109 protein-coding genes (1 of these 109 cut by a window edge) are annotated in these 113,984 nt (G+C 66.5%); 63 read left to right on the forward strand and 46 right to left on the reverse strand.

Annotation, left to right across the window (positions count from 1 at the left end):
- The first annotated feature begins 126 nt into the window (after positions 1–126).
- Complete coding sequence (locus tag ACFQZZ_RS17865) at positions 127–942, forward strand: GAF and ANTAR domain-containing protein (RefSeq protein WP_378681474.1); 816 nt, start codon at positions 127–129, stop codon at positions 940–942.
- Between the two features lie 16 nt (positions 943–958).
- Here the strand turns inward: ACFQZZ_RS17865 and ACFQZZ_RS17870 are convergent, their stop codons facing one another.
- From ACFQZZ_RS17870 to ACFQZZ_RS17880, 3 genes are all read right to left on the reverse strand, one after another.
- Positions 959–1,681, reverse strand: a complete 723-nt coding sequence (locus ACFQZZ_RS17870; protein WP_378681477.1) for a GAF and ANTAR domain-containing protein — start codon at positions 1,679–1,681, stop codon at positions 959–961.
- Between the two features lie 173 nt (positions 1,682–1,854).
- A complete protein-coding gene (locus ACFQZZ_RS17875; RefSeq protein ID WP_378681480.1) occupies positions 1,855–2,262 on the reverse strand; it encodes a hypothetical protein in 408 nt (135 codons plus the stop codon).
- Positions 2,259–2,531 (reverse strand): hypothetical protein, encoded by a 273-nt coding sequence (locus tag ACFQZZ_RS17880; protein ID WP_378681483.1) that lies wholly within the window; start codon positions 2,529–2,531, stop codon positions 2,259–2,261. Before ACFQZZ_RS17880 ends, ACFQZZ_RS17875 begins: the two co-directional genes overlap by 4 nt.
- A 73-nt stretch (positions 2,532–2,604) precedes the next feature.
- On the opposite strand from ACFQZZ_RS17880, the gene ACFQZZ_RS17885 reads away from it, so the two are divergent.
- Positions 2,605–4,311 (forward strand): bifunctional metallophosphatase/5'-nucleotidase, encoded by a 1,707-nt coding sequence (locus ACFQZZ_RS17885; RefSeq protein ID WP_378681486.1) that lies wholly within the window; start codon positions 2,605–2,607, stop codon positions 4,309–4,311.
- Between the two features lie 336 nt (positions 4,312–4,647).
- Entirely contained in the window at positions 4,648–6,693 is a 2,046-nt protein-coding gene (locus ACFQZZ_RS17890; protein WP_378681489.1) for an SDR family oxidoreductase, read from the forward strand.
- 94 nt (positions 6,694–6,787) lie between these two features.
- Here the strand turns inward: ACFQZZ_RS17890 and ACFQZZ_RS17895 are convergent, their stop codons facing one another.
- The 3 genes from ACFQZZ_RS17895 to ACFQZZ_RS17905 all read right to left on the reverse strand — a co-directional run bounded on the left by ACFQZZ_RS17895 (position 6,788) and on the right by ACFQZZ_RS17905 (position 9,713).
- Complete coding sequence (locus ACFQZZ_RS17895) at positions 6,788–7,450, reverse strand: cutinase family protein (RefSeq protein WP_378681491.1); 663 nt, start codon at positions 7,448–7,450, stop codon at positions 6,788–6,790.
- A gap of 350 nt (positions 7,451–7,800) precedes the next feature.
- Positions 7,801–8,463 carry a cutinase family protein gene (locus ACFQZZ_RS17900; protein ID WP_378681494.1) on the reverse strand — a complete coding sequence of 221 codons (663 nt, stop codon included), beginning with the start codon at positions 8,461–8,463 and terminating at the stop codon, positions 7,801–7,803.
- Between the two features lie 236 nt (positions 8,464–8,699).
- Positions 8,700–9,713, reverse strand: a complete 1,014-nt coding sequence (locus ACFQZZ_RS17905; protein WP_378681893.1) for a zinc-binding alcohol dehydrogenase family protein — start codon at positions 9,711–9,713, stop codon at positions 8,700–8,702.
- Between the two features lie 185 nt (positions 9,714–9,898).
- Here ACFQZZ_RS17905 and ACFQZZ_RS17910 point away from each other — a divergent pair, with 185 nt between their 5' ends.
- Entirely contained in the window at positions 9,899–10,591 is a 693-nt protein-coding gene (locus ACFQZZ_RS17910) for a TetR/AcrR family transcriptional regulator (RefSeq protein WP_378681895.1), read from the forward strand.
- Complete coding sequence (locus ACFQZZ_RS17915; protein WP_378681497.1) at positions 10,588–12,279, forward strand: FAD-binding dehydrogenase; 1,692 nt, start codon at positions 10,588–10,590, stop codon at positions 12,277–12,279. Before ACFQZZ_RS17910 ends, ACFQZZ_RS17915 begins: the two co-directional genes overlap by 4 nt.
- Before the next feature lie 20 nt (positions 12,280–12,299).
- On the opposite strand, the gene ACFQZZ_RS17920 is transcribed toward ACFQZZ_RS17915, so the two are convergent.
- From ACFQZZ_RS17920 to ACFQZZ_RS17930, 3 genes are all read right to left on the reverse strand, one after another.
- Positions 12,300–13,154 carry an expansin EXLX1 family cellulose-binding protein gene (locus tag ACFQZZ_RS17920; protein ID WP_378681500.1) on the reverse strand — a complete coding sequence of 285 codons (855 nt, stop codon included), beginning with the start codon at positions 13,152–13,154 and terminating at the stop codon, positions 12,300–12,302.
- Between the two features lie 266 nt (positions 13,155–13,420).
- Positions 13,421–14,674, reverse strand: a complete 1,254-nt coding sequence (locus ACFQZZ_RS17925; RefSeq protein ID WP_378681502.1) for a bifunctional 3,4-dihydroxy-2-butanone-4-phosphate synthase/GTP cyclohydrolase II — start codon at positions 14,672–14,674, stop codon at positions 13,421–13,423.
- Between the two features lie 89 nt (positions 14,675–14,763).
- Positions 14,764–15,396 carry a PadR family transcriptional regulator gene (locus tag ACFQZZ_RS17930; RefSeq protein WP_378681505.1) on the reverse strand — a complete coding sequence of 211 codons (633 nt, stop codon included), beginning with the start codon at positions 15,394–15,396 and terminating at the stop codon, positions 14,764–14,766.
- A 149-nt stretch (positions 15,397–15,545) separates the two neighbouring features.
- Between ACFQZZ_RS17930 and ACFQZZ_RS17935 the strand changes: the two genes are divergently transcribed.
- Entirely contained in the window at positions 15,546–17,180 is a 1,635-nt protein-coding gene (locus tag ACFQZZ_RS17935; protein WP_378681508.1) for an MFS transporter, read from the forward strand.
- A gap of 1,688 nt (positions 17,181–18,868) precedes the next feature.
- Here the strand turns inward: ACFQZZ_RS17935 and ACFQZZ_RS17940 are convergent.
- Positions 18,869–19,711 (reverse strand): IclR family transcriptional regulator, encoded by an 843-nt coding sequence (locus tag ACFQZZ_RS17940; RefSeq protein WP_378681511.1) that lies wholly within the window; start codon positions 19,709–19,711, stop codon positions 18,869–18,871.
- A gap of 241 nt (positions 19,712–19,952) precedes the next feature.
- Between ACFQZZ_RS17940 and ACFQZZ_RS17945 the strand changes: the two genes are divergently transcribed.
- The 7 genes from ACFQZZ_RS17945 to ACFQZZ_RS17975 all read left to right on the forward strand — a co-directional run bounded on the left by ACFQZZ_RS17945 (position 19,953) and on the right by ACFQZZ_RS17975 (position 26,346).
- Entirely contained in the window at positions 19,953–20,447 is a 495-nt protein-coding gene (locus tag ACFQZZ_RS17945) for a flavin reductase family protein (RefSeq protein WP_378681513.1), read from the forward strand.
- Between the two features lie 217 nt (positions 20,448–20,664).
- Positions 20,665–21,807 (forward strand): Rieske 2Fe-2S domain-containing protein, encoded by a 1,143-nt coding sequence (locus ACFQZZ_RS17950; RefSeq protein WP_378681516.1) that lies wholly within the window; start codon positions 20,665–20,667, stop codon positions 21,805–21,807.
- Between the two features lie 11 nt (positions 21,808–21,818).
- Positions 21,819–22,046: a hypothetical protein gene (locus tag ACFQZZ_RS17955; RefSeq protein WP_378681519.1), complete on the forward strand. Its 228-nt coding sequence runs from the start codon at positions 21,819–21,821 to the stop codon at positions 22,044–22,046.
- 59 nt (positions 22,047–22,105) lie between these two features.
- A complete protein-coding gene (locus ACFQZZ_RS17960) occupies positions 22,106–23,068 on the forward strand; it encodes a 2Fe-2S iron-sulfur cluster-binding protein (protein WP_378681898.1) in 963 nt (320 codons plus the stop codon).
- A 13-nt stretch (positions 23,069–23,081) separates the two neighbouring features.
- Positions 23,082–23,969, forward strand: a complete 888-nt coding sequence (locus tag ACFQZZ_RS17965; RefSeq protein ID WP_378681522.1) for a VOC family protein — start codon at positions 23,082–23,084, stop codon at positions 23,967–23,969.
- A 36-nt stretch (positions 23,970–24,005) separates the two neighbouring features.
- The gene (locus tag ACFQZZ_RS17970; RefSeq protein ID WP_378681525.1) at positions 24,006–25,211 is read left to right on the forward strand and encodes an LLM class flavin-dependent oxidoreductase; all 1,206 of its coding nucleotides are present in this window, start codon (positions 24,006–24,008) and stop codon (positions 25,209–25,211) included.
- A 103-nt stretch (positions 25,212–25,314) separates the two neighbouring features.
- The gene (locus tag ACFQZZ_RS17975) at positions 25,315–26,346 is read left to right on the forward strand and encodes a zinc-binding dehydrogenase (RefSeq protein WP_378681527.1); all 1,032 of its coding nucleotides are present in this window, start codon (positions 25,315–25,317) and stop codon (positions 26,344–26,346) included.
- Here the strand turns inward: ACFQZZ_RS17975 and ACFQZZ_RS17980 are convergent.
- Entirely contained in the window at positions 26,319–26,615 is a 297-nt protein-coding gene (locus ACFQZZ_RS17980; protein WP_378681530.1) for a three-helix bundle dimerization domain-containing protein, read from the reverse strand. The genes ACFQZZ_RS17975 and ACFQZZ_RS17980 overlap by 28 nt on opposite strands.
- Before the next feature lie 191 nt (positions 26,616–26,806).
- Here ACFQZZ_RS17980 and ACFQZZ_RS17985 point away from each other — a divergent pair, with 191 nt between their 5' ends.
- The 3 genes from ACFQZZ_RS17985 (at position 26,807) to ACFQZZ_RS17995 (ending at position 28,849) form a co-directional block, all read left to right on the forward strand.
- Entirely contained in the window at positions 26,807–27,178 is a 372-nt protein-coding gene (locus ACFQZZ_RS17985; RefSeq protein ID WP_378681532.1) for a hypothetical protein, read from the forward strand.
- Between the two features lie 44 nt (positions 27,179–27,222).
- The gene (locus ACFQZZ_RS17990; RefSeq protein ID WP_378681535.1) at positions 27,223–27,705 is read left to right on the forward strand and encodes a nuclear transport factor 2 family protein; all 483 of its coding nucleotides are present in this window, start codon (positions 27,223–27,225) and stop codon (positions 27,703–27,705) included.
- A gap of 94 nt (positions 27,706–27,799) precedes the next feature.
- Complete coding sequence (locus ACFQZZ_RS17995; protein ID WP_378681538.1) at positions 27,800–28,849, forward strand: aminotransferase class V-fold PLP-dependent enzyme; 1,050 nt, start codon at positions 27,800–27,802, stop codon at positions 28,847–28,849.
- An 88-nt stretch (positions 28,850–28,937) separates the two neighbouring features.
- On the opposite strand, the gene ACFQZZ_RS18000 is transcribed toward ACFQZZ_RS17995, so the two are convergent.
- Both ACFQZZ_RS18000 and ACFQZZ_RS18005 read right to left on the reverse strand, forming a co-directional pair.
- Positions 28,938–30,005: a diacylglycerol kinase gene (locus ACFQZZ_RS18000; protein ID WP_378681541.1), complete on the reverse strand. Its 1,068-nt coding sequence runs from the start codon at positions 30,003–30,005 to the stop codon at positions 28,938–28,940.
- A 1-nt stretch (position 30,006) separates the two neighbouring features.
- Positions 30,007–30,798, reverse strand: a complete 792-nt coding sequence (locus tag ACFQZZ_RS18005; protein WP_378681544.1) for an SDR family oxidoreductase — start codon at positions 30,796–30,798, stop codon at positions 30,007–30,009.
- A 104-nt stretch (positions 30,799–30,902) separates the two neighbouring features.
- On the opposite strand from ACFQZZ_RS18005, the gene ACFQZZ_RS18010 reads away from it, so the two are divergent.
- Positions 30,903–31,772, forward strand: coding sequence for a helix-turn-helix domain-containing protein (locus ACFQZZ_RS18010; protein ID WP_378681547.1), 870 nt, complete (start codon positions 30,903–30,905; stop codon positions 31,770–31,772).
- Between the two features lie 111 nt (positions 31,773–31,883).
- Complete coding sequence (locus ACFQZZ_RS18015) at positions 31,884–33,179, forward strand: serine/threonine-protein kinase (protein WP_378681549.1); 1,296 nt, start codon at positions 31,884–31,886, stop codon at positions 33,177–33,179.
- A 20-nt stretch (positions 33,180–33,199) separates the two neighbouring features.
- Here the strand turns inward: ACFQZZ_RS18015 and ACFQZZ_RS18020 are convergent, their stop codons facing one another.
- The 3 genes from ACFQZZ_RS18020 to ACFQZZ_RS18030 all read right to left on the reverse strand — a co-directional run bounded on the left by ACFQZZ_RS18020 (position 33,200) and on the right by ACFQZZ_RS18030 (position 36,878).
- Positions 33,200–34,195: a TAXI family TRAP transporter solute-binding subunit gene (locus ACFQZZ_RS18020; protein ID WP_378681552.1), complete on the reverse strand. Its 996-nt coding sequence runs from the start codon at positions 34,193–34,195 to the stop codon at positions 33,200–33,202.
- Positions 34,192–36,285, reverse strand: a complete 2,094-nt coding sequence (locus ACFQZZ_RS18025; RefSeq protein ID WP_378681554.1) for a TRAP transporter permease — start codon at positions 36,283–36,285, stop codon at positions 34,192–34,194. Before ACFQZZ_RS18025 ends, ACFQZZ_RS18020 begins: the two co-directional genes overlap by 4 nt.
- Before the next feature lie 191 nt (positions 36,286–36,476).
- Positions 36,477–36,878: a nuclear transport factor 2 family protein gene (locus ACFQZZ_RS18030; protein ID WP_378681557.1), complete on the reverse strand. Its 402-nt coding sequence runs from the start codon at positions 36,876–36,878 to the stop codon at positions 36,477–36,479.
- Between the two features lie 107 nt (positions 36,879–36,985).
- On the opposite strand from ACFQZZ_RS18030, the gene ACFQZZ_RS18035 reads away from it, so the two are divergent.
- Entirely contained in the window at positions 36,986–37,582 is a 597-nt protein-coding gene (locus ACFQZZ_RS18035) for a TetR/AcrR family transcriptional regulator (RefSeq protein ID WP_378681560.1), read from the forward strand.
- Between the two features lie 107 nt (positions 37,583–37,689).
- Here ACFQZZ_RS18035 and ACFQZZ_RS18040 read toward each other — a convergent pair whose 3' ends face one another.
- The 4 genes from ACFQZZ_RS18040 to ACFQZZ_RS18055 are packed head-to-tail and all read right to left on the reverse strand — an operon-like array spanning position 37,690 to position 41,019.
- Positions 37,690–38,058 carry a VOC family protein gene (locus ACFQZZ_RS18040; protein WP_378681563.1) on the reverse strand — a complete coding sequence of 123 codons (369 nt, stop codon included), beginning with the start codon at positions 38,056–38,058 and terminating at the stop codon, positions 37,690–37,692.
- The gene (locus ACFQZZ_RS18045; protein ID WP_378681566.1) at positions 38,055–39,068 is read right to left on the reverse strand and encodes an alpha/beta hydrolase fold domain-containing protein; all 1,014 of its coding nucleotides are present in this window, start codon (positions 39,066–39,068) and stop codon (positions 38,055–38,057) included. The genes ACFQZZ_RS18040 and ACFQZZ_RS18045 overlap by 4 nt, the downstream gene beginning before the upstream one ends.
- Before the next feature lie 10 nt (positions 39,069–39,078).
- Entirely contained in the window at positions 39,079–39,864 is a 786-nt protein-coding gene (locus tag ACFQZZ_RS18050) for a glucose 1-dehydrogenase (protein ID WP_378681568.1), read from the reverse strand.
- Between the two features lie 27 nt (positions 39,865–39,891).
- Positions 39,892–41,019: an LLM class flavin-dependent oxidoreductase gene (locus tag ACFQZZ_RS18055; protein WP_378681571.1), complete on the reverse strand. Its 1,128-nt coding sequence runs from the start codon at positions 41,017–41,019 to the stop codon at positions 39,892–39,894.
- A 153-nt stretch (positions 41,020–41,172) separates the two neighbouring features.
- On the opposite strand from ACFQZZ_RS18055, the gene ACFQZZ_RS18060 reads away from it, so the two are divergent.
- Genes ACFQZZ_RS18060 through ACFQZZ_RS18075 form a run of 4 tightly spaced genes read left to right on the forward strand, consistent with a single transcriptional unit; the run spans position 41,173 to position 45,247 of the window.
- Positions 41,173–41,922 carry a glucose 1-dehydrogenase gene (locus ACFQZZ_RS18060; protein ID WP_378681901.1) on the forward strand — a complete coding sequence of 250 codons (750 nt, stop codon included), beginning with the start codon at positions 41,173–41,175 and terminating at the stop codon, positions 41,920–41,922.
- Positions 41,923–41,949: 27 nt separating this feature from the next.
- Positions 41,950–43,626, forward strand: coding sequence for a 3-oxosteroid 1-dehydrogenase (gene kstD, locus ACFQZZ_RS18065; protein WP_378681573.1), 1,677 nt, complete (start codon positions 41,950–41,952; stop codon positions 43,624–43,626).
- Between the two features lie 54 nt (positions 43,627–43,680).
- Positions 43,681–44,412 carry a glucose 1-dehydrogenase gene (locus tag ACFQZZ_RS18070; RefSeq protein WP_378681576.1) on the forward strand — a complete coding sequence of 244 codons (732 nt, stop codon included), beginning with the start codon at positions 43,681–43,683 and terminating at the stop codon, positions 44,410–44,412.
- Positions 44,413–44,428: 16 nt separating this feature from the next.
- A complete protein-coding gene (locus ACFQZZ_RS18075) occupies positions 44,429–45,247 on the forward strand; it encodes an SDR family NAD(P)-dependent oxidoreductase (protein ID WP_378681579.1) in 819 nt (272 codons plus the stop codon).
- 221 nt (positions 45,248–45,468) lie between these two features.
- Here the strand turns inward: ACFQZZ_RS18075 and ACFQZZ_RS18080 are convergent, their stop codons facing one another.
- Positions 45,469–46,437 carry a helix-turn-helix transcriptional regulator gene (locus ACFQZZ_RS18080; protein WP_378681582.1) on the reverse strand — a complete coding sequence of 323 codons (969 nt, stop codon included), beginning with the start codon at positions 46,435–46,437 and terminating at the stop codon, positions 45,469–45,471.
- Positions 46,438–46,499: 62 nt separating this feature from the next.
- Between ACFQZZ_RS18080 and ACFQZZ_RS18085 the strand changes: the two genes are divergently transcribed.
- Positions 46,500–48,776, forward strand: a complete 2,277-nt coding sequence (locus tag ACFQZZ_RS18085; RefSeq protein ID WP_378681585.1) for an ATP-binding cassette domain-containing protein — start codon at positions 46,500–46,502, stop codon at positions 48,774–48,776.
- Between the two features lie 28 nt (positions 48,777–48,804).
- Positions 48,805–49,026, forward strand: a complete 222-nt coding sequence (locus tag ACFQZZ_RS18090; RefSeq protein ID WP_378681588.1) for a hypothetical protein — start codon at positions 48,805–48,807, stop codon at positions 49,024–49,026.
- A 280-nt stretch (positions 49,027–49,306) separates the two neighbouring features.
- Here the strand turns inward: ACFQZZ_RS18090 and ACFQZZ_RS18095 are convergent, their stop codons facing one another.
- Complete coding sequence (locus ACFQZZ_RS18095) at positions 49,307–50,482, reverse strand: RNA-guided endonuclease InsQ/TnpB family protein (RefSeq protein WP_378681591.1); 1,176 nt, start codon at positions 50,480–50,482, stop codon at positions 49,307–49,309.
- A gap of 107 nt (positions 50,483–50,589) precedes the next feature.
- Here ACFQZZ_RS18095 and ACFQZZ_RS18100 point away from each other — a divergent pair, with 107 nt between their 5' ends.
- From ACFQZZ_RS18100 to ACFQZZ_RS18130, 7 genes are all read left to right on the forward strand, one after another.
- On the forward strand, positions 50,590–52,746 hold the full coding sequence (locus ACFQZZ_RS18100; protein WP_378681594.1) for a pyruvate, phosphate dikinase: 2,157 nt from the start codon (positions 50,590–50,592) through the stop codon (positions 52,744–52,746).
- A gap of 83 nt (positions 52,747–52,829) precedes the next feature.
- Positions 52,830–53,594, forward strand: a complete 765-nt coding sequence (locus ACFQZZ_RS18105) for a tyrosine-protein phosphatase (RefSeq protein WP_378681596.1) — start codon at positions 52,830–52,832, stop codon at positions 53,592–53,594.
- 207 nt (positions 53,595–53,801) lie between these two features.
- Positions 53,802–54,680, forward strand: a complete 879-nt coding sequence (locus tag ACFQZZ_RS18110; RefSeq protein WP_378681599.1) for a glycosyl hydrolase family 32 — start codon at positions 53,802–53,804, stop codon at positions 54,678–54,680.
- A 104-nt stretch (positions 54,681–54,784) separates the two neighbouring features.
- Positions 54,785–56,197, forward strand: a complete 1,413-nt coding sequence (locus ACFQZZ_RS18115) for an L-fucose/L-arabinose isomerase family protein (RefSeq protein ID WP_378681601.1) — start codon at positions 54,785–54,787, stop codon at positions 56,195–56,197.
- Between the two features lie 44 nt (positions 56,198–56,241).
- Positions 56,242–57,765, forward strand: a complete 1,524-nt coding sequence (locus ACFQZZ_RS18120; protein WP_378681604.1) for an FGGY-family carbohydrate kinase — start codon at positions 56,242–56,244, stop codon at positions 57,763–57,765.
- Between the two features lie 24 nt (positions 57,766–57,789).
- Positions 57,790–58,212 carry a thioredoxin family protein gene (locus tag ACFQZZ_RS18125; protein ID WP_378681607.1) on the forward strand — a complete coding sequence of 141 codons (423 nt, stop codon included), beginning with the start codon at positions 57,790–57,792 and terminating at the stop codon, positions 58,210–58,212.
- A complete protein-coding gene (locus ACFQZZ_RS18130; protein WP_378681610.1) occupies positions 58,209–59,225 on the forward strand; it encodes a glycoside hydrolase family 172 protein in 1,017 nt (338 codons plus the stop codon). Before ACFQZZ_RS18125 ends, ACFQZZ_RS18130 begins: the two co-directional genes overlap by 4 nt.
- Positions 59,226–59,229: 4 nt before the next feature.
- On the opposite strand, the gene ACFQZZ_RS18135 is transcribed toward ACFQZZ_RS18130, so the two are convergent.
- Complete coding sequence (locus ACFQZZ_RS18135; RefSeq protein ID WP_378681613.1) at positions 59,230–59,724, reverse strand: hypothetical protein; 495 nt, start codon at positions 59,722–59,724, stop codon at positions 59,230–59,232.
- Between the two features lie 116 nt (positions 59,725–59,840).
- Here ACFQZZ_RS18135 and xylB point away from each other — a divergent pair, with 116 nt between their 5' ends.
- Complete coding sequence (gene xylB, locus ACFQZZ_RS18140; protein WP_378681616.1) at positions 59,841–61,292, forward strand: xylulokinase; 1,452 nt, start codon at positions 59,841–59,843, stop codon at positions 61,290–61,292.
- 182 nt (positions 61,293–61,474) lie between these two features.
- Here the strand turns inward: xylB and ACFQZZ_RS18145 are convergent, their stop codons facing one another.
- Both ACFQZZ_RS18145 and ACFQZZ_RS18150 read right to left on the reverse strand, forming a co-directional pair.
- Positions 61,475–62,395 carry a tyrosine-protein phosphatase gene (locus tag ACFQZZ_RS18145; RefSeq protein ID WP_378681619.1) on the reverse strand — a complete coding sequence of 307 codons (921 nt, stop codon included), beginning with the start codon at positions 62,393–62,395 and terminating at the stop codon, positions 61,475–61,477.
- 52 nt (positions 62,396–62,447) lie between these two features.
- Positions 62,448–64,901 carry a PEP-utilizing enzyme gene (locus ACFQZZ_RS18150; RefSeq protein WP_378681622.1) on the reverse strand — a complete coding sequence of 818 codons (2,454 nt, stop codon included), beginning with the start codon at positions 64,899–64,901 and terminating at the stop codon, positions 62,448–62,450.
- A gap of 168 nt (positions 64,902–65,069) precedes the next feature.
- Here ACFQZZ_RS18150 and ACFQZZ_RS18155 point away from each other — a divergent pair, with 168 nt between their 5' ends.
- The 4 genes from ACFQZZ_RS18155 (at position 65,070) to ACFQZZ_RS18170 (ending at position 69,381) form a co-directional block, all read left to right on the forward strand.
- On the forward strand, positions 65,070–66,551 hold the full coding sequence (locus ACFQZZ_RS18155) for an FAD-dependent oxidoreductase (protein ID WP_378681625.1): 1,482 nt from the start codon (positions 65,070–65,072) through the stop codon (positions 66,549–66,551).
- 166 nt (positions 66,552–66,717) lie between these two features.
- Positions 66,718–67,884 carry a 3-hydroxy-9,10-secoandrosta-1,3,5(10)-triene-9,17-dione monooxygenase oxygenase subunit gene (gene hsaA / locus ACFQZZ_RS18160; protein WP_378681628.1) on the forward strand — a complete coding sequence of 389 codons (1,167 nt, stop codon included), beginning with the start codon at positions 66,718–66,720 and terminating at the stop codon, positions 67,882–67,884.
- The gene (locus ACFQZZ_RS18165; RefSeq protein WP_378681631.1) at positions 67,884–68,735 is read left to right on the forward strand and encodes an alpha/beta fold hydrolase; all 852 of its coding nucleotides are present in this window, start codon (positions 67,884–67,886) and stop codon (positions 68,733–68,735) included. The genes hsaA and ACFQZZ_RS18165 overlap by 1 nt, the downstream gene beginning before the upstream one ends.
- Before the next feature lie 124 nt (positions 68,736–68,859).
- Positions 68,860–69,381: a DinB family protein gene (locus ACFQZZ_RS18170; RefSeq protein ID WP_378681634.1), complete on the forward strand. Its 522-nt coding sequence runs from the start codon at positions 68,860–68,862 to the stop codon at positions 69,379–69,381.
- A gap of 27 nt (positions 69,382–69,408) precedes the next feature.
- On the opposite strand, the gene ACFQZZ_RS18175 is transcribed toward ACFQZZ_RS18170, so the two are convergent.
- Both ACFQZZ_RS18175 and ACFQZZ_RS18180 read right to left on the reverse strand, forming a co-directional pair.
- On the reverse strand, positions 69,409–71,679 hold the full coding sequence (locus tag ACFQZZ_RS18175) for a LuxR C-terminal-related transcriptional regulator (RefSeq protein WP_378681637.1): 2,271 nt from the start codon (positions 71,677–71,679) through the stop codon (positions 69,409–69,411).
- A 277-nt stretch (positions 71,680–71,956) separates the two neighbouring features.
- Positions 71,957–72,121, reverse strand: a complete 165-nt coding sequence (locus ACFQZZ_RS18180) for a hypothetical protein (RefSeq protein ID WP_378681640.1) — start codon at positions 72,119–72,121, stop codon at positions 71,957–71,959.
- 272 nt (positions 72,122–72,393) lie between these two features.
- Here ACFQZZ_RS18180 and ACFQZZ_RS18185 point away from each other — a divergent pair, with 272 nt between their 5' ends.
- Positions 72,394–72,750: a YciI family protein gene (locus ACFQZZ_RS18185; RefSeq protein WP_378681643.1), complete on the forward strand. Its 357-nt coding sequence runs from the start codon at positions 72,394–72,396 to the stop codon at positions 72,748–72,750.
- A gap of 15 nt (positions 72,751–72,765) precedes the next feature.
- Positions 72,766–74,100 carry an RNA polymerase sigma factor gene (locus ACFQZZ_RS18190; protein ID WP_378681646.1) on the forward strand — a complete coding sequence of 445 codons (1,335 nt, stop codon included), beginning with the start codon at positions 72,766–72,768 and terminating at the stop codon, positions 74,098–74,100.
- A 149-nt stretch (positions 74,101–74,249) separates the two neighbouring features.
- On the opposite strand, the gene ACFQZZ_RS18195 is transcribed toward ACFQZZ_RS18190, so the two are convergent.
- Positions 74,250–74,750 (reverse strand): hypothetical protein, encoded by a 501-nt coding sequence (locus ACFQZZ_RS18195; protein WP_378681649.1) that lies wholly within the window; start codon positions 74,748–74,750, stop codon positions 74,250–74,252.
- Positions 74,747–75,115, reverse strand: a complete 369-nt coding sequence (locus ACFQZZ_RS18200) for a hypothetical protein (protein ID WP_378681651.1) — start codon at positions 75,113–75,115, stop codon at positions 74,747–74,749. Before ACFQZZ_RS18200 ends, ACFQZZ_RS18195 begins: the two co-directional genes overlap by 4 nt.
- 21 nt (positions 75,116–75,136) lie before the next feature.
- Here ACFQZZ_RS18200 and ACFQZZ_RS18205 point away from each other — a divergent pair, with 21 nt between their 5' ends.
- Positions 75,137–75,730 carry a TetR/AcrR family transcriptional regulator gene (locus tag ACFQZZ_RS18205; RefSeq protein WP_378681654.1) on the forward strand — a complete coding sequence of 198 codons (594 nt, stop codon included), beginning with the start codon at positions 75,137–75,139 and terminating at the stop codon, positions 75,728–75,730.
- A gap of 48 nt (positions 75,731–75,778) precedes the next feature.
- Here the strand turns inward: ACFQZZ_RS18205 and ACFQZZ_RS18210 are convergent, their stop codons facing one another.
- On the reverse strand, positions 75,779–76,429 hold the full coding sequence (locus ACFQZZ_RS18210; protein WP_378681657.1) for an HAD family hydrolase: 651 nt from the start codon (positions 76,427–76,429) through the stop codon (positions 75,779–75,781).
- A gap of 349 nt (positions 76,430–76,778) precedes the next feature.
- Between ACFQZZ_RS18210 and ACFQZZ_RS18215 the strand changes: the two genes are divergently transcribed.
- Positions 76,779–77,453 (forward strand): PaaI family thioesterase, encoded by a 675-nt coding sequence (locus tag ACFQZZ_RS18215; protein ID WP_378681660.1) that lies wholly within the window; start codon positions 76,779–76,781, stop codon positions 77,451–77,453.
- Positions 77,454–77,541: 88 nt separating this feature from the next.
- Here the strand turns inward: ACFQZZ_RS18215 and ACFQZZ_RS18220 are convergent, their stop codons facing one another.
- From ACFQZZ_RS18220 to ACFQZZ_RS18230, 3 genes are read right to left on the reverse strand one after another with little or no spacing between them, the layout of a single operon-like run.
- On the reverse strand, positions 77,542–78,705 hold the full coding sequence (locus ACFQZZ_RS18220) for a sulfotransferase family protein (RefSeq protein ID WP_378681663.1): 1,164 nt from the start codon (positions 78,703–78,705) through the stop codon (positions 77,542–77,544).
- Between the two features lie 40 nt (positions 78,706–78,745).
- Positions 78,746–79,522, reverse strand: coding sequence for an SDR family oxidoreductase (locus ACFQZZ_RS18225; protein WP_378681666.1), 777 nt, complete (start codon positions 79,520–79,522; stop codon positions 78,746–78,748).
- Positions 79,522–80,685 carry a hypothetical protein gene (locus tag ACFQZZ_RS18230; RefSeq protein WP_378681669.1) on the reverse strand — a complete coding sequence of 388 codons (1,164 nt, stop codon included), beginning with the start codon at positions 80,683–80,685 and terminating at the stop codon, positions 79,522–79,524. Before ACFQZZ_RS18230 ends, ACFQZZ_RS18225 begins: the two co-directional genes overlap by 1 nt.
- 79 nt (positions 80,686–80,764) lie before the next feature.
- On the opposite strand from ACFQZZ_RS18230, the gene ACFQZZ_RS18235 reads away from it, so the two are divergent.
- Genes ACFQZZ_RS18235 through cysC form a run of 3 tightly spaced genes read left to right on the forward strand, consistent with a single transcriptional unit; the run spans position 80,765 to position 84,455 of the window.
- The gene (locus tag ACFQZZ_RS18235; protein WP_378681672.1) at positions 80,765–81,640 is read left to right on the forward strand and encodes a helix-turn-helix domain-containing protein; all 876 of its coding nucleotides are present in this window, start codon (positions 80,765–80,767) and stop codon (positions 81,638–81,640) included.
- A 44-nt stretch (positions 81,641–81,684) separates the two neighbouring features.
- Positions 81,685–82,617 carry a sulfate adenylyltransferase subunit CysD gene (gene cysD, locus ACFQZZ_RS18240; protein ID WP_378681675.1) on the forward strand — a complete coding sequence of 311 codons (933 nt, stop codon included), beginning with the start codon at positions 81,685–81,687 and terminating at the stop codon, positions 82,615–82,617.
- Complete coding sequence (cysC, locus tag ACFQZZ_RS18245) at positions 82,617–84,455, forward strand: adenylyl-sulfate kinase (protein ID WP_378681678.1); 1,839 nt, start codon at positions 82,617–82,619, stop codon at positions 84,453–84,455. The genes cysD and cysC overlap by 1 nt, the downstream gene beginning before the upstream one ends.
- A gap of 173 nt (positions 84,456–84,628) precedes the next feature.
- Here cysC and ACFQZZ_RS18250 read toward each other — a convergent pair whose 3' ends face one another.
- Positions 84,629–85,564 (reverse strand): MerR family transcriptional regulator, encoded by a 936-nt coding sequence (locus ACFQZZ_RS18250; protein ID WP_378681681.1) that lies wholly within the window; start codon positions 85,562–85,564, stop codon positions 84,629–84,631.
- 139 nt (positions 85,565–85,703) lie between these two features.
- Between ACFQZZ_RS18250 and ACFQZZ_RS18255 the strand changes: the two genes are divergently transcribed.
- Positions 85,704–86,510: a class I SAM-dependent methyltransferase gene (locus ACFQZZ_RS18255; protein ID WP_378681684.1), complete on the forward strand. Its 807-nt coding sequence runs from the start codon at positions 85,704–85,706 to the stop codon at positions 86,508–86,510.
- A gap of 94 nt (positions 86,511–86,604) precedes the next feature.
- Here the strand turns inward: ACFQZZ_RS18255 and ACFQZZ_RS18260 are convergent, their stop codons facing one another.
- Entirely contained in the window at positions 86,605–86,811 is a 207-nt protein-coding gene (locus ACFQZZ_RS18260) for a DUF397 domain-containing protein (RefSeq protein ID WP_378681687.1), read from the reverse strand.
- On the reverse strand, positions 86,808–87,686 hold the full coding sequence (locus ACFQZZ_RS18265) for a helix-turn-helix domain-containing protein (protein ID WP_378681690.1): 879 nt from the start codon (positions 87,684–87,686) through the stop codon (positions 86,808–86,810). Before ACFQZZ_RS18265 ends, ACFQZZ_RS18260 begins: the two co-directional genes overlap by 4 nt.
- 246 nt (positions 87,687–87,932) lie before the next feature.
- Between ACFQZZ_RS18265 and ACFQZZ_RS18270 the strand changes: the two genes are divergently transcribed.
- Entirely contained in the window at positions 87,933–88,382 is a 450-nt protein-coding gene (locus tag ACFQZZ_RS18270) for a hypothetical protein (protein WP_378681693.1), read from the forward strand.
- A 220-nt stretch (positions 88,383–88,602) separates the two neighbouring features.
- Positions 88,603–88,824, forward strand: a complete 222-nt coding sequence (locus ACFQZZ_RS18275; protein WP_378681696.1) for a hypothetical protein — start codon at positions 88,603–88,605, stop codon at positions 88,822–88,824.
- 66 nt (positions 88,825–88,890) lie between these two features.
- On the opposite strand, the gene ACFQZZ_RS18280 is transcribed toward ACFQZZ_RS18275, so the two are convergent.
- A complete protein-coding gene (locus tag ACFQZZ_RS18280) occupies positions 88,891–90,441 on the reverse strand; it encodes an amino acid permease (protein ID WP_378681699.1) in 1,551 nt (516 codons plus the stop codon).
- Between the two features lie 347 nt (positions 90,442–90,788).
- On the opposite strand from ACFQZZ_RS18280, the gene ACFQZZ_RS18285 reads away from it, so the two are divergent.
- Together ACFQZZ_RS18285 and ACFQZZ_RS18290 are read left to right on the forward strand one after the other, a co-directional pair.
- Entirely contained in the window at positions 90,789–91,076 is a 288-nt protein-coding gene (locus ACFQZZ_RS18285; protein WP_378681702.1) for a hypothetical protein, read from the forward strand.
- Between the two features lie 151 nt (positions 91,077–91,227).
- Positions 91,228–92,226: a 1-aminocyclopropane-1-carboxylate deaminase/D-cysteine desulfhydrase gene (locus ACFQZZ_RS18290; protein ID WP_378681705.1), complete on the forward strand. Its 999-nt coding sequence runs from the start codon at positions 91,228–91,230 to the stop codon at positions 92,224–92,226.
- A gap of 3 nt (positions 92,227–92,229) precedes the next feature.
- Here ACFQZZ_RS18290 and ACFQZZ_RS18295 read toward each other — a convergent pair whose 3' ends face one another.
- Positions 92,230–92,832 carry a QsdR family transcriptional regulator gene (locus ACFQZZ_RS18295; protein ID WP_378681707.1) on the reverse strand — a complete coding sequence of 201 codons (603 nt, stop codon included), beginning with the start codon at positions 92,830–92,832 and terminating at the stop codon, positions 92,230–92,232.
- 120 nt (positions 92,833–92,952) lie between these two features.
- Here ACFQZZ_RS18295 and ACFQZZ_RS18300 point away from each other — a divergent pair, with 120 nt between their 5' ends.
- A complete protein-coding gene (locus ACFQZZ_RS18300) occupies positions 92,953–94,749 on the forward strand; it encodes an acyl-CoA dehydrogenase (protein ID WP_378681710.1) in 1,797 nt (598 codons plus the stop codon).
- Between the two features lie 56 nt (positions 94,750–94,805).
- On the opposite strand, the gene ACFQZZ_RS18305 is transcribed toward ACFQZZ_RS18300, so the two are convergent.
- The gene (locus ACFQZZ_RS18305) at positions 94,806–95,429 is read right to left on the reverse strand and encodes a hypothetical protein (RefSeq protein WP_378681713.1); all 624 of its coding nucleotides are present in this window, start codon (positions 95,427–95,429) and stop codon (positions 94,806–94,808) included.
- A 137-nt stretch (positions 95,430–95,566) separates the two neighbouring features.
- Between ACFQZZ_RS18305 and ACFQZZ_RS18310 the strand changes: the two genes are divergently transcribed.
- Complete coding sequence (locus ACFQZZ_RS18310; RefSeq protein WP_378681716.1) at positions 95,567–96,082, forward strand: hypothetical protein; 516 nt, start codon at positions 95,567–95,569, stop codon at positions 96,080–96,082.
- A 106-nt stretch (positions 96,083–96,188) separates the two neighbouring features.
- Here ACFQZZ_RS18310 and ACFQZZ_RS18315 read toward each other — a convergent pair whose 3' ends face one another.
- Complete coding sequence (locus ACFQZZ_RS18315) at positions 96,189–96,671, reverse strand: adenosine-specific kinase (RefSeq protein WP_378681719.1); 483 nt, start codon at positions 96,669–96,671, stop codon at positions 96,189–96,191.
- Between the two features lie 285 nt (positions 96,672–96,956).
- Between ACFQZZ_RS18315 and ACFQZZ_RS18320 the strand changes: the two genes are divergently transcribed.
- From ACFQZZ_RS18320 to ACFQZZ_RS18360, 9 genes are all read left to right on the forward strand, one after another.
- On the forward strand, positions 96,957–97,742 hold the full coding sequence (locus ACFQZZ_RS18320) for a GntR family transcriptional regulator (protein WP_378681722.1): 786 nt from the start codon (positions 96,957–96,959) through the stop codon (positions 97,740–97,742).
- On the forward strand, positions 97,742–97,969 hold the full coding sequence (locus tag ACFQZZ_RS18325) for a ferredoxin family protein (RefSeq protein WP_040689749.1): 228 nt from the start codon (positions 97,742–97,744) through the stop codon (positions 97,967–97,969). The genes ACFQZZ_RS18320 and ACFQZZ_RS18325 overlap by 1 nt, the downstream gene beginning before the upstream one ends.
- 31 nt (positions 97,970–98,000) lie before the next feature.
- A complete protein-coding gene (locus ACFQZZ_RS18330; protein WP_378681726.1) occupies positions 98,001–99,428 on the forward strand; it encodes an ABC transporter substrate-binding protein in 1,428 nt (475 codons plus the stop codon).
- Between the two features lie 64 nt (positions 99,429–99,492).
- A complete protein-coding gene (locus tag ACFQZZ_RS18335) occupies positions 99,493–100,335 on the forward strand; it encodes an ABC transporter permease (protein ID WP_378681729.1) in 843 nt (280 codons plus the stop codon).
- On the forward strand, positions 100,332–101,084 hold the full coding sequence (locus ACFQZZ_RS18340) for an ABC transporter ATP-binding protein (protein ID WP_378681732.1): 753 nt from the start codon (positions 100,332–100,334) through the stop codon (positions 101,082–101,084). The genes ACFQZZ_RS18335 and ACFQZZ_RS18340 overlap by 4 nt, the downstream gene beginning before the upstream one ends.
- Positions 101,081–103,789, forward strand: coding sequence for a fumarate reductase/succinate dehydrogenase flavoprotein subunit (locus ACFQZZ_RS18345; RefSeq protein WP_378681735.1), 2,709 nt, complete (start codon positions 101,081–101,083; stop codon positions 103,787–103,789). Before ACFQZZ_RS18340 ends, ACFQZZ_RS18345 begins: the two co-directional genes overlap by 4 nt.
- A 284-nt stretch (positions 103,790–104,073) precedes the next feature.
- The gene (locus ACFQZZ_RS18350; RefSeq protein ID WP_378681738.1) at positions 104,074–105,147 is read left to right on the forward strand and encodes an alkene reductase; all 1,074 of its coding nucleotides are present in this window, start codon (positions 104,074–104,076) and stop codon (positions 105,145–105,147) included.
- Between the two features lie 63 nt (positions 105,148–105,210).
- The gene (locus ACFQZZ_RS18355; protein WP_378681741.1) at positions 105,211–106,134 is read left to right on the forward strand and encodes a zinc-binding dehydrogenase; all 924 of its coding nucleotides are present in this window, start codon (positions 105,211–105,213) and stop codon (positions 106,132–106,134) included.
- 82 nt (positions 106,135–106,216) lie between these two features.
- On the forward strand, positions 106,217–106,885 hold the full coding sequence (locus ACFQZZ_RS18360) for a LysR family transcriptional regulator (protein WP_378681744.1): 669 nt from the start codon (positions 106,217–106,219) through the stop codon (positions 106,883–106,885).
- 144 nt (positions 106,886–107,029) lie between these two features.
- Here ACFQZZ_RS18360 and ACFQZZ_RS18365 read toward each other — a convergent pair whose 3' ends face one another.
- Positions 107,030–107,671: a TetR/AcrR family transcriptional regulator gene (locus tag ACFQZZ_RS18365; protein WP_378681747.1), complete on the reverse strand. Its 642-nt coding sequence runs from the start codon at positions 107,669–107,671 to the stop codon at positions 107,030–107,032.
- A 94-nt stretch (positions 107,672–107,765) separates the two neighbouring features.
- Here ACFQZZ_RS18365 and ACFQZZ_RS18370 point away from each other — a divergent pair, with 94 nt between their 5' ends.
- A complete protein-coding gene (locus ACFQZZ_RS18370) occupies positions 107,766–109,121 on the forward strand; it encodes a cytochrome P450 (protein ID WP_378681749.1) in 1,356 nt (451 codons plus the stop codon).
- A 234-nt stretch (positions 109,122–109,355) separates the two neighbouring features.
- Complete coding sequence (locus tag ACFQZZ_RS18375) at positions 109,356–110,162, forward strand: LLM class flavin-dependent oxidoreductase (RefSeq protein ID WP_378681752.1); 807 nt, start codon at positions 109,356–109,358, stop codon at positions 110,160–110,162.
- 9 nt (positions 110,163–110,171) lie between these two features.
- Here the strand turns inward: ACFQZZ_RS18375 and ACFQZZ_RS18380 are convergent, their stop codons facing one another.
- Together ACFQZZ_RS18380 and ACFQZZ_RS18385 are read right to left on the reverse strand one after the other, a co-directional pair.
- Entirely contained in the window at positions 110,172–110,753 is a 582-nt protein-coding gene (locus ACFQZZ_RS18380) for an NAD-dependent epimerase/dehydratase family protein (RefSeq protein ID WP_378681755.1), read from the reverse strand.
- An 18-nt stretch (positions 110,754–110,771) separates the two neighbouring features.
- Positions 110,772–111,440: a TetR family transcriptional regulator gene (locus tag ACFQZZ_RS18385; RefSeq protein WP_378681758.1), complete on the reverse strand. Its 669-nt coding sequence runs from the start codon at positions 111,438–111,440 to the stop codon at positions 110,772–110,774.
- A gap of 187 nt (positions 111,441–111,627) precedes the next feature.
- Here ACFQZZ_RS18385 and ACFQZZ_RS18390 point away from each other — a divergent pair, with 187 nt between their 5' ends.
- Positions 111,628–112,122 (forward strand): phosphoribosyltransferase, encoded by a 495-nt coding sequence (locus ACFQZZ_RS18390; RefSeq protein WP_378681761.1) that lies wholly within the window; start codon positions 111,628–111,630, stop codon positions 112,120–112,122.
- Between the two features lie 15 nt (positions 112,123–112,137).
- On the opposite strand, the gene ACFQZZ_RS18395 is transcribed toward ACFQZZ_RS18390, so the two are convergent.
- The 3 genes in view from ACFQZZ_RS18395 to ACFQZZ_RS18405 are tightly spaced (at most 48 nt apart) and all read right to left on the reverse strand, a layout consistent with a single transcriptional unit that may run on beyond the window.
- Complete coding sequence (locus ACFQZZ_RS18395) at positions 112,138–112,677, reverse strand: MarR family winged helix-turn-helix transcriptional regulator (RefSeq protein ID WP_378681764.1); 540 nt, start codon at positions 112,675–112,677, stop codon at positions 112,138–112,140.
- A gap of 48 nt (positions 112,678–112,725) precedes the next feature.
- Positions 112,726–113,721 (reverse strand): pyridoxal phosphate-dependent aminotransferase, encoded by a 996-nt coding sequence (locus ACFQZZ_RS18400; protein ID WP_378681767.1) that lies wholly within the window; start codon positions 113,719–113,721, stop codon positions 112,726–112,728.
- A gap of 14 nt (positions 113,722–113,735) precedes the next feature.
- Positions 113,736–113,984, reverse strand: the end of a protein-coding gene (locus tag ACFQZZ_RS18405) for a 3-oxoacyl-ACP synthase III family protein (RefSeq protein ID WP_378681770.1). Its footprint extends 780 nt past the window's final position; 249 of the gene's 1,029 nt are visible here — the last part of the coding sequence; the start codon falls outside the window, past its right edge; its stop codon occupies positions 113,736–113,738.

Genomic DNA, 113,984 nt, shown 5'->3' on the forward strand with positions numbered 1-113,984 from the left:
ACGCCCGGTGCCCGGATGTAACCATGGACGGCAGGATCGACCCCGACCGGACACAGCGTCGTGCACGGTCAGGGGTATTTTCGCTGAAATTTCTCCGCGTAAATGTGTCGACTCCGGGAGACTGCCATGGGACCCGCGTTCGGTGATCGGCGACATCCGGAACCCGGAGAGCCGCAGCCACATTCGGCGAAGCACCCGGAAAACACTGGCAACCTCAGAGTTTCGACGCTATTGCGGTCGCTGATCCGATCGGTCGGCAACCTTGCCGGCGAATTCGACGTGATCGAGCTATCCCAGCAACTGCTGGAGGCCTGCCTCGATTCGACCGACGCCGCCGACGCAGGCCTGCTGCTTGCCGATCAGCGCGGGGATCTACGCATCCTCGCCGCCAGCGCCGAACGGCAGGAGCTGCTGGATCTATTGCAACTCGGAGCTGTCGACGGCCCGAGCGCTCAGGCCTATCGCGGCATGAGTCCCGCCGCCCTGGACGATCTCGGCGGCACCGCGCATGAATCGCCGGAGTTCGGTCGTTGCGCGCTGGCCGCGGGCTACCGGTCGGCGTATGCCCTGCCGCTGCGGCTGCAACGCGACTGCATCGGCGCCCTCGCGATCTTCGGCGCCTCGACCGCCGCGCTCGACGACGCCGACATCGGTGTCGGGCAGGTCCTCGCCGACCTCGCAGGCATCGGCATCGCGCACTACATTGTCCTGGCCCAAGTCGGCACGGTCTATGCGCAACTACCCGCGGTCTTGAACAATCGCATCGCCATCGATCAGGCGAAAGGTGTTCTGGCCGAGCGTGACAGCTCCGATATGGACCGGGCCTTCCAGCGCATGCGCGGACATGCCCGCGCTACCGGCGTGCGCCTCGCCGACCTCGCCGCCGACATCGTCGACGGCCGTATCGACACCGCCGACGTCGGGATCGAACCACCGGACTGACCCACCAGGCGAGCGTTCAGTCGTAGTCGGTGTCGAATCGGACCCGGTTGTCGACGACCAGCTCGGCCACTTCGGCCAGCGACATCCCGTGCGCGAAGGCATAGGCGCGCAGCCGTGCGTAGGCATCCGGCGCGCGAATGTCCAACTGCGCGATCACCATTCCGGCCGCTTGGTGGATCAGGCCGCTCGTCAACGGCTGATCGCGCCACCGCTCGACGCCATGACCCGGTTGCGGCGAGCCCGCGACCAACTGCGCAATCACCAGATCGGCGACGTGCAGCCCCGCCGAGATCATCGCCGGTCGCGGCAGCCCGGGATACGCACCGTAGAGATCGAGCGCACCGAACCGAACCGCACCCAATTGCAGCGGCACGGCGAGCATCGAGCCGGAAATCCTCGGGTGCCCGACTCTTTCGATGCGAGCGAGCTCCTCGGCGAAACCGGGCCAGCGCTCGCCGCTCGCCGCCAGATCGGCCAGCAATACCGGGACCCCCTCGGTGACGGCCTCCACCGCCGGACCCTGGCCGACCGTGGTCTGCACCGTCTCGACCAAGACGGCGACACCGTCACTCGCACACCACGGTTGCAGCCCCGCATCGCGCTCCCGCATGAGGATCGCGGCGCGGCGCACCGGCAAGACCCGCACGCACGCATCACACAGCGCGGTGACCCCGTCGCCGCGGATCGACAGCGCCGAAAGGAACTCATCGGTCAAGTGATCGAACTGCGCCACACTCATCCTACGAACTACTCACAACCATTGCCCCCACTGCGATTTCGACGGCTTCCTTCTTCTGGTATTCGTCACGCTTCCGGCAATGGACCCCCCGATGCACCGCAAGAATACGAAACGACAGCCCTCCACACCAGGGTCGAAGGGCCCGCGCACCGAAGGGTGAGTCGACGGACTGTCTAGGGAATGGTGTCGGCCTGGACTTCCGCGTGCAGCCGTTGCAGCACCATCGCGCGGTCGGTCAGCACCGACCAATTCCGGGAGACGGCTTCGTGCACGGCGTGCGCCGCCGAAACGAGGGTGTCGGCGTCGGGATGCCCGGTCAGCAAGACGCCGACGTCGGCGGCGATGCCCAGGTCCAGCACTGGAACCACGGTATGCGGCATGCCGAGCAGTGCCGCGAGGATATCCAGCTGATCGGCGGGCACCAGCGCCCTCGCCGCGGACAGCACGGCGGCCGGAACGACGATCGTATTGCCGGATCCTGCTGTGGCCCACGCAATTGCGTGCGGATAGGGATCACGACGGCACCAACCGAGGACCGCGCCGAGGTCCAGGACGACTCCGGTCAGGGTTGCGGGGCTCACGCGGCGCCGGCCGCGTACTCATCCTCGGTCAGGGGCGGTAAGCCCAATAGGCCGCGCCCGTGATTGATCATTTCCAGCGGCGGCTTGCCACCGTAGACGCGCTCGATGGTGGCGACCGACTGCGCGCGGTCCATGCGCTGCTGAACCGACTCGGCGACGAACTGGGAGACCGACTCGATCCGCCCGCCCTCGCGCCATTTGTCCAGGGTCACGGCGATTTCCTCGGGGACTGTGACCGTCACCTTCCGAGTTCTGCGCTCTCTCGCCATATCGGAAGTGTACTCGGATATGGCCGGTCCGGAGCGGGTGCATAACCGGCCGCGACGTGGGAAAGTCTCGGTCATGAGAGCGCACCGCCGCATCGCCGTCGTCATTGCCGGGTTCGTGAGCGTCATGCTGGTGGCAGGTTGCGGCGCCCGCTCGGAACAGAGCAGCGGCCCGACCGCCAGTACCGTGTCCGGCGTCATTCCGCTGATCTCGACCGACGACCTACGGAGCGCGAGCGCCGACGAGGTGCACCTGTTCGGGCTGAACGATCTACACGGCAACCTTCAGCCGCCGGCCGGGTCGAGCGGAAAGATCGCCGGATACGAAGCGGGTGGGGCCGCCTACCTTGCCACGCATCTGGCGCGGTTGAAGAAGGCCTATCCGGCCAGTGCCGTTGTCGCGGCGGGTGACAACATCGGGGCGAGTCCGCTGATGTCGGGCCTGTTCCACGATGAGCCAACGGTGTCCTTCCTGAATTCCGTCGGGTTGACCGCCTCCGCGGTGGGGAATCACGAATTCGATGACGGTGTCATCGAATTGACGCGCGTTCAGCAGGGCGGCTGCGCCCTCGACGGCTGTTCGCCCGGCGCGCCGTTCACCGGGGCGAAATTCCCGTACCTGGCGGCGAATGTCACCGACGCCCAGGGCAAGTTGCCGCCCGCGCTACGCCCGTGGGCCATGCTCGAGGTCGGCGGTCATCGGATCGGCGTTGTCGGTACGGTCACCCCGGATACCGCGAATATCGTTTTCCCCGAAGGTATTCGGGGTTACACGTTCGGCGACGAGGTCGCCGCGATCAACACCTACGTGCCCGAGATGAAGGCAGCGGGCGCCGAGACCATCGTGGCGCTGGTGCACGATGGCGGCATCCAGAAGACGGCGCCGGAGGCCACCGTCGACTACAACGGCTGCGCGAACATCTCTCCCGAGGTCACCGCGCTGGCCACCCGCACCGACCCCGCGGTTCAGGCGCTGGTCACCGGGCACACCCACCAACCGTATGTATGCACGATCGAGGGCAAGGTGGTCACCCAAGCCGCCTCCTACGGTCGGCTGATCACCGACATCACCTTGAAATTCGGCGCAGGCGAGGTGCGGGCTTCGGCGGTGAACCGCGTGGTGACCCGCGAGGTCACCCCGGACTCGGCCACCACCGACCTGATCAATTTCTATGCCGAGCAAGCCGAGCCCCGAGCGGCCCGGGTGGTCGCCACGGCGGCGCAGACCCTCACGCACGAACCGGTGACTTCCGGCGAATCGCCGCTCGGCGATGTCATCGCCGACTCGATGCTCTCGGCCACCGCGGCCGCACCCGCCACCGCGGTGGCGGCCTTCATGAACCCCGGCGGCGTGCGCGCCGACCTGAAATCCGGCGAGATCACCTACGGCGATATCTACACCGTCCAACCGTTCGGCAATCAGGTCGTCACGGTCACCCTCACCGGCAGCCAGGTGGTACGCCTCCTGGAACAGCAATGGGACAACTCGAACAAGCCCACCGTCCTGTCCCCGTCCGGCCTCACTTACACCTACGTCGCCTCGGCCCCCAAGGGCAGCAAGATCGTCGCCGACAGCATCCGCATCGCGGGACAACCCCTCGATCAGGTCGCCACCTATCGGATCACCACGAACAGCTTCCTCGCCTCGGGCGGCGACGGCTTCACCGTCTTCACCGAGGGCACCGATAAGGCCGTCGGCCCGATCGATCTCGACGCCTTCGAGGCGTACGCGAAGAGCCGCCCACCGCTGCAAGCACCGCCCGCCCGGGTCGAGAAGCGGTAGTGCGCAATGCATCAGCAATCCCCCTATGCGATCGCTCACACACAGCCGAACCATCTGGACGAATGACCAGTCATTACTTCGGGTAACTGGAATTCTCTGTAACACATACCCTTTGACCTGCACATACGGTGACCAACCCCACAGCCCGCGCTGAGCTCAGCAGCTTGCCCGGGCCTCAGTGGACCCACTAAAGTTACCCACCAGTAGGGACGAAGGTGTTCTACTCCGGCCCGACCGCTATCACTCGGGGGCCGAATCATCGAAGTCCGCATTCACTGCTGCATGCCGGATGAGCGTTGTCCGACAACATGGTTCGAGTAAGAGCAGGAGAATGCGATGGCTACCTACATCGTGACGGGCGGTACCGGTTTTCTGGGGCGCCGGGTCGTTCAGGGACTCCTGGACGCGGATTCCGACGCCATTGTGCATGTGCTGGTGCGCGCCGCGTCGATGGCGAAGTTCACCGAACTCGCCGAGGGCTGGCACGGCGGCGAGCGCGTTTTCGCGCTGCTCGGCGATCTGACCGCCCACGGCCTCGGCCTCGGCAAGGAAGCGCCGCAGGCCGATCATGTCATCCACCTCGGCGCCGTCTACGACATGACCGCCGACGAGGACACCGCACACGCGGCCAATGTCGCGGGCACCCGCTCGGTGCTCGCGCTGGCCCGCGAGCTCGACGCGGTGCTGCACCACGTCTCCTCGGTGGCCGTCGCGGGTGATCACAAGGGCAAGTTCTTCGAGGAGGATTTCGACCTCGGCCAGCAGCTGACCTCGCCCTATCACCGCACCAAGTTCGCGGCCGAAAAGCTCGTGCGCGAGTCGCGCGGCGTGCGCTGGCGGGTGTACCGGCCCGCCATCGTGGTCGGCGATTCCCGCACCGGTGAGATGGACAAGATCGACGGTCCCTACTACTTCTTCCCGGCCATCGCCAAGCTGGGTGCCCTGCCCACCGACCTGCCGATGCCGCTGCCCGATCTCGGCGCGACGAACATCGTGCCGGTCGACTACGTCGCCGCCGCCATGGTCGAGCTGGTGCGCCGAAACGGCTTGGATGGACGCACATTCCACCTGGTCAACCCCGAACCGCAGCCCTTCGGCGAGGTCTACGCGGCACTGGCCACGGCAGCGGGCGCTCCGACCGGGATCGGCACCGTGCCGGGCAGTGGGCTCGCGCTCAGTGGGCTCGCCCACCTCCCCGGCGTTCCCGCGGTCCGCGATTTCCTGTTGGAGCAGTTGGGAATTCCGGCCGCCGTCGCGCCGCACACGTCCTTCTCCGCTGAGTTCATCTCCGACTCCACTCGCGCCCACCTGCGCGGCACCGAATTGTCGGTGCCGTCCTTCGACAGCTACGCCGAGCGGCTGTGGGCGTACTGGCGCGAGAACCTGGACCCGAACCGCGATCACGTCGCCGGCAGCGCCGACCCGTTCACCGGCCGCACCATCCTGATCACCGGCGCGTCGTCGGGTATCGGGCTGGCCACCGCCCATGCGGTGGCCCGGCGTGGCGCCACAGTCCTCATGGTCGCCCGCGGCCGTGACGACCTGCTCGCCGCGGCCACCGCCATTCGCGCCGAAGGTGGTACGGCTTTTGCCTACCCTTGCGACATCACCGATTCCGAGGCCGTCGATGTACTGGTCCCCACGCTGCTCGCCGACCACGGTCACGTCGACTATCTGGTGAACAATGCCGGGCGCTCGATCCGCCGCTCGGTGCTCAATTCCACCGATCGCATGCACGACTTCGAGCGGACCATGGCGGTCAACTACTTCGGCGCGGTCCGCCTCATCCTCGCCCTACTTCCCTCGATGCGGGCGCGGCGCTTCGGGCACGTCGTCAATATCTCCTCGATCGCCGTGCAGACCAAGGTCCCGCGCTTTGCCGCCTACGTGGCGAGCAAGTCGGCACTGGACAACTTCAGCGAGATCGCCGCCGTCGAAAATCGCGACGCCGGAATCACTTTCACCTCGGTCCGGATGCCGTTGGTTCGCACCGCGATGATCGCTCCCACCGATCTCTACCGCTCCCTCCCGGTCCCCGACCCGGACCAGGCCGCCGCCATCGTCGTGCGGGCACTGACCGACCGACCCGACCGCATCGACACCCCCGTCGGCACCTTCGCCCAGGCCGTCGAACTGCTGATGCCGACGGTCAAGCGCACCATCATGCATCAGGGCTTCCGCCTGTTCGGCGAATCCCATGCGGCACAGGGTGTTCCCGCCACGGTCCCGGCCGTGCCGATCACCGAATCCGCCGAACACGCATCGGATCGAGCCCCCAAGCGCAGTGCCCTACTGGCCCTCGCACCGGTCCTGCTCCCGCTGATGGCGCTGCCGAGTCCCGCCGCGCGGGTAGCCAGGGTGATCCCCGGCCTGCACTGGTAACGACTACCGCGCCACCGGGGTTCGCAAGGCCTGAACACACCGGCGGCGGGGCCGATTCGACATCGGTCCCGCCGCGCGGATTTCCCGGTGGGGCTTACACCCGGCTCGCCGCGAACCAAGCGGCAGGCCACAGGGCCCATCCGTAGTTCGAATGCTGAGTCGGATCAAATCCGCCGCCGCACACCGGATCACCGCCCGCGCAGTAATTCGCGGTTCGCCAACCGAAATGGTCCGGGACGTTCCAGCCGATGAGCCGGAGCGGATCGCCGAACAACAGCACCGCCGCCACCTTCCACTGCAGGTCGCCGGGCAGCGGGAAAATGCCGGGCAGCGTGGTGACGATGCCGGTGCCGAGGACACCGTGCACGACGGCCGCACCCTGCGAATAGCCGACCAGGATGAACCGCTGATCCGGGCAGACCGCGGACTGATGGATGATGTGGTTGGTCATGTCGTGGGTGCCGCGTGCCAGCGACGTCGTGTCGAGCAGGTCCGCTGGGTAGTTCACCCGGTACGCGCCCGCGCTCACCGGAAGCGCTTGCAGGAGCGTGTCATACAGCGGATCGCCGACGACCGAGCCGAGGAACCCAGGTTCGTGGGTTCCCCTGGCGACGACCACTTCCACCTCCGCACAGTCGTCCGCCCATGCGTGCGTGCCTAGATTCGTCGTCGCCGTGACTCCGACCGCGAGCACTAGCACAGCGAATGCCCGCGTGGCACGCCACTTTTCGAACAGGGATACCTTCCGGTTGACCATCGTGATCACCTCTCACGCCGTTGTGAGAAGCCGAGATTCTGACGATTGTCAGTGACAATTGCTCGGCTATATACGCGATGGTAAGAACGACCGGAGGTGACGTCGAGCAACCGGACTCAAGCGATACCGAGTTACCGCACAATCGTGTCCTGCGTGGTCTCGCGCGAGTGACGAGAACCGCTGTGCGAGTGAAACGCCCGTGCGCGAGATCCGCGAGGGGCGCGATCCGCTGTATCGAGGGAGTACCCCCGCGCGGTCAGGTGTATGCGCTGTTTGCCCGCCAGCGCAAGGAATTCGCGCGCGTCGGCACGAGTGTTGCGGCCACCGAGCGAATTTCCCGGTGGGGGGTTCTACACCTGGCTTGCCGCGAACCCGGCAGCCGGCCACATGGCCCAGCCGTAGTTCGCGTGTGCGGTCGGATCAGTTCCGCCACCGCACGCCGGATCGCCGCCCGCACAGTAATCCGCGGTTCGCTCGGCGAATTGACCGGGGACACTCCACCCGATCAGCCGGAGCGGATCGCCGAACAGCAGCACCGCCGCCACCTTCCACTGCAGTTCTCCGGGCAGCGGGTAGATGCCGGGCAGGGTGGTCACGATGCCGGTGCCGAGCACACCGTGCACGACGACCGCGCCCTGCGAGTAGCCGACCAGGATGAACCGCTGATCCGGGCAGTTCGCGGACTGCTGGATGACGTGGTCTGTCATGTCCTGGGTGCCGCGGCTGAGCGAGGCCGGATCGAGCAAGTCCGCGGTGTAGTTCACGCGGTACGGGCTGACACTCACCGGAAGTGCTTGCAGGAGCGTGTCATACAGCGGATCGCCGACAATCGAGCCGAGGAACCCAGCCTCCTGGGTGCCCCTGGCAACAACCACATCGAGGCCCGCACAGGACTCGGCCCATGCCTGCACGCCTAGATTCGTCGTCACCGTGACTCCGACCGCGAGCAATAGCACCGCCACCGCCCGGGTCGCACCCCACTTGTCGAACAGGGATACCTTCCGGTTGACCATCGTGACCACCTCTCACGCCGTTGTGAGAAACCGAGATTCTGACGATTGTCAGTGACAATCTCTCGGCTATATACCCCATTGTAAGAAGGACCCGAGGTGCCGTCGAGCAACCGAAGTCGAGCTATGCCGAGTCATCGACCCAGCGTGGCCTGGGCGGTCCGGGCTACGATTGCGCCGCGCTGACGATCGGTTCCGCCGTGCGCCACGCGCTGACCCGGTTCGCTAGCCGCGCTCGCTCAAGAAACGAGAACCGCTGCGCCGGTGAAACGTCCGTGTGCGAGATCCGCGAGCGCGCGATCCGCGGTATCGAGGGAGTATCCGCGGGTGGTCAGGTGTATGCGGTGTTTGCCGGCCAAAGTAAGGAATTCGCGAGCGTCGGCGCGGGTGTTGGCGGTCACCGAGCGAATTTCCCGCTCCTGGAACAGATGCTGCTGATAATTCAGGACCGGGATGTCGCTGAGGTGGATGCCCGCGATGGCGAGCACGCCGCCGCGATCGAGCGCCGCCAGCGCGGGCAGCACCAGATCCCCGGCCGGTGCGAACAGAATCGCCGCATCCAGTTGGACCGGAGGCTGATCCGCGGCCCCCTGTACCGACGCCGCGCCGAGATCCCTCGCCAGCTCGCGGGCGGCCGGATCCCGAGTCATCACATGCACCTGCGCACCACGCGCGAGCGCCACTTGGGCGGCGATATGCGCACTGCCGCCGAAGCCGTAGATCCCCAGCCGACCGCCCTGCGGCAGCGCGGTCCGCTGCAACGCGCGATATCCGATAATTCCCGCGCACAGCAGCGGGGCGGTGTCGACGTCGGAGTAGCCCGCGGGCAGTCGCAACGCGTAAGCCGCTGGGACCGTGGCGAACTGGGCGTATCCCCCGTCCGCGTCCCATCCGGTGTACTCCGACCGCGGGCACAAATTCTCAGCGCCGCGCAGGCAGTACCGGCACTCCCCGCAGGTATGACGCAGCCACGCGATCCCCACCCGATCGCCGACGGCGAAGGTATCCGCGCCGTCCCGGCGAATGCCGGGACCCAACGCCACCACCTCCCCGACGATTTCGTGCCCTGGCACCACACCCGGCCGATGTACCGGCAGATCTCCCTCGGCCACATGCAGGTCGGTCCGACAGACTCCGCACGCCAGCACCCGCACCAACAGCTCACCCGCCGAGGGCTCCGGCACGGGCTCGCGAACGCGGTCCAACGGACCACCATCGATAAGTCCCGGCCGCCGCACGCGCCAGCCGATCATCGACGCGGCGCCTGAAACCTCGCTCATATCGATCACTCCTCGCCGTCAGCAGGAAGGTCGTATGGGTCCCGGCGCGCGCCGGGACGACGGTCCGCGTTCGACCCTACCCATTCGATTTCCCGAATTGCGACACTCACTTCTGATACATTCCTGTATTGAATACATCGGTGTATCCGGAGGGCCGGATGACCGGTCCGCAAAGAAGGAGGTTCGCCGTGGCCTCGTCCACCGCTGCGGCGACCCCGGCGAAACGGGTCACTCGCAGACGAACCGAAACCAGAAACCGCCTGCTCACGGCCGCATACGAGGTGTTCGCCGAGGAAGGCTTCGGCCGTTCCACCGTCGAGCGCGTGTGCGATCGCGCGGGCTTCACCCGGGGCGCGTTCTACTCCAACTTCACCTCACTCGACGAGCTGTTCCTCACCATGTGGGAGCAGCGGTCCGCGGCCATGCTCGCCGGTGTCCGCGCCACCCTCGACAAATTCGCGGTCGACGGAGTGACCGACCTGCGCGCGGCGATCGAACGCCTGGATCGGGCGGTGCCGATCGACGAGGCCTGGTACCGCATCACCGCCGAGTTCACCACACACGCGCTGCGCACCCCGGCGCTGCGACAGGTGATGGCCGCCCGCGAGGAATTGATCGTCGCGGCACTGATGCCGACCATCGTCGCCGCACTGGCTCGCGTCGGGCGCACCGTCCCCGATCCGGTCGCGCTCGGCCAGGCCCTCGTCGCCGTGCACGACGGCACCACCGTGCAGGTCCTGATGGAACCCCGAAGTCGTCGCATACGCCGCCGACGCACCGAGCTCCTGTGCCACGTCGTACTTGCTTACAGCACCACCACCCCCGAACTCAGCACCGCAACCGAAGGATGAACATGGCCGACCGCAGTCCCGAATTCGCGCAAGAGGCAGACGTCATCGTCGTCGGCGCAGGCCTGGCCGGGCTCGTGGCGACCCACGAACTGGTCAAGGCCGGTCGCAAGGTGCATGTGCTCGACCAGGAGAACCGCAACAACCTGGGCGGGCAGGCATTCTGGTCGCTGGGCGGGCTGTTCTTCGTCGACAGCCCGGAACAGCGGCGCCTCGGCATCAAGGACTCCTACGAGTTGGCCATGCAGGACTGGCTCGGCTCGGCGGGCTTCGACCGCGACGCCGAGGATCACTGGGCTCGCCAGTGGGCGCAGGCCTACGTCCGATTCGCCGCCACCGAGAAGCGGGACTACCTGCGCGAATTGGGGTTACGTGTGACACCGCTGGTCGGCTGGGCCGAACGCGGTGGCGCCTCCGCCGACGGCCACGGCAATTCGGTGCCGCGCTTCCACCTGACCTGGGGCACCGGCCCCGAGGTGGTGCGGGTTTTCCGAGAGCCGGTCCTCGACGGCGAGCGACGTGGCCTGGTCGGCTTCAGTTTCCGACACCAGGTCGATGAGCTGATCGTCGAGGACGGCACGGTTGTCGGCGTGCGCGGCAGCGTGCTCGAAGACACCGATCTGGAGCGCGGCAAGGCATCCTCACGAAACGTGGTCGGCGAATTCGAGTTCCGCGCGAAGGCTGTGATCGTGACCTCCGGTGGCATCGGCCACAATCACGAACTGATCCGCCGCAACTGGCCGACCGACCGGCTCGGCCCATGCCCCGAAACCCTCATCTCGGGTGTGCCCGCGCACGTGGACGGCCGGATGCTCGGCATCTCCGAGTCCGCCGGCGGCGCGATCGTCAACCGTGACCGCATGTGGCACTACACCGAGGGCATCGTCAACTGGAATCCGATTTGGCCCGACCATGCCATCCGGATCATTCCCGGTCCGTCGTCACTGTGGTTCGATGCCAACGGAAAGCGTTTGCCCGCACCGTGTTTCCCCGGTTTCGACACCAACTCCACGATGAAGGAGATCCTGGCGACCGGCCACGACTACTCCTGGTTCGTGCTCACCCAGTCGATCATCGAGAAGGAGTTCGCGCTCTCGGGTTCCGAACAGAACCCGGACATCACCGGCAAGGACCTCAAACTCACCCTCAAGAGCCGGGTGGCCAAGGGCGCGCCGGGACCGGTCGAGGCGTTCAAGCAACACGGCGTCGATTTCGTGGTGGCCGACACGCTGCGCGAATTGGTCGACGGCATGAACAAGATCGCGCGTGGCCCCCGGCTCGACCACGACGACCTGGAACGCCAGATCGTCGCGCGTGACCGCGAGCTGACCAACAAGTACTCCAAAGACGCTCAGCTGATGGCAATCACCAACGCGCGTCAATACTTTGGTGACAAGGCGGGCCGAGTGGCCAAACCGCACCGCATCCTCGATCCCGCGCACGGCCCGTTGATCGCGGTGCGGCTGAATGTCCTTACCCGCAAGACGCTCGGCGGCCTGCAGACCAACCTCGACTCGCAGGTGATGCGCGAGGACGGCACGGTGCTGCCCGGACTGTACGCAGCGGGTGAGGTCGCCGGGTTCGGCGGCGGTGGTGTGCACGGCTACAACGCCCTCGAGGGCACGTTCCTCGGCGGCTGCATCTTCTCCGGTCGGGCCGCCGGCCGCGCCTTGGCCACGAAACCCCTCTGACCGCAACACTTTCCGCCTGATCAGGAGTGACAGACCGCGGCCCGGCCCGAGGTCTTCTTGGCTCGGGTGGTGGTCGGCGCCGCTGTCGTGGGGGCCACGGCCGTCGACGGCGCGGTCACCGGTTCGACGGAATACAGTCGCGCGCCGGTGTACCGCTGCCCGGGCTCCAGCGAGATCCCGGACACCTCGACCTGATGTCCGTACACATCGACCACCCGGGCGGAGAAAGGTCCAGGACCCGCATCGGAAATCGTCCAGTAGTTGTCCATTCCGCGGTTCAGTTCCTGCCACCCCCCGCCCGTCGTCGGCCGGATCGCCACGCGCTGGATGGGATTTCCCGAGCCGCTCACCAGGATCGCCAGCCATTGCGCCGAGGAATCCGATTTCACCTCGTAGAACAGCTCGGGGGCTGGATCCGGGTCGCGGACGACCGTGTAGCCGACCTGCGCCACACCGTCGGACTGTTCGGCGATCTGCGCGAATGCGGCGGTACTCAGATCCAGTTGTCCCGGAGCGCATCCGGGGCAACGGTCGGCGATGAGCACCCGGACATCGCCGCGTGGGCCGTGCACGTCGAGGTAGGCGCCGCACAGGTCGGCAGTGCCGTACTCCTGCGTGGACATCCCGACATAGAAGCCGTCCGATGGCAGGTCGGGGAAGGAGCAGGCCACGCCCTGACGGAACGCGTAGTAGCGCGCCACACCGGGCAAGTCCGGATCCGGCGGGGGTGCCGAATGCCGCGCCGCGAGGCCGGAACTACTGATGGCCACCGGTATTCGTGCTGTTGTGAGGTTCTCGCCGACGGTGGGTGTGGTGCCGCACGACGCGGGTTCCGGCCGTGACACCCAGACCACCACCCCGACAACCGCCACCATGGCCCCCAGGGTCGACCACAGCCAACCCGAGCGGAAGTGTGCTTGCTCGATCGGTATTCGGTGCACCGCGGTCCCCGGCTTCCGGCTCACCCAACTCGCGGACTGTCCATCCTGACTGCATCAGGAAAGCAGTTGAAACGGCAACGCATATCTCGAACGAAAATCTTCGTAGTGAAACACCCGCAGTACGGCAATCTTGTCGCAAATAGCCAGCATTCACCTCAGCGACGGCCGAGCGAGCAGGAAAAGATCCGGAGTACCGCCGTTTACGAAGTCGCCCGTTCCGGCACCAGGTCGACCCCGGAAAGCTGGTGGTCCATCCGATCCCGCTTGGCGCGCAGGTAGCGGATGTTGTGTTCGGTCGGCGTCGCCTGCAGCGGCAGCCGCCGCCGCACGGTGATGCCGTGCTCCGCCAATCCGGCCGCCTTGGCGGGGTTGTTGCTCAGCAGCCGCACCGACCGGATACCGAGGTCGGCGAGCACCTGCGCACCCGCCGCATACCTGCGGGCATCCACCGGCAACCCCAGCGCCAGGTTGGCCTCGACGGTATCGGCGCCGCGATCCTGTAACTCATAGGCCCGCAGCTTGTTCAGCAGACCAACGCCCCGTCCCTCCTGGCCACGCAGATACACGACAACGCCACTGCCCTCCGCCGCGACCGCACGCATCGAAGCGTCCAACTGGTCGCCGCAATCGCAGCGCAGCGAGCCGAGCGCGTCGCCGGTGAGGCATTCCGAATGCAATCGCACCAGCACCGAATCGCGGCGCGGTTCGCCGAAAACCAAGGCGAGGGTTTCGGTTCCGGTGATGTCGTCGCGGTAGCCGACCACCCGGAACTCACCGAACCTGGTGGGCAGCCTGGTCTCCACAACTCTGGTCAGCGTGTGTTCGACGCGGCGGCGGTAGTCGATCAGATCGGCGATCGAGATGATCGGCAGGCCGTGCGTATCAGCGAAATCGAGCAGTTCGGGCAGCCGCGCCATCGATCCGTCGTCGAGCACGATTTCGGCGATGACACCGGCGGGCCGCAGCCCGGCGAGCCTGGTCAGATCGACGGCGGCCTCGGTGTGGCCCGCGCGGCCGAGCACACCACTGGGGTGCGCACGCAGCGGGAAGACGTGCCCGGGCCTGGTCAGGTCATCATGGCCGGTGAGCGGATCGGCGAGCGCTTGTACGGTGCGGGCCCGATCGGCGGCCGAAATGCCCGTTGTCACACCGGAAGACGCGTCCACCGACACCGTGTAGGCGGTGCCCTTCGGATCCTCGTTGACCGGCGTCATCGGTGGCAGCCGGAGCCGATCGAGGTCCGCGCCCGCCATCGGCGCGCACAGCACGCCGCTGGTATAGCGAACCATGAAGGCGATCGTCTCCGGCGTCGCCAGTCCGGCGGCGAGCACCAAATCACCTTCGTTCTCCCGGTCTTCGTCATCGACGACGACCACCATGCCACCCGCCGCGAGCGCGGCGAGCGCCGCCTCGATGGTGTCCAACGATCGCTGCCGCACGAATTCGGTACTCATGACCCACCTCCTATATGACTAGTAGATATATACCTGTTAGTCACAGGAAGGGCCTGTCCCGCTCAGTGGACCACTGCGCGGGTACAACCTCAGGAAGCGCGCTTGCCCTTGGCTTTCGGGGTCGGCTTTTGCTGCTGGGCGGCGAGTTTCTCGACGTCGGCGAGCAGTTCCTTCGCGAAATCGCGCTCGGCCTCATAGTGGCGCACGCACCACCGCAGCACCGCGCCCGGGTAGGCCCAGTCGGGGTTCTCGTCGGCGCCCTCGGCATCGATCTCGGCCAGCTTGCGCATCTTCTCGGCATAGCCGATGTGCTCGCTGAGGATGCCGCGCAACCGCTCCGGCTCGGCGAGATGTCCGAGCCAGGCGCGCAGCATCACGCTGTGCTTGAGCACGGGCGCCTCCACCGGCGCGTGGTTCACCCAGTGCGCGGCCGCGGCGCGGCCGCTGTCGGTGATCGCGTACATCCGCTTGCCGCGCACGCCGTCGTCCTGAAGGACGGTGCGCGAGGTCGCGTAGCCGTGCTTTTCCAGACGTTTGAGCTCAGCGTAGATCTGGCTGAACGACGGGCTCCAGTAGAAGAACTGCAGGCTCCAATCGGCCCATTTCTTCAGGTCGTAGCCGGAGAGTTCGTCGGCGTGCGAGAGCATCCCGAGCACGGCCCAGCTGGTCGTCGGCAGATCGGGAATCCCGGCCTCCGCAGAGGCAGGCTTGGCATCGGTCACGGTAGGACTATATCGCTTAGGCATATTTCGGGTAAAACATCTCGTTGAGTGGGATTCGCGAGATCCGGATACCCCGACCTTGTGACAGGTTTCACAACACGCAATTCCTGCGCACCCGAACGTAGTTCCCGAACACCGGAGCGTGGCCGATGTCCACCATTCCCAAAGATCAGACCGCTGCCGAAAGTCCTGGCAGCGTACTCGAATCCGATGCCGACACCGGCAGACTCGACGGCGCGTCGCGTGCCAGGATTTTCGCCGTCCTCGCGGTCATCGTGCTGTTCACCGAGGTCGCGCCGATGCAGTACACGATCGTCGCGGCCGCATTGCAGAAGATCGCGCCGACCTTTCCCAGCGTCGGCGCGAACATCAACTGGGCCATCATCGTCTTCGGCCTGATCGGCGCGGCCGCGTCTCCGCTCATCGGCAAGATGAGCGATGTCTGGGGCAAGAAGCGGATGTTCCTCGTCTGCGGCGCGCTCTTCATGCTCGGCTGTGTGCTGGACGCCGTCACCGACAGCTGGGCGATCTTCCTGATCGGCCGCGGCCTGCAGGCCACCGCCATTGCCACCGCGGTGATCGCCTACGGCTTGATCCGAGATCTGCTGCCGCGCAAGTACGTTCCGCTCGGGCTCGGTGTCACTGCGACCGGTCTCGGGTTCTCCGCCATCGGCGGACCGCTGCTCGGCGGCTACCTCGTCGACAACTACAGCTGGCGCGCCATCTTCTGGGTGCTTGCCGGATTCACCCTGCTGATGCTTCCGCTGGTGTGGCTGGTCGTGCCCGAGTCCAAGCTGCGAGTCAAGCAGCGCATCGACGTGCTCGGTGCCGTGCTGCTGGCGGCCGGCGCCGGACTCACGCTGATCTACCTGGACAAGGGTCAGGATTGGGGTTGGAGCAAGCCGCTGACGCTGGCCTGGCTGTTCGGCGGTATCGCGCTGCTGGTGGTGTTCGTGGTGGTGGAGCTCAATGTCGCCCGCCCGATCATGGACATGAAGCTGCTGTTCCACCCGCGCGTCACGCTGGTACTCGGCGGCGCACTGTTCGCGTCGTTCCTCATCGGCGTCCAGTCCTACGCCCTCGGCTACATGACACAGACTCCGAACTCCGACACGGTCGCGGCCGGTGTCCAGCAGGCGACTCTCGCGCAGATCCAACAGCAGACCGGCCAGCCCATGCCTGCCGCCGCCGTCCAGGTAGCCCTCGACCCAGGCTATAGCTACGGAAACGGTTTCACCCTGCTCGAATTCGCGGTCCGCATCGCCCTGCTGCAAGCCGTGCTGGCGATGATCTGCGGCGCCGCCGCGGGCGCACTGGCCCGCAAGATCGGCGCCCGTATCCCCCTGGTGTTCGCCCTCGTCCTGTTCGCGGGAGCAGGCGTCTGCTACGCCGTCCTCCCCCACACCTGGGTCGTATTCCTCTGGGTGAGCGCGGCTTTCGGCATCGGCTTCGGCTTCTACTACGCCTCCATGCCCATCCTGATGGTCGAAGCCGTCCCCCAGGAGCAACAAGGCATCAGCCTCGGCATGCTCGGTGTCATGCAATCAATGGGCGTCGCCATCGGCCTCGCGATCGTCACCGCCTACCTGAACGCCAGCCCCATCACCGCCCAGGTCAGCGTCGCGGGCCAACCCCCACAAGGCAGCGTCATCCCGCAAGTCTTCGCCGACCACGGCTACGAAATGGGCTTCTGGTTCGCCGCCGGCGCCTCCCTGATCGCCCTGATCATCGCGGTGATCATGCGCCACGGCCGCACCCCCGCCACCGGCGGCACGGCCTACTGATCACCCGACGAACGGAACCCCACAGCGAGTCACCACGCGCGTTGCCGCCACCACGTCCCGCTCCCCACGTGCAATGCCGCTACCAGCGGCAAGGTAGCGAAATGGCGGCCCCAAAAGCGCCTCCGCACCCACCCTTCCACCCCACTGTCGTCCGAACACCCCGCGTCCCAGCCGAACACCCCGTATACCGGGTGTGCAGTCACAACAAGGGGTGTGAGGCCGGATTTCTCTACCGCCCGAGACGCAACCACAGCCAGTCCTCACGCTGGGAGCCCGTGTGCCTGCCTCGAAAAAGCTGCGGAAGACCAAACCGTCGTCCGAACACCCCGCGTCACAACCGCACACCCCGTATACGGGGTGTGCGGTCACAACAAAGGGTGTGAGGACGCTGTACGGGGGGTGTGCAGCTACGACACGGGGTGTGAGGACGGACTTCTCTACGCCCGAGAACGCAACCACAGCCAGTCCTCGCGCTGGAGGCCGTGTGCCTGGCTCCAAGAGCTGTCGAAGACCGAACTGTCGTCCGAACACCCCGCGCCACAGCCGAACACCCCGTATACGGGGTGTGCAGTCACGACAAGGGGTGTGCGGACGCTGTACGGGGGGTGTGCAGCTACGACACGGGGTGTGAGGACGGTTTTCTCTACCGCCCGAGACGCAACCACAGCCAGTCCTCACGCCGGAAGCCGTGGGCCTGCCTGCAGAAGCTGCGGAAGACCAGGTCGGGTACGGCACCCGACGTGCCCAGCACTGCCCCCGGTAAAACCACGGGGAGGCAACCAAAACTGGGGTGCGCGCCCTGGGTTCAGTAAACCGAGCTGACCACCCTGACGTGCCCCGCTGCAACTCACCGAGGACAGCCAGAGCTGTGGAGACCGTGCCCTGGATTGGTGGACCGAGCTTGTCTGGCTGAGGTACCCCGGCGGAACTCATCGGAGTGGGCCAGAGCGTTGGGGAGCGTGCCCCGGTTTGGTAGACCGAGCTCACCTTCCAGCGGTGTTCCGGGCAGTGCTGGGCACGTCGTGTGCCGTACCCGACTTGGTCTTCCGCAACCTGGGTAGACAGGCCACGGCTTCCAGCGTGAGGACTGGCTGTGGTTGCGTTTCATGCGCTTTAGGTAGTGAAGGCAGCCGGTGCTGGGGAGCATGCCCTGGGTTGGGCGGGCCGAGCTCACCTTTCCGGCGGTGTTTCGGGCAGTGCTGGGTGCGTCGTGTGTGGTACCCGGCCTTCTCTTCCGCAGCCTGGATAGGCAGGCACACGGCTTCCAGCGTGAGGACTGGCTGTGGTTGCGTTCCAGGCACTTAGGGGAAGTGGTAGCTAGCGGTCGGTGAAACCGTCGATCATGAGGGGACTCGGAGCATGATTTCGTTGGCGCTGCCGCCGACGCTCGGGAGGAGGTTCGCGGAGAGGGTGTGGCCGAACAGCTTTCGCTGCTGCGCATAGTCCCACCGTCACCGAGGCTGTTGCACGGTCCGGAGTCCGAGGTACCTGCGACGCTGGCCCTGGCCACACGCGGCCGATGGCACTTCGTCACAGCCATCTGGGCCTCGCCGAGCGCGGGCCGTCGGAGAGCCTACGAACGCTAAGGAGATAACTGAGCTCGACCCGACCTTCGCCTGCGTCGTGCTGCGGTTCTGGCGCGGAACCACCGGGTGCGGCCCGCGCGCGCATCGTTCCCGCGGGGTCGTCTACCGCCAGCGGGCGTGCCGGGGGAAGAGGGCGCGGGCGGCTTCGTGGGAGACCTCTACGAGGACCCTGGCCAGGCGGGCGGTGTCGAGAGCTGGACGGTCGGCGCCGATTTGGCCGGAGAGGGACAGGGCGCCGACGGCGGCGCCGCGGCCGCGGATGGGGACCGCGACGCAGGCGATGCCGGTGACGGACTCCTCGTTGTCGACGGCGACGCCTTGGCGGTGCCGGATGCGGGCCAGTTCGCGGTGCAATTCCGCTTTGTCACAGATGGTTCGGGGTGTCAGCTGGGGTAGACGGTCGCGGAAGGACGCTTCGACGATGCTCGGTTCCAGGGTGGCGAGCAGGGCCTTGCCGACGCCGGTGCTGTGGGCGGGCATCCTGCCGCCGAGGCGCGTAGGAATGCTCGCGGTGAAGCGCCCACCCGCCTTGTCCAGGTAGAGCACCTCGCGGCCGTCGAGCACACCGAGGTGCCCGACCATGCCGGTGCGCTGCGAAAGATCGTGCAGCAGCGGGCTCACCACATCACGAATCTCGTTGTGGTCGGCGGCAAGTCCGCCCAGTTCGAACGGCCGCAGGCCGAGCCGGTAGCCGCCGGGGGCATGCGCCAGCCAGCGCAGCCGGATCATCTGGTCCAGGATGCGGTGCACGGTCGAGCGGGGCAGCCCGGTGCGTTCGGCGAGTCCGAGCAGCGTCAGGACCGGCGTAGAACCGTCGAAAGCGTCTAGGATCAGCGTCATTCGCTCGATCATCGAGACCGGCGGTTGATTGGTCCGTGCTGTCGTGGGGCCCGCTCCCGACCACAGCTCTTCGGACTCGGGGTGGGTCATCACCTCGACCGTCATGGCTCACCTCCATTGTGTAGCTCGTCCAGCTTAGAAGTATTTCGATTAGGCATGTGCGTTTTCGGCACGCCAGGTTGTGTCCCCAATCACACTGCCGTCGCGATGGCGAGAGGGAATCCCGGAAACTACGTAGATCGCTACGGATCTTCTCGGTAGCCGGAATCCGTTATTGACAGGCGCCCGAGGCCGCCGCTTACCTTTATGGCGAAACGGAATATTTCTAGTCGAAACTAGGAGCGCTATGGCCGTCGCACTCGACTTCAAGGCCGTCCTCGGCCGGTTCTGCACCGGAGTCACCGCGATCACCGCACTCGACGGCGACGAACCGATCGGGTTCGCCTGCCAGTCCTTCTCCGCACTGTCGCTGGATCCGCCCGCAGTGGCGTTGTTCCCCGCCCGCACCTCCACCACCTGGCCGCGGATCCGCGCGACCGAACGGTTTTGCGTCAATGTCCTTGCCGCCGACCAAGAGGACGTGTGCAAGCGACTCGGCCGCAGCGGACCGGACAAGTTTGCCGGTCTCGAGTGGAGCCCTTCACCCAACGGCTCGCCGCTACTGGCGGGCACCATCGCGTGGATCGACTGCACGCTGGCCGGCGAGCTGGACGGCGGCGACCACACGATCGTCATCGGCAACGTGACCGAGCTCGGCGAGGGACGCGACGCGGGCCCGCTCCTGTTCTACCGCTCCGGATTCGAGCGGCTGATGAACACCGCGGACGCACTCCACCCATAGCCGCACCAGGCCGAGTGAGCGTCGTGCACCACCTCATGAGCACAGCCGGGCACATTCCGCACCAAGGCGAGCGAACGCGTGGCAATGCGCCTTACCAGCGTCTCGGCACCGTGGAACGACCTCGGGCCGAAGCTCCCGATCAGTGGGACCACGCCTTTCGGCGACAGCCGACCCGCCGAACTATCGAAACAACGACGACCGTGGAGGAACCGACATCATGAGCCTCGCGAACACCGACGACCAGGTGCGCGTGATCGATACCGGCGCGCCGCCCGCCCGATACGCGCGCGGTTGGCACTGTCTCGGCATCGCCGACAGCTTCCGTGACGGAAAGCCGCACACCATTACCGCTTTCGGTACCGAACTCGTGGTGTTCGCGGCCTCCGACGGCACTCTCAGTGTGCTCGACGCGTACTGCAGGCACATGGGTGGCAACCTCGGTGACGGCACCATCAAGGGCGACACCCTCGCCTGCCCGTTCCACGACTGGCGCTGGAAGGGCAATGGCCGTTGCGCCGCGATCCCTTACGGCCGCCGGGTGCCGCCGCTTGCCCGCACCAAGTCCTGGGTCACGCTCGAGCAGAACAAACAGCTGTTCGTATGGAACGACCCCGAGGGCAACCCGCCGCCCGAGGACATCTCCATCCCCCGCATCGACGGCGCGTTCAGCGACGAGTGGAGCGATTGGACCTGGAACGAGATCGTCATCGACGGCGCGAACTGCCGCGAGGTCATCGACAACGTGGTCGACATGGCGCACTTCTTCTACGTGCACTTCGCCTTCCCTACCTACTTCAAGAACGTCTTCGAGGGCCACATCGCCAGTCAGTACATGACCTCGATCGGTCGCGAGGACGTCCAGGGCGAAATCGCCAAGGAGGCGGGCGGCAAGAACGTGCTGCAGTCCGAGGCTCACTATTACGGGCCGTCCTACATGATCGACCATCTGGTCAACGAGTCGAACGGGCAGACCGTCGAATCGGTGCTCATCAACTGCCACTACCCGGTCTCGCCCACCAAGTTCGTGCTGCAGTACGGCGCGATCGTCAAGAAGCTGCCCGGCCTCTCCCCGGAGGAGGCCGACGCGATGGCGGTGCGGTTCGCGGGCGGGCTCGGCCGAGGCTTCGAACAGGACGTCGCGATCTGGAAGCGCAAGACCCGCATCGACAATCCGCTGTTGTGCGAGGAGGACGGGCCGGTCTACCAGCTGCGGCGCTGGTACGAGCAGTTCTACCGAGATGTCGCCGAGGTCGAGGACAAGATGACCGACCGCTTCGAGTTCGAGGTCGACACCACCCGCGCGGTTTCCGCGTGGGAGGCGGAGGTCGCCGAGAACCTGGCCGCCACGCGCGGCGTCTGAACGGCACGGCCATGGACTCCGTCACCTGCCAGACCTGCGGAAACCGGGTCCAGGTAGTCAAATTCAGCCCCGCACACACCAGCGTGCAATGGAGCGCGGCCGCCGCGCGGAACTGCGCGGAACTCGCCGACAACGGTGGCGGCCCGGTCCGCGGCTGCACCGCCTTGCGCGCCTGCATCGAGAATGCCGTCACCGCGGGTGCGGTCGGTCTGCGCACTCGCGATCGGGACCTGCTGTGAATCCCGTTGCGGCGGTGGCATTGCGGGTGGTCCGGGTGGTCGCCGAAACCCGGGATGCGATGTCGCTCGAGCTGGTCGCCGAATCCGGGCGACCACTGCCCTATCGACCCGGCCAGTTCCTGACCTTGCGTATTCCCAGTGACCGCACGGGATCGGTGGCCCGCTCGTACTCACTGTCCAGTGCGCCGCACGAGGGTGGTCCGCTGAAGGTCACCGTCAAGCGGACCGTCGACGGATACGGATCGAACTGGCTGTGCGACAACGCCACTGCGGGCATGAGCATCGACAGCCTGCCCCCTGCGGGTGTGTTCACCCCGGAATCGCTGGACACCGACCTGTTGCTCTTCGCGGCGGGCAGCGGGATCACGCCCGTGTTGTCCATCCTGAAATCCGCTCTGGCACAAGGTAATGGGCGCTGCACGCTGATCTATGCCAACCGCGACGAGAAGTCGGTGATCTTCGCCGGCGAACTGCGCGCTCTGACAGCCGAGTACCCGCAGCGGCTTCTGGTGCTGCACTGGCTGGAGTCGGTGCAGGGCCTACCGGCGGCGCGTTACCTGACCGACCTCATCACGCCGTGGTCGGAACGGGAGATCTTCGTCTGCGGCCCTGGCGCTTTCATGGACGCCGTGGTCGCGGCCGCTCGCCATCTCGGTGTCGACCGGAACCGCGTGCACGTCGAAAAGTTCGTCTCGCTGTCCGGCGATCCCTTCGCACAGGCTCCGATCGAGGTGTCGGACACCGCTGACTCGGCAACCGTCGAAGTCGAGTTCGACGGCGACACACGCGAATTCGTGTGGCCGCGTAGCACCGTGCTACTCGACCTGCTACTTGCTCGCGGTGTGGAGGCACCCTATTCCTGCCGTGAGGGCGCCTGCAGCGCCTGCGTCTGCCGTGTCGTCGACGGCGAAGTGAAGCTGCTGCGCAACGACGTACTGGAACAACAAGACCTGGCCGACGGCTATGTGCTGGCCTGCCAGGCGGTGCCGGTCACCGACTCGGTCCGGATCACCTATGAATGAGGAGAACGACCCCATGACTGCCATCAGCTCACTCGGATATGTCAAGGTCGCGGTCGCCGACCCGGATGCCTGGCGCATCTTCGCTTTCGACGTGATCGGATTCGCGGAGGGATCCGGTCCCGACCCCGACGCGATCTATCTGCGCATGGACGAGCACGTCGCGCGCCTGGTGCTGGTGCCTGGCGACACCGACAAGGTGCTGGCCATCGGCTGGGAGGTCCGCGACCATCGGGCACTGGCGCTGGCGCGGGAAGCCGTGGAGAAGGCCGGAATCGCGGTCACCACGCTGACGGTCACGGAGGCGGACACAGGCGGCGTCGAAGAGGCGATCAGCTTCGCCGACCCCTCCGGCACCACCGTCGAGATCTTCCACGGGCCCGTCCTCGACCACAGCCCCGTCGTCGGCAAGCACGGCAACCGGTTCGTCACCGACGGCCTCGGCCTCGGCCACGCGGTGCTTCCGGTCCCCGACCTCGATGCAGCCTTCCGCTTCTACACCGAGGTACTCGGCTTCCTGCCGCGCGGCGCGTTCCGCCTGCCGACGCCGCCGGAGTACGGGCCGATGCGGATCCGTTTCCTCGGCGTCAACCAGCGCCATCACAGCCTGGCGCTGATTCCCTCCGGCGGCAAAGAAGGCTCCGGTCTGGTGCACATCATGGTCGAGGTCGACCGCCTCGATGACGTCGGCCGCGCACTCGATCGGGTCAACAAGGCCGGCTACCACCTGTCCTCGACGCTCGGCAGGCACACCAACGACAAGATGATCTCCTTCTACGTCCGCACCCCGGGCGGCTGGGATCTCGAGTTCGGCACCGAGGGCGTTCTGGTGGACGAAACCACTTACACCGCAGAAGAAATGACCGCGGACAGCTACTGGGGTCACGACTGGAACCGAAGCTGAACCAGCGCGCCGTCCCACCACGTAAGGACAATTGAATTGAGCGACAACCAGTTCGGCCCCACCAGGTTCGGATTCTTCATCGCGCCCTACCATCCGCTCACCGGCAACCCGACCCTCCAGATCCACCGCGATCTGGCCCTGGTGGAGCTGGCTGATCAGCTCGGCTACAGCGAGGCCTGGATCGGCGAACATCATTCGGCCGGATTGGAAATCATCGCCGCACCCGAGGTCTTCCTCGCCGCGGCCGCGCAGCGCACCCAGCGCATTCGGCTCGGCACCGGCGTGAATTCCCTGCCCTACCACCAGCCGATGATGCTCGCCGATCGGCTCTGCCTGCTCGATCACCTGACCATGGGCCGGACCATGATGGGCGTCGGACCGGGCCAGCTGGCCACCGACGCCGCCATGATGGGCATCGACCCCGTGCGCCAGCGCGACATGATGCACGAATCCATGGACGTGCTGGTGCGGCTGCTCAGCGGGGAGACGGTGACCGCCGAAAGCGACTGGTATCACCTGAACGAGGCGCGACTGCAGCTGCTGCCCTACCAGCATGGCGGCCTGGACATGGCTGTCGCCTCGACGATTTCGCCTTCGGGAGCGGTGCTTGCCGGTAGACACGGCGCAGGGTTGCTCTCGCTGGCCGCGTCGGATCCCAGCGGATACGATGCGCTGCTGCCGAATTGGAAGGTCTACGAGAAGACCATGGCCGACAACGGCCACCCTGTCGATCGCGCGCGGTGGCGACTTGTCGCGCCGATGCATATCGCCGAGACGAGGGAACAGGCGATGCGCGAGGCCGAATGGGGCGTCGGACATCTCGTCGACTACATCGAGAAGCTCAGCGGCATGGCCGCACCGTGGAACTCCTCGGCCCGCGCCGCCGTCGAACAGTGGACCGGAGAGGGCTTCCCGGCCTTCGGACGCGCCACCATCGGCACCCCCGACGACGCCATCGCGACCATCGAGAAGCTCGCCGAACAGTCCGGCGGTTTCGGCACCTTCCTGCTGCTCGGCCTGAATGTCGCCGACTGGGATGCCACGCAGCGCTCGGCGCGACTGTTCGCGGAGCAGGTGATCCCGCACTTCACCCAGGCCAACCGGAACCGGGTCGCGTCGCTGGAATGGGCACACGCCAACAGCGAACGCATGATCGGCGGCCTGACCGCGGGTATCCAAAGCGCCTTCGAAAAGTACGGCGAGGCCTTGGCGGCCGCGCTCGGCACGGAGGACGCGCAATGAGCGCCACCTGTGCGGCCACGCCGACCCGAACCTCCCGAGCGTCGGACGGCCGGGAATTCGTCCGAGCGCGCGCAAAGATCACCTCGACACCGGGAGCGAACACATGCGTGCAGTAGTGATGCGGGGCCGCAGCCTGGTCGTCGACGAGGTGCCGGAGCCGGTGCCCGGCCCCGGCCAGGTGCTCGTCGAGACGGTGGCCTGCGGTATCTGCGGATCCGACAAGCAGGCACTGGACTACACCGACGAGTTCCTGCAGGCCTCCCGCGACAGCGGGGTGCCCACCTTCGAGTTCGATCCGTCGCGCGACGTCGTGATGGGCCACGAGATCGCCGCCCGGGTCGTCTCGGCCGGACCGGACACCCCGCATACCGAGGGACAGCTGGTGGTTGCACTGCCGTGGGCCATCGACCACGTCGGTCAGATCCACGGTGTCGGCTTCTCCAATGACTTCCCCGGTGGCTACGGGGAACGAATGGTGTTGCAGGCCATGGCCCTTGAACCGATTCCCGATCATGTGCCGCCGCACGTCGCGGCGCTGACCGAGCCACTGGCCGTCGGCTTCGGCAATGTCGCGCGCACCGGTATCGGACCCGAGGGCACCGGCATCGTCATCGGTTGCGGCCCGGTCGGTTTGGGCGCTGTCGCGGCCCTCTCCGAACGCGGAGTCGCACCGATCATCGCTTCCGATCCGTCGAAGCTGCGCCGCGACACCGCATTACGGCTCGGCGCGCACCGAGTGGTCGATCCCGCCGTCGAGGATCCGGTCGAGGTGTGGCGCGAGGCGGCCGCGCCCGGCCAGCTGCTGCACATCTGGGTGTGCGCCGCCGTGCCCGGCCTGCTCAACGAGCTGTTGTACAAAGTGCCACGGCAAACCACCATCCTGCAGGTCGGCGCGGTGATGACTGACGACGTCATCCGCCCGATCGTCGGTATCTACAAGGACATCTCGCTGCAGATGTGCATGGTGTATCCGCACGAGGAGTACGCGAAGACACTGGGCCGCATCGCCGACGGCACCGTGGACGCGGCCTCGCTCATCACCGACCAAGTCGGCCTGTCCGGGGTGGCAGGTGCCATCGACGCACTACGCCACCCGGACGATCACATTCAGATTCTGGTCCGCCCGGATCTGTGAACGACAGCGGCGGGTCGGGTCGAGGAGATTTCGTCCGTCATGGCGCGCAGCCATTCACGGGTATAGCGCTCGGCCAGCAGGGGTAGGAAGTTGTCGACCGTGGCTGGGCCCGCTACGTGGTCGTAGGCGGAATGCAGGCACTGGTTGATGGCGTCGTCGGGAACACCATCGAATTCGCGGGCCAAGCGGTAGGCGGCGGTTTGCAACGCAGCCTCCTGGTCGATCGACGGGTCGGGTAGCGGATGCGGGGCAGCAGGACCTTCGGTCATTGCGGACTCCTGGTCGAGTCGGAACGTGCGAAACTGCAGACGCAGTGGCGCGTGCCGACAACCGCGTCCATCACTCGGGTACCCGATCCGCCCGATCGAACACCCATAGTCCGAACTATGCGCGCAAAGGAGACTTTCGCGCATCGTGCGCTACCCTTTCGGTATATGTCAACAGCCTCGCGAGGTTTGCCATGACCGACTCCGGAACGACCGGCGCAGACAACAACAACCTCCTCTGGGTCGCACCGGACGCGTGCACGCTGCCCACCGCCGAGCAACCACTTCGGGTAGCCGAATTCGCAGATCTGTTCGCGGCGGCGCTGCGCCACATCGAGCGCCCGTCGCCGATCAGGCTGCGCCTGGAATTGGCGGCGACGGCCGAGGCTACCGCCCGGGACCTCGCCGCAAGGGAAACCGACTGCTGCGGATTCTTCGCCTTCATTGTCGAACCGACCGGGCAGGATTCGGTGCACATGACCATCGAGGTGCCCTTCGCGCGCGTCGAGGTACTCGACGGGTTGGCCGCGCAGGCGTCGGCGGCGCTGTCGCGTTCAGAAAAGTAGAACAGGTTATTGTCTCGGCGCCGCGCGCGTGCCAGGCTGGACCGATGGATCTCGCCGCCATCGAAGCCGTCCGCCAGCTCAAGTACCGCTACTTTCGGACGCTGGATCTCAAGCGATGGGACGAGTTCGCCGACACGCTCGCCACCGACGCCGCGGGCCGCTACGGCACCCACGCCCTCGGCGAGCCGCTCACGTTGGACGGCCGCGATGCCATCACCGCATTTATGCGTGAGAACCTCGGTCCCGCGGTTGTCACCACCCACATCGCGAACCACCCCGAGATCACCGTCAACGGTGAGACCGCCACGGGCTCATGGGCTTTCGAGGACACGGTGATCGCCACCGAATACGGTGTCCTGATCCGGGGCGCGGGTTACTACACCGACAGCTACCGCCTCGACCCCGACGGCCGATGGCGCATCACCGCCACGAGCTACCAGCGCATCTACGAATCGATGCAAGCCCTCTCCGACACCCCCAGCTATCAACTGCTGTCGAACATGTGGGCAACGCCGACCCCGAAGTAACCGCCGCCGGACAGGTCCGGCTTCGTGTCGAAATCGGTCCACTATCGGGCCGCTGGCGCTGGACGCAGGCCGTACAGAGGCGGATGCTGCGCATATGACTTCGCTGGCGCCCGATGAGTTCAGTCCCGAGACCACCTACCTGAACACCGCCTCCTACGGCTTGCCGTCCGCCCGGGCATTGGCTGCGGTGCGGGATGCCAGCGCACAATGGGCGGCGGGCCGTGGTGGGCCGATGGCGCACGACAATCTCATCCCTGAGCTGCGGGCGGCGTTCGCACGGCTACTGGAGGGCGCCACGGTCGACGATATCGCGCTGGGCAGTGGTGTCGCCGGGCTCATCGCACCGGTGGCGGTGGCACTGCCGCCAGGTGCCGAAGTGCTGCTCGCCGAGGGCGAATTCTCCTCCGTCTCCATGCCTTTCGTACACCGCGGTGACCTGTCGGTGCGCTTCGTCCCGTTGGAACGACTGGCCGAGGAGGTCCGGCCGGAGACAGCGTTGGTCGCGGTCAGCGTCGTCCAGTCGAAGGACGGCCGGATTACCGACCTGTCGGTACTGCACGCCGCGACGCAGGCGCACAACGCCCGCTTGCTGGTCGACGCCACCCAGGCCGCAAGCTGGGTCCCGCTGCGTTTCGCCGATGCGGACTACTGGGTGTGCGCGGCCTTCAAATGGCTGATCGGCGCCCGCAGCATCGCGTTCTTCGCCGCGACGCCGGAGACGGCCGCACGCGTGCGCCCACTCGGTCCAAGCTGGTATGCCGCCGCGGACGCCTGGGCAGAGCTGTATGACCCGATCGCACTCGCCACCACAACCAGGCGCTTCGACGCGACACCGGACTGGCTCGGCGCGATCGCCGCCTCGGCGGGTATCGAGCTGATCGAAGAACTGACGGTGGAGAAGATCGGCGCCCACAACCTCGACCTCGCCGCCCGCCTCCGGACGGGTCTGACCGAACTCGGCTACGAGCCGGTCCCCGGTCCCTCGGCCATCGTCTCGGTGCCCGATGCCGGCGACGCCGCCGCCCGCCTCGAACAAGCCGACATCATCGCCTCGGTCCGCGGCGGCGGCCTCCGCTTCGCCTTCCACCTCTACAACGACACCACCGACGTCGACCGCGCCCTCGAAGCTCTCCCCAAGAAGTAACCCGCCCACCGGGCCGCGGTCGGGGCGCACGGGGCAACCCGACCCGGCATCGATGTGCGGTTGCGGTGACACGCCGGTTCCGCCGATTTCAGTGCGTGGCGGGGGTGGTGATCAGTGGGAGGTCCAGGGCCGTGAGGATTCCCGGGGGTGCCTGGACTACGGCGGGAACGGCGTTGACGATGCGCATGGCGGTCGCGAGGAGGGTGGCGTGGTTGTGGTCGCCGTGCGGGCTCGAGGTGACCAGGTCCATGGCGTAGCTGGGATCACCGGTGATTTCTACGCGGTAGGAGCCCTCGGGGTGGGCGGGTTGCGGCCAATCGGGGCAGAGGTCGGGGCGCAGCCGGGTGACGTGTTCGAGGACGGTGACGGGGCGGTCGCCGACCATGCCACGTACCTCGAAACGCAATGCGGCAGCGGTTCCTTCGGCGATGTGGCCGGTGGCGATATCGAAGGCTCCCGGTGCGGGGATGCGTTCGTAGGTCTCGGTGACGGCGTCGAGGGTGACCCCGATTCCGGCGGCGAGCTGGCGCACCGTGCCGCCCCACGCGAGCGAAAGCACGCCGGGTTGCAGCAGCAACGGGATGTCGTCGAGGGGCTTGCCGAAGCCCATGATGTCGAACATCACCTCGCGGTTGTCGTAGCTGGCGTAGTCGACGATTTCCAGACACCGCAGTTGATCGATGCGCAGGCACGTGCCCGCGAGCGCCAGCGGCAGGAGGTCGTTGGCGAAGCCGGGGTCGATGCCGTTCACCCACAGCGATGAATTGCCTTCGGCCGCAGCCTCTTGTACCGGCTTCAGCAACTCGTCGGGCAGCACACCATACGGATACTGGAAGAACACCGGGGCGCAGGCGACGACATTGATGCCCGCGCTCAAGAGCCGCTGCAAGTCCTGCACCGCCTCGAAAAGGCGGTTGTCGGTCATGGAGCAGTAGACGACGCAGTCGGGTGCGGCAGCGAGGATAGCCTCGACATCTGTCGTCGCGGTCACGCCTACCGAGTGATCGAGCCCGGCAAGGGTTCCCGCGTCGATCCCGTCTTTCGACGGCCCCGACACCCACACGCCTGCCAATTCGAGATCGGGGTTGGCGATGATGCCCGCGAGCGCATGCTTGCCGACATTGCCCGTGCCCCACTGCACTACGGAATATTTCATGTCACAGATCCGGAATCGGGAGGTCGAGGTTCGGCGAGATGAGACCGCCGTCGGGTTCGAGGATCTTCCCGGTGACGTACTTGCCCGCTGGCGAAACCAGATACAGCGCGGCGGCCGCGATGTCTTCGGGATCGCCGATGGTGTGCAGCGGGGTCTTCGATTCCAGCTCGGTACGCATGGCCTCGTTGCCCGCGACGATTTCCAGCGCCGAGGTCAGGATCGAACCGGGGGCAATGGCATTCACTCGGATGCGCGGATTCAGATCGAGCGCGGCCAGCCTGGTGTAATGCGCGAGCGCCGCTTTGGCCGTGCCGTACGCGGCGAACGCCCGGCCCGGCAGTCGGCCCATCGTAGAGGTGATATTGAGAATCGAACCGCCACCGGCGGTTTCGAGAATCCTCGGCACCGCGGTCCGTACCAGTGCGTGCGCATTGGTGACATTGAAGTTGAACGCCTCGACCAGCGCCTCGGGCGTCGTGTCCAACAGCGTGCACGGCATCGCGCCGCCCACATTGTTGACCACGATGTCCAGCCGCCCGAAGCGTTCGACGGCGGCAGCGGCGAGCCCCGCCGTCGCCTCGATATCACTCAAATCGGCGGGCACGACATGCGCCTGCCGCCCGGCCGCGGCGACCTTCTCGGCGACCTCGTCCAGCTGACTCTTGGTGCGCGCGGCGATGACCACATCGGCCCCGGCCTCGGCGAAGGCAACCGCGATCGCCGCGCCCAATCCGCGGCCCGCACCCGTGACAACGGCGACCTGCCCGTCGATTCGGAACCGATCCAGAATCATCCAGCGCTCCATTCATCACAGTTGCTGTCGAATATTCGACACTTAGTGTACTAATATTCGACATAGTAAGCCGTCCCGCCGAGCCGAACAAGAGGTGCGCCCCCATGCCGGACCGGTCGCCGTCGCCACCGACCCGCCGCGTCGTCGAGGTGATATCGCTGCTCACCGCGGCGCCCGAGCCGATCAGCGTCGCGGGCATCGCCGACCGGCTCGATATCGCCCGCGCCACCGCGACCGCGATTCTCGCCGAACTGGATTCGGCAGGCTGGGTCGTGCGTGACCCGAATCGCGGCTACGCCATCGGCCCCACACTGGCAAGCCTTGGCAACTCCGCACTCCCCCAAGGTGTCGGCGACATCCTCACCGCCCTGACCACCCGCACCGGATGCGGTGCCACCCTCAGCCGCATCGAACCCGACCGCCTCACCGTCCTCGACGTCCGCCACGGTCCCGACCGTGTGGTCCCCGGAATCCCTGTCGGACACCGCATCCCACTCCGATTTCCCGCGGGTGCCAGCGTCATGCCATGGCGCGCGGCCACCGAACAGAACACCTGGCTCGCCGCCGCCCCCGACTCCGACCGCCGCACCGCCAGCACACTGCTCGCGCTGGTCCGCGAGCGTGGCGTTGCCGTCTTCCGCCCACTCGCCGACGACGCGGGCATGGTCGACCTCCTGGCCGATCTACTCGGCGCAATGGGACCCGAACTCCGGCAACCACATCTGCGCACCCGCGTATTGCGCCAACTGGCGGCCCTCACCTCCCGTCCCTACACCAAGACCGAGCTCGATTCCGACACCACACTCCCACTGAGCTACCTGGCTGCCCCCGTCTTCGACACCGCGGGCAGCGCGGCCTACGAAGTCCAACTGGGCCCCCTCCGCGCGACGACCACCAAGCCCGAACGCGACGAATACATCGCCGCGACGCTCGATGCCGCCCGCTCCCTGACCGCCACCATGAACTCCCGCTAGGAGCCGACCGACGCGTCCCCAGGCTCTTGACCAGTGCGTACGATAGGCATTGTTGCCGTATGGCCAACCGTGGGGCGCGGTGCGCTATCAACAGTGGTTGTGGGGATTCACATGTCACAAGAGACGTCTTCCGATCGACTGGTAGCCGGCCGGTACCGACTGACGGGGGTTCTCGGACGCGGCGGCATGGGTGTGGTGTGGGCCGCGACCGATGAAGTGATCGGTCGGCAGGTGGCGGTCAAGGAGATCAGGGCGCCTGCCGATGAGTTCGGGGATGAGGAGCGAGACGTATTCATGGCCAGGGCCCTGGCCGAGGCGCGCAATGTCGGCCGGATAAGTCATCCGGGAGTCGTTGCGCTCTACGACGTGATTCCCGCAGGTCCGGACGACGACGCGGTCTATCTGATCATGGAGTTGGTGGCAGCGCCGACGCTGGAGCGGTTGATCAGGGTGTACGGGAAGATGCCGAGCCGCGAGGTCGCCGAGATCGGGTTGCAGATTCTCGATGCGTTGGAGGCCGCGCATGCCCTGGACGTCGTGCACCGAGACGTCAAACCGGGCAACGTCTTGGTATTGCCCAACGGCCAGGTCAAACTCCTCGATTTCGGCATCGCCCGAGCCGCCACCGATCCCCGACTGACCCAATGGGGCGCCCTCGGCACCGTGTCCTACATGGCCCCAGAACGGTTCGCCTCCGGGCCCATTACCCCCGCTGTCGATTACTGGGCACTGGGCGCGACCCTGTACCGCGCCGCGACCGGCAGCAGTCCATTCGAGCGCGAGTCCACCGCACAGACGCTGCAGGCCATCATTTACCAGGACCCGCCGACCCCCGACTGCGACGAACCCTTGTCGACCGTCATCACCGCGCTACTGGCCCGCGACCCCGGCGACCGACCAACTATCGACCGAGCTCGCGCCATGCTTCGGGCTGCCGCGACGGATCAGCCTCCACCGCAGATCGACGACCACGGCAGGCCCGAATCGGTGGACACCGCGGCGACACTGCCCGCGCCGCAGCTGGCCGACGGCCATTCGACACCGGATCCACCGCAGGAGATCTCGACCGAGCGCGCTCCCATAAGCCACATCGAGACAGCGCGGCCGGACACTCCCGCTGCCCACCGTCGAGCCATCAAACCGCTGGGAGCGGCAGCACTCTGGCTCGTGGCCGGGCTCCTCTTCCTGGTGCCCGGCGTGACGGTCATCGCGATAGCGGCGAACACGATGCTCACCGATTCGAGCGCAGTATCCGGCGCAGCGCGCTTCGTCGGCCCGACCATAGGTGCGCTGGTGGGTTTGGCGATGCTCGCACTCGCCGTCTTCCCGATTTCGATCAGCCTCCGTGAGCTGAAGGATTGGCGAGACCAGCAAGCATCGAGCATCGAGCTGCCGAAAAACCGGTAGCGACCGCCGATCCACACCGGTTACTTGGTCAACGCTTCGGCGGCCCCTCGGTGCAGCGTGACGGGTGCGGTCAACGGCGCGGCGTCGCGATTGATGCCCTTGGCGGCCGAGTTGGCTTGTTCCAGTTGGGTTTTGCGATCGAAGAGGGTCTTGGTGAGGACGCACGCGAGGTTGGCGTCGAGGTCGTCACGGACCAGCAGGACGTTCGGAACGACGATGGTTTTCACGTCCGCGGGCAGACCGTAGGTGGCGGCGGGGATGGTGCCCTCTTCGTACACCGGGTTGGACGTGCGCATGCTGCCCGCCAGATCGGCGATATCGAGGAAGCGCACCTTGTCCTTGGCCGAGGTGAACAGGTCGGTGATGCCGGGGGTCGGCAGGCCGCCGGAGAAGAACATGGCGTCGATCGAGCCGTCCTTCATACCGTCGACGGTCTTGGTGAGATCGAGGCGCTGAGCCGAGATGTCGGTGTCGGGGTTGAGTCCGGCGGCCTGCAGCACCCGCTGGGCGATCACCTCGGTGCCGGACTTGGGTGATCCGGTGGAGACCCGCTTGCCGCGCAGGTCGGCGAGCGTGCCGATCCCGGCTCCGGTCCGGATGATCACCTGGGTGTAGTTCGGGTAGAGCCGCGAAAGAGCCTGTACCGGTTGCCGTTTCCCTTCGAAGCTGGCAGCGCCGAGGACCGCGTCTGCGGCGGTGTCGGCAAGCGAGAACGCCACCTGATACGTGCCTGCGACCAGCTGCTGGATGTTCTGCACCGAAGCGCCGGTCTCCGCGGCGGTCGCCTTCACCGTGCCGCCGGTGGCCTGCGAGATCTGTTCGGCGTACGCGTTGCCGAGCGCGAAGTAGACGCCGGTCGCGTTTCCGGTCGCGATACCGACACGGGTCTCCTGTTTCACCTCACAGGTCACCGCACCGCCCGCATCGGTCTGTGGCGCGTCGCGCCGTCCCCCGCAGCCTGCGAGCAATCCGGCTGCCACCACCGCGACAGCGAAACCTATTGCGACTCTTCTCATGTCGTTCTCCTTCGAGAGAGCAGGGTGATCCCGACCGCCACAGTCAGCGCGGCCACCCCGGCGATGAGCGCGCCGGGCTCCAGGTACAACAGTGCGAGCCCGCCGAGCCCGGCCAACACCCGCGCAACCGGTCGCGCCGGGCCGACACCGAGGATCCAGCCGCCGGTCGCCGCCGCCAAGGCCGCGACACCGACACAGGCGGCCACCGTCGTCCACAGCACGCCGAGCAGCGGCCCGCGCCCGAGCAGATATTCACCGGGACCGCTGAGCACGAACACGATCGGCACCAGGAACGCCGGCAGCGCGTATTTCAGCGCCTGCCACATGGTCGGCACAGTGCGTGCCCCGGTGATCGCCGCCGCTCCCACTGCCGCGAGCGCGGTCGGCGGGGTTACTTCGGAAAGCACCGAGTAGTAGAAGACGAACATCGCCGCGGCCGGGGCAGGCACTTCCAGCGCGAGCAGCGCAGGGCCGATGATCGCCCAGCCGATGATGAACGACGCCGTCACCGGTACCGCCAGGCCGAGCACGGCCAGTGCGACAGCCGCGAGCACGACCGTGCACGCCAGCACCACGGTGTGGTTGTCCGACACCGTCTTTGCCACGCGCACCAGCAGGGAGGCCAGTTGCGCACCGAGGCCGGTCTTCGTGGTCATCGCTGTGATCACACCGGCCGACGTGCACACCGCGACCACCGGCAGCGCCGAACGCACCCCGCTGCCCAGCGCCTGGAATACCTTGCGCGGCGAACTCGCCGACGCGCGGGTGCGCGCATCGAGGAAGGCGAGTGCGAAAGCGAGCGCGGTGGCGTAGACGACGGCCCGAGTCGCGCTCACACCGATCAACAGCAGCACCACGATCGCGATCAAGGACAGGAAGTGGTAGCCGAACCGCGCGAGCAGCCGCCACGCGGACGCGCCGCCGATCTCCACCGGCCTGGTCCCCAACCGACGGGCGTCGATCTCGACAGCGAGCAGAATTCCCAGGTAGTACAGGACCGTTGGGATCAGCGCCCAGCCCAACACCGTCACATAGGAGACGTCCAGATATTCGGCGACAATGAACGCCGCGACACCGAGTGTCGGGGGCGACAAGATCGCGCCGACGCCGGCCGCGGCGAGCATGCCGCCCGCCTGTTCCGGCGGATAGCCGGCCTTCCGCAGGATCGGCCAGGTGACCGCGCCGACGGTCACCGCCGTCGCGGTGCCCGATCCCGAGACCGTGCCGAGCAGGAATCCCGAAGCGACAGTGGTCCGGCCCGCCGCGCCACGTGAGCGGCGGAACGCGGCCACCGACAGGTCGACGAAGAACTGTGCGGCGCCGGAGAATTCCAGGACCGCGCCGTAGAGCGTGAACAGCACGATGTAGGTGGCCGCGACATCCAATGGCGTGCCGTAGAACCCGCTGCCCGAGTTGTACAGCGCGTCGATGATCTGCCCGAAATCCAACCCCGCGTGCGCGATAGTCCACTGCTGCGGTAGAAATCCGCCGTAGTAGCCGTAACCGACGAACACCAGGCACACCACCGGCAGCACCCACCCGGTCGTGCGCCTGCACGCCTCCAGCACCAGGACAAGCAGCACCGAGCCCATGCCGACATCGACCGGATCGAACTGTCCCTGCCGGTCCAGGAAAGCGTTGTAGCCACCGCCACCCGAGCCGATCGTCATCGGCAACAACGGGTACAGGCACACCACCAGCGTCACCGCGGCCAATACCCAGTCGAGCACCCCGGGCCCGTCCCCCCGATCCAGCCACCGCACTCCGGACCGATAGGCGATGAATACCAACGGCAACGTCCCGCTCAGGAACACCACCAGGTAGTACTGGCTACCCTGCGGCAGCGGCCGAAACACCTGCCACAGCACCAGAATCGCCACTACGAACGCTACGGAGGCCACCAACCGCTCGGGCCGACCCGTCAGTACCCGCGCCGGGCGCTCCTCGTCGTCGACTTCGATCTTCGGCGGCTGATCGCCGACCGGATCGTCGTGCGGTCGGCGCCGCGCGCCGCCCAACTCATCGACGGCGCCCCCACCGCTATCTTTCGGCAGCGCCGTACCTAGATCAGCGCCCTGCCTCTCCGACATGGCGCGACACTATCAACGCACGACCGTCCGTATGCAGCTATTGAAATCCGGGGCGGCAATTCACAGCGCGCCGAGAATTCCGTGCTGTGCCCGGTACTTCCGCAGAATCGGCTGTGCGGCACGCTCCAAGAGCGGTCTTGCCCGGCGGAGCAACTCGGGTGCCAACATTGCCCTTCGCGGCCTCGTGCCGCTCAGGCACCGAGCGGTGCCCGTCGGGCGATCACCTTCCGATACGAGATTCGCCAGCCGCCGCCGTCACGGACGACCACATCGTCGTACCCGACGCTGCGACTGGTTCCGTCGGCGTGGATGCCGATGCCCTTGGATTGCACCCGCACCGAGTCACCGTCCGCGTCGGCGATGACGACATTGGTGATGTGATGACCCACCGGGTTCGCATCGCCCAGCCTGATCGCGGCGTCGCGCAATGCTGGGATCCCGCGCAGTTCGCCGAGGCCGAAGTCGCTCAGTTCATAGATGATTCCGGCCGTGAACAGCTCATCCATGCGATCGAACTCCCCGGCGTCCATGAGATGACCGTGCCGCGCGATCAAGTCGGTGATCTCGATCCTGTCCTGTGCCGACAGCGTCATGTGACGACCTCCTGCCGCCTCGCTCGTGCCATAAGATGAGGCATAGTCCGGTTATCCGACACAGTAACGGACCGTGTCCCCGGTTAGCAAGGGAGGCGGCGACGGCAATGCGCGAAACACCTTCCGGCGCAGCGCGGCCGATGCGCGCCGACGCAAGGCGCAACTACGAGCGACTGCTCGACCAGGCCCGAATCGCCTTCGCCGAGCATGGCGTAGACGCATCCCTCGACGACATCGCCCGTCGGGCGGGCGTCGCCAGCGGAACCCTTTATCGTCACTTCCCGACCCGCCTGGACTTGATCGAAGCCGTTTTGGGCGAACGTGTCACCGAACTCGCCGAGCTGGGCCGCAGCCTGATGGACGAGCCGGATACCGCTGTAGCTCTTGCCACGTGGCTTCGCGCCGCGATCAACCACGCACTCACCTTCCGCGGCCTCTCCGCCGCGGTCATGAATTCCGCGATCGACGGCGGCGACGAGCTGGTATCCGCCTGGCACGCAGAGACATTCGCCGTGGGGGCAGCATTACTGGACCGTGCCAGGCAGTCAGGCACTGTCACCGCATCCGCCCAGGACACAGACGTGCTTCGAATGGTCGGCGCGATCGCCTGGGCGGCTCAGGACGCGCAAGACCCCACCGCCCAGGCAGACCGCCTTCTGACACTGCTCCTCAACGGGCTGCGCCCCGACCCATCGCAGCCCTGATCACCGCGACCCACCGTCACTCGATCCCGCGTGAGTGGCACACCATCGAGAGCCCATGACGGAAACTCCGCGGCCATGTGCCACTCACCGACGAGCAACGGAACGTGTTACGGCGTGTGCTGGTTGGCGACGGCGGGGATGGGCTCGTACAGCACTACCGCCCAGGGGGATTCGGGAGTTGGGCGGACGGAGGTACGGCGTTCGTGCGGTCCGGTGACCGGGTCGGCGGCGGTGAAGCCCGCGACGCGCAGTCGGGCGAGGGTGGCGTCCAGGTCGGCGACCTTTGCGGCCAAGGACGGGGTGTCGCCTTCCCGGTCGGCGCCCGCGAGCATGACTCGGGTCGGGCCGATGTCGAACTGTGCCCAACGGTCGCTGTCGACGAATGTCGCCGTCGTGCCGAATACCGCGGTGAGCAGGTCGATCGCGGCGGTCAGGTTGTCGGCGGGGAAGATAGTGCCGAGGCGTTCTACTGTCATCGGTTGGCTTCCAAGGCTCGGCGGAGTGCGGAGAAGGCAGCGCTGGCGGCTTCCTTAGCGTCGGACAGGGTGTCGGCCATGCTGAAGAATCCATGGAACTGGCCGTCGTAGCGGATCACTTCGGCGTGCACACCGGACTCCTGAAGTCGCACGCCGTATTCTTCGCCCTCGTCGCGCAGCGGGTCGAACTCCGCGGTCACGATGTGCGCCGGTGGCAGTCCGGACATGTCGGATGCGCGCAGCGGTGCGGCGTAGGGATGGTCGGCGTCGCCGTCGGATCCCAGGTATTGCTCCCAGTACCACCGCAAATGGTCGTCAGTGACGAAGTATCCGCGTGCATTGTCCCGGTAGGACACCGTGTTTCTGGCCGGGTCGAGCATCGGATAGACCAGGAGCTGGAAGACGACGGTGGGGCCGTTGCGGTCTCTGGCCATCAATGTCGCTGCGGCGGCAAGGTTTCCGCCGGAGCTGTCACCGGCGACCGCGACCGTGGCCGGGTCGCCGCCGATCGAACCCGCATGTTCAGCGGCCCATTTCAGGGCAGCGTAGGCATCCTCGGCGGCAGCCGGGAACCGATGCTCGGGCGCCTGCCGGTAGTCGACGGACACCACGATCGCACCGACGCCGTTGGCCATGGACCGACACAACTGGTCGTGGCTGTCGAGGCTGCAGATCACGAACCCGCCACCGTGGAAGAAGACCACGACGGGCAACTGTGTGGTCGTGTCAGCGGCACCGATCAGGTCTGATTCCGCATCGGTCACCGACGAGGCCGTCTCGCGCGGCGGTATCGCAGGCCGGTAGATCCGCACTCGGACGTCCGGCGCGCCCACGGGGCCTGGGACCAGGCGCTCCTCGACCTGCCCGACCGGGATCGGTTCGACGGCGGCCGCCGGGCGCGCCGCGAGGATGCGGCGCGCCTCGGTGGCGTCCTGAATTTCGGTGCCCAACCGGGGAAACGATGCGGTAGCCAGGTCGACGATCACCTGCGCTTCGGGTTTCAGCGGCATCTCCCGATCCTCACGCCTCGCCCGCGGCGACACCCGGCATCGCACCCGGCGGAATGAACTGTCCCGCGGATAGTCCCCCATCGATGGCCAGTTCGGCACCGGTGATGAAGGCCGATGCATCGGAGGCGAGGAACGCCACCAGATCCGCCACCTCGCTCGGCAGACCGACTCGCCCCAGTGGCAGCGAAGGGAAGCTGCCCGGCCCGGTGCTCAAGCCGAGGTGCCCGATCATCGGGGTGGCGATCGGCCCCGGATGCACCGAGTTCACCCGAATACCGAGCGGGCCGAGCTCTAGCGCGGCCGTCTTGGTCAGTCCACGCAAGCCCCATTTCGACGCGCCGTACGCGGAATGCCCCATCAGTCCCTGCAATCCGGCCTGCGACGAAATATTGATGATGGATCCGCCGCCCGCGGCACGCATCGGCTCGATGACCGCCTGCATCCCGAGGAAGGAGCCGATGAGGTTGATCCGCAGAATGCGTTCCAGCTCCTCGGCGGTGGTGTCGGTGAGCGGCTTGGCGGTATAGATGGCCGCATTGTTCACCAGCACATCGAGCCGCCCGAACTCGCGCGCCGCGGTCTCGACGGCAGCAGCCCAATCGGACGCGCTGCTCACATCGTGACGAACGAAACGTGCGGCGTCACCGATGGATTCGGCAATCTCTTTGCCCTCGGGTTCCAAAACGTCGGTCAGCACGACGCTGCCACCGGATGCGGCGACGAGGCGCGCTTCTTCCGCACCCTGGCCTCGGGCAGCGCCGGTGATCAGGACTACCTTGCCGGTCAGATCGGTCATATCGAGCTCCTTGCTAATCGAGCGGCCTCAGCCCTTGCGGAAATGCGGGATGACCTTTTCGCCCCAGTGCCGGATGGTTTCCAGGCACGCTTCCTGCGGCACGGTGCCCATCTGGATCAGGCAGAGGATTTCGTCGGCGCCCGCCGCCTGGAGCCGCTCGACGTAGGCGATCGCGTCCTCGGGGCTGCCGTAGGCGTGTTCGGCATTGAAAACCGAAGTGGCGCCTGCCTTCACCGGGATCTTGGCTTCGTGCAGGTAGGCGACGTGATCGTCGGCGGCCTGCTTGATCTTGGCCACCTCGTCGACGGTAGGGTCGACGGCTTCATCCGGGACCGGGCCCGCGCCGTACCAGTGCTTGATGGACTGGGCGAAGAAGCGCTGGCCGCGTGCACCGATCTGCTGGGCCTGCTCCCGATCGTCGAGGACGATGGTCGGGCACAGCGCGGCGAAGTGGTCATTGACGACAGTGGAGACGAACTTCTCCCCAGTGCGCGCCGCGATGGCCGCATCGTAGGTGCGGCGCAGCTCGGCGATCTCCTCCACACCCGCGAAACCCAGTACCAGCGCACCGATTCCGTAATCGGCGGCCAGCTTCAGCGTGTCCTTCTTGGTGCACGCCATGAAAAGCGGCGGATGCGGCAGCTGGACCGGGCGCGGCAGCATCGGGTGCGGGTCGATATCGAGGAGCTCACCGTGCCACTCGAACTCGCCTTCGGGGTCCTGCCACGCCTTGCCGATGATCCGCAGCGACTCCTCCACCTCCTGGTAGGTGCGATCGGGGTCGACGCCGCACATGGAGGTCTCCTGCGGGGTGGCGCCGCGGCCCGCGCCGAGGTTCACCCGCCCGTTGGACAGCACGTCGAGCATGGCCGCGCGCTCGGCGGCCCGCACCGGATGGTTGAAGTTGAACGGCATGCACACCACGCCGTGGCCGATGCGGATCCGTTCGGTGCGCGCGGCCACCCAGGTCAGGAAGATCTCCGGGGCGCTCATGTGCGCATACCACTTCAACCCGTGATGCTCGACCGCCCAGACGGTGTCGAAACCCATCTCCTCGGCCAGCACCGCCTGCTCGACGCAGTCGCGCAACACCTGCCGTTCGTGATCGGCAGACGGGTTGGTCATTTGTGCCTCGAAGATCATCGAGAACTTCATGCATTGCCTCCACTTCTCAATATGCCTAGTAGAAATATTTCCGATGCTCTCGTGGAGGTCAGGTGCATGTCTCGGTGGATGGGACTGTGCGGGCTCGCGCCACTGTCGCACCCCTAGCGTTCGGAGGTGACGCTGGAGAAAGGATTGGGCCAAGTGGGTCGACTCGATGGCAAGGTCGCACTGATCACCGGTGGCGCACGCGGGATGGGCGCCGAGCACGTCCGCCGCTTCGTCGCCGAGGGTGCGCGGGTGGTGTTCGGTGATGTGCTCGACACGGAGGGCAAGCAGCTCGAATCCGAGATCGGAGCCGACTGCCACTATGTGCACCACGACGTGACCAGCGAAGCGGACTGGACTGCCGCGGTGGCCACGGCGCTGGCGAAATACGGCAAGCTCGACGTGCTGGTCAACAATGCGGGAATCCTGCGATTCCAGCCGATCGCCGAGATGAGCCTTGCCGATTTCACCACCATCATGACCGTGAACGTCACCGGCGCGTGGCTGGGCATCAAGACGGCGACACCCGCACTGACCGCGGCAGGCGGTGGCTCGATCGTGAACATCTCCTCGGTCGAGGGTTTCATCGGCGCCGCGAACCTATCTGCCTACAGTGCAAGCAAATTCGCGATTCGTGGCCTGACGAAGTCGGCCGCGCGCGAGCTCGGCAAGCACGGGATCCGGGTCAATTCGATTCACCCCGGCGGCATCGCCACACCGATGACGGCGGCCGCGGGCTCCGGCGTCGACGGCAGCAAATTCTTCGCCGGACTGCCGATTTCACGCTGGGGCCAGCCCGAGGAGGTCTCCGAGGCCGCGGTGTACCTGGCGTCGGAAGGCGCGAGCTACTGCACCGGCACCGAGATCGTCGTCGACGGCGGCATGCTCACCGGCGCGGGTTACTGATCAAACGTGAACGACAAGGAGGTGGCGATGTCCGAGGAACACGGGTACGACGTCGTGGTTGTTGGTTCGGGTGCCGCGGGCATGACCGCGGCGCTGACCGCCGCGTATCGCGGACTGTCGGTGGTGCTGATCGAAAAGAGCAGCAGCTTCGGCGGTTCCACCGCCCGCTCCGGCGGCGGCGTGTGGATCCCCAACAATCCGGTACTGGTGCGTGAGGGTGTCCCCGACAGCCCGGACTTGGCCCGCGTCTACCTGAAATCCGTGGTCGGCGACCGGGTTCCGCAGGAGAAGCAGGACGCGTTCCTGGACAACGGTCCGCGCATGATGACCTACCTCGGCACGCGCACCGGCCACCTCCAGTTCGTTTACGACCGGGGCTATTCCGACTATCACCCGGAGCTGCCCGGTGGACTGGCGCAGGGACGCAGCATCGAACCGGCGATCGTCGACGGTCGGCTGCTCGGCGACGACCTGGACAAGATCAACCGGCCGACCATGTCCGGCCCCAAGGGAATCGCGTTCACCGTCAGCGACTTCCACGACCTCAATATGATCGCGCGAACCTGGAAGGGCAAGCGCACCGCCATGAAGGTCGGGGTACAGGCGGTGCTGAACAAGCTGCGCGGGCGGCTACCGCTGAGTCTCGGCAAGGCCCTGGTGGCCCGGCTCTGGCTGGCGCTGCGGGATGCGAACGTGCCGGTGTGGCTGAATACGCCGCTCACCGAGCTGATCACCGACGACGGCACGGTCGTCGGCGTGCGTGCCGAGCGCGACGGTGTGCCGATCACCATTCGGGCCCGGCGCGGTGTCGTGCTCGCCGCAGGCGGCTTCGAGCACAACCTCGAGATGCGACAGCAGTTCTTCACCGGACCGGTGAGCACCGACTGGACCGTCGGCGCTACCGAGAATGTCGGCGAGGGCATTCGCGCCGGTGAAAATGTCGGTGGCGCACTGGATCTGATGGACGATGCCTGGTGGGGACCTTCGGTCCGCAACCCGGACGGTCCGCCGTTCTTCTGCCTGGCCGAACGCTCCCAGCCCGGCGCCATCATGGTCAACGACGCGGGCGAGCGCTTCACCAACGAATCGGCCAGCTATGTGGACGTGGTGCACACCATGTACGAGCAGCACGCCAAGGGCGTCGGCCACGTCCCCGCGCACTTCATCATGGACCAGCGCTTCCGCGACAGGTACCTGTTCCTCGGCACCTTCCCGAAACAGGCCATCCCGCAGAAGTATTACGACGCCGGGATCATCAAGAAGGCCGATACCCTCGCCGAACTGGCCGACAAGATCGGCGTGCCTGCCGACGCACTGGCCGCAACCGTCGACCGGTTCAACGGATTTGCGCGCGCGGGTCGTGACGAGGACTTCCATCGCGGCGAATCCGCCTACGACCGCTACTACGGCGACCCCACCGTCACGCCGAACCCGTGTCTCGCCCCGATCGACCAGGGTCCGTTCTACGCGGTCGAAATGGTCCCCGGCGACCTCGGCACCAAGGGCGGTCTCGTCACCGACGAGCACTCCCGGGTGCTGCGCGCCGACGGCGCCGCGATCTCGGGACTCTATGCGGCGGGCAACAATTCGGCCGCCGTGATGGGCAACAGCTACGCCGGTGCCGGCGCGACGATCGGCCCGGCCATGGTGTTCGGCTACATCGCCGCCAACCATCTGGCCGACCTCGAGCCGAAGACCGCCTGATGTCACAGATAGCAGTCGACCTACCCGGCCGATTCCGCAGAACAGGAGCATGACGTGGACAGAGTGAGTGGCAAGACCGTGATCGTGTCGGGTGGGGCGCGCGGGATGGGCGCCGCATTCGCCCGCCGTCTCGTCGCCGAAGGCGCCGCCGTCGTCGTGGCGGATGTCCTGGTCGACGAGGGCGAGGCGGTCGCCGCCGAGCTCGGTGAGCGTGCACTGTTCGTCCCACTCGATGTCACCGACGAAGCCGCGTGGAACGCCGCCGTCACCGCGGCCGAACGCGCCTTCGGCCCGGTCTCCGGCCTGATCAACAATGCGGGCATCGTGCACGTCGACCCTATCGAGAAGCTGGCCGAGGCCGACTACCGCCGGGTGATCGACGTGAACCAGGTCGGGGTCTTCCTCGGCATGAAAGCCGTTGTCGCGTCGATGCGTCGGGCCGGTGGCGGCTCGATCGTGAATATCTCCTCGATCGGCGGCATCATCGCCTTCAGCAACATCCTCGGCTATGTGGCCTCCAAGTGGGCGGTGCGCGGTATGACGAAGGCCGCGGCCCAAGAGTTCGGCGTCGACGGAATCCGGGTCAATTCCGTGCATCCCGGCGTCGTCGCCACCGAGATGACCGCGACCTCCGAGCGCTCCAACTCGATGGTGCACGACCTGCCGCTGCCTCGTGCGGCCGCACCGGACGAGCTGGCGAGCCTGGTGTTGTTCCTGATCTCCGACGAGGCAAGTTACTGCACCGGCTCCGAATTCGTCGCCGACGGCGGCTACACCACCAAATGAAGCAAGGACAAACCCTGTGAAGAACTTTCAGGACAAGGTCGCCGTCATCACCGGCGCGGGCGCGGGCATCGGGCGTGCCCTTGCGGTGGAACTGGCCCGCAATGGCGCGAAACTGGCGTTGTCCGGCCGAAATCTGGCCAATGTCACCGAGACAGCCGCACTGTGTGAGCAGGCGGGCGCCAAGGCTCGCGCCTACAAGCTCGACGTGACCGACCGCGCCGCGTTCTACCAGCACGCCGATGAGGTCCAGTCCGACTTCGGCCCAGCCAATCTCGTGGTCAACAATGCGGGCGTCTCGCTCACCGCCAATGTCGAGGAGCTGAGCTGGGAGGACTTCGAGTGGATCGTCAACATCAACTTCTGGGGCGTGATGTACGGCACCAAAGCCTTTCTGCCGCAGGTCATCGCCTCCGGTGACGGCCACATCGCCAATGTCTCCAGCATGTTCGGCCTTGCCGCCTGCCCGAGCCAAGGCGCTTACAACGCAACGAAATTCGGTATCCGCGGCTTCACCGATGCCCTGCGCCAGGAAATGAAGATCGCGGGCTACCCGGTGGGGGTGAGCAGCGTGCACCCCGGCATGATCAAGACCGAAATCGCCTGGAAGGCTCGGGCGGGCGGCGATCGCGACCGCGACGCGCTCGCCGCGAACTTCGACAAGCTGGCGAAAACCACTCCCGAATCCGCCGCCACCACCATCCTGCGCGGCATCCGCAAGGACAAGGCCAAGATCCTTATCGGCGCCGATGCTCGCGTCATCGATCTGCTGCCAAGAATTTTCGGCTCCGGCTACCAGCGCATCATCACCGCTCAGATGAAGAAGGAAGTCTCGTAACGTCAGTCGAGCGCGGCGGCGCCGGCTCGTGGATATGGACATGCATGAGAACTCCGTTGTCCCCGGAAGTCGCCATTGACTCCCCAGACACCGAGTCTGCGCCACCGACCACCGATTTCCATGAGTAGCGAACTACCTGTCTTGCGTCGAATCAGCGCAGGTCAGACCGCTTCTGGACGAGCGAAACAAGTAGTTCGGCAGCGGCGGTAGACAGCCGCCGACTACCCGGGATGCCCCGCCGCGCGGATGAGTTTGCGCCCGAGGTCGCGCAACATTTCCACCATCTCCGGCGGCTCGCGCACTTCGAATTCCAAGCCGAGGTGCGCGATGCGCACAGCGGCCCATTCCAGGGAATCGGCGCTGGTGCGCAGCAGGCAACTGTGGTCGTCGATCGGTTCCACCTCCTCGGCTCGGACGCGGAAACTCTCTATCAGTTCCGACGCGGGGGCACGCACGAGGAACACGACGGTGCGCATCGGGCGGGAATGCGCCAGCGAGCGGGCGACGAATGCGCCCGCATCTTCGGCGGGCAATTCCCTCGGTGCGCACCACACACCGATCGGCCGCGGTTCCTCGATCCGATCCAGTCGGAAGGTTCGCCAGTCCGCGCGATCGACATCCCACGCAACCAGGTACCAGCGCTGGCCCGCGGACACCAGACTGTGCGGTTCGGCAAGTCGTCGCGTCTGCGCATCGGTCTTGTCGCGATAGTGGAACCGGATTCGTTCCCGATCACGGGCGGCGCCGGCCAGCACGACCAGGGTTTCGGGATCGACCACGGGCCCGGCGGCCGGTCCACCCAGCGACACGGTCGCGGAGTCCACCGCATCCACTCGTCGACGCAGCCGCGAGGGCAGTACCTGCTGCAGCTTCACCAGCGCCCTGGCAGCGGACTCCTCGATCCCGGCGACCGCGCCCTTGGCGGCGCTGCGCAGGCCAAGGGTGATGGCGACCGCCTCCTCGTCGTCGAGCAGCAGCGGTGGCAGTGCGGCGCCCGCTTCGAGGCGGTAGCCGCCGACCGAGCCGAGGCCGGCGTGCACGGGGTATTCCAGCGCGCGCAGGCGCTCGATATCGCGGCGCACCGTGCGCACGGTGACGCCCAACCGGTCGGCCAATTCAGGCCCGGTCCACTCGCGGCGGGTCTGCAACAGCGACAGCAGTTGGAGTAGGCGGGCGGCGGTCTCGGTCACCGAGCCAGTATCGCCCCGAATGAGGACCGAACCCGACCTCATTGGTACCTACGGTGGCGATTGTGAACGCAGACCGAGACACCATCCAGATCATCGGGGCCCGCGGCAACAACCTGCGCAATATCTCGCTCGCCATCCCCAAAGGCAAGATCGTCGTCTTCACCGGCGTATCCGGCTCGGGCAAGTCGTCGGTGGTCTTCGGCACCGTCGCCGTGGAATCGCAGCGACAACTCAACGAGACCTTTACCTGGTTCATTCGTAACCGGCTGCCCAAGTACGAGCGACCCGAGGCCGATGTCATCGACAACCTGGCGCCCGCGGTGGTGGTCGACCAGAAGCCGATCGGCGGCAATTCCCGCTCCACCGTGGGCACCATGACCGATATCCAGTCGATCATCCGGGTGCTTTTTTCCCGGCACAGCGAGCCGAGCGCGGGCGAGGCCACTCGCTACTCGTTCAACGACCCGCTCGGCATGTGCGCGGAATGCGGCGGGCTAGGCCATGTGGTGCGGCCGGACCTCGACAAACTCCTCGACACCGATAAGACCCTCAACGAAGGCGCCATCCAATTCCCGCCGTTCGCGGTGGGCACCTTCCAGTGGCAGATATTCGCCGAATCCGGACTCTTCGACCCAGACAAGCCATTACGGGATTTCACCGCAGAGGAGTGGCAATTGTTCTTGCGCGGCAGCGGTTTTCGGGTGCCGCGCCTGAATAGGACCGGCTCGCAAGGCCACAATGCCTACGAGGGGCTGCTGGAGCGGTTCGACCGGCTCTACATCAAGCGTGATCTCAGCGGGCTGTCCGACAAGAACCGGGCCGCGGCCATGGCAGTGGTCAGCGAACAGATCTGCCCCGCATGCGGCGGCGCCCGGCTCAACGCCGCCGCACTGGCCGGCCGGATCGGCGGGCTCGGCATCGCCGACTACGGGCGGATGGAGGTGTCGGACCTGATCGAAACGCTGGCCGCCCTGGACGATCCGGTCGCCGCACCCATCGCCCGCGCCGCCGTGGCCCGGTTGCGCCGGATCGTGGAGGTCGGGCTCGGCTACCTCTCTCTGGACCGCGAGACCTCCACGCTCTCGGGCGGAGAAGCGCAGCGGCTCAAGGTCGTCCGGCATCTCGGGTCCAGTCTGACCGGGATGACCTACATCTTCGACGAACCGAGCGTGGGCATGCACCCGCGCGATGTGGGGCGACTGAACCACCTGTTGATCCAGTTGCGCGACAAGGGAAATACCGTGCTTGTGGTCGAACACTCCCCCGATGTCATCGCCGTCGCGGACCACATCGTCGATATGGGGCCCGGCGCGGGCGGGCACGGCGGGCAGGTCGTATTCGAGGGCACGGTCGACAAACTGCGCACCTCGGGCACACTGACCGGCGAACGGTTGCGGCGAGTGCAACCGGTGAAGAGTGCGGCGCGAACGCCGACCGGCTGGCTCACCGTCACCGACGCCCAGCGGCACAACTTGAAGAACCTCACCGCACGATTCCCCACGGGTGTACTCACCGCCGTCACCGGCGTGGCGGGTTCGGGCAAGAGCACATTGGTATCCGGCGCATTCGTTGCCGCGCACCCGGAGACGATCGCGGTCGACCAGTCGGCGATCGCTGCCTCCCGACGGTCCAGTCCGGCAACCTACACCGGCATCATGGACCCGATGCGGCAGCTGTTCGCCAAGGAACACGGCGTCCGGCCGGGGCTTTTCAGTTTCAACTCCGACGGCGCCTGCGCCGAATGCGGCGGCGCCGGAGTCATTTTCACCGACCTGGCGTACATGGACCCGATCACCACCGTCTGCCAGGCCTGTCATGGCCGCCGCTACCGAGCCGAGGTGCTCGGATATACGGTGCGCGGTGCGTCCATCGCCGATGTCTTGGACATGACGGCGGAGCAGGCCCTCGACTTCTGGAACGGCGACGCGAGCAACAAGATTCGGACCCCGCTTCGTTCGCTCAACGAGGTCGGCCTCGGCTACCTGACGCTCGGCCGTTCGCTCAGCTCACTCTCGGGCGGCGAACGCCAACGCATCAAACTGGCCGATCATCTGCACCGCAGTGGCGGCATCTACGTGCTCGACGAGCCGACGACCGGGTTGCATATGGCTGATGTCGATACGCTGATCGCGCTGCTGGACCGCGTCGTCGACGCCGGAAACACCGTCATCGTCATCGAACACGACCTGGAAGTCGTCAAACGCGCGGACCGGGTCATCGACCTCGGCCCCGACGGCGGCAAACATGGCGGCGAGATCATCTTCACCGGGACGCCTGCGGCGTTGTTGGACAACCAGCGTTCGATCACGGCGGACTATCTGCGGCGCAGCGTGGCGTAGCCCGGCTTGCGCAGCCACTGATCGCCGAATGCGCCCGAGGTCAGGGTGTCGGCAATCGGGCTGCCCCATCGCCGACCAACCTCGGCACCAGGTCCGCCTCACCCGCCGCGGTGCCGAAGCCACCGCCCTCGCCAACCGCGTCGCCGCCGGGGTCGAAGCCGAGTGGGCCGCCCATCTCGGCGCCCGCCCCATGACCCAGCTGCGCAGTGCCCTAGAGCAGCTCCGCGACCTCACCGACCCGTACGCCTGACCGCAGGGCAACAGAGGTCGGTGTCAGCACGTCTTGCTGACCGGGACGTTCCATACGCCTATGAGGCGCCAGCGGGCAGGCTGAAATCGCGCAGGCCCCGCGATTGTGTCGCACACAAACCGGGAGTCGGGACATTCGCAGGCCGATCGGCGGCCGGGATTGCGCCCGGCGGGCCGGTGACCGCCCCGAGTCGCCTGCCGAGCGTGGGGTGGCTGCCGAGAACGTGCTGACGAAGGAGTGACTTAACGCTTCCCCTGCCTGGAGGCAGGAGATTTCCAGCTCAGACCGCAACCGAACCACCCACCCGAGGGAGGTGACCCGCTTGTCTCACATCGTCGACACTGTTGTGGCCGCGTTCTGCCACGGCCAGAATCACTCTGGCAGCGTTCCGGTCCCGACCGGCGGTGTAGCCGCAGTCGGGGCATCGGAAAGTTCTCTCGCACAGCTCCAGTCGCTTGGTTCTCGCGAAACAGTCACTGCACGTCATCGTCGTATAGGCGGGCTGAACCAACACCACCTTCCGGCCAGCCCGCACACCACATTCGATCAACTCCCGCTTCGCCCCACCGATCGCCGCGTCCGCAGCCTTGCGGGCAATCGTGGACTTCGCCAGGAACTTCGGCCGGAAATCCTCCACCGCAATCAGCCCATGATGGGCGACAACACGTTTCGCCCACACCCGCGAATCATGTCGGGTTTGCCGCGCCGCTTTCTTGTGCAGCTTCGCAGCCTGGCGGGCGGCCCGCCGGTAGCCGCCGGAGGACGGGCCTCGCATGCCGCTGTGCCGGCGAGCCATACGGCGTTGCGCTTTCGCAAGTTCCGCCGCGCACCGTTTCCGATGCCCCAGAAAGGGCAGATCGAACTCGGAGTCGGTGGTCGTAGCCGTGACGCTCACACCCCAATCGACACCGACACCACCGTCTGCTACCGGGACGGGTTCCACCGCACGGCGGACGACGAACGAGGCATACCAATGGCCCAAACTGTCGCGGGTGATACGGACAGACGTCGGGTCCGACGGCAGCTCCCGGGACCACACGACCGGGATGGAAACCCCTTTCGGCAGGAGCAGCCTGCCCGCGCGGATGGAGAACCCGCGCACGGTGTATTCCAGCGACGGCAGCGCCTGCTTACGCGGTTTGAACCTCGGCCGGCCACGTCCTTTCACCGTGAACGAATGGTCCAGGGCTCGCGCATAGGTACGCAGCGTCTGCTGCTGCGCGACCTGCGACCCCTCCCGCAACCACGCGCTCCGGCCGCGCGCTTCGGTAAGCAACTTCCCGAGCTTGCTGAAAGTCAGACCTCCACCCGACTTCTGTTGATGCACAGCCTCATTCCACAGAAATCGGCACCGATGCCACTCCGAGACCAGCGCCCGCTCCGCCTGCACGCCAGGGCGCAAGCGATAGCTGTAGCGCACCACCTCATCCACACCCCACAACTTAACCAACACCACCGACACATCCTCGCGACCCAACCCCTGAAAGGAGGATGGCGCTTTACCTTCCCCGCAAACAAGGGAGTAACAGCGCCAAACACCCAATGACGACCGGAGTGGAGCATGTGGACCGACCGGAACTTGCCGCTGTGGAGAGAACCGCACCATCGGTTGCCGAACTCGACGGCGCCTGCACGCTGTCGCGGGATCGGATCGGAGGGAAGGCGTGGAGCGTGAATCACATGCGCACGCTCGGGCTTCCCGTCCCGCCCGCCTTCGCGCTGACGACCGACGCGTGGGCCGAATTCGGGGTGAGCGGGGTGCTCGACGCGGAGATCTGGGCGGGAGTGCGTGCCGGAATCGCCACGCTGGAACGCGGTACGGGTCGGGAATTCGGCTCGACCGAACGCCCGCTGTTGGTGTCGGTGCGCTCCGGCGCCGCGGTGAGTATGCCGGGGATGATGGACACGGTGCTCAATCTCGGCATGAACGCGGAGGTCGAGCGGGCGCTCGTTACGGAGACGCGAAACCCGGGGTACGCGAGCGATACTCGCCGCCGCTTCCTCGACCAGTACCGCGAGATCGTGCTCGGTGATTCGAACGGCGTGGTGCCCGAAGACCCGTGGGAGCAACTACGAGGCGCGATCACCGCCGTGTTCCGATCGTGGGATTCCGCGCGCGCCAAGACATATCGCCGCACCCGCGGCGTATCCGACGAGCTCGGGACCGCGGTCACCGTGCAGGCCATGGTGTTCGGCAATCTCGATGCGCTCTCCGGGACCGGGGTGCTGTTCAGCAGGAACCCGAACACCGGCGAGCGGCCCGTCTTCGGTGAGTGGCTGATCGGTGGGCAGGGTGAGGATGTCGTGTCCGGCCGTACCACCCCGCGCCCGCTCGACGAGCTGGCCATCACGCTGCCCGAGGTGCACGCTCAGCTCATCGCGGCGGCCTTACTGCTCGAGCGCGACGGCCGCGATATCCAGGACATCGAGTTCACCGTCGAATCCGGCAGGCTCTGGCTTTTGCAGTCACGACCCGCGAAACGCTCTGCGCGCGCGGCAGTCCGCGCCGCCGTCGCCATGGCGGGCGAGGGTCTCATCGATACTGATGAGGCGTTGCGGCGAGTCACCGCCGACCAGGTGCACACCGTCCTGCGCCCTGCCTCCAGCGACAATGCCGGGCTGCGGCCACTGGCCAGTGGCGAGTCCGCCTGTCCTGGGCTGGCGTCCGGTGTCGTGGTGACCGATCCCGACGAGGCCGAAGCCCGATCTGCGGCGGGCGAGCAAGTTATCCTGGTCCGCCCGACCACCAGCCCCGACGACCTGCACGGCATGATCGCCGCACTGGCCATCGTCACCGAACTCGGCGGCGCCACTTCCCATGCCGCGCTGGTCAGCCGGGAACTCGGCCGTCCGTGTGTGGTCGGTTGTGGCCCAGGCGTTGTCGACGCACTCGTCGGGCGCATCGTCACCGTCGACGGCGGCGCCGGAACCGTCTGGCCGGGCCAGGTCACCGGCAAACCGGTCGACGACTCGGTTATCGAGGATATCGCGCGCCTTGCCGGACTGGCCGGAGTCGACCCGGCCCAGCTGCCCGCGTTCTTGTCCGGCGAAACATCGGCTGCCGCCGAAACGAACTCGACGCCAACATATTCCGTTGGCATCAAGCAGGTATCGGAACTCGGCATGCTGCGCCTGATCGGAATCAAGGGCCGGGTCAAGCCGGACGCCATGGCGTCCAGCCTCGGGCTCGTCGAATCCGAAGCCGCCTCGCACAGTGCGGGTTTCGTCGCGCGTGGACTATGCGCGAGCACACCCGTCGGCGCGCGGCTGACCCCGGAAGGTCGCGAACATCTGACCCGTCTTCTCGAACAGGAGCGGGCCGATGTGGACCAGAATGTGATCGCCGCGGCCTACGATGAATTCTGCGAGTTCAATGCCGAGCTGAAAGAAATCATTACCGCCTGGCAGATGAAGGACGCGAGCACGGTGAACGATCACTCCGACACTTCGTACGACGCAGCGGTTTTGGACCGGCTCGCCACCACACATCAAGGGGTCGCACCTCTCGTCCGACGGATCGGCGCCATGGCGCCGCGCCTGGCGCACTACGTCGATCGCCTCGAGCTGGCGGTCGAGCGCATCAACGGCGGCGACCACTCCTGGGTGGCCCGGCCGATCATGGACAGCTACCACACCGTGTGGTTCGAGCTGCACGAAGACCTGATCGGCCTGTGCGGATTGAGCCGCGCCGACGAGGCCGCGGCGGGCAGAGCGCAGTAAACCGATGCGGACCGAGCCAACCAAGCCCGACGCGGGCCGAGCACAATAACCCGACGCGGGCCGAGCGCATTAGCGAGGATTCGATGTATACCGATAGCGCACAACGGCGATGGGTGGAGTTCGCCGAGATCGACAACGTCCGCGACCTCGGCGGACTTCCGGTAACCGGGGGCGGCACAACACGTTTCGGTGTCGCCTTCCGCTCCAGCACGCCGCAGCATCTCACCGAGGACGACCTCGGTAGGTTGATCGGCCCGGTCGGCCTACGCACGCTGATCGACCTACGACTACCCGACGAGATCGAACGGGAGGGGTACGGTCGGCTCGCGGGCACCGAGGTGCGGGTGGTCAATCTCCCGGTGCGCAAGCAGACCCAGACCAACGCGACCCCCGCCGAGCTCGTGCCGGACGGGCGCGAATACGACCTCGTCGCGCTCTACCGCGAACTCCTCGCCGGCAGTATCGAATCCGTCGTCGCGGCCGCCCGATTGGTCGCCGACGCCGAACAGCATTCCGTCGTCTTCCATTGCGCCGCAGGCAAAGACCGCACCGGTCTACTCGCCGCCATCCTGCTCGACGCGGTGGGCGTTCCCGCCGAGGCCATCGCCGCCGACTATGCGCTCACCGGCGAACGCCTGGAACGCATTCGCGAACGTCTCGATGCCCTGCCGTCCTACCATGGCCTGCCTCCCGTCCGCACCGGCATCCTCGCCGTCGACCCGGACGTGATCATCCGATTCCTGGCGGATCTGCACGCCACCCACGGCAGCGCGGCGGGCTGGCTGCGCGCCAACGGTTTCACCGAAACCGAACTGGCACGGCTGCGGGCGGTGCTTGTCCAGGCATAGTGATCGCACTCCGGGTACCGGTGCGCAACCTCCAGTGCTCGCCCCCTGAGTCGTCGGCCTCGGCCTCTACGGCTCGCACTTCAGCGGTTCGAGTCTCAGCCAGGCGTGGCTGCGGCGCAAGCAGCAACATGAGCAGCCGCCGAAGGTTCGAACCGCAAATTTCCCGACCGGGCCGCGCCGGGACCATTCGACGGCATCATGATGCTTATGGCAACGCGCGAAGTGGTGAAGGCGGGCGTGTTTGCGAGGGTGTTCGACCCCAGCGTCGGCGAATCGGAGTCGTGGTACATCAACGACCACACCGTGGTTCGCGACGACGCCGGCCGCTGGCACCTGTTCGGCATCACCCACCCGGAACCCGCGGACCCCTTCGACGAGGTCGAGTTCGCCCACGCCACCGCGCCCGCGCTGCACGGTCCGTGGACCAAACACCAGCCCGCGCTGACCGTCGATCGACGGTATGGCGAAACGCATCTCTGGGCGCCGCATGTCACCGCGGCGCGTGGGGGGTACTTCATGTTCTACGCGGGAGGCGGCGCCGATCGCACCGCGGCCGCGATGAACCTGGCCACCTCGACCGACCTGTTCCACTGGACCCGCAACCCCGCCGGCCCGCTTTTTCGCGACGGCTACGACGCGCGCGATCCGATGGTGCTCCGGGTCGGCGAGAAGTGGATCATGTACTACTGCGCGACGAGCGCACCCGCGGGCGGCCATCACGTGGTCGCCTATCGCACCAGCGGCGACCTGCTGCACTGGAGTGCGCGGCACATCGCCTACACCGATCCCACCAGCGGCACCGAGGCGGGCAACACCGAATCACCGTTCGTCGTGCCGCACGGTGGCTCCTGGTACCTGTTCATCGGTCCGCGCCCGCATTACGTCGGCACCGACGTGTTCCGCAGCGACAATCCCTTCCGCTTCCACATCGGCAACAAGGTCGGCCACATCGCGGCCCACGCCGCCGAACTCGTATCCGATGACGGCCGCTGGTGGATCACCAGCGCGGGATGGGCCCAGGGCGGCGTGCACCTGGCGCCGGTCACCTTCCCGAGCCCTCGCGTGATCAGCGACGTTCCCAGGTAGCCATTCCCCGACCCCAGTCGATCTCTCTCCGAGATGCCCACCCGGCGAGCCTCCAGCATGGATAATCCGATCTGGGCGGGCCTGCGGATATGGAGGCGATCTGAATGGCGCGTATCGGAGTTATCAGCATTTCCGACGGTCGGCCCTATGTGCACGGGGGGATCGCCGAGTTCATCGAGTCGGCCGAGGACCGGCTCGTCTCCGGGCTGACCACGGCCGGGCACGAGGTCATCCGGGGTTCCGAACCGATCAGCACCAATACGCTGGCCGGGTCGGTGGCACGCGAGGTCGGCTCCGCCGGGGTGGACCTGACGGTGCTGCACTATGCGGTCTGGGCGTTTCCGCACTTCACCATGCTGGCGGCGGGCGCGACCTCCGGGCCGCTGCTGCTGTTGTCCAATATCGACCCGGTCCAGCCCGGCATGGTCGGCATGCTCGCCGCGGGCGGGGCCCTTGACCAGATCGGCCGCGCACACACCCGGCTGTGGGGCAACCCGACCGACCCGACGCTGATCGAGGAGATAGGAGTCCGGGCCACCGCGGCGGCAGCCGTGTCCAGCCTGCGCGGAGCCACCTTCGGGCGCTTCGGTGGGCGGCCGATGGGAATGAACACCGCGGTCGCGAATACCGATCAGTGGCAGCGACTGTTCGGCATCGACGTCGAGGAGATCGATCAGTGGGAGATCGTGCGGCGCGCGGAACTCGCCGATGCCGGTGAGGCGAAGGCGGCACGAGAATGGCTGGAGCGCAACACCGCGGGCGTGCACTACGACGGCGTGAAGCTGACGCCGGAACTGCTGGAGCGCCAGATCCGCTCGTATCTCGCCGTGCGCGAGCTGATCGACGAATGGCGGCTGGACTTTTCGGGGATCAAGGGGCAACCCGAGCTCACGCAGTACTTCGCGACGATGGACGTCACCGAGGCCTTCCTGAACGACCCCTACGACTGGAACGGCCCGAAGCAACCGCACGTCTGCGCCACCGAGGCCGACATGGACGGTGCGCTGACGATGCAATTGCTCAAGCAGATAGCCGCCACCCCAGTGCTTTTCGCCGACGTGCGGCACTACCACGCCGACCGCGATATTTGGGATCTGTGTAACTCCGGCCAGCACGCCACCTGGTTCGCCGCCCGCAGCGACGACCCGGCCGAAAACCTCGCCAAGGTGCACCTGTACCCGGAGGTGTTCTTCTTCCCCGCGGGCGGCGCCTCCGTGCACCACCTGGCCGCGCCGGGCCGGATGACTCTCGCCCGCCTGACCCGCAAGAACGGCGACTATCGAATGCAGCTGATGCTCGGTGAATTCGAGAACTACGACGCGGCCACCAATGAGGCCCTCATGAAGCAGTCCACCTGGGAATGGCCACACGCGTTCGCCCGCTTGGACGCGAAAGCCGAGGACTTCCTTTCCCGCTTCGGAGCCAACCACATTCATGCCATTCCGGGTGACCACCGTGCCACTGTCCGCGCCGCCTGCGCCCTGCTCGATATCACCCTCGACGAGTTCACCCGCTGAGGAGCCGTAATGCCATGGACCTCCCTGGTGAGAGGCGGTAGCGCGTGTATATAGGGATCGATATCGGGACCTCCAGCTCCAAAGGGGTGCTGGTGCAGCGTGATGGCACGGTGATAGCCAGAGCCGAACGGGCACATGGTGTTTCGACACCGCGCCCGGGTTGGGTCGAGCACGACGCGGAGGCCGTGTGGTGGGCCGACTTCGTCGCTATCACCCGCGAGCTGATGGACATCGCGCACCGTGTCTTCGGCAGCAACGGTCCGCTCGACGGACGCGCGCGCGTACACCTCCTTGATGCGCTCGCGGTCAGTGGGATCGGACCGTGCTTGCTACCGGCCGATGCCGACGGACGCCCGCTGCGACCGGCCATCCTGTATGGCGTCGACACCCGCGCCACCGCCGAAATCGCCGAGCTCAACGCCGAATTCGGGGCTCAGGCGGTGCTTGAGCGTGCGGGCTCACCACTGACGAGTCAAGCCGTCGGCCCGAAGCTGCGCTGGCTGGCCAGGCATGAGCCCGAGATCGCGGCTCGCACCGACATGCTGCTCATGGCCAGCTCCTTTCTCGTACATCGACTTACCGGCCGATACGTGCTCGATCACCAATCGGCCAGCCAATGCGTCCCGATGTACGACCTGAGCACACGCGGGTGGGCCGCCGATTGGGCCGAGATGGTCGCACCGGGCCTGACGCTGCCCGAACTCGCCTGGCCCACCGAGGTCGTCGGCCGGGTGACCGCGGCCGCCGCGGCCGCCACCGGGCTGCCCGCGGGTCTGCCCGTCACCACCGGCACCATCGACGCCTGGGCCGAGGCCGCCAGCGTCGGCGTCCGCGCACCCGGCGACGCCATGATCATGTACGGCACCACGATGTTCCTGGTGCAGGTACTCACCGACCCGCGCCCGCACCCCGGCTTGTGGGGCACCTGCGGCACCTGGCCGGGCACATACACCCTCGCTGCCGGAATGGCGACCTCGGGCGCGCTGACCGACTGGCTGCGCCGACTGCTCGGCGGTGATTTCGCCGACCTGGTCACCGAGGCCGCCGACGTGCCCGCGGGCAGTCGTGGCCTGCTCGTGCTGCCCTACTTCGCGGGTGAGCGCACGCCGCTGTTCGATCCGGACGCCAGGGGCGTCATCGCGGGCCTGACCCTCGGGCACGGCCGCGCCGAGCTGTACCGGGCGGCCCTGGAAGGCATCGCCTACGGCGTGCGGCACAACCTGGAGGCGATGGTCGAGGCGGGTGGGCAGGCGCGGCGGTTGATCGCGGTCGGCGGCGGCACCAAGGGCGGGCTCTGGACGCAGATCGTTTCGGACGTGACCGGGCTGCCGCAACAACTCCCGGCCGATACGGTGGGCGCCGCGCTTGGCGATGCGCTACTCGCGGCGGAGGCGTCGGGCGTCGACACGTCCGGTTGGAATCCCGTCACCGGCGTTGTCGAACCCGATCCGGACCGCCATGCGACCTACACGTCCTACTATCGGCGCTACCGAGAGATGTACGAAGCCACCACGAACATCGCGCACTTCCTCGCGGGCGAACAACACCGCGCCGTCGAGCTCTCGTAGAACCACCGCATGTGCGAGGACACCATGCCCACAATGACCCTGACCCAGCATAATTTCCAGACCACGATCGCCGACCATCCCATCGTGCTGGTCGACTGGTGGGCGGGCTGGTGCCGGCCGTGCCACCAATTCGCGCCCGTCTACGAGGCCTCCTCCGACCGGCATCCCGAAATCGTGCACGGCAAGGTCGACACCGAGGCCGAGCAGGCGCTGACCGCGTTGGCGAACGTCGACCGCTTCCCGACCCTGATGGCATTCCGGGAAGGGCTGCTGGTGTATTCGCAGGCCGGTTTCATGACCACCGACGTACTCGAGGACCTGGTGCAACAGATCCGATGGCTGGACATGGACCAGGTTCGATCCACCGCCTACGCGCCGAGTCCCGCCCCCGCGCGACTGGCAGGCCGCGCCACCGGGCCCGACCGATACGGCTGGCCAGGTCTGTGACCGCGCCGGGCTCCGAGCTCTGGCGGCTCGACGCCGCGCGCACCCGATCGGTCAGTGCGGAAAATCCGACCGGCGCACCCGGAGCGGGCGCTCGCGCGGTCGACGGCACCGGGGCCGACGCGGCTCGACTGCTCGGCCCCGGGTGGAAGATCTCGCCGTCGATCGAGCTGGCGGTCGGCGAAACCGCCACGCTCGCGGATGTTTCCGGCCCCGGCATCTTCCGGCACCTGTGGCTGACGACCGCGCGCACCGTCCTTCGCCAACTGACCCTGCGCATGTACTGGGACAACGCACCCGAGCCGGCTATCGACCTGCCGCTCGGCGACTTCTTCTGCAACGGCTGGGACGAGCTGGCGCTGGTGAGTTCGGAGATGGTGGTGGTCGCGCCCGCGGGCGGACTGAACAGCTTCTGGCCCATGCCGTTTCGAACCAGCGCTCGAATCACCCTGCACAACGGCAGCGATCGCTCGGTGCCGGTGTACTACCAGGCCACCTACACCGAGGAGGAGGTGCCGGACGCCGCGGGCTATCTGCATGCCCAATGGCGCCACGACAATCCGCTCGGCGACCCGGCGGTACACACCATCCTCGACACCGTGCCGGGCCCCGGCCGGTACGTCGGCACGTACCTGGCCATCCGGCCCGGCGCCCCCGGCTGGTGGGGCGAAGGCGAACTCAAGTTCTACATGGACGGTGACACCACCCATCCGACCCTGTGCGGCACCGGTACCGAGGACTACTTCGGTGGCGCATGGAATTTCGATCTCGACGGCGGCTATCGCACCTACTCCACGCCCTACCTCGGCCTGCACCAAGTCCTCCCCCCGGACGAGATCTACCAGCCACACCAGCGATTCGGCATGTACCGATGGCACGTCCGCGACCCGATCTGCTTCCATCGCGAGCTCCGTGTCACGCTGCAGGCACTCGGCTGGCATGACAACCAGACCTATCTCCCACTCGCGAACGCACACATCGCCAGCACGGCACTGTGGTACCGCAGTACCGCGTGACGGGTCAGTCCTCGGTGTCGAGCGGCAGATCGGGGATTTCCATCGCCAGTAGCTCGTCTGCTCGCGCCAGCGCCGCATCCATGCTGGATTGGATGTCGTCCATGACGGTGAAGCCGTCGAGCAGGCCCTCCAGTTCGCGGCGGGTGGTCTCCAGTTCCGCGATCGCCGGGTCGACGGGGAACCACGCGACGCCATCGCGCCACCAGGGGTTGCTGTCGATCCAAGCCCACATGACGTCGCGAACCAGGCCGGCGTCGGGGGTGTACATCTGGAAAAGCCCATCCGGCGAGCCCGCACGATGTTCGAGTTCGTAGACGCCGTCGGGCAGCCGACGCGTCTGGATGTAGTCGTCGTCGCGGCTGATGGCGATGAACGGGCATTCCGGATCGGGCGGGGCGCTGAGCAGGTCGTCGAGCAGCGGGTCCGTCAGCTGCGGCACCGTGATCCCGTCGCCGGTGCGGACGTGCACGTCGGCGTGCGGGTCCGGGTCGTCGCTCACCCGCGACAGTCTGCCTCATGCCTGAGAGCCCCTGAAATCCCGAGCCCGACCGGGCCGTGTAATCGGATGCCCCGAAATCCACCGAGCGACGGCGGATCGGGGGCAGAGTATTGCTGATGGCCAGGGTCGCGGGGGTGGACAGCTCCACCCAATCATGCAAAGTCGTTGTCTGCGACGCGGACACCGGCGAGGTGCTGGCGCAGGCGCACGCCCCGCACCCACCAGGCACCGAAGTGTCCGCCGAATCCTGGTGGCAGGCCTTGTGCGCGGCCGGAGCCGGTCTCATCGATGACGTCGACGCCATTGCCGTGGCGGGACAGCAGCACGGTCTCGTCGCGCTGGATTCCGGCGGGCTGCCGGTGCGGGACGCGCTGCTGTGGAACGACATCCGCTCCGCGGCCGCCGCCGAGGACCTGATTGCCGAACTCGGCGGCCCGCAGGCCTGGGCCGACGCCGTCGGCAGCGTGCCGGTCGCCGCGTTCACTGTGGCGAAGCTGCGCTGGATGGCCGATCACGAGCCCGATCTCGCCGACCGGGCGCACCGGATCATGCTCCCGCACGATTATCTGACCTGGCGGCTACGCGGCGGCCCGACCGCGCGGGGGAACGAGCCGACCACCGATCGAGGGGATGCCTCGGGCACCGGCTACTGGTCACCTGCCACGCAACGTTATCGCGAAGACCTGCTCGCCCTCGCCTTCCGAGGCCGGACACCGGAGCTCCCTCGCGTCGCCGAACCGTCCGAAGCCATCGGGCGAACACCCGCTGGTGCGCTGATCGCGGCGGGTACCGGCGACAATGCCGGCGCCGCACTGGGATTGGGTATCGAGGACGGCGATATCGTTCTCTCCCTCGGCACCAGCGGCACCGTCTACACCCGGGCATCCCGCCCCAGCGCCGATTCCACCGGCGCGGTGGCCGGATTCGCCGACGCGACCGGAGCATTCCTGCCACTGGTGTGCACCCTGAACGCCGCTCGCGTCCTCGGTTCCACCGCCGACCTGCTCGGCGTCGACCTCGCCGAACTGGAAGAGCTCGCGCGACAAGCACCGCCGGGAGCCGACGGGGTCGTCCTGCTCCCCTATCTGTCCGGCGAACGCACGCCGAACCTTCCCCACGCCACCGGCAGCCTGCACGGGCTGCGACCGGATTCCATGCGACCGAGCACCATCGCCCGCGCGGCCTTCGAAGGAATGCTCTGCAATATGGCCGAGGCCCTCGACCACCTCCGCACCTGCGGTATCCCCATCCGGCGCATCCTGCTCATCGGCGGCGCCGCTCGCTCCACCCTCGTCGCCGAAATCGCCGCCCAGATCTTCGGCGTCGCCGTCACGGTTCCCGAACCGAACGAGTACGTCGCCCTCGGCGCTGCCCGTCAGGCGGCTTGGGCGCTCACCGGCGCGACACAGGTCCCGCATTGGCCCGCGCGCACGATTGCCGAGATTCCCGCACCCGGTGACGGCGGCGCGGCCGGAGATCGTATCCGGGCGGAATATCAACGAGCCCGAGAAGCCATTTACGGACGCCGAGCAGAGGCCACGAAGCAATCGTTCCGAAACGCCCGATAGTCCGGTAACAGGTGCCCAGTTGCGCATAATGGCAGACCCGACAGTTGCAAGAAATGTGGGTTGTGCGCTACATCAAGGGCGGTCACGGCGCCGCCCTGGTGACAACACGCCTTTCCGGTGTCGGGTCATGCGACCCGACACCGGCACCTCCTATCGTTCAGCGGTGCGACCACCGCCGCTGGTCACAACAGCTTGGCCCGCAGCGCGGCGAGGGTCGCGTCGTCGATACCGAGCCCGTCGCTGACGAAGCTCTCGAACGAGCCGTAGGACTGCCCTACCTCATCGAACGCCGCCTCCAGGTAGTCGCGCTGTACGCCGACGATGGGCTCCCACAGCGACCGATCGGTGACCAGTCCCTGTGCGACCAGCGCATCGAGCAGCGCCTTGTTGCCCGCGGCCAGATTGTCGTTGGACTCCAGGAAGTCCTTGTAGATCTGCCCCTTCGGGACCTCGAGGGCGTTCATCAGGATCGCGGTCATCCAGCCGGTGCGATCCTTGCCCGCGGTGCAGTGGTACAGCACCCCACCCGGTGCGGTGGCGATGTCCTTGAAGGCCGCGGCGAACTGCGCGCGTGCGGTCGGGTCGGTGACGAACCAGCGGTAGTAGGTCCGCATGATTTCGGCGCCCTTGCCGTCACCGAGCGCTTCCTGCTGCGCGGCCGGTCCGGCCTGGATCAGCCGCGACACCATGATGAAGAAATCATTGGCCGGATCGTAGACCGGCTGCTCGGTGCGGCGAATCGAGGCAGGCAGCCGGTCGGGATCGCGGCCCGTCTCGGTGGGACTGCGGAAGTCGATCACCTGGCCGATGTTCAGCGACAGCAACTTCTGCTGCTCGGAGGCGTCGAGTTTGGCGAGTGCGTCGGTGCGGAAGACGACACCGGAGCGCAGCTTGCCGCCGCCCTTGGCCGGGTAGCCACCGATGTCCCTGGCATTGGGCGCGTGCGGTAGGCCCAATGAGCGGTCGTTGTTGCCGGGCGACTGCAGCATCGGGGCCGCTGCGGCCGGAGCCGATAGCACGGGGACCGCGGTGGCCGGGAAAATGCCGACCAGCGTGGCGGCCGTTGCCACCAGGGCACCGCGTAAGGCACGCGAAAGTGTCACGAGGGGTGTTCCTTTCCACAATGAGCCGGCGAGAATGGTTCCGGCTCAAGCTTTAATGCGCGGCGGCCGCCAACAGCGTGACGGTGCCCGCGGCGCCGTCGACACGAACGAGCTGGCCGTCGGACAGGCTGGTGGTGGCGGTCTTGGTGTCCACCACGCACGGGATGCCGAATTCACGGGCCACGATCGCGGCATGCGAGGCCGAGCCGCCGATATCGGTGATCACCGCGGCGGCGTAGGCGAACATCGCGGTGTGTCCGGTGTCGGTCACCGACGCGACAAGAATGTCGCCGGGCTCGATATCGTCGTCCAGCGACAGCACCAGTTTCACCCGGCCCTCCACTACGCCCGCGCACACACCGATACCGGTCAGGCTCTCGTCGGTGCCGAGCGCGCCGGCGTCGGCGGCCGGTTCCCAGTGTCCGGCAATGACATCCGGCATGCGCAGGCCCTGCAATCTGGTCCGTTCGGCGCGCCTGCGGGCGACCTTGTCGGCGACATCGACCGGGAGGCAGAAGATTTCGTCCAGCGTCAGATAGCAGGCGTCGTCGGTCTCGCGCAGTCGCCCTGCGCGCACCAGTCGGTCCGCGCGTTCGCGCACCGTGAGTCGCAAGCAGTGGGTGATCCGAACGACGCCATCGCGGGCGCGTTCCCGCGCGACGGTCGCTCCCGCCGCCATCTTCGCGGTGCGGCTCGGCGCGGAATCGACGGGTGCACGTTTGGGCGCGGCCAGCTGCGCCGCCCGTGCGGCCGCACTCACCAGCAGGGCGGGCCGGTCACCGAAGGTCGGGTTGATCAGTTCACATTCGCCGGGGCCGCGGTGACCGATCTTCGCGAGTTCCTCATCGAGTGCGGCCGCGAAGGCAGGCGACTTCGCCCGTGCCGCAGCGACATCCCCGGCTCGCGCTGCCTCATACAGATCGGCATCGACTCGGCACAGCTGCGCCAGCCGTTCGACCGCGAGCATGGGTTTCGCCGACTCCAGTCTGTTCAGATCGATGGGCACCTCGCCCGCGTCCTTGCCCCGGGCGTGCACGGCGGTGGCGGCGCCGGTCATCATCACCCCGATCGAGGCGGCCTGCCAGGCTTGATACAGCCGGTCACGCCACAGCAGGGCGCGCACGTGCAGCTGTTCGTCGGTCAGTTCGCGAATCTCCGCAGCGCTCAATGCCTCCGCGTGCGACGCCGCGTTGATCAGTTCCGCCGACTTGCCGAACCGGGTCGCGGTCGTCAACACTCGGGACGTCGCCCGCAACGTCGCCACGGTGCTCGCGAAGCCGGTGGGCATCGGCGGCTTGCCGTGTGGTTGCAGAGCGATCTCGGCGGGAATGTTGCCGTAGGCGTCACGGCGGATGCTCTCCTCATCCCAGCCGGGCATGTTCTCGGCGGCGAGCACGCCGATCGAGGCATTGATGTAGACGTGATGGCCGAGCACGGTGGTGACGCGACTCGTCCAGTGCTCCAACGCGATTCCATCGAGCGCGATCATGGTGCCCATGGCCTCGTTCGCGAGGCGGATCGCGCCCGCGTGCAGGTCGATGGTCAGCGGCGTCATCGGGCCGGGCAGCGCTTCGGAGGTGTTGGTCGCGGTATGCACCGGGTAACGCTCGTCGACCCGATCGTCGAACTCGCCCTCCAAACCGTCCGGCGCGACATTCGCCAGCCGATGGTTGTCGGACGTGGCGGCACGTGAGGGAATGACGTGTGCGGGCAAGGGGATCGCGCCGCGCCGCGCGCGGAATCCGCCGCCGTCCGGCTTGCGGCCGATCATGCCGCGCACCAGGTCGGCGACGACCTCGCGGGCCGTCCAGCCACAGTGGAAGCCCCATTGTTCCTGTACCACCGTCGGATCGAGCAGCTGGCGACGGACCGACCAGCCCGGCACCCATGCGGAGTAACGCAGGCCTGCCTCGCGCATCATGTGGCGCACCTCGTCCTTGGTGACCACACCCGAGGCGGCGAGCTCGACGATGTCCAGACCGTCGACCGGGTTTCGGGTCGGCAGGGTGGTGGCGGCGACCACCAGGAAACGGTCCAGGTCATCGTTGTGCAGCAACTGGAATCCATCGTCGGAGCGCGATCCCAGAATCGGCTCCAGCGCTCGGCGGGTCTCGTGGCCGATCCGGCGACCGGCAACCGGCGCGGTGCGAACCAGCAGGCCGTCGGCGCCCGACGTACGCAAGCTCGTCGCTACGTCGCGCTCCGCCGGCCCCGCCGAACGCGCACCCGCTATCACCGGAACCACCACGCGCGCACCGGCATTGCGTGCGGCGGCAGCGATCTCGGCGATGCCGCGGCCGGACAGGTGCACGACACTCGCACAGCCGTCGGCGGCGCGGGCGCAGACACCGGCATCGGCGGGATCGCCCGCGGTGAACCGCACTCGAGGATCGACGTGGCGGTGCCACCGGCGGTCCAGGCCGACCACTTCGTGCCCGGCGGCCAACAGCATGCGCGCCACCGCGCGACCGCTCGGCTCGGTGATTCCGGTGACCAGGACCCGCATCGATATCCTCTCCTCGTCGGCGTCGGGGAACACAACGTGACGCCGTTCACACACCATCACCAGTGCGGCGCCGGACGACCGGATTCAGTCCCACTGACCGGGAGGATCGAGTCGGCTACCGAGATGCTCGATTCCCCTCGCCCGGCCCCGGCCGGAAATGTCGCGCCCATGACGGTCCGGAATTCGGTGGCGCCGCGCGCTGCCGCCGAGGTGAGCCACTACGACATCGAGACCGACGTGCTGGTGGTCGGCTACGGCTGCGCCGGTGCGGCAGCCGCCTTCGAGGCGGCTCGTGCGGGCGCCGAAGTCCTTGTGCTCGACCGGGCGGGCGGGTCAGGTGGGGCGTCGGCCATGTCCGGCGGCGAGATCTACCTCGGCGGCGGCACCCCGATCCAGCGGGCCTGCGGATTCGACGACAGTCCCGAACAGATGGCGGCATTCCTGCTGGCCGCGCTCGGCCCCGGCGCGGATGAGCAGAAGATCGCGCACTACAGCGAGCAGAGTGTGGCGCACTTCCACTGGCTGGTCGAGCGCGGAGTCCCCTTCAAGCCGAGCCTGTGGGATTCGCCGGCCTGGGTGCCACCCACCGACGACGGGCTGATGTGGCTCGGTGAGAACAGTTGGCCGTTCACCGAGATCGCCACCCCCGCGCCGCGCGGACATCGCCCCACCGCCAACGACTTCGGTGGCCGTCTGCTGATGGACATCTTGGTTTCGACGGCCGAATCCGCGGGCGCGACAGCGCAATACGACACGTACGCGACCAACCTGATTCTCGCCGAGGACAGACGTGTCGTCGGTGTGGTTGCCCGCCGCTACGGCAAGGAACTCACCATCCGCGCTCGACGTGGATGTGTGCTGACCACCGGCGGTTTCGTCGACAACGACGACATGCTTGCCGCACACGCGCCCCGCTTGCTCGGGCACACCAAGGTCAGTGCGGGCACCGACGACGGCAGCGGGATCCGGCTGGCACAGGCCGCGGGCGCGGCCGTGCGGCACATGGCGACCGGACAGGTCGGCATCTCACTCGTGCCCGCATTCGCCGCTCGCGGCATGATCGTCGACGAGCGCGGCAGGCGATTCATCAACGAAGACACCTATCCCGGCCGTATCGGCCAGGCGGCACTGTTTCGACACGACATGAATGTGTGGGTGGTGCTCGACGAGCAGGGCTACGAAGAGGTACCCGAGCGGCAACGGTGGGGTGTGCGGCCGACCCACGTCGCGGAATCGGCGGCCGAGCTGGACGAACTACTCGGCACGGCACCGGGCGCGCTGGCCGCACAGCTCCAGCGATATAACGAATTCGCCTCGCGCGGTGAGGATCCCGACTTTCACAAGTCCGAGCGCTGGTTGCGCCCGCTCACCCCACCGCTGGCCGCGATCGATGTCAAAGCCGGAGTCCGCCCGCCCTCGGAATCCGGTGACCGCCGCGGCACCGGAGCCTCCGTCTTCACCCTCGGCGGGCTGCACACCACCATCGACGGCCACGTGCTCGACCTCGACGCCACCCCCATCCCCGGCCTGTTCGCCGCAGGCCGCGCAAGCTCCGGCCTGCACGGCGAGGGCTACATCAGCGGCACCTCGCTCGGCGACGGCACCTTCTTCGGCCGCAAGGCCGGAACCGCCGCCGCCCGAAACGCCTGACCGTTCAGTCCATCCGGTCCGTCTCCCCTGCCGATGTCGGCAGGACCGCCGCGGGTGCGTGGTTCCGATCACCGGGACTGTCGCCCGTGGAGCGGCCCGGACGCACATAGCGTCACAGCATGGCGCCATCCGCGCCGCAGCCCAGAACCACAGGAGGACACCCGTCATGACCAACAAGGTGCTCGATCGGGTCCGGGATCTGCTCCCGGCGATCCGGGAACGAGCCGCGGACACCGACGCGCAGCGGCGCGTTCCCGTGGCGAGCATCAGGGAGCTGACCGAGGCCGGGGTGTTCCGGATGCTGCAGCCGTCCCGATTCGGCGGCGACGAGGACTCGCCCGTCGCGTTCTACGAGGTCATTCGCGCGATCGCCTCCGCATGCCCGTCCACCGGGTGGGTCTCGTCAGTGCTCGGCGTGCATCCGTGGCAGCTCGCGCTGTTCCCGTTGCAGGCACAGGAAGAGGTGTGGGGCGCCGATTCCGACACCCTGATCTCGTCGTCGTACGCGCCGACCGGACGGCTCACCCCCGTCGAGGGTGGTTTCGAGGTCAGCGGCCGATGGAGCTTCTCCTCCGGATGCGACCACGCCCGATGGGCCTTCCTCGGTGCGCTTGCGCCGGATGAAAACGGCAATCCCCGTGACTATTTGACGATTCTGGTGCCGCGCGCGGACTACCAGATCGACGATGTCTGGCATGTGGTCGGACTGTCCGGCACCGGCAGCAACGACATCGTGATCGAGAAGGCATTCGTGCCGCACCACCGCGCCTACAGCGCCACCGAGCAGTCTCAGCTGCGCGGACCCGGCCAAGCCGCCAACCCCGCCGCGCTGTACAAGATTCCGTTCGCGGGCGTGTTCTCCAATACGATCACCGCGCCGATCATCGGCGCCGCGCAGGGCGCCTATCAGGCGCATATCGACATGATGCGTGAGCGAGTGCGGCTGTCCTACGGCGGGCAGAAGGTCGCCGAGGACGGTTTCGCGCAGGTGCGTGTCGCGCGTGCGGGCTCCGAGATCGATGCCGCGATCCTGCAGATGGAACGCAATATCTCCGAGCAGTTGCGCTATGCCGAAGCGGGCGAGGAGATTCCGGACGAGGTGCGCCTGCGCACCCGCCGCGACCAGGTGCGCGGCACCGAACGCGCGATCGCGGCCATCGAGCTGCTGTTCGACAATTCCGGCGGGCATTCGATTCGCAAACCCAATACGATCGAACGGCATTGGCGCGACGCGCATGCGGGCAGCGTGCATGTGATCAACGATGTGGAGCGCGCACTGGCGATGTTCGGCCGCGGCGAGTTCGGGCTGCCGGTGGAAGATCGGATGGTGTGATGCTCACAGCCGAGGCGACCAGTCACCACGTCACCGTCGACGGGCTGAAACTCCGCTACCACGAGGCCGGTTCAGGTCCTCCGCTGTTGCTGTTGCACGGATCCGGGCCAGGCGTGTCCGGTTGGGCGAACTTCGGCGGCAACCTGCCCGTACTCGCCGAGCATTTCCGCTGCCTGATCCTGGATCAGCCCGGTTTCGGCGACAGCGAGCGACCGGAGGTATACGAGCGCAACTATCTGCGCATCTCCGCTGACGCGGTGATCGGGCTACTGGATCAGCTGGAGCTGCCGCGGGTGCATCTGCTCGGCAACTCCATGGGCGGCGCGGTCGCCACTCTGGTCGCGCTCGAGCATCCCGATCGCGTCGAACGCCTCGTCCTGATGGCCCCCGGTGGCGTCGGAGTCAATGTGCTTGGGCCCGAACCGTCCGAAGGGATTCGGCGACTGCTCGACTTCACCGCGGATCCCACCCGCGAGCGGGTGGTGAGCTGGCTGCGCACCATGGTGTTCGACGAGGCGGTGCTCTCCGACGAGTTGGTCGACAACCGGCTCGCCGCGGCCTCGGAGCCTGCCGCGATCGCGGCCATCAGGGACGCGTACGTCACCTTCGCCAATCCCGCGCTGGCCGAACCGCTGCCCCTGTGGGCGCGGCTGCGGAGCCTGCGTCACGAGGTGCTGATGCTGTGGGGTCGCGACGACCGGGTCACCCCGGTCGAGGGTGCGCTGCTGCCCTCACGGCAACTCCCCAACGCGGACCTGCGCCTGTTCGGCCGGTGTGGACATTGGGTGCAGATCGAGCGTAAGGATGCCTTCGAGCGCGCGGTGATCGACTTCCTCACGGCGGGACTGTAACGCCGTCACCAGCGAAAACACCGACCATACCGATGCCGCCGTGCTGATGCGAACACCATCGACCCGGCGGCATCGGACGTTTTATTCGACAGCTGCGGCCAACGTTTCGGGTTACAGTCGGCCGGTGACGTGGACCGCTCCTGACATCGACCGCAGCAAGACACCGCTCATCGCCGACGAGCGTCCGATGCTGCAAGCGTGGCTCGATTTCCACCGTCAGACGCTGCTGCTCAAGTGCGCCGGACTCAATCCTGAACAGCTCAAACAGCGCTGCGTCGCGCCGTCCACGCTGTCGCTGCTCGGCCTGGTTCGGCATATGAGCGAGGTCGAACGCGGGTGGTTCCGCCTCGTCGCAGGTGGCGAGGCGGTGGACTACCTCTACTGCAGCACCGACAACCCCGACGGCGACTTCGACGACATCGCCGATGCCGATGCCGCCACCGACTTCGCCACCTACCAGCAGGAAATCGAACTGGCCGACGCCACCGTCGCCGACCTGCCACTCGACCGCACATTCACCCACCCACGGCGGCCGATCGAGTACAGCCTGCGCTGGGTCTACGTGCACATGATCGAGGAATACGCCCGCCACAACGGCCACGCCGATTTCCTACGCGAGCGCATCGACGGCGTCACCGGCGACTGACCGCGCCTGCACCCCGACTGCTCCGACTCACGTCGGATTCTTGCTGACCCAGCCCGCGATCTGCGTTCGGGAAGTGAATCCGAGCTTGGTGAGAATGTGGTCGACGTGGCTTTCGGCGGTGCGGATCGAGATGACCAGCTCGCTCGCGATGCCCTTGTTGCTATAGCCCGCGGCGATCAGCCGGGCCACATCCCGCTCGCGGCGGGTGAGGACGTCGGCGGGTACGGGTTTCACCGGTGCGGCGCTCGTTTTGGACTCCGTGCCCAGCGCGTAGTCGATCGCCTCGTCCAGCCCGAGTGCGGCGCCCGCGTCGAAGGCCGTGCGGAAGTCCTTGTCTCCCATCGCGGCACGCACCTGCAGCCGGACCTTGTCACCGACCGCCTCGGTCATCGCGTGCGCGAGGCGCTGGGTGCTGCCGAGCCGCACGGTCGACGCGGCGCCCATCAGCCGGGCCGCGCGGAGCTGATCGCCGTCGGCGGCGGCCACCCAGGCCAAGCCATCGAATCCCGATGCGGTCCATACGCATCGGTCGAAGAGCCGGAACAGCTCGACCGCCCGACGTAGGTCGCCGATCGCCCTGTCCTGGTTGCCTTTACGCCATTGATTCGTCCCGACCGCCCAGTAGCCGAGGCCGCCCAACAGGTGCGAGCCGTGCTCGGCGGTTTTGGCGAGAAAGCGCTCCGCGATAGCCCCCGCACGCGCATCCTCGAGCACCAGCGCGCAGACATAGGCGAACGCGAGGCTTTCCATTTCCGCACCGTGGTGCGCGCAGGCGCGAGCCTGGTCCGCGGCCGATTCGGCGATGCCGAGCGCCCGGCGCGGATCGGCATCGGTGAACGCCAACAGCGCCGATAGCAGGGTGGCTTCCACCAGCACCTCGACCGCGTCCAATTCGGTGGCGATCTCCACACATTCGTCGACGAACCGGGTCGCCTCCGCGGTGTCCGACAGCATGGCCGCGATGACCGATGCCGCCGCCAATGCCCTGGCCCGGTCGGTGGTGTGCCGCGGGTCCTTTTCCAATGCGTCGCGCAGCCAGCGATAGCCCTCGAGCAGGAACCGGTAGTGCTCCCAGAACGGTCGCAGCTCGGTGGCGATCTCCAGCCCGCGATGCGCGCCGTCCGGATCGGCCAGCGAGAATTGCAGCGCCGCACGCATATTGGCGTGTTCGCGAGTCACGTCGCGGAACCAGGTGACGTCCTGGCTGCCCCAGTAATCGGTGCGCCCGCGGCGCGCGACCCGATAGTAGTAGTCGCAGTGCCTGATCCGGACCGTGCGCTCGTCGCCGTGCGCCGTGAGCCGGGCCAGCGCGAACTGTCGCAGCGGCTCGAGCATGGTGTATCGGCCGGTGCCGTCGCTGTCGTGCCGGTGGCCGAGCACCGACTTCTCCACCAACCCGGTGAGCGCGTCCAGCAGCGCGTCCGGCGGATCGATCACGCACACCGACTCGGCGGCTTCCAGATCGAAGCCACCCGCGAACACCGCCAGCTGCTCCCACAGGCGCTGCTCATCGGGCGTGCACAGGTCATAGCTCCACCGAATCGCGGCTTCCAAGGTCTGCTGCCGTTCCGGCGCGGTACGCAGCCCGGTGGTGAGCAATCGCATCGCGTCATCGAGCCGCGCGAACACCTGGTCCGGCGTGAACATCCGCAAACGCAGCGCTGCCAGCTCCAAGGCGAGCGGAATCCCCTCGAGCCGACGACAGATCGCCGCGAGCGCGCCACGATTGGCGTCGGTCACCCGGAAGTCCGGATTCGCCGCGGCGGCCCTTTCGATGAGCAACCGCAACGCCTCGCTGTCGACGGATTCGGCGTCCACGGCCGCGTCGGAGTCTTCGTCAAGTTCCGGCACCGGCAGCGGCGCCACCGGCATGACCTGCTCGCCGGAGACGCCGAGCGGCTCTCTGCTCGTCGCGAGAATCCGCACCTCCGTCGTGGCCGGTATCAGCCGATCGACCAGGTCCGCGCACGCGGCGATGAGGTGCTCGCAGTTGTCGAGAATCAACAGCAGGCTCTTATCGGCCAGGAATTCCGTCAACCCGGCCAGCGGCACACTCGTGTCATCGCGCAGCCCGAGCGCCTGCGCAACGCTCAACGCCACCAGTTCCCCGTCATTGACGTGCGCCACCTCGACCAGCCACACCCCATCCGGGAACGCGCGGCGCACCGTCTCCCCGACCCGCCGGCTCAGCCGCGTCTTCCCCACCCCACCCGGCCCCGTCAGCGTGAGCAACCGCGTGCTGGCCAGCAGCTTCCTGGCCGCGGCAACCTCGGCGCCACGCCCGACGAAGCTCGTCACCTCAGCCGGAAGGTTCCCTGAAACGTGCCGCACCACGCTGGATACCTTCGCACGAGTGCCCCCGATATCGGGCATTTTGCCCAATATGTCGCATACACGCGACGGCCACGATCGTCCGCGCGTACGCGCTGGAAACCAGGACGGGTGAACTCCCGCCAGGAGTCCACCCGCTGCACCCGACGAACTACATCCTCACCGGCGAATGGACACCGGCGGCGACCGACGGGATCGGAACGGACTTTCCGTTCCCGATCCACGTTCCATGGGCCGAGCTCGACTACTGAACCCACCGGTCGATGGTGTTCGCGGCACGGACGGCGGCGGCGAAGGACGCCTCGCGTACGGAACGGCTTCGGCCGCAGGTCCATTCGATGCGGCCGTCGGCGCGGCATTCGCCGACCTGGCGCAGCGTCCGCCACAGCAAACAGGAATTGGTCGCCACCGTATTCTTCCGCGACCAACTGCCCCGGATCCAGACTGGAACGCCGATAGCCGGGAACGGCTCGCTCGATCTCGCATCGCACTGACGCGCCCCGCCATGTCGATCGTGCAGTCCGCAATTGGCCCGCGGCGTCGACGCCGCCCGGCCCGAAAATCTGCGAGACAATCTTCATGAAACTCCTTTGGGGTCAGATGTCGATTCCGGCCAGGACCGTTCGATGCACTGAAGTGAGGATCGGACGATCCTGACGACGACGAGCAAAGGATGCCGCTATGCGATACATGATGCTGATCCGCGTCGATACGTCCACCGCGCCCGCGGAGGTGCCGGACGACGCGATGATAAAAGCCATCGGCAAGGTGATCGAGGACATGACCAAGGCGGGGGCGCTGCTGGACACCGCGGGACTGCGCCCGATCACCGAGGCGACGCGGATCGCGCTGTCCGGCGGCAAGCTCACCGTGCTCGACGGGCCGTTCACCGAGTCCAAAGAGGTTGTCGGCGGATACTTCCTGCTGCAGGCCAAGTCGAAGGCGGAAGCGGTGGAATGGTCGTCGCGCTTCCTGGAGGCCCACGGGCCGGACTGGGAGGTCGACGTCGAAATTCGGCAGCTCGACGAGCCCGCCTGATCGGATTCGCCGCCGATGAGTCGTGAGCAGCCGTCCGAACAGCACACGGGTCGCGCCGTCGAGGCCGTGTGGCGGATGGAGTGGCCCCGCTTGGTCGCGGGGCTGACCAGGGTTGTCGGCGATATCGACTCCGCCGAGGAACTCGCCCAGGACGCGCTGGTGGCGGCGCTGGAGCAGTGGCCGCGCGATGGTGTACCACCGAATCCGGGCGGCTGGCTCATGCTCACCGCGAAGCATCGGGCGATCGATATGGTGCGGCGCAATCAGACCTTCGCACGCAAGGTCGCGCTGCTCGGTCACGAACTCGTGACCGAGCAGCAGGAGCAGCCCGGGCTGTCCGCCGCACTGGACCCGGATCTGGCGATCGAGGACGATCTGCTGCGGATGATCTTCACCGCCTGCCATCCGGTGTTGTCGCCGCAAGCGCGGGTGGCGCTGACGCTGCGCCTGGTCGGCGGCTTGACCACCGAGGAGATCGCGCGGGCGTTCGTGGTGCCGGAATCGACTGTCGCCCAACGTATCGTGCGTGCGAAGCGAACGATCGCCGCACGCCGCATCCCGTACGCGGTACCGCACGGCGCCGAACTGGCCGGGCGCCTCGACTCCGTGCTCGAGGTCATCTATCTGATCTTCAACGAGGGATATTCGGCGACCGCGGGCGAGGATTGGCTGCGCATCGAGCTGTGCGAGGACGCTCTGCGGTTGGCACGGATGCTCGCCAACCTGATGCCGGAAGAGGCGGAAGTGCACGGCCTCGCCGCGCTGCTGGAGTTGCAAGCCTCTCGATCCAGAGCCCGCGTCGGCCCGGCGAAAACCCCTGTCCTACTGGCAGATCAGGAACGATCCCGTTGGGATCAGCTGTTGATCCGCCGCGGATTCGCCGCGCTCGCCCGCGCCCACGCGGTCGACAGGAACCGAGGTCAGCCACCGGGCCGATACACTCTGCAGGCGGCCATCGCCGCGGTCCACGCCATGGCGCCCAGCTCCGAGCACACCGATTGGCGACGCATCGCGGGCCTATACGCGGTTCTCGCGGAACGCTTTCCGTCCCCGATCGTCGACCTGAATCGCGCCGTCGCGGTGAGCAAGGTACACGGCCCCGCCGCAGGGCTCGAACTCGTGGATACGCTCGCCGCAGCTGGCGCACTCGATACCTACCATCTGCTACCCGCCGTCCGAGGCGACCTGCTCGCGAGCCTCGGCCGCCACCGCGAGGCCCGCGCGGAGTTCGCCCGCGCCGCGGCGCTGACCGGCAACGACGCCGAACGCGCACTCCTGCTGAACCGTGTGACGGAGTGTGAGCGAGCAGCCAGCGAAGCGCCGAATGCCGAACCCACCGACCAGAGCTAGCGCACAGACCCCACGGTTCGGCGGTGGCCCGCTGTGGGCGTGCGTGCGGAACTCGGAGAGCATGCCTCGGGGCCAGGCTCGACGGATAGGCTGCCGAGTCCTCGGGGGGTCGGAGTTACGGACGTGGGCTTCCGTCCGATGCCCGCACCTCACTCACTACGAACAGCTCGCTCTTCGGCCTCGGCCAGCTCCTTCAACGTCAGCAGCTGTTTGCGCATCATGAACAGGTCACCGAGCGCCAGTGCCCGCGCGACGATCCGCGGTGCGCCGCACTGCATCCGCACCACGAGGCGGGTTCCGTTTCCCTCGGGCCGCACCGCGTAGGTGACGCAGATATTTCCGGTGACCAGCGTGATGTGCCTTCCGAGAACGAAGGACACCAGGTCGAACTGACCCATGAACCGTTGGCCCACTTCGAGCTCGGTGAGCTCGGGGTCGCGTCGGCGCGGACTGCGACGTCCGAAGCGGTCGAGCAGGTCGTAGCTGTAGGGCGCCACCCGCAACTGACACAACCAGGCGTAGACCACGTGCGGCGCCGCGTCGATGCTGATGGCCCGGTCCGCTTGCACCCCACCGGGTTCCAGCTCGTCACACGGCAATGGCTGCTCACACTCGGCCTCGGTGGCGCCCCAGACCAACCCGGGGATCATGCCGCGGCCGCGATTCGACGCAGCATCTCGCGCACGACTATCTGGTGACCGCCGGTGCCGATCACGAGCGCTCGGTAGATCTTGCCGTGCAGGCCGGGGAACTCCCCCCACGACCGGGCCCGCACCCGAGTCCGACCCGGCCCCTCTTCGTCGAGTTCGAAGACCAGCGCATAGCGCGAGAACCAGTGCCGACCCGACAGCGCCAGCCGGGCGGGCACCTCGGCCGAGTCGAGCACGAATCCGCCCGGCACACTGGCCGGGTCGGTCGGGTCCTTGCAGACGACTTTCAGCAGTGCTTTCCACGCCCGATCCCGATTCGCGTCGATCGATCTGGCATGCTCATCAATGTAGGGCAATCGCTCCATATAGAAGGAACGTACTAGTCGATGGCGCCACCCCGCAAGCACGACACCGATGTGATCCTCGACGCAGCACGCACCCTCGTGCTCGCCGATGGCCCTCGCGCGGCCAGCGTCGCCGCGATCGCCGCGGCAAGTGGCGCGCCGGTCGGCACGCTCTATCACCGCTTCGGAAACCGCAACGGGGTCCTCACCGAGGCGTGGTTGCGCGCGCTCGCGCGCTTCCAGGAGCGGGTCATGGCCGGTGCGGGCAACCAGGACCCGGTCGAGGCGGGGGTGGCGATGGCGGTGTCCGCCGTGCGGTTCGGCCGCGAATTACCCGACGACGCAAAGCTTCTGCTCAACCTGCGCCCGAGCGACCTGCTCGACGGCGGCCCCGATGCGGAGTTCCGCGGCCGCCTCGACGGCATGAACGCGCCACTCATCGAGCACCTGCGCCGCATCGCTCGCGACCTCTGCGGCCAGGACGGCGCCCGCGAGATCGACGCCGTCAGCCGCGCCGTCGTCGACCTGCCGTACGCGGCGCTGCGTCGCCACGCGCACGCTCGCGAACTACCCGACTGGCTCGACGCCGACCTCGCCGAGGCGGCTCGCACGCTGTTGGCGTCTTATCGACGCTGACGCACCCGACATTCGCCGCGACGGCCGAACGGCGAACGATGCCCGGCGCTATCCGGAAACCAGGTCAGTGGTGAGCTGGTCGAGCCCGTCGATCACGTGCGCGGCCAAGGCGAGCGCGTCCGGGGCGGGCGGGTATTCGGGCCGCGGAGCGGCGATCACCCGCATGCCCGCCGCATGTGCCGCGCGCAGCCCATTGCTCGAATCCTCCACCGCGGCACACTCGGTCGACTTCTGCCGCAGGAAGCCCGCGACGGCAACGTACACATCCGGTGCGGGCTTGCCCCGATCCACTTCCTCCGTCGAGAACGTGACGTTGAAGAATTCGATCAATCCAGTGCGGCCGAGCACCTTGTCGATCAGCGTGCGCGGCGAGGAGCTCGCCACACCGAGCGGCCACTGTTCGCTCATTCGCTGCACCGCCGCGACGGCGCCGGGCAGCAGCGGCACCTCCTGGTCGTAGTGGCTCGTCATCCGCTCGATCACGTCGTTGGCCACCGTGTCCGGCGATTCACCGACTCCGAGCTCACCGCTCAGATAATCCGACCACTCCCCCGTGCTCATGCCCATCAACCGCTGCTGTGTATCCGGTAGCCACCGTCCGCCCTTCTCGGCGACATAGTCGCGGCGTACCCGCTCCCACACCGGCTCGGAATCGATCAGTACGCCGTCCATATCGAAGACAACTGCGGTAATACGCATCGAGACAAAGCCTTTCGCCAGCCGCGCCGGTCGGTACCGATCGAATCGATCGCCCGCCGACGGTTTTCGGATTCTTCGGAAGACCTGATGGAGGAGCATCGTAGCCGGAAAAGATGCAAAACTCGGATTGCATGCCCCGGAATCGGCGACTTCTGCACACCGATATACCCACAATGCCATTGCGTCGACAGCGTTCCGCACCGGCCATCCGGCGCACTCGACTCACCGAACGATCCGGCGGCAACCTCGAGACGGTCGGCCGCGGTCGGCATCACCGACCGCGCGATACGGTCGGGCAGCCGCGACCCCGCTGAGCGAGCATTCGGCCGGCAACCTATAACGTGTTCTCATGAACGAACAGCAGGTCGGCGACTCGCTACCCAATCAACAGCATCATGAGGGCGGGTTCCGGCCGATGTCGGAGCTGATCAATGCGCACGATGAGCGCGACATCGATATCACTCGGGGCGGGCCGCATTACGGCGAGTTCATCGAGCAGGCGCGCAGCCTGATGGATCGCGTGCGGCTGGCCAGCCCCTCCGATGAGCTGGCGCTGGAGACGATCGGCGTCCTCAAGCAGCTCAACGACAAGCTGGACGCGGCGATTGTGGACGAGTGGTCCACCCCGACCTGGACCAGGTTCGATCTGCCCGCCCGTGGCAACATCACACTGCCGCCTTTCATGATCGACCACGCCGGGCCCGACGGTGTCGACGCCCGCGTCACATTCCGGACCTTCCACCTGGGCGGCAATAACGCCGCGCACGGCGGGCAGGTGGCCATCGGTTTCGACGATCTGCTCGGCATGGCCGCCGCGGTGCACGCGGGTGCGGTGACCAGGACCGCCTCGCTCACCGTGGACTACCGATCCATCACCCCGCTCAACACCGAGCTGAAGGTCCGCGCCTGGGCCGAACGTCAGGAGGGCCGCAAGGTATTCGTGCGTGCCACCCTGCACGACGGCGACCGGCTCTGCGCCGAGGCGCACGGACTGTTCATCGTGCTCAAACCCGGGCAAGCGTAAGGCGATAGTTCGCACGATCCGGCCTGCTCGCCATGAGTGCGCGGTCCAGGGCCGGTGGGCCGGAACAGCGCCCGACCCACCGAGTCGCTCACTTGCCGGAGAAGTGCTCGCTGCGATAGTCGGCGAAGCGCGCATCGACCTGATCGGCGGTCAGGCCGAAATCCTCCAATGTGTAGCGGTGCGCCGGACGCGCCGCACCAGAGGTGCTCGACGAATGCAGCGCCGCCATCGCCGATTCGGCCTCCGCGCTCAACGACAGATCGAAGTGCTGGTAGATCGAACCGACGGTGCCGATCGGGTCGGCGACGAAATCGTCGTAGTAGACGTCGCAGAACTGAGCGGCATTGTGGTGCTTGCGATCCGCGAGGAACCGGTCCGCTCCCCTGGCCCACAAATCCAACTGCGCCGCTCCGACAACGGGCCCGCGGAACTTCTCCGACCACCCGGCGGAAGCCTGCTCGTTGAGGCTGCACACCGACCCGATGATGGTCCGCGGATCCCGATGCATCTGGATGACGAGCGCATCCGGATACACCGCAAAGATCGCGTCCAACGCGAACAGGTGGCTGGGATTCTTCAGCACCCAGCGGCGACCCGCATCCGGCAAGCCGATCAGCTGCAGGTTGCGCCGATGCCTGCGATAGGCGTCGGTCCAATCCTGCTCGCGCAGCCATTCGGAGTAGCCGGGCAGATATCCCAGGCATTCGTAGGACACCGACATCGCCGACTGCCGCAGCAGCTGCCAGCATTCCTCCACCTGGTCGGCCGAAATATGGTGCACGCCCATGAATTCCGGATGCTCCACGTGGTGCTTCTCGAACGCGGCCTCGATCCGCTGGTAGACCGGATTGTCCGCCCACGTCTCGCGCGGCGGCCGCGGCTGCGGCATCTCGGTCAGCCACATCTCCAGACCCTGATGCGTGGGGTCCGCGTTGAGCAGCCGGTGCACCGCCGTCGTGCCCGAGCGCGGCAGCCCGGTCACGAAGATGGGCCGCTCGATGGTCACCTCGGCGTGCTCGGGAAAACGCTGCCACGCGGACTCGCTGAGCAGTCGCGCGATCAGCGCACCGCGCAGGAACGCGCGATTCACCTTGTTGCCGAAGGGGGTCAGCTCCGCGTCCTTGGCGTAGGACTCGAGCAATACTTGCAGGCCTTCGCGGTAGCCGTCGTCCCCGAAGTCGTCCAACCCCACGACCTTGGTCGCCGAGGCGTGCAGATCGTCGATGGTGCCGACGTCGTCTCTGCCGATCACAGTCATCTCCTCAGAATTGATGCGGGACAACCGCATTCGGTCAGTGGTGGTACTCGCCGCCGTTGACATCCAGGCATGCCCCGGTGATCGCCCGCGCCAGTGGCGAGGCGAAGAACACCACGGCATCGGCGATCTCATCGGGTTCGGGGAGCTTGCGCAGATCAATCGTCTTGGCCGTCTCGGCGTAGACCTCTTCGGCGGTGATCCCCCGCTGCTCGGCAAGGTAGTTGAAGTACCACTTCAGGTTGTCGGCCCAGATATAGCCGGGAGCAACGGAATTCACCCGGATACCCTGCGGCCCGAGCTCGGTGGCCAGGCTCTGCGCCAGCGCGAGCAGACTTGCCTTCGCCATCTTGTAGGGGCCGAAGGTGCGCCGCGAATGCCGCAGCACCGCCGAGTTGATCATCACCACCGAGCCCTTCGACTCGGCGAGCGCGGGCACGAACAGCCGGGTCAACCGCAGTGCGGCAAGCACATTCGTCTCGAACCCGGCGCGCACATCGTCCAGGTCGACGGTGGCGAGATCGGTGATCGGCGGAATCGCGAAGGCATTGTTCACGAGCGTGTCCACCCGGCCGAAAGCGCTCTGCGCCGTCTCGACCAGGTTGACGACGGCCGCTTCGTCATTGATGTCGGTCGGCACCACCACCGCCCGCCTGCCGAGTTCGGTGACCTCCTTGGCGACCTCGGTCAGCCGCGATTCGGTGCGTGAGGCGAGCACCACATCCGCACCCGCACGCGCACTCTGCACCGCGATCGCCCTGCCGAGGCCAGGGCCGACGCCCGAGACCACGACGACCTTGTCCTGCAACAACATCAGCCCAACATCCTTTCCGCCACGGCGACCTGTCGCGCCGCGATCCGTGCCCGCCACTGTTCCGGCGTCACCCGGGCCTGTTCGTAGAACGGCAGCCGCTGCGGCAGTTCCGCGAGCGACACCACCTCCACCGTCGGCCCGTCTTCCGGCTTCATCTCCCGCGCCAGCCGCTGCCAGCGGAACTGCAGATATCCGCGCGCGTGGCCGGTCCGTTCGATCCAATTGGCCAATCCGGGATCGTGCTCGCTGACCACAAGCCGAATCATGCCGTCGGGATCCACCTGCGCCTGATCGGCGGTGAGGCTGGTCTGGTGGTTGATGTAGTCCAGCGACAAGTACCACATGCTGCCGAGTTGGAAGCCCTGATAGGGCGCATCGGATTTCGGCACCGTGATGATCATGACCTGATCGTCGTCGAGTTCGTAGTGCCCCGCCGAGGAGAACTGTGTCGTGAGTCCGCCAGGGGTGGACCGCGGCTCGGTCATCGTATTGACGGGCAGGTTGAGGTAGAACCACTTCGGGAAGGCGAGGAAGGTGTTCAGCCGCGACAGCAGCATTTTTCCCGCCACGCCGTAGCGCTTGGTCATCAGGTCTTTGGTCAGCGGCGGCGGTGCGTCGCCGATCCGGTCCACCCGCTGAATGCGGACGGTGCCCGGCTTCTCGGTGGCCCAGTCGCTGTAGACCTCGCGAATCACGAGCATGGCGGAGTCCGAGGCGAGATGGACATATCCGGGGCGCGCTTCGCCGGGTCCGAGGCGCAGCTCGTACGAGCCGTCCGCGGCGACGTCGATCGAGCGGTCGTCGAATGCGGTGAGGCTGTCGGGGACGTCCACCGGCGAGTAGTCGCCGTTGAGTACCTGGAAGCTCAGGTCGCGGGTGCTGCCGCGCTTGCCGGTCACCACATATTCGGCGTCGGGTCGCAGGTAGGAGTGGAAGTAGAGGGTGTCCGGGTTGTCCAGGCCCATCTTCGTGTACGGCCCGGTGGACTGAACGAAGAACGGGAAGTCCCGCTCATAGGCCCAGGCCATCTGGATGGCCGCGCGAATGCTGCCCGCGAGGTAGTCGTAGCCCTCGACGAGATCCTGTTCGGTCCGGATATGTGGTGCGCCGGTGATGATCTGCTCGGCGGCGGCGATGGCGTCCGCGAACGGCTGTGTCAGCAAGAGGCATCCTGTTCCAAATATGTACCACTCTGGTACATTTCAATACGAGCAAGATTAGAACGTGTTCTAGGAGTGGTCAATGGTTGCCCGTAGATCCGCCCCCACCCAGCGGGTGGTCCAAGTGCTGGATTTCTTCGTCGAGCAGCGCGGTAAACGCTTCGGCCTTTCCGAGCTGGCCCGCGAGCTCGACCTGGCGAAACCGACCTGCCTCGGCATCCTCACCGAGCTCAGCGCGGGCGGCTACCTGGTACGCGATGCGCACACCCGCACCTATGGCCTCGGACCCGCGCTGATCGCCGCGGGCCGGGTCGCGCAGGACAGCTTCGCCATTTCCGCCATCGCGCGCGTCGAACTGGAGAAACTCACCGCGGAATATCGCACGACCTGCACCGCATCAGCAGTGGTCGGCGAGCAGATCACGGTGCTGGAGAGCACCGGGCCCGGCATGGTCAAGGTCGGCGCGTCGTATCTGTTCGCGCCGCCGGTCGGGCTGATGTACGTGCTGTGGGATACCGACGCGGCGTTCGACGCCTGGCTCGCCAAACCGTCGACGGTGCCACTGCAGCAGGATGTGGCCCGGCTGCGCCAGGTCGTCGCGGACTGCCGAGAGCGCGGCTACCTGGTAGAAAGCCTGACCGGCGCCGGCCGCCGGTTGTACTCTTTGCTCGCCGGGGTCGCCGCCCGTGACCTGCCGGAAGAGGTGCGTGAACTCGTCGGCGAGCTGGTCACCAGCCTCGGCGAACGAGTGCATCTCGGCACTGATCTGCGACCACGCAAGGAACATCCGGTGAGCCTGCTCGCCGCACCGACCTACGGCGGCGACGGCAGGCAGAACATGGTGCTCACCATGTACGTGGGCACCTCCATCACGGGTGCCGAAATCGCTCGCCGTGGCGCCGCTCTCGTGTCCGCCGCCGATGCGGTGACCGACGCATCCGGCGGACGCAAACCCTGACCACCCCATTGACCAATGACCGAAACGTGTTCTAGTTTTGGGGCGTGAGCCAGTACGCAAAGTCGACGGCGAGCACCTACGAGCTGCCACATCTTGACGCACTCGAGGCCGAGTCGGCACACATCTTTCGTGAAGTCGCAGCGACATTCGAACGGCCGGTGCTGTTGTTCTCCGGCGGCAAGGACTCGGTGGTGATGCTGCACCTCGCGGCCAAGGCCTTCTGGCCCGCGCCGCTGCCGTTCCCTGTCATGCACATCGACACCGGGCACAATTTCGACGAAGTGATCGAATTCCGCGACCGCACGGTGGCACAGCTCGGCCTGCGGCTGGTGGTCGCCCGGGTGCAGGACGACATCGACGCGGGCCGCTCGGTCGAGGAGACCGGGCCGCGCGCTTCTCGAAACCGCTTACAGACCAATACCCTGCTGCGCGCCATTCGGGAGCACACCTTCGACGCGGTATTCGGCGGCGCGCGGCGGGACGAGGAAAAGGCCCGCGCCAAGGAGCGCGTGTTCAGCTTCCGCGACGAATACGGTCAGTGGGATCCGCGCAACCAGCGGCCCGAACTATGGAACCTCTACAACGGACGCCACCGCCCGGGCGAGCACATCCGGGTGTTCCCGCTGTCGAACTGGACCGAGCTCGATATCTGGCACTACATCACCGCCGAGCGGATCGAACTGCCGCCGCTGTACTACGCACACCGTCGCCCGGTGGTGCAGCGCGACGGGATGCTCCTCGCGCACACCCGCTTCCTCGAACTCCTCGACGGCGAGCAGCCCTACGACACTACGGTGCGGTTCCGGACGGTCGGCGACGCGACCTGCACCGGATGCGTGGAATCGACGGCGGCCACCCCCGACGAGGTGGTCGCCGAGGTCGCTGCTACCCGCGTGACCGAACGCGGCGCGACCCGCGCCGACGACCGCATTTCCGAGGCAGGCATGGAAGACCGCAAACGAGAAGGTTACTTCTGATGACGACGACAACCCTGTTGCGCCTCGCCACGGCGGGCAGCGTCGACGACGGCAAGTCCACCCTGATCGGGCGGCTGCTTTTCGACTCCAAGACGATCTTCACCGACCAGCTCGCCGCCGTGGAGCGGACCAGTCGCGATCGCGGCGACGACTACCCCGATCTGGCGCTGCTCACCGACGGCCTGCGCGCCGAACGCGAACAGGGCATCACCATCGATGTGGCGCATCGCTATTTCGCAACGCCTCGACGGAAATTCATCATCGCCGACACACCCGGCCACATCCAGTACACGCGCAACATGGTCACCGGCGCCTCCACCGCCGACCTCGCACTTATCCTGGTGGACGCCCGCAAGGGCATCGTCGAGCAGACGCGGCGCCATGCCTTCCTGGCCAGTCTGCTCGGCATCCCGCACTTGGTGCTGTGCGTGAACAAGATGGACCTGGTCGACTGGTCGCAGGAACGCTACGAAGAGATCCGCGACGAATTCGCCCAGTTCGCAACCAAACTCGACGTCGCCGATCTCTCTTTCCTTCCGATGTCGGCGCTCACCGGCGACAATATCGTGCACCGCGGCACCGGCATGCCGTGGTACGAGGGCTCTCCCTTGCTGCACCACCTGGAGGAGGTGCACATCGCTTCCGACCGCAATCTCATCGATGCGCGGTTCCCGGTGCAGTATGTAACCCGCAGGCACGCCGAGGATTTCCGCGGCTACGCGGGCACCATCGCGGGCGGCGTATTCAAGCCAGGTGACGAAGTGGCCGTGCTGCCTTCGGGATTCACCAGCACCGTCGCGGCGATCTGGGGACCGGGCGGCGCCCCGGTCGCCGAGGCGTTCCCGCCGCAAGCGGTGACGATCCAGCTCACCGACGAAATCGACATCGCCCGTGGTGATCTCATCTGCCGCCCGGCCAACCGCCCGCACGTCGGTCGCGACCTCGACGCCATGGTGTGCTGGTTCACCGAGGAGTCCGAGCTCACCGCCGGTGCGACATACACCATCCGGCACACGACCCGCACCGCCACCGCGGAGATCCGCACCCTCGACTACCGCCTGGACGTGAACACACTGCACCGCGATGAAACCGCGGAGTCCTTGTCGCTCAACGAGATCGGCCGCATCCAGTTGCGTACCAGGCAGCCGCTGTTGTTCGACCCGTATCGCCGCAATCGCACCACCGGCAGTTTCATCCTCGTCGACGAAACCACCAACAACACCGTCGCTGCGGGCATGATCACCGGCCCGAGCCTGCCGTCCTCGCGCGTGGTCTGGCATTCCACCGCCGTCGGCCGTGACGAGCGCGCCACCCGCGGTATGACCGTCTGGCTGACCGGACTGTCCGGCTCCGGAAAGTCCACCGTCGCTGTCGAACTCGAACGCCGTCTGGTCGCGGCGGGCCGCCCCGCCTTCCTATTGGACGGCGACAACCTGCGGCACGGCCTCAACTCCGACCTCGGCTTCGCCACGGCGGACCGCGTCGAAAACGTCCGCCGCGTCGGCGAAGTCGCCCGCCTGTTCGCCGAAGCCGGTGTGGTGGCGGTGGTTTCCCTGATCAGCCCCTATCAGGCCGACCGCGACCGAGCCAGAGCCGCCCACGAAGCAGCGGGAATCGACTTCGTCGAGGTCTTCGTGGACACCCCCCTCGACATCTGCGAATCTCGCGACCCCAAGGGCATGTACGCCAAGGCACGCGCAGGCGAGATCCGCGGCTTCACCGGCATCGACGACCCATACGAGATCCCGGCCAACCCAGAGCTGGTTTTGCGTCCCGGCGACGGAGACCCCGCCACTATGGCCGCCATTATTCTCGCCAGGCTGGCGGATCTGGACTGACGCGACGCTTCCCGACCCATCGCAGGGCCGCCGGGCGCTTCCGGTGGCTTCGCGATGGTCGAGATCAGCGGTGAGCACACGCGGTCCAAGTAAGCCGCGCACCCCCGACCTCGAGTGGGACTGTGCGAGGGCCGCCACTTCTCGCGGGCCCGACTCGAGGACACTGGCCGCTCTCAGGCGCTGGTTGCCTCCAGTGCGGCGCCGAACCAGGCGAACACCGGTGCCAAACTTGGTGGGACCGGCCAGCCGTTGATCACGGCCAGCAAGTGCCAATAGCGTTCGGTCCGAACATCTCCGGCGACTTCGAGGCGAGTTCGCAGCCAGTGCCGCAACGCGGCATCGTCAGGGCGGTCGAAGGTGACCGCATACCGTGCCGCGAGTTCGTCGACGATCGGTTTCGCCTCGGCGGAGTCGGGTGCGATATCAGAGGCCAGTGCGTGCTCGACCCGGTCGCGCACCACGTCGGTCAGTTCGTGATGCAGGCCGGTGGTGTCGCCCTCGGCGCGCTGGGCCGCCTGATATTCGGCCATTCGGCGTACCGCCGAACGGAAGTCCGCGTCCTGGGCGAGTTCGGCGAGCTCCACCCATGCTTCGACCTGAGCAGGTTCCGGATCATCCGGCAGCTGCGGCATCGCGGAACGAATCAAGTCGACGAATGCGGGATTCGCGTCCACACCGCCGAAGGTGTCCTCGACGAAATCGCTGATCAGTCGGCGGCGCTCGGTGTCGGAGAGCGTGGCGAGTTTGTGCATGAGTTCCATCTCCTCTGGGGTCGAGCCCCGCTCGGCAATCGCCCGTAGAACTGTGCGCCGCAATCGAAGTGTGCGGATCTGCAGTTCGATCGCTGCCGCATGCGAGGCAGCGACCTCGGGCAACGACCGCGTCCGCTCCAGCACCTGCCGGACGGCCGCAAGATCGACGCCCAGATCGCGCAGCGTCCGCACCAGCTGCAACCGAGCCAGCGCATCAGTGTCGTAGAGCCGATAACCGGCGGGGCTGTGCGTGGACGGCGGCACAACACCGCTGTCGGAGTAGAACCTGATCGTCTTGACGGAGAGCCCGGTCCGTTCGGCCGTCTCCCCGATCGAGTAAAGCGTGTCGCCGTCCATGCACTCACTCTCACGTCTCCCCCATATGGAGACTCAAGCCCAGTTGGCCTGGCCAATTACGGACAAGCCCATACCACCGATAGTTAGGCTAGGCTAAGTCAGCACGCATCCGAGTATTGCCGTCGGAGAGGACCAAGCGATGGGCACGAATGTCGATCTGGACGGCGTCCCGGAAACCATGCTGTGGACGCTCTACAACCGCGCATCCGAAGCGAAGCGCGCCGACGGAATCCTCCGCGATCCGGACTGCGTGCGAATCTTCGACGCCCTCGACTACGACTACCAGCACGCGTTCGGCGCGCCGGACGGCACCCATGCGGTCCGCTCGCGCGCCTTCGACACAGCGTTGCGGCCGTGGCTGGCCACCCACCCCGGCGGCACGGTCGTCGAACTCGCGTCCGGACTGGAAACCCAGTTCCAGCGCTGCGACGACGGAAAAGTGCAGTGGCTGTGCGTAGATGTGCCCGAGGGCATCGAGCTGCGTGCCCGGTTTCTGCCGTCGAGCGACCGCTGCCGGTACCTCGCGATGAGCGCGCTCGACCTGGCCTGGCTGGATGAGGTCGACCCGGCCAACGGCGTATTCATCACCGCCCAAGGGCTTTTCATGTACTTCGAGGAAGCGGACGTGCGGCGCCTGTGCACAGCGATCTTCGACCGATTCCCCGGTGTCGAGCTGATGTTCGACACCATCCCACCGTGGTTCTCCCGAAGGACGATGAAGGGCTTCCGAAAAACTCCGAACTACACCGCCCCACCGATGCCATGGGGAGTCGAACGCAGCCGCATCACAAAACTGTTGCACGGCTGGAGCCCTCGAGTAGCCGAAGTCTCCCTCTCTTCATTCGGCCCATCCCGCGGCCCGCTGGCAGTGAGCATGCCCCTCTTCGAGAGCCTCCCCCTGCTACGCGATATCCCGCCCACCATCGTGCGAGCGAAAAGCTTGTAGCAGTCCGTGATTCACGACGAATCAGTATCCGGACTACCGCCTGCCTAACAAGGGCCCCGCTCCGGTGACGGATCGGGGCCATTGCTACAGCTCACTAGGGGCGATTGAACTCGCCGTCACGAGCTCCGGCGACGAACGCATCCCACTCGCCCGGAGTGAAGACCAGGGCGGGACCGGTAGGGTTCTTGGAATCTCGGACCCCGACCATGCCCCCATCGAGAAACGCGACTTCCACACACTCCTGGTTAGCGGAGCTGCGGCTGCTCTTGAACCATTGTGCTCCCGATAGATTGACACTCACCGGGTCAACTCCTCTGAAATCTCGAGGATGAGGTTGCGGCTTGCCTTCTCATCCAGTGCCACGCGCTGAACGTCAGCATAGGCGTCTCGGTACCGGTCGACCTCATCTGGCTTCTCCAGGTACAGCGCCCCGGTGAACCCTTGAACATAGATAACCGGCGGTTCGGTGAGCTTCGCCGTTGGATGACGCGGAAACTCCAGCAAGATGAATGAGCCGACGCTGGCACCTTTGTGCAATCCAGCCGCCAGTGGCACAACTCGAACCGAGACGTTGGGAAGGTGGTCTGCCTCGACCAAATGCCTGAGCTGGTCGGACATAATCTGTGGAGAGCCCGCGACGCGACGCAACACCGCCTCATCAAGGAGAACATTCACGGTCAGCGGATTCGTCTTGCTCGCCAGCCGCGCCTGCCTGCGCGTGTGAATCTCGATCCGGCGCTCGACCTCGCTGGTTGCCATGGCCGGAATCTCGGTCCAAATCATCTGTCGCCGGTACTCGGGGGTCTGCAGCAGCCCCGGAAGCAACGTCACCTGATACGCGCTGAAGCGCTTGGCAGCATCTTCGAGCCCGACGTAGAGGTCGAAGTGCTTCGGGATGGTGTCGCCGTACGCATGCCACCAGCCCTTACCTTGCGATTCCTCGGTGAGGCCCAGCAGAACGTCGGTGGTTCGGTCGTCGACGTCGTACATCTGGGCTAGGTGGGTGATGAACAGTGGATTGATACGAGTCGGCTGCCCCGTCTCCATCCGCCAGAACGTCTGCTTCGATACACCGATTGCTTTGCGGGCGGTCTCCGCGGCGATACCGGCCGCTTCCCGCCGTTCCCTCAACAGGCGGGCAAGTATCCGGCGTGGGAGTGTCGAACCTGTGCTCATCGTGGCGGCTCCAAAAGGTTTGCTAGCGACTGCCGTTCGTACAGGAACCAATCTTGCCGTCACTGTGGAATCTGGTACACACATTGGCGAAAAGACGCTGAGGAACGTTCCCCAGCGGCCGTAGCAGTGCTGAACTGGTGGTACGCCAGGCAGGGACGACTCCCTCCTTCATCAGGAGCCGTCTCGTCCTCCGATGTCAGTTAGGGCCGGGCGTACTCAATTCACTGCCGCGACCAGGGGGTCCCTATGCGTGCGCCCGCCGTTTCCGAAGAGCTTCTGCACCAACTTCATTACCTCAGAACCGCGTGTGGGCTACCGGCCCATGTCGACGAGCGGGGGCGGCTGGCGGTCGCCATCGGTGGCAAGGTTCGAGCGGCTGATATGCCCGAGTACTGGGGATATCGGGTGAAAGACCTTCTCGCAGAGCGAGGTTTGCTCGGTCCGGTTTTGTGGCGTCCGATGCGTCGGCTTACGTTTCTGACCGGGGCGTATCCGCCCGAGCTCGCCGACAACTATCGAATCAGCTTCACGCTGCTGAAAACCGGATCGGCGATCATCGCGCCGAACGACATCCTGATCTTGCCGTCGCCGGATGATGACAGTCGCGGGTGGCTCTGTCCGATACGAGATCAGTTCCGGCCCAGCATGATTACCGTCTTAGGCGCGTTGGTCGAGTGTGATGGGCGGGGCGCGTGATGAGTCCTGCCCTCATGCTTGTGCCGCCCTGGAATGACAACCACTCCGAGCTGAAAGACAAGCTGCGCCACGATAACCCGCACTGGGCAGTGTCAGGCCGCAGCAGCTGTGAGCTTGCGCTGTCTACGCATTCGCGTTGTGAGGTCGGGGTGTGTGCGACGGTGACGGCAGCATTGATCGTAGCCAGGCAAAACTTTCAGTACTTCCGCGACCGTGGCCGGTGACTCCAGGGCAGCACGACGAGCCCGACGTCCACTTACAGGTCGACCTCCACGGCACGATCCTCGATTTCGCCGCCCGCAAGAGCGCCGCCGAGCGACTGCTTGCCGACGAAGAACTACATCACTACCTGGACTGCGTGCGCGTCCTACCCGGCGATGGCTGTGGTCTACCTCGCCTCCCGTGCGAACGACTGTATATCGGACCGTGGATTCACCGCTGAGCTCCCAGCGTGGAACAGCATGGGGAACAACACAACCGAGAGCCTGGCAACCAACGCATGGTCGGCCTAAGAGTTGCCCCTGCGCGGGAATTCTTTCCCTGGCTCCACGACGGTCACGAACGTATCGGCGGGGCTCCCGGGCCGCTCGGCCACAACCGGGAACTGCCCGGTGTGATCGTGGCGAATCTCCGCTATTTGCAATACTTTCCGTCGGGCCAGAAACCATCCGCCGACCAAGGCCGGGGCCAGGACCACCGCCGTCACGATCACTGCGGCGCGCTGCACCACATCGTCACTGAATGCCATCAGGACGACCACGCTCGCAAGGAACAGCAGAGTCGCCACGTTCGTATAGGGTGCGCCGGGCAACCGGAAGTCCGGACGCCGCACTACCCCACTGCGCCACCGCCGCCAAAGCTTCAGCTGGCAGAGCAGAATCGTGGTCCACGACACGATGGTGCCGAGTGCCGATACATTCAAGACGATCTCGAATGCCTTCTCCGGCACCACCGCGGCGAGGCCGACCCCGACCAAGGCGATCGCGCCGGTCGCGAGGATTCCGATGTAGGGCACCCCGGTGCGCGACATTCGCGACGCCGCGGTGGGCGCGCTGCCGTTCATCGACATCGATCGCATGATCCGGCCGGTCGAGTACAGCCCGGCGTTGAGGCTGGAGAAGGCCGCGGTGAGCACAACCAGATTCATCACCGATCCGGCCGCCGGCACACCGATTCTCGCGAAGAACGTGACGAACGGACTCTCACCGGACCGGAAGGCCGTGTAGGGCAGCAGCAGCCCGAGCAGGATCAGCGAGCCGACGTAGAACAGCCCGATGCGGGCGATGACGGAGTTGATGGCCCGCGGCATGATCTCCGCCGGGTTCCGCGCCTCACCGGCCGCGATCCCGACCAGTTCGACTGCGGCATAGGCGAATACGACACCGGTAGTAACCGTGACGAGCGGTAGTAGACCGGTCGGGAACAAACCGCCGTGATCTGCGATCACGCCGACTCCGGTGGGTTCACCCTGAATAGTGAAGCGGGAGGCCAGCAGTATCGAGCCGATAACCAGGAACGCGACCAGCGCGACGACCTTGATCAGCGCCACCCAGAATTCCAGTTCCGCAAACCAGCGCACCGAGATCAGGTTGGTACTCACGACCACGATCAAGGCGATGAGCGCGATCAGCCACTGCGGGACGGCAGAGAATGCGCCCCAGTAGCGGACATAGGTCGCGATGGCCGTGACATCGACGATGCCGGTCATGCACCAGTGGAAGAAGTACGTCCACCCGACGGCGAAAGCGAGCTTCTCCCCATAGAACTCGCGAGCATGGGAGACGAACGATCCGGAGGACGGGCGATGCAGCACCAGCTCGCCGAGCGCGCGCAGGATGAAGAACACGAACACGCCACACACTGCGTATACCAGGAACAATCCGGGACCGGCGCCGGCCAGGCGCCCGCCTGCGCCGAGAAATAGACCCGTACCGATGACTCCGCCGATCGCGATCATCTGCAACTGGCGCGTGTGCAGCGATTTGCGGTAGCCGACATCCTCCGCGTGCAGTGCGTCCGAGAGTGCGGATAGCTCCACAGGTCGCCGTATTGGACTCAAGACCAGGCCTCCTGTGGTTGAAATCATACCGTGAACAAATGTAACGTTATTCAACGGGCCGTTCAACCGCTGGAATAATGTGCCGTTGGTCCACGACATCATTACCCCGTCGTGCCAACTGACAAACCACCGTCCGCCCCGCCCTGGCATCGCGTCCGATCGGTTCGGAAGTCACATCGACGAACGCATGCGCCGCGAGTTCGAGCGAAAGGCCGGGGATCCCCAAACTTCCGACAGCGCCGGCACGGCTAGCAGCACCATCGCAGCAAGACGTCGCACAATCGGCACGACAGCGCGTTCCACCTCAGGATGCGCCAGAGCTCCTTCACGATGCGGGCCGACAGCGCTTGGCGGGCGATCATGAGGCCGACCCGGCCTGGCTGCTGCTCACCGACTGGCTGTGCAGCGACTTCCAGGGGCGCGCCCGCCTGCCCGGCACACCGACCCGCGAGGACGTCATCGCCCTGTACGAGTCGCAGACCGGCTGGCAGGTACATAATCTGAGATTCAGCGAAATCCTCTGCGCGGTACTACTTTCCGTCCCCCTGTTGCGAATGTCGAGCTACCTCGCCATGGGTGATCTCTCTCGAGTCTGCGCCGCACACCTGGACGAACTGCTCACCGAAGGCGGCTGACGCGCGAACTGTCCGACCTTCGCCGGGGCGCACATATCGACGTCGGCTCTGTCGCTCGAAGCCGAGGCCGTCGCGGGTACCGGGCCCAGCGGCCACGCGTTGATCGATCCGGTCCGAGGCCGACGAGGTCGTGGGCACGATAATGGTCATTATGACGGATTCGTTGCTGCATGAGCGGTTTCCCGAGCTGACGGAGACACTGCCGTTTCTGCGGCTCGGTGTGGCACCCACACCGGTCAAGGAGGTGGATCTCAACACCTGGATTCGGGTGTGGTGCAAGGACGAGAGCGGGTATGGATCCGGCGGCTGGGGCGGGAACAAGATTCGTAAGCTGGAGTGGTTGCTGCCGGAGGCACGGCGACGCGGCGCTCGCACCATCGTCACCGTCGGCGGTACGGGGACCAACTGGGGTCTTGCCACGGCTCTGTACGCGCGCGAGCACGGCATCCATACCGCGCTCGCGCTGGTCGACCAGCCGGAGGACGATCATGTGCGCGAACAGCTATTGCGCTTGAAGGCCTCGGGCGCCACCCTGCATTTCACGCACACCAAGCGGCGCACCATCCTCAGCGCTCCCTGGTTGATGCTGCGGCACACACGCGGCCGTACCCTCCCGTATCTGCTGCCCGCGGGTGGATCGTCACCTATCGGGGCACTCGGCTATGTCGAGGCGGCGCTGGAGCTTGCCGATCAGGTCACGGCGGGCGCCCTCCCCGAGCCGACACATCTGGTGACGGCCGTCGGATCCGGTGGCACGGCAGCCGGTCTGGTCCTCGGCCTTCGCCTTGCCGGATTGCGGACCCGGGTCCTCGGCGTCGTCGTCAACGACACACTCCCCCTCGACGCCGAGCACATTATCGGACTGGCGGCCCGAGCCGAGGGCGTACTCCGTTCACGCGGCGCCCATTACGCCCCGCTCGGGTTGCACTCCGACGATGTGACCATTGTCCGCGATTGGATCGGCCCCGGCTACGGCCACAAAACCCCGGCCGCGGTCGCCGCGCAGAAGCTCGGTGCCGCAGCAGGCTTGGAGCTGGAACCCGTCTACACAGCAAAGGCTTTGGCCGCACTCACCGATCTCGACGCCCGCAGCGAATTGGGTGATGGCCCGATCGTCTTCCTCAACACCTATGGACCGAGGCGGCCTTGAGCTTCAGCGCGGTTCCGGGTCCAGACCCAGGATGACCTCCAGCACGTCACGCAGCCGATCGACATCGCCCCGGATACCCGTCACCGCATCCTGATACAGAAATGCTTCGATGAGGCGAACCAGCGCATAGGCGAAAGTGGCTGTGTCCAAACGATTCTCATAACCCTCGACCACAGCGACGTCGATCAGACCCGCGACCGCGGCGACCACCTTCGGCTGCACCGGCCCATCGCTGGTGGTGATGATCCGGCCCGCGGTGGCCTGTTCGGTGGCGATGAAGTATCGATACGGTTGGTTGCGCGCGAGCCATCGCGCCACCCGGTCCAGCATCCACAGCACCCGCCGCGCGCCGGTTCCGACACTGCGCATGCGGGCCGCCTCGACCATGCGGTTGAACTCGGCAACCATCACCGCGCCGAGCAGTCCGTCTCGCGACCCGAACCAGCGGTAGATGGTCGCCCGCGACAAACCGAGCTCGGCCGCGATCGCCTGCACGTCGACGCGCTCCGAGGCCAGGAACTGGGCGCTCGCGGCGTCGAGCACCTGCTGCTGGGTCGCGGCCGCAGGCCGACCCACCGGCCTGGCGGCTCCGGATGTGGCAGTCATCGCAACCCCCACACAAATTCGCGACACATGCGTAGTAACGTACCAAATCGAATAGATCGGCTGTGCGGCCGCTTGCGACTGCTTGCAGATCGCTCGAAAAGTCCGCGGAAGGATGTGCCCGTGCGCTCGACATTGATCTCCCGCAGGGACCTGGATTTCCTGCTCTACGAATGGCTGCGGGTCGAGGAGCTCACCGCGCTGCCGCGATTCACCGAGCATTCCAAGGACACCTTCGACGGCTTCCTCGACCTATGCGAGGAGCTGGCCACGCGGCATTTCGCACCGCACAATAAACTCAACGACGCCAACGAGCCGACCTTCGACGGCGAGCGGGTCACCATCATCCCCGAGGTGAAGGCCGCGATCGAGGCGTTCACCAAGGCGAATCTGATCGGCGCCGCGATGGACGAGGAGATCGGCGGATTGCAGCTGCCCGCCACCGTCGAAGCGGCCGGATTCAGCTGGTTCCAGGCAGCCAATGTCGGCACCACCGGCTACCTATTCCTCACTGTCGGCAATGCCAATCTCCTTGCCGCGCACGGTACTCCGGACCAGATCGAGCGTTTCGTCAAGCCCATGGTCGAGGGTCGGTTCACCGGCACCATGTGCCTGTCCGAGCCGCAGGCCGGTTCCTCGCTCGCCGATATCGTGACGCGCGCGGAGCCCCGACCCGATGGCACCTACCGGCTTTTCGGCTCGAAGATGTGGATCTCCGGCGGCGATCACGAGCTGACCGACAACATCGTGCACCTGGTGCTCGCCAAGATTCCCGGCGGCCAGGCGGGCACCAAGGGCATCTCGCTGTTCATCGTCCCCAAGTTCCTCGTCGACGACGATGGTTCGCTCGGCCCGCGCAATGATGTGGCGCTGGCCGGCCTGAACCACAAGATGGGCTATCGCGGGACCACCAATACGGTGCTGAATTTCGGCGAAGGCAAGCACACCCCGGATGGCACGCCCGGCGCCGTGGGCTATCTCATCGGTGAACCGCACCGCGGCCTGTCCTACATGTTCCACATGATGAACGAGGCGCGCCTCGGCGTCGGCCTCGGCGCAACGGCGTTGGGCTACACCGGGTATCTGAAATCCCTCGACTACGCCCGCGAACGCAAGCAGGGCCGTTCGGTCACCGCCAAGGACCCGGCAGCGCCGCAGGTTCCGATCATCGACCATACCGATGTCCGGCGAATGCTGTTGGCGCAGAAGGCTTATGTCGAGGGCGCATTGGGACTGCTGCTCTACTGCAACAGACTCGTCGACCTGCGGCGCACCGCCACCGATACCCAGACGCGGCGCGACCACACCCTGCTACTGGAAATCCTGACCGGCGTCGCCAAGAGCTGGCCGTCGCAGTGGTGTCTGGAGGCCAACAATCTCGCCATCCAGGTACACGGCGGCTACGGCTACACCCGGGAATACGACGTCGAACAGCACTACCGCGACAACCGTCTCAACCCGATCCACGAAGGCACCCACGGCATCCAAGGCCTGGACCTGTTGGGTCGCAAAGTAATCCAGCACGACGGCGCCAGTCTGCGGCTACTCGCCGCGCAGATCGAACAGACCGTGATGGCGGCCGCCGAAGCAGGCGGCGAGTGGACCGAGTTCGGCGGCCAGCTCGACGCGTCCTGGCAGCGCCTGCTCACCGTCACCGGATGGATGTTCGGTTCCGGCGACATCGCCGCGGCCATGGCGAATTCCAGCGTGTACCTCGAAGCGTTCGGCCACATCGTGGTCGCCTGGATCTGGCTGGAGCAGGCTATCGCCGCGCACGGCCGCGAAGGCGACTTCTACGAGGGCAAGCGCGCGGCGGCCCGCTACTTTTTCCGCTACGAACTGCCCAGGACCGGACCGCAATTGGATCTGCTCGAGCTGATGGACCGCACCACGCTCGACATGCAGGACGCCTGGTTCTGAACAGCCCCCGAGCGAAACGCGGCATCGGCACAGCCGATGCCGCGTTCGGCGTTATTTCAAGCCATCTCGGGCACGCGCAGATGAGCGAAGGCCAGGTCGAACTCCATCACGTGGAGCACGTCCGCACCGGCCCGCTGGGCCGCCGTGGTCCTGATCCGGTCCGTCTGTGCGCGGCTGTTGTCCATCGCCTCGCGGCTTTCCCAGACGGTCGAGCCCACCGCTCGGCCGGTTGCCCGGTTGACGAACAGACTGGCGCTGCAGAATCCGTCGATCATCTCGGCCTCCGGCAGCACCCCCATCTTGAAGGTGTCGATCAGCCGGTCGATCTCGCCTGGACTGGTCTGCACCCATGTGCACCGAGTGCACGCGCCATCGCTGGTCGGATGATCGCGGTGCATGACCGCGATTTCCCATTCTTCGACCAACTCGACCTGGCCGCTGAGCGCCTGGGCCAGACCATCACGCAGTGATTGAACCAACTCTCTGCTGGCCTGCATCGCAGCTTCGGATTCCCACGCAGTTGCGGCGATGCAGCGCCCTGATGCCCGGTCAGCCATCAACGACATGCCAACCCAGCCCTCGATCTCGGGCAGATTCGGCATCACTTCATCACGGAGGTGTGCGATCCCGTTGTCGATCGACGACGGCTGGGCCGCAATAGTGCTCGAACGTGCGTACACGGGCCACTCCTACCCTGGTCAGGGCGGCGCCCCGGTGGCGCCACCGGACATACTCACCCTCCTCCACCGTGGGCGTGCGCGCAATGCCTCAAACAATAAGCATGGACGTATCATAAGCAGTCGCTTACGATATCGGCATGGCCAACCTACTTGACACCCCAGGCCTGCTACGGCGAACCTGGCGCCATCACCGCGCATCCGGCGCACCGCTGGCTGACTTCGTACTCACCAGCCGATGGAAGAACGGACCTTCGGTACAGGCCGAAGGCCCTTTCATGATCAGCGTCACCCAATACACACCCAACTACCTCACAGATATCCGCGATATCTGGCGGATGTCGGAAGACCTGGGCGATCAACTGGCACAGATCGACGGCGCCGCAGGGGTGATGACCTACATACAACCAGCCCGCCGACGCCTGGGATCCATCTCGATCTGGGCAGACGATCGGGGGCTGACGAAATTCATAGTCCTGCCCGACCACGTCGACACGATGAACAAATATCGATCCCGCGGCCTTCCCATTCGATCAGCCAAATGGTGGACCGACGAATACCGCATCGGAAGCGCACTGACACGAGGGTTACACCTGCTCGACAGCAACCGACAACGCCGCATCGTCGGACCCCGATCGCAACCCGGCACCGTCTGAACAACACCTGATCTGTCCGAACCGCCGCCACCGGCCGCACTGCCCGAGTCGTCCCGCTTCCGGAATGACTGGTCAGCGTCGGTGGCGGGGTTGTGGTCGCGGGCTGCTACAACTTGTAGCCGATCTGGCGCAGTAGTCGCATACGGTCTGCCTTGTCGTCGGCACTTTCTACGCCCAGTGGCTCGGACCCGTCGACCACTCCGACGATTCCCCGACCCAGCTCGGTCACGGCAATCAGTACATCCACGGAATTCGCTGTGGCACAGAAGATTCCGCAGACTTCCGGGACCTGCTTCACCGCATTGAGCACGTTGACCGGGTATCCCTCGCGTAGGAAGACAATGAACGAGTGTCCCGCTCCTACCGCGACCGCGTTCTTCGTGGCGAGCTCGACCAGATCGTCGTCGTTGCCGGAGTGGCGGACCAGGCGCGGGCCGGATGCCTCGCAGAAGGCCAGCCCGAACCGCAGGTGGGGACCGATCCCGACCAGCGCCTCGTGCAGATCCTCGACGGTCTTGATGAAGTGGGCCTGTCCGATGATGACGTTGAGATCGTCCGGTTTGTCGATGCGCACGGCTGTCAACTCCACAGGAACATACTGCGCCTCACTGATGTGGATGCACCGCAATTCGACACTGATTTGCGCGTGTCGATATCGGTCAACGACCGACGGTAGGCGCCGGGCGAATCCGGACCCGTCATTCGAATCTGCGTGATCGGAACCCATGGCCGTCGGCCGAGGTGGCGCAATGCCTGCTGAGTGACTTGTTTCCCCAGGTCAGAGCCAGTGGCAAGCGGCGGAATAACATCCGCTGAATTGCGCCGGATTCGCAGTGCGATTCGGGCGCCCGCATGCCAACTATCGTCGCTTTCCATGCAGGTCAGCGATAGGAAGGTGGCGGAGGTGGGAGCCGAACCGATACCGGTGCGACGGTTACGTGCCGACCAGGCGCGCCGGGTGGCAGACGTGCTGCGTCATCAAATCCACGCGGGTGCGTTCGACGAGGTGCTGCCGAGTGAGCAGCAGCTGGTGGCGGAGTTCGACGCCTCGCGCAACACGGTGCGCGAGGCATTGGCGTTGCTCAGGGACGAGGGTCTGATCGGTCGAGTGCCCAAGGTCGGCACCCGGGTGACCAACCGCAAGTTCGACCACGGGCTGGATGCGCTGCTGGGGCTGCAGGAGACGCTCAAGGGGCACGGCACAGTGCGCAATGAGGTGCGCGCGGCCATGCACATCACCGCACCACCCGCGGTCGCACGGAAGCTGCGGCTCGAGCCCGGCGAGCGTGTCGTCTACATCGAGCGGCTGCGCTATCTTGCGGATCTGCCGCTGAGCCTGGACCTGACCTATCTCGCGCCGGATATCGGGACCGAGATCCTCGGGCACGACCTGGAGACCAACGACATCTTCGTGCTCATCGAACAGATCAGCGGCGGTCCGCTCGGCTCCGCCGATCTCGCCCTCGAGGCGATCACCGCCGACGCACACACCGCCGCGACGCTCGAGGCTCCTGAGGGCGCGGCGCTGCTGATGCTCGAACGACTGACCCGCCTCGATGACGGACGCCCCGTCGACCTGGAATACATCCGCATGCGCGGGGACCGAATCACCATGCGCGGCAGTCTGATCCGCAGCACTCCCGAATGGAAGGTCATCTGATGGCACTCGCGAATCAGCGCACCGATATCCCGGTCACCATCGACGAGTCGCTGTGCATCCAGGGCTGCACGCTGTGTGTGGAGATCTGCCCACTCGATTCGCTGGCGATCAATCCAGAGAACGGCAAGGCCTTCATGCACGTGGACGAGTGCTGGTACTGCGGCCCGTGTGCGGCTCGCTGCCCCACCGGAGCCGTCACCGTCAATATGCCCTACCTGCTCCGCTGAACCCACTCCTGCGCCGAATCCGGAAGTCTCCATGAAGAAACGCCTCGCTCCCCTCGTCCTCGCACTCGCACTCGCCGCCGCGGGCTGCTCACTGCAAAGCACCGACAACACCCCGGCCGGGACTGTCAAGGTCGTCGTCGGCTACCAGTCCAAGACCATCAACACCGTCACCGCGGGCACCCTGCTGAAGGCCCAGGGATACCTGGAGCAGCGGCTACAGCGGATCACCGATAGCGGCGGTGCCAAGTATCAGGTGGAGTGGCAGGACTACGACACCGGTGCGCCGATCACCGCGCAGATGCTCGCCGAGAAGATCGATATCGGGTCGATGGGCGACTATCCGTTGCTGATCAACGGATCCCGGACCCGAGCCAACGAGCGGGCGAAGACCGCGCTGGTGTCGGTTACCGGATATCACCCCAGGGGCGCACTCAATATGGTTGTGGTGCCGCCGGATTCGGCAGCAACAAGCATCGGAGACCTGGCGGGCCAGAAGATTTCGGCCAGCGTCGGTTCCGCGGGGCACGGTACCTTGGTGCAGGCGCTGTCCCGCGCGGGCGTCGACCCGGCCAAGGGCGTGGAGGTGCTCAACCAGCAGCCACAGATCGGCGCAACCGCGCTGGAATCGCACCAGGTGGGCGCGCTCGCGCAGTTCGTCGCGTGGCCGGGCCTGCTGGTATTCCAGAACAAGGGCAAATTGCTGTACGACGGCGCGGAACTCGGCGTCCCCACCTTCCATGGCGTGGTCGCGCGACGCTCGTACACCGCCGACCATCCCGAGGTCTTGCAGGCGTTCCTCGCCGCACAGCTCGACGCGACCGAGTTCCTGCGGGAGAAGCCTTTCGAGGCCGCCCAGCTCGTCGCCGACGGCTCCGGGCTGCCGCAGGAGGTCGTGTACCTCTACAACGGCCCTGGCGGCACCTCGTTCGATACCACGATCAAGCCCAGCCTGGTCGATGCGCTGAAAGGCGATGTGCAGTACCTGAAGTCGATCGGTGATTTCGCCGAACTCGATATCGACCGCTTCGTCGATCCCGCGCCGCTGCGCAAGGCGTTCGCCGAGACCGGACAGGGCGACTACGACCAGGCCTTGGCCGCCACCGCCAACCCGAGTCGGGTCACCGGCACCGATCCGATCTGCGCTCGTGCCGTGGACAGTTCGACGCAGGCCGGTGAACTGTGGCTCGAAGGCGCCGACCGTCCACAACCGGCCGCCGACCCCACCTGCCTGCTCCGCGCGATCCAAACGGCGAAAGCGCAGGGCAAGGTGATCCGTGCGGCGTACGTCCCGGATACCGAACTGGGCACGAGATGGTTTGCCGACAAGGCGATCTGGCTGCGCGACGGCGATACCTTCCTGCCGTTCACCACTCCGGCTGCCGCACAGCGCTACCGTCAGGCACACTTCTCCGCAGTGCCGGTCGCCTACGAGCAGGCTGTCACGGAGGTCCGCGGATGAGCACGCGATTCCGGTTCCCGCGCGCGTTGCGCCGGACGGAACCGAACGCGAGCGAGGCACGGGGATGAGCACCGCGGCCCTGGTCGGCCCCGCCGTGGCCGATGGCGGTGAAACCGCCAAGGCGCCGAGCAACTCCGTGTGGCGAATCCGCCTGATCCAGGTGGCGTCGGTCGCGGGCGCGATCGGATTGTGGCAACTACTCACCGCCAACAACGTGCGGCTCTGGCTGCGCTTCGACACACTGCCCACCGTCACCGAGATCATCGCCGAGTTCGGCCAGCAGTTCCAGAAGAACCAGTACTACGTGGATATCGCGCAGTCGCTGATCAGGATTCTCACCGGGTTCGGTCTCGCGGCGGTGATCGGCGTCGTCGCAGGCATCGGGCTCGGCCGCTCCGGGCTGTTCGCGGCGGTCTTCGGCCCGCTCACCGAACTGGCGCGGCCGATCCCGGCGATCGCGCTGGTGCCGGTGGCAATCCTGCTGTTCCCCAGTGACGAGTCGGGGATCGTCTTCATTACCTTCACCGCCTCCTTGTTCCCGGTGCTGGTCAGCACCAGGCACGCGGTGCGCGCACTGCCGACCATCTGGGAGGACGCGCTACGCACCCTCGGCGCCTCGCGTACCGATGTCCTTGCGCGCGTTGTCTTTCCGGGCATCCTGCCCGGGGTGTTCAGCGGCCTGTCGGTCGGCATGGGTGTGGCGTGGATCTGCCTCATCTCGGCGGAAATGATCTCGGGGCGGCTGGGCATCGGCTACCGGACGTGGCAGGCCTACACCATCGTCGACTACCCGGCGGTGTTCGTCGGAATGATCACCATCGGAATCCTCGGTTTCGGCACCTCCGGCATCGTCGAACTCGCCGGACGCAGGATCACCCGTTGGCTGCCTCGGGAGGTATCGGAATGACTACCACCACAACATCTTCCGCCACCGCGTCCACAGCCGTCGGCATGCGGTTGGCCCTGGATGGCATTCGGATCGCCTACGGCAGCAAGACCGTGATCGAGCGCCTCGACCTCACCATCACGCCGGGCGAAATCCTGGTCGTGGTCGGCAAATCCGGCTGCGGCAAGTCGACACTGCTGCGCGCCATCGCCGGACTGCGCACGCCGGAGACCGGAGCCGTCCTGGCCGACGGCACGGCCGTGACCGGACCCTCCGCCGACCGTGCCCTGGTGTTCCAGGACGACGCATTGCTGCCATGGCGTACCGCACGGCAGAACATCGAGCTGGCATTGCGGCTACGCAAGGTCTCCCGCGCCGAACGCAAGACAACCGCGCAGCGGTGGATCGAGGAGATCGGTCTCACCGGCTACGCCGACTACCTCCCCCGCGATCTGTCCGGCGGCATGCGCCAACGAGTCCAGCTGGCACGCAGCCTCGCGGGTGAACCGCGCTCGGTACTGATGGACGAACCGTTCGGCGCCCTGGACACCCAGACCCGAACCACCATGCAGCGCTTGCTGATCGACACCTGGCGCGCGCACCCGACCACCATCGTGTTCGTCACCCACGACCTGGACGAGGCGCTGCTGCTCGGCGACCGCATCGCGGTCCTCGGCGGCGGTGCGCTGCGCGCGGTCGTCGAGGTGCCCAATCCACGCGAGGCCGTGGACCGCAGGTCTGTGAAGGCCGAAATCCTGGAGACATTGTGAGCCTTGAAGACACCGTGAATCCCGCGGAGACGCCACGGATTCCGGAACTGTCCGATCGGATCCGGCTGGACTGCGACGTGCTGGTCATCGGCGGCGGCACCGCGGGAACGATGGCCGCGCTGACCGCCGCCGAACAGGGCGCGAACGTGCTGCTGCTCGAGAAGGCGCACGTACGACACTCGGGCGCGCTGGCGATGGGCATGGACGGGGTGAACAACGCGGTCATCCCCGGCAAGGCCGAACCGGAGGACTACGTCGCCGAAATCACCAGGGCCAACGACGGAATCGTCAACCAGCGCACCGTCTATCAGACCGCGACCCGCGGTTTCGCAATGGTGCAACGACTCGAGCGTTACGGCGTGAAATTCGAGAAGGACGAATACGGCGAGTACGCGGTGCGACGCGTGCACCGGTCCGGCTCATATGTGCTGCCGATGCCCGAGGGCAAGGATGTGAAGAAGGCGCTATATCGCGTACTGCGGCAGCGCAAGATGCGCGAAAAGATCCGGATCGAGAATCGGCTGATGCCGGTCCGGGTGCTCACCGAAGGGGGCCGCGCGGTAGGTGCCGCCGCATTGCACACGCGCACCGGTGAATTCGTCGCGGTCGGTGCCAAAGCGGTGATTCTCGCGACCGGCCCGTCGGGCCGATTGGGCCTGCCCGCCTCGGGCTACCTGTACGGCACCTACGAGAACCCGACGAACGCGGGCGACGGCTACTCGATGGCCTACCACGCTGGCGCCGAGCTCAGCGGCATCGAATGCTTCCAGATCAACCCGCTGATCAAGGATTACAACGGTCCCGCGTGCGCCTATGTTGCCAACCCGTTCGGCGGCTATCAGGTGAACGCCGCGGGCGAGCGGTTCGTCGACTCCGACTATTGGTCGGGCCAGATGATGTCCGAGGTGAAGCGCGAGATCGAATCCGCGCGCGGACCCATCTATCTGAAGGTGTCACACCTGCCCGACGAGACCCTTTCCACGCTCGAAGGCATCCTGCACACCACCGAACGCCCCACCCGCGGCACCTTCCACGCCAACCGCGGCCACGACTACCGCACCCACGATATCGAGATGCATATCTCCGAAATCGGTTTGTGCGGTGGACATTCCGCCTCCGGCGTCTGGGTCGACGAGCATGCAAGAACCACGGTCCCAGGCCTGTACGCCGCCGGTGATCTGGCCTGCGTGCCACACAACTACATGATCGGCGCCTTCGTCTTCGGTGATCTGGCAGGCGCGCACGCCGCTGCCACTCTCCCCGAGGTAGCAGCGCCCGCGGAACTCCCCGAATCGCAGCTGGCCGAGGCCCACGAACTGATCTACCGGCCGCTGCGCCAACCGGACGGCCCACCCCAGCCGCAGGTCGAGTACAAACTGCGACGCTTCGTGAACGACTATGTGGCCCCGCCGAAGACGGCGGCGAAGCTCTCCCTCGCGGTCGAGACCTTCGAGCGGATGCGCGGCGAAATCGCCGAGATCGGCGCCCGCTCACCGCATGAGCTGATGCGCGCCGTCGAGGTATCGTTCATCCGCGACTGCGCCGAAATGGCGGCACGCAGCTCGCTCACCCGCACCGAATCGCGCTGGGGCCTCTACCACGAACGGGCCGACCTCCCCGAACGCGACGATAACGAGTGGCGCTACCACCTCAACCTGCGCAAGAACACCGACGGCACAATGGAATTCCTGAAGCGCCCGGTAGCGCCGTACCTTGTTCCGGTCCCCGGTCTCGACGACCTCCCCTCGACCGACCCCACCGTCGTCCCGGTGCGGCAGCCAGAGCTGGTCGGCGGCCGAGCGCCCGCCGAGAGTCCACGCACCGTCCGTGAATCGGTCGAACCGCCGTCGCCCCGGCTCGTCACCCTGCTCGCCTTGGATTCGCCTACGGTGCAGGAACTCTCGACCTATCTGAGCGACGAGGACGCGGGCGTGCGGGTGGCCGCGCTGGCCGTGCTGACGGAGAACACTCCCGACGGTTTCGCCTCGATCCTGGTCGAGGCACTCGACGATGCCGCGGCATCGGTGCGCCGTGCGGCCACCGCGAGCCTGCGTGAACTCGTAGAGGTACTGCCCGCGGCGGACGGACTGGCGGATCGGCTCGATTCGCCCGACCCCGTCGTGCGCGCTACCGTGATCGACCTGCTGCGCGCCCTTCGCTCCGGTTCAGGTCCGCAATTCACTGCGGCACTGTCGGATTCGGATCATCGCGTACGTATCGAGGCAGTCCGGGCGCTGGTGTCGCTGGACGACTGGCGCGGCGTCGCCTCCGCCGCAGCCGACGAGAACCGTGAAGTCCGCATCGCCGTTGCCCACGGCATCGCGGCCATCGCCGACCAAGGCACCGACACCGCGCGGGCGCTGGCCGCCGATCCCGATCCCTTGGTGCGCGCCGCGGCACTGGCGGCATTCGCGAGTCTCGGCATCTCCCACGACGACACCTCGATTCTGTCCGCGGCACTCGGACATTCCGCATGGCAGGTCCGAGTGGGCGCTGCCCGCGGACTGGCGGGCGCCGACCCCGCCACCGCGGTGCCCACGCTCACCGAGGCCCTACTCGACCCGCATCTCGACGTCCGCAAAGCGGCCGTGCTGGCGCTGACGACCTGGCCCGACAACGGATCCGCACACGATGCGCTGAAACAGGCCATCGACGACACCGACGCCGACGTCCGCGCCTACGCCCGTCGCGCGGTCGCACGATAAACAGCGGACGGCGCGGTTTGTTCGTGAACCGCGCCGCCAGGGCCCGGAGGCGCCTTCGCGTTCTCCCCCATCCATTAGCGCGGCTAACGCTTCGTTAAAGGACTCGTCATTGATCTCGGCCTGCGCAGCGACAATCGTGTACAGGTAGGTCCCGCCGCCCGCATCCCTGTGGTTGCCGATGCGGTGGATCGCCTGATCCCGACCCCTGGCAGCGCAGGATTCAGCACACCGCCACCCGGCGAATGTGCCGATCCCGCATGCCGACGATCGACCGAGGAGTCACATTGAGCGGATACTTCGAACCGCTGACCATTGGCAAGCTGGACTTGCCCAATCGCCTGGTGATGGCGCCGATGACCCGCAACCGGGCCTACGGTGGCCTGGTATCGGAGTTGACCGCCGAGTACTACGCGCAGCGGGCCTCCGCTGGGCTGATCATCACGGAGGCCACCCAGGTCAGCGCGATCGGGCAGGGCTATGGACTGACGCCCGGTCTGCATACGGCCGAGCAGGTGGAGGCCTGGCGGGCGGTAACCGACGCCGTGCACGCCGCCGACGGACGGATCTTCGCCCAACTGGTGCACTGCGGCCGGATCGGGCACCCCAGCCTGTACGAGGACGGTGCCCTGCCTGTCGCCCCGTCCGCGATCGCGTCCGGCCAGCAGATGTTCACTCCGGACGGCATGCTGGACCACCCGACGCCCCGCGAAATGACCGTCGAGGACATCGCTCAGACGATCGACGACTTCGTCGCCGCCGCTCGCAATGCCATCGAGGCGGGCTTCGACGGTGTGGAACTGCACGGCGCGAATGGTTTTCTGCTACACCAGTTCCTGGCCGACACCACCAACCGGCGGACCGACGGCTACGGCGGATCCCTCGATGCTCGCATCCGGTTCACGGTCGAGGTCGTGCAGGCGGTCGTTGCCGCCATCGGGCCGGAACGCGTCGGCATCCGGCTCTCGCCCGGCATCACGTTCAACGGCATGGCCGAGAACGACACCGTCGAGCTCTACACCGCGCTGGTAGGCGCGCTGGCGGCGATCCCGCTCGCCTACATCCACGTGTTCGAGATCCTCACCCGCGACATCACCGAGCTCATTCGGGCGCAATGGCCTGGGACACTGATCCTTTGCGCACACCCGACACCGGAGTCCTTCCCGAGTCGTCCGGAAATCGGCGCCGAGGCGCTGAGTGCCGACGTTGCCGATGCCATCGCCATGGCCGAGCCCTGGCTGGCGAATCCTGATCTGCCCGACCGCATTCGCGCGGGCGGCCCGTACAACGTGGCCGACAAGTCCACCTTCTATGCGGGTGACCACCTCGGCTACACCGACTATCCGACACTGAACGCCTGACCCTTCCCACCCGGCCCCGGACCGCCGTCGGCGGTCCGGGTCGCCGCCGCGCGAAAGCATGTGATGCAAGCCCTCGTTCATGATCCCGATGCCCCGCACCAGTTGAGCCTCGGCGCCGCGCCCGACCCGAAACCGCGCGATTCACAAGCGCTGATCGAGGTCGCCGCGATCTCCTTCAACTTCGGCGAGATCGTCTACCGATCGCCGCAGACCCGGCCGGGCTATGTCTCCGGATGGGACGCCGCCGGCGTCGTCGTCCAGGCTGCCGCCGACGGATCGGGACCGGCGGTCGGGACCCGAGTGGTTTCCTTCGGCTGGGGCGGCGCATGGGCCGAACTGCGCGCCGTCGACACCACCGAGCTCGCCGTCGTGCCCGACGGCGTGGATCTCGGTGCGGCCAGCGCACTTCCGGTCGCGGGCGTCACCGCGCTGCAGGCCTGCCGCAGGCTCGGCTCAGTACTCGGCCGCCGCGTGCTGATCACCGGAGCGTCGGGCGGCGTCGGCCGTTTCGCGGTCCAGCTCGCCGCACTGGCCGGCGCGCACGTCATCGCCTCCGTCGGCAGCCCCGCCCGCGGCGAAGGGTTGCGCGAGCTCGGCGCGGACGAAATCGTGCTCGGTCCGACCGCGCTGACCGCTCCGGTGTACGGCGTCATCGACAACGTCGGCGGCAGCCAGCTCGCCGAGGCATTCAACCGCCTCGAAGACGACGGTGTCATCGAGGCCATCGGCAAGGCATCCGGCGAGCCGACCGTCATCGATTTCGAGCAGGCACGCGTCAACAGCGCGCGGGGCAGGCTGGAGAACTTCAACGTCAGCACCCCGTTCGGCAACGATCTCGCGTACCTGCTTCGGCTGCTGGAAACCAGCAGGCTCGACCCACAGATCGGCTGGCGCGGCCCGTGGACGCGCGCGTCCGAAGCCGCTGACGAACTCGTCGCCCGCCGGATCCAGGGCAAAGCAGTGCTCGACGTCACGTCGGCTCGATAGTGCTCGACCCCTTCAGATTTCGAGGAGCACCCGTCGGCTCACTCATTGCACAGGCCACCGACATCGAGCAGGAGCAGGAGCAATGTCCCCTGAACCGTTGCCATTCCCCACGTTCCACTACGGTTGCGATGAGGTAGCCGATGGGATCGAGGGTTTCGTAGAGCGGTACGAAATCGAAACCTTCCTCGTGCTCGCCGAAGAACTCCACTTCGCCCGAGCCGCCGCCCGACTGCGGGTATCCTCCGGTCGGGTCAGCCAGACGGTGCAGAAGCTCGAGCGGCGGATCGGTGCGGCGCTCTTCGACCGGACCAGCCGCCGGGTCGCACTCACCGCGATCGGCGTCCAGTTCGACCGCGAGCTGCGTCCTGGCTACATGCAGGTCCAATCGGCGCTGGAGAGTGCCGTCGAGGCTGCTCGGGGATTCGAGGGCACATTCCGCGTCGGCTATCTCGGCGCCGCGGCGGGAGAGTTCACCCTGCGGGTCGCCCAGGAGTTCCGTACCGAGTACCCCGCCGTCGACGTCTACGTGCACGAGCTCCAGACGCACGAGTCCGTGCACTGCCTGCACGACGGCACCACCGATATGGTCCTCAACACCCAGCCGATCAGCGGACCCGACATCGTCTACGCGCCCTTCCGCGACGCAGGTCCTCTCAACTGGGGTTTCCTCTGGCGTGCCTCGCATGAGACGGCCCGCATCCGCGCGTTCAACGATATCGGCGTGCGCTTGTCCCAGGAGCTCGGCGCCTGATCAGCGCGTTCGCGCCGTGGTCGCGGGATCTCGGTGCCGCAGGGGCAGTTCGACGACATCGTCACCTTCATCACCGGCGATCGAGACCAGGGCCGCGCCCGCGCCGAGCGGCGACTGGCGTCGTCGCGATAGCCCGGTAGTTTTCTAGCGGTGGTCGGCGTCGCCCCGCGCGGCGTCGACCGCAGCGACGAACAGGTGCGCGAGCTCCTCGATATATTCCGCACGCGGCAAATCGATTCCGCCGCTGAGCCATTGCGCCGCTGCGTCCGCCTGGCCGCCGACGATGATGTGCGCGGCGAGCAGTAGGCGTGCGCGCCTGCGACCGAGGAAGGGTCCGTACACGATCTCCGCCTGTTCGGCGGTGTACTCGGCGAACGAGCGGACGGATTCGGCCTTGCGCGGCGCGGCGACCTCATTGCCGATCGCCTCGGTGAACAATCGCGCCTTTCGCTGATCACCGGTGAAGTAGTCGACGAAGACCTCCATCGCGGCACGGGCGCGCAGGAACAGATCCTCGGGTTGGGCTTCGACCGCGCTGCGCGCCAAGGCGAAGAACTCCTCGAACATGGTGTCGAACAACGCGACCAGCAGGTCTTCCCGGCTACTGAACTGCTCGTAGAAGTAGCGCTGGGTCAGCCCGGCCCGCTCACACACCGACGTCATCGTCAGCTTCACGACGCCGTTCGCGCCGACCTCGTCGAAGCCCGCCTCGATGAGGTCGGCCCGGCGTTGCGCCAGCCGATCCTCGGCGCTGACTCCCCGGAAGGGGCGGACAACCGAAGTCATACCGCCATCTTGACACACGGTCATGTCAAGTTCACACTTTAATCAAAGTTGACATAGATCACAGTCAGCTTTCGCCCCTCGCCGTGGAGGAACGATGTCGACCTTCCTGATCAGCCCGCCGACCGCACCGCCGAAAAGCAGCGGCCTGAAATCCATCGCCGGATCCCGCGGCATGCCGATCATCGGGGAAAGCTATGCGATGCTGCACCATCCGGAAGCGTGGGCACGCGAACGCTACACGCGCTATGGTCCGGTGTCGTGGACGACGGGCTTCGGCCGACAGGTCGTCATCCTACTCGGACCGGACGCCTGGGATATACCGATGGCCAACCGGGACAAGGCTTTCGGCAGCGGACCGGCATGGGACTATCTGATCGGGCCGTTCTTTCGGCGCGGCATCATGCTGCTCGACTTCGAGGAGCACCTGCATCACAAGCGGATCATGATGCAAGCCTTCACCCGCTCCCGCTTGACGGGCTATCTCGACGCCATGAACCCCATCATCGAGCAGGGGCTGGCAGGCTGGACGGCGTCGGGCGCGTTCTGCGGCTATCCGGCCATCAAGCAGGTCACCCTCGACATTGCGACACGAACCTTCATGGGGGGCGCACTCGGCGACGAATCCGACAGTGTGAACCAGGCTTTCATCGACTGCGTGCGTGGTGGCACCGCCTATCTTCGCTTCCCGGTGCCCGGAATGCGGTGGTCACGCGGGTTGCACGGCCGCAAGGTGCTCGAGCAGATGCTGCGAAAGCAGTTACCCGCCAAGCGCGCCGGCAATGGCGACGATCTATTCAGCGCACTATGTCACGCGCGGACCGACGACGGGCAGAGCTTCACCGACGACGATGTGGTCAACCATATGATCTTCCTGCTGATGGCCGCGCACGACACGACAACCATCACCATGTCCACGATGATGTACTACCTCGCCAAATACCCGGAATGGCAGCAACGCTGCCGCGCCGAAAGCGCGGCGCTGGGCACCGATGTGCTCGATTACAACGGCCAGGAACAGCTGACCTCACTCGACCTCGTGATGAAGGAATCGCTGCGCCTGCTCGCTCCCCTACCGAGTATCCCGCGCGCCTCCGTTGCCGACACCGAAGTGCTCGGCCACTTCATTCCCGCGGGCACCTTTGTCACGATGATGCCGCAGTTCACCCATCACATGCACGAATACTGGCCCGAGCCAGAACTTTTCGACCCTGAGCGATTCTCCGAGGAACGCCGCGAAGACAAGATTCACAAGCACGCCTGGGTTCCCTTCGGCGCGGGCGCCCACAAGTGCATCGGCCAATATTTCGGCGGCATGCAGGTCAAGGCATTCATGCATCAACTGCTGCAAAAGTTCGAATGGACCGTCGCGCCGGACTACGAATTGCGGTGGGACAGGACATCTCTGCCTCGCCCCAAGGACGGGCTTCGTATTCAGCTGCGGCGACGCTGACTCCGATTACGCACAGCGGAACCGGAATTCGGCGACCGGTGCCGACGACCACCTGAATGTCAGCGGCGCTTCACCAGCTGGCAGTCGCGCACTCCAACAAGACGCCAGGCAGTCGTGCACTCCAAGAGGCGCCAGTGAGCGTCTAGGGCATAACACTGAGCAATTCAGCCATTGGAACACTCACCCACAGTCCTTAGCGTTTGAGGCGACGAACGAGAACGGATGGGATGAGTAATGACCGTTGAGATTGGCGTGATACTGCCTACTTCCACACCTGATCCGCAGATCCCGATTCTGGGTGATGTGCGGGCAAGTGCACGGTTCGCCGAAGAGGTCGGTCTCGAATCGGTGTGGTCCACCGACCATCTCATCGCGAGCGCACCGATGCTGGACAGTACCGTCACGCTGGCGACCGCCGCGGCGGTGACCGATAGGATTCGAATCGGCTACAACGTCTTGCTGCTGGCATTGCGCCCGACGGCATGGGCGGCCAAGCAGATCAGCTCACTGCAGTATGTGTCGAACAATCGCCTGCTGCTCGGCGTCGGCACCGGTAATCCGGCTCACGGCGATGTCGGGTGGCGGGCCGCCGGTCTGTCGTTCGAGGACCGGGGGCGTCGTACCGACGAGGCGTTGCGGGTGCTGCCCGACCTGGTCACCGGTCGGCCGACGACATTGCCCGACGGACTCGAGTTGACGCTGTCGCCTGGATCAGCGATGCCGCCGGTATTGGTGGCAGGCAACGGGAATCGGGCACGCCGCCGCGCGGCCGCCTATGGCGACGGCTGGATTACGCTGCAGACCGGGCCTGATCAGATCGTCGCGGAGATCGCCGAGCTACGGGAACTCGCCGCACAGCACGGGCGACCCACTCCCGCGGTAACCGTTGTCGCGCCGTCGTTGTCGGCCGATCCTGGGCAGGCCGCCGAACAGGTGGCAGCCTACGCAGCCGCGGGAGTCGAGCGACTGACCCTCGCCCCGACCGGCCCCGACTGGCAACGCGACTATGAGTTCGCTGCGAAACTGGTTACCACGCAATAGGTCTGGCGATCAGCGGTCGGCCACGACCACTACCCCGCTGTCCGCCTCGAGCAGCTCCACCGTACGCGCGGCGGCGGTATCGACGTGCACCCGGGGATCGGCGGGTGGTTCGGCCTCGTAATACGTTCCCGGACCATAGAACTGACCGTACTTGACGACGACACCGTCGGCCTCGAGCACGGCCGCCTCGTGATCGCGAATCACCTCGCCGCGCCCGGCGGGCGGCTCCCACGCAATGCTTTGTGCGAGAAAATGCTTCGCGCCCGCCGCCCGCGCCGCGGTCAGCAGATTCCGCGTTCCCTCGGTACGGATCCGCGCATTCGCGCCTGCCAGCTCCGGCAGCAGCGCGGCATCGTCGGGCAAATCGGTGAGCTGATGCATCACCAGATCGGGACGGAACTCGACGACCGAGTCGGTCAGCGCGGCCAGATCGTAGACATCGCAGACCACCGGCCGCGCTCCCGCCGCGCGCACCTGCTCGGCCTTCGACTGCGAACGGGTCATGCCCGCTACCTCGTGCCCCGCGGCAACCAGCAAAGGCAGCAGCCGTACCCCGATGACACCGGTCGCGCCGGCCAGAAAGATCCGCATCCGGCCACACTATCCACCTCAGCCAAGGCTTGGAGCGAGCAGCCCTCTGATCAGAATGGTGAGCCACTCGGTGAGGTTCTCGACGAAGTCGAGGCGCGCCGCGGCCAGGTCGGAATGCTGTTCGTAGGCGGCGAGCATGGCGGCGGACGGGTTGGTGTGCGTCCAGAGCGATCCGGCCGAAAGCAGTGCTACGGCACAGAATTTCGTGGCACCGTCGGGGCCGAATTCCGGCACCTGGCGGGCGACAACGGCCGCAAGATCGGCGGTGGTCACGAGCGCGGCGCGCTTGAAGCGGGCCGCGACCTCCGGGGAGATATTGCGTTCGAGGACGGCCGCCTGGGAGCTGAACAGGTCGCACAGCACCGGATCGGCCGCTAGCGAGGCGACGATTGCGTCGACCAGCCGATGGCATCGAGTGGGCAGGTCGCCGTCGGTGTCCGTCAGCAGCTTCGCCAGCACGGCCACCCAGTCCCGGTACGACACATCCAGCAGTTCGAGCAGCACGGCTTCGCGAGAGTCGAAGTAACGCAACACATTCGACTTGGCCAAGCCGACGCGCCTGGCCAGCCCGTTCAGGCCGACGTCGGCGACCGGCATCTCCGCCAGCATCGCGGCAGCGGTGTCCAGGATGGCGCGTCGGCGCGCCTCCCGCTGCTCTTCGCTGCGCGCTCGCTGGAACTCGGCCATGCCACCAGTATTTCAGACCATCGGTCTATTGACAACGAACCACCGGTCCGTTAGCGAGACAGTCGTCGTCACCGAACCCGCCTGATCGACTGATCTGACGCCCGGACTACCCGGACGTGGGTATCCACGCAGGATTAGCCGCTCGTATGCTCGGTGCACAGCGGAGTCGATGAAGATGGAGGATCCAATGGCGGATCGGGAAGTGCTGACCTGGGAACTATTCGGGTCGGCGAGCAGGGAACTCGCGACCGAAATCGCCGACGACGGATTCGAGCCCGACCTGATCCTCTCGATCGCCCGTGGCGGTCTATTCGTCGCGGGCGCGCTCGGTTACGCGCTCGACGTGAAGAACCTGCACGTCATGAACGTCGAGTTCTATACCGGCATCGACCAGCGCCTCGATCTGCCGGTCATGCTGCCCCCGGTTCCCAAGGCCGTCGACCTCGCGGGCGCGACCGTCCTGATCGCCGACGACGTCGCCGACACCGGCGCCACCCTGAAGCTGGTGCGCGACTTCTGTATCGACCACGTCGCCGAGGTCCGCTGCGCGGTGATCTATCAGAAGCCGCACTCCGAGGTCGATTGCGAATACGTCTGGCGGCGCACCGACCGCTGGATCAACTTCCCCTGGTCCACCGAGCCGCCGGTGGTCCAACGGCAGGCACAGGTCCTCGACGCCTGACCGGATGCCGAGCGGCTACCGCTGCGAGCGCTCGGCAACAATCGTGTCCAGTCGCTCGCCCAGCGCATTGACCTGGTCGCGCAGCGCGATGACGGTTTCCAGCGGATAGTCGACGGCCACCAGCACCGACTCGATCATCTCCCGCGCCTGGTGCTGCAGGGCCTTTCCCGCCTCGGTGGCACGCAGTTCCACGGCACGGCGGTCGTGGGTGCTGCGGATGCTCTCGACCAAGCCGTGCGCCTGTAGCCGCTGGATGAGCGGCGAGACGGTGCCATAGTCGAGGCGTAGCTGTTCGCCCAATTCCTTCATCGTGATGGCGGGTCGCTCCCACAGCGCGAGCAGCGCGAGATACTGCGGGTAGGTCACCCCCATCGCGTCGAGGAAAGGCCGATAGGCCGCCGTCATCGATCGGGATGTGGAGTACAGGGCAAAGCACAGCTGTGCGGCGAGCGAGAGCAGGTCGTGGTCTGTTCCCCCGGAAATTGCGGTCGCAGTTCCGTTGGATTCGGCCGCTTCGACACGCACCACGGGTGTGGAATGCGCTTCTTCGGGCATGTCCAGCACTTTACGCACTGTGGCGAGGGCTTTGGCACCGCGCCGTTCTCAGCTGACCGAGGCGACGACGGCGTCTGTTGCCGCGGCGTCGCCGACGGTGATCCGAATGCCGGTGGAACAGTGTTTCACCTGGATGCCGTCGCGGGTGAAAGTGCCGCGCAGCCGGTCGATCTCGCTCGGCGGGCAGCCGGTCAGGTAAACGAAGTTCGCCGAGCTGGTCGGCACCGCGAACCCGAGATCGCGCAGGCCGGTGGTGAGCCTGCCGCATTCCAGGGTGATCGCCGCGGTACGCAGCGCCAGCTCTTGCTCCGCGTCGTAGCAGGCCCTGACACCCGCCTCGGCGAGGGCGGTCATCCCGAACGGCAACTGCCAGCGCCGGATTCGTGCGATGACCGGCACCGAGCCGACGGCGTACCCGACGCGCAGCGCGGCGAGACCGTAGGCCTTGGAGAAGGTGCGCATCACCACGAGGTTGCGATATCGCGCCAGCAGTTCGGCCGAGGGCACCCGTTGCGCCGGAGCGACGAAATCGATATAGGCCTCGTCGAGGACTACGGTCACCGACGGACTTATCCGGTCCAGGAAGTCCTGGAGGTCCCGCCTGCCGAGGCAGGTGCCGGTCGGGTTGTGCGGACTGCACAGCACGACCACCCTGGTGCGTGGGTCGACGGCGTCGGCCATCGCCGTCAGATCCTGGTGACCGTCCACGGTCAGCGGAACCTCCACCGCGCGGCCGCCGACCGTCGCGGTCAGCAACGGATAGCCGTCGAAGGTCGGCGACCCCATCACCACCCCGTCGCCGGGCGTGACGAACTCCTGCAGGATATGCATGATGACCCCGGTCGCGCCGGCGCCGACGACAATCTGGTCAGCAGGAAAGCCGAGACGCTGCGCGATGAGCTCCGGGAGCCTGCGCGGGATGAATTCCGGATACCGATTCGCCGACATCAGCGCACCACTCAGTGCTTCGCGCACCGAAGGCAAAGGGCCGTAGGGATTTTCGTTGAGCGAGAGCTGGTGCCCGAGCTCCGCGATCTGCGACACGTCCGCTCCCGCGCTCAGCGTCCGCCCCAGCGCACGGCGGCGGCAGCGGCGAAATCACCGGCGTGCGCGAAGCCCGCGAGCATGACCACCGAACCGGGCGGCACCTTCCCGGCCAGGACGGCATGGTCGAACGTGACGGGAATGCCTGCGCCGAACAGGTTTCCGCATTCGTCGAAGGTGTCGGGATGCCGCTCGGCCGGCAGCATCAGCGCGTCGCGCCAGTTGCGCAGGAACGCCCGATTGGGCTGATTGGTCACCAACAG

This window comes from Nocardia sp. GCM10030253 (assembly GCF_042675075.1).
In the GTDB taxonomy this organism is placed as follows: domain Bacteria; phylum Actinomycetota; class Actinomycetes; order Mycobacteriales; family Mycobacteriaceae; genus Nocardia.

Coding starts and splice junctions, on each gene's coding strand:
- ACFQZZ_RS17870 (WP_378681477.1), bottom strand. CDS start 1,681: ATGAGTGTGGCGCAGTTCGATCACTTGACCGATGAGTTCCTTTCGGCG.
- ACFQZZ_RS18235 (WP_378681672.1), top strand. CDS start 80,765: ATGGTTGCCCGTAGATCCGCCCCCACCCAGCGGGTGGTCCAAGTGCTG.
- ACFQZZ_RS18210 (WP_378681657.1), bottom strand. CDS start 76,429: ATGCGTATTACCGCAGTTGTCTTCGATATGGACGGCGTACTGATCGAT.
- ACFQZZ_RS18390 (WP_378681761.1), top strand. CDS start 111,628: ATGGCGGATCGGGAAGTGCTGACCTGGGAACTATTCGGGTCGGCGAGC.
- ACFQZZ_RS18295 (WP_378681707.1), bottom strand. CDS start 92,832: ATGACTGCCACATCCGGAGCCGCCAGGCCGGTGGGTCGGCCTGCGGCC.
- ACFQZZ_RS18355 (WP_378681741.1), top strand. CDS start 105,211: ATGCAAGCCCTCGTTCATGATCCCGATGCCCCGCACCAGTTGAGCCTC.
- ACFQZZ_RS18030 (WP_378681557.1), bottom strand. CDS start 36,878: ATGACGCTGTCGGCACAGGACAGGATCGAGATCACCGACTTGATCGCG.
- ACFQZZ_RS18310 (WP_378681716.1), top strand. CDS start 95,567: ATGGCCAACCTACTTGACACCCCAGGCCTGCTACGGCGAACCTGGCGC.
- ACFQZZ_RS17965 (WP_378681522.1), top strand. CDS start 23,082: ATGACTGCCATCAGCTCACTCGGATATGTCAAGGTCGCGGTCGCCGAC.
- ACFQZZ_RS18185 (WP_378681643.1), top strand. CDS start 72,394: ATGCGATACATGATGCTGATCCGCGTCGATACGTCCACCGCGCCCGCG.
- ACFQZZ_RS18005 (WP_378681544.1), bottom strand. CDS start 30,798: ATGATTCTGGATCGGTTCCGAATCGACGGGCAGGTCGCCGTTGTCACG.
- xylB (WP_378681616.1), top strand. CDS start 59,841: ATGGCCAGGGTCGCGGGGGTGGACAGCTCCACCCAATCATGCAAAGTC.
- ACFQZZ_RS17920 (WP_378681500.1), bottom strand. CDS start 13,154: ATGGTGGCGGTTGTCGGGGTGGTGGTCTGGGTGTCACGGCCGGAACCC.
- ACFQZZ_RS18205 (WP_378681654.1), top strand. CDS start 75,137: ATGGCGCCACCCCGCAAGCACGACACCGATGTGATCCTCGACGCAGCA.
- ACFQZZ_RS17900 (WP_378681494.1), bottom strand. CDS start 8,463: ATGGTCAACCGGAAGGTATCCCTGTTCGACAAGTGGGGTGCGACCCGG.
- ACFQZZ_RS18360 (WP_378681744.1), top strand. CDS start 106,217: ATGTCCCCTGAACCGTTGCCATTCCCCACGTTCCACTACGGTTGCGAT.
- ACFQZZ_RS18385 (WP_378681758.1), bottom strand. CDS start 111,440: ATGGCCGAGTTCCAGCGAGCGCGCAGCGAAGAGCAGCGGGAGGCGCGC.
- ACFQZZ_RS18370 (WP_378681749.1), top strand. CDS start 107,766: ATGTCGACCTTCCTGATCAGCCCGCCGACCGCACCGCCGAAAAGCAGC.
- ACFQZZ_RS18335 (WP_378681729.1), top strand. CDS start 99,493: ATGAGCACCGCGGCCCTGGTCGGCCCCGCCGTGGCCGATGGCGGTGAA.
- ACFQZZ_RS17925 (WP_378681502.1), bottom strand. CDS start 14,674: ATGAGTACCGAATTCGTGCGGCAGCGATCGTTGGACACCATCGAGGCG.
- ACFQZZ_RS17975 (WP_378681527.1), top strand. CDS start 25,315: ATGCGTGCAGTAGTGATGCGGGGCCGCAGCCTGGTCGTCGACGAGGTG.
- ACFQZZ_RS17990 (WP_378681535.1), top strand. CDS start 27,223: ATGGATCTCGCCGCCATCGAAGCCGTCCGCCAGCTCAAGTACCGCTAC.
- ACFQZZ_RS18110 (WP_378681599.1), top strand. CDS start 53,802: ATGGCAACGCGCGAAGTGGTGAAGGCGGGCGTGTTTGCGAGGGTGTTC.
- ACFQZZ_RS17895 (WP_378681491.1), bottom strand. CDS start 7,450: ATGGTCAACCGGAAGGTATCCCTGTTCGAAAAGTGGCGTGCCACGCGG.
- ACFQZZ_RS18325 (WP_040689749.1), top strand. CDS start 97,742: ATGGCACTCGCGAATCAGCGCACCGATATCCCGGTCACCATCGACGAG.
- cysC (WP_378681678.1), top strand. CDS start 82,617: ATGACGACGACAACCCTGTTGCGCCTCGCCACGGCGGGCAGCGTCGAC.
- ACFQZZ_RS18045 (WP_378681566.1), bottom strand. CDS start 39,068: ATGCCGCTGAAACCCGAAGCGCAGGTGATCGTCGACCTGGCTACCGCA.
- ACFQZZ_RS17910 (WP_378681895.1), top strand. CDS start 9,899: ATGACCGGTCCGCAAAGAAGGAGGTTCGCCGTGGCCTCGTCCACCGCT.
- ACFQZZ_RS18320 (WP_378681722.1), top strand. CDS start 96,957: ATGCAGGTCAGCGATAGGAAGGTGGCGGAGGTGGGAGCCGAACCGATA.
- ACFQZZ_RS18155 (WP_378681625.1), top strand. CDS start 65,070: ATGACGGTCCGGAATTCGGTGGCGCCGCGCGCTGCCGCCGAGGTGAGC.
- ACFQZZ_RS17890 (WP_378681489.1), top strand. CDS start 4,648: ATGGCTACCTACATCGTGACGGGCGGTACCGGTTTTCTGGGGCGCCGG.
- ACFQZZ_RS17885 (WP_378681486.1), top strand. CDS start 2,605: ATGAGAGCGCACCGCCGCATCGCCGTCGTCATTGCCGGGTTCGTGAGC.
- ACFQZZ_RS18190 (WP_378681646.1), top strand. CDS start 72,766: ATGAGTCGTGAGCAGCCGTCCGAACAGCACACGGGTCGCGCCGTCGAG.
- ACFQZZ_RS18395 (WP_378681764.1), bottom strand. CDS start 112,677: ATGCCCGAAGAAGCGCATTCCACACCCGTGGTGCGTGTCGAAGCGGCC.
- ACFQZZ_RS17980 (WP_378681530.1), bottom strand. CDS start 26,615: ATGACCGAAGGTCCTGCTGCCCCGCATCCGCTACCCGACCCGTCGATC.
- ACFQZZ_RS17935 (WP_378681508.1), top strand. CDS start 15,546: ATGTCCACCATTCCCAAAGATCAGACCGCTGCCGAAAGTCCTGGCAGC.
- ACFQZZ_RS18020 (WP_378681552.1), bottom strand. CDS start 34,195: ATGAGAAGAGTCGCAATAGGTTTCGCTGTCGCGGTGGTGGCAGCCGGA.
- ACFQZZ_RS18050 (WP_378681568.1), bottom strand. CDS start 39,864: ATGACCGATCTGACCGGCAAGGTAGTCCTGATCACCGGCGCTGCCCGA.
- ACFQZZ_RS18330 (WP_378681726.1), top strand. CDS start 98,001: ATGAAGAAACGCCTCGCTCCCCTCGTCCTCGCACTCGCACTCGCCGCC.
- ACFQZZ_RS18125 (WP_378681607.1), top strand. CDS start 57,790: ATGCCCACAATGACCCTGACCCAGCATAATTTCCAGACCACGATCGCC.
- ACFQZZ_RS18255 (WP_378681684.1), top strand. CDS start 85,704: ATGGGCACGAATGTCGATCTGGACGGCGTCCCGGAAACCATGCTGTGG.
- ACFQZZ_RS17905 (WP_378681893.1), bottom strand. CDS start 9,713: ATGATCGGCTGGCGCGTGCGGCGGCCGGGACTTATCGATGGTGGTCCG.
- ACFQZZ_RS17880 (WP_378681483.1), bottom strand. CDS start 2,531: ATGGCGAGAGAGCGCAGAACTCGGAAGGTGACGGTCACAGTCCCCGAG.
- ACFQZZ_RS17995 (WP_378681538.1), top strand. CDS start 27,800: ATGACTTCGCTGGCGCCCGATGAGTTCAGTCCCGAGACCACCTACCTG.
- ACFQZZ_RS18200 (WP_378681651.1), bottom strand. CDS start 75,115: ATGGAGCGATTGCCCTACATTGATGAGCATGCCAGATCGATCGACGCG.
- ACFQZZ_RS18215 (WP_378681660.1), top strand. CDS start 76,779: ATGAACGAACAGCAGGTCGGCGACTCGCTACCCAATCAACAGCATCAT.
- ACFQZZ_RS18270 (WP_378681693.1), top strand. CDS start 87,933: ATGCGTGCGCCCGCCGTTTCCGAAGAGCTTCTGCACCAACTTCATTAC.
- ACFQZZ_RS18150 (WP_378681622.1), bottom strand. CDS start 64,901: ATGCGGGTCCTGGTCACCGGAATCACCGAGCCGAGCGGTCGCGCGGTG.
- ACFQZZ_RS18290 (WP_378681705.1), top strand. CDS start 91,228: ATGACGGATTCGTTGCTGCATGAGCGGTTTCCCGAGCTGACGGAGACA.
- ACFQZZ_RS18000 (WP_378681541.1), bottom strand. CDS start 30,005: ATGAAATATTCCGTAGTGCAGTGGGGCACGGGCAATGTCGGCAAGCAT.
- ACFQZZ_RS18015 (WP_378681549.1), top strand. CDS start 31,884: ATGTCACAAGAGACGTCTTCCGATCGACTGGTAGCCGGCCGGTACCGA.
- ACFQZZ_RS17955 (WP_378681519.1), top strand. CDS start 21,819: ATGGACTCCGTCACCTGCCAGACCTGCGGAAACCGGGTCCAGGTAGTC.
- ACFQZZ_RS18340 (WP_378681732.1), top strand. CDS start 100,332: ATGACTACCACCACAACATCTTCCGCCACCGCGTCCACAGCCGTCGGC.
- ACFQZZ_RS18035 (WP_378681560.1), top strand. CDS start 36,986: ATGCGCGAAACACCTTCCGGCGCAGCGCGGCCGATGCGCGCCGACGCA.
- ACFQZZ_RS18040 (WP_378681563.1), bottom strand. CDS start 38,058: ATGACAGTAGAACGCCTCGGCACTATCTTCCCCGCCGACAACCTGACC.
- ACFQZZ_RS17950 (WP_378681516.1), top strand. CDS start 20,665: ATGAGCCTCGCGAACACCGACGACCAGGTGCGCGTGATCGATACCGGC.
- ACFQZZ_RS18195 (WP_378681649.1), bottom strand. CDS start 74,750: ATGATCCCCGGGTTGGTCTGGGGCGCCACCGAGGCCGAGTGTGAGCAG.
- ACFQZZ_RS18090 (WP_378681588.1), top strand. CDS start 48,805: ATGCGCCCGAGGTCAGGGTGTCGGCAATCGGGCTGCCCCATCGCCGAC.
- ACFQZZ_RS18365 (WP_378681747.1), bottom strand. CDS start 107,671: ATGACTTCGGTTGTCCGCCCCTTCCGGGGAGTCAGCGCCGAGGATCGG.
- ACFQZZ_RS17915 (WP_378681497.1), top strand. CDS start 10,588: ATGAACATGGCCGACCGCAGTCCCGAATTCGCGCAAGAGGCAGACGTC.
- ACFQZZ_RS17865 (WP_378681474.1), top strand. CDS start 127: ATGGGACCCGCGTTCGGTGATCGGCGACATCCGGAACCCGGAGAGCCG.
- ACFQZZ_RS18265 (WP_378681690.1), bottom strand. CDS start 87,686: ATGAGCACAGGTTCGACACTCCCACGCCGGATACTTGCCCGCCTGTTG.
- ACFQZZ_RS17960 (WP_378681898.1), top strand. CDS start 22,106: ATGTCGCTCGAGCTGGTCGCCGAATCCGGGCGACCACTGCCCTATCGA.
- ACFQZZ_RS18165 (WP_378681631.1), top strand. CDS start 67,884: ATGCTCACAGCCGAGGCGACCAGTCACCACGTCACCGTCGACGGGCTG.
- ACFQZZ_RS18115 (WP_378681601.1), top strand. CDS start 54,785: ATGGCGCGTATCGGAGTTATCAGCATTTCCGACGGTCGGCCCTATGTG.
- ACFQZZ_RS18225 (WP_378681666.1), bottom strand. CDS start 79,522: ATGTTGTTGCAGGACAAGGTCGTCGTGGTCTCGGGCGTCGGCCCTGGC.
- kstD (WP_378681573.1), top strand. CDS start 41,950: ATGTCCGAGGAACACGGGTACGACGTCGTGGTTGTTGGTTCGGGTGCC.
- ACFQZZ_RS18025 (WP_378681554.1), bottom strand. CDS start 36,285: ATGTCGGAGAGGCAGGGCGCTGATCTAGGTACGGCGCTGCCGAAAGAT.
- hsaA (WP_378681628.1), top strand. CDS start 66,718: ATGACCAACAAGGTGCTCGATCGGGTCCGGGATCTGCTCCCGGCGATC.
- ACFQZZ_RS18105 (WP_378681596.1), top strand. CDS start 52,830: ATGTATACCGATAGCGCACAACGGCGATGGGTGGAGTTCGCCGAGATC.
- ACFQZZ_RS18010 (WP_378681547.1), top strand. CDS start 30,903: ATGCCGGACCGGTCGCCGTCGCCACCGACCCGCCGCGTCGTCGAGGTG.
- ACFQZZ_RS18380 (WP_378681755.1), bottom strand. CDS start 110,753: ATGCGGATCTTTCTGGCCGGCGCGACCGGTGTCATCGGGGTACGGCTG.
- ACFQZZ_RS17985 (WP_378681532.1), top strand. CDS start 26,807: ATGACCGACTCCGGAACGACCGGCGCAGACAACAACAACCTCCTCTGG.
- ACFQZZ_RS18375 (WP_378681752.1), top strand. CDS start 109,356: ATGACCGTTGAGATTGGCGTGATACTGCCTACTTCCACACCTGATCCG.
- ACFQZZ_RS17940 (WP_378681511.1), bottom strand. CDS start 19,711: ATGACGGTCGAGGTGATGACCCACCCCGAGTCCGAAGAGCTGTGGTCG.
- ACFQZZ_RS18055 (WP_378681571.1), bottom strand. CDS start 41,019: ATGAAGTTCTCGATGATCTTCGAGGCACAAATGACCAACCCGTCTGCC.
- ACFQZZ_RS18250 (WP_378681681.1), bottom strand. CDS start 85,564: ATGGACGGCGACACGCTTTACTCGATCGGGGAGACGGCCGAACGGACC.
- ACFQZZ_RS17945 (WP_378681513.1), top strand. CDS start 19,953: ATGGCCGTCGCACTCGACTTCAAGGCCGTCCTCGGCCGGTTCTGCACC.